Source organism: Kocuria aegyptia, assembly GCF_039530085.1.
GTDB classification, from domain to species: Bacteria; Actinomycetota; Actinomycetes; order Actinomycetales; family Micrococcaceae; genus Kocuria; species Kocuria aegyptia.
In genome coordinates, this window is sequence record NZ_BAAAOA010000046.1 from 108426 (window position 1) to 219952 (window position 111527).

106 protein-coding genes, 3 tRNA genes and 1 riboswitch (1 of these 110 only partly in view) are annotated in these 111527 nt (G+C 74.0%); of the genes, 58 read left to right on the forward strand and 51 right to left on the reverse strand.

Translation table 11 applies throughout. The features are described from left to right. Positions 1-232: 232 nt before the first annotated feature. Positions 233-736, reverse strand: coding sequence for a hypothetical protein (locus tag ABD220_RS14800; RefSeq protein WP_344123818.1), 504 nt, complete (start codon positions 734-736; stop codon positions 233-235). A gap of 225 nt (positions 737-961) precedes the next feature. Between ABD220_RS14800 and ppc the strand changes: the two genes are divergently transcribed. Further along, positions 962-3778: a phosphoenolpyruvate carboxylase gene (ppc, locus tag ABD220_RS14805; RefSeq protein ID WP_344123819.1), complete on the forward strand. Its 2817-nt coding sequence runs from the start codon at positions 962-964 to the stop codon at positions 3776-3778. 37 nt (positions 3779-3815) lie between these two features. On the opposite strand, the gene ABD220_RS14810 is transcribed toward ppc, so the two are convergent. The 5 genes from ABD220_RS14810 to ABD220_RS14830 all read right to left on the reverse strand — a co-directional run bounded on the left by ABD220_RS14810 (position 3816) and on the right by ABD220_RS14830 (position 7983). After that, positions 3816-5606 carry an ABC transporter ATP-binding protein gene (locus tag ABD220_RS14810; protein ID WP_344123821.1) on the reverse strand — a complete coding sequence of 597 codons (1791 nt, stop codon included), beginning with the start codon at positions 5604-5606 and terminating at the stop codon, positions 3816-3818. Next, positions 5599-5829 carry a hypothetical protein gene (locus tag ABD220_RS14815; RefSeq protein WP_344123823.1) on the reverse strand — a complete coding sequence of 77 codons (231 nt, stop codon included), beginning with the start codon at positions 5827-5829 and terminating at the stop codon, positions 5599-5601. Before ABD220_RS14815 ends, ABD220_RS14810 begins: the two co-directional genes overlap by 8 nt. Positions 5830-5942: 113 nt before the next feature. Next, entirely contained in the window at positions 5943-6371 is a 429-nt protein-coding gene (locus tag ABD220_RS14820; protein ID WP_344123825.1) for an anthrone oxygenase family protein, read from the reverse strand. A 25-nt stretch (positions 6372-6396) separates the two neighbouring features. Then, the gene (gene ppk2 / locus ABD220_RS14825) at positions 6397-7332 is read right to left on the reverse strand and encodes a polyphosphate kinase 2 (RefSeq protein ID WP_344123827.1); all 936 of its coding nucleotides are present in this window, start codon (positions 7330-7332) and stop codon (positions 6397-6399) included. 186 nt (positions 7333-7518) lie between these two features. Then, entirely contained in the window at positions 7519-7983 is a 465-nt protein-coding gene (locus ABD220_RS14830; protein WP_344123829.1) for an OsmC family protein, read from the reverse strand. 383 nt (positions 7984-8366) lie between these two features. On the opposite strand from ABD220_RS14830, the gene ABD220_RS14835 reads away from it, so the two are divergent. After that, positions 8367-9245 (forward strand): LssY C-terminal domain-containing protein, encoded by an 879-nt coding sequence (locus tag ABD220_RS14835; protein ID WP_344123831.1) that lies wholly within the window; start codon positions 8367-8369, stop codon positions 9243-9245. Positions 9246-9403: 158 nt separating this feature from the next. Here the strand turns inward: ABD220_RS14835 and ABD220_RS14840 are convergent, their stop codons facing one another. Next, complete coding sequence (locus ABD220_RS14840; protein WP_344124784.1) at positions 9404-10564, reverse strand: serine hydrolase domain-containing protein; 1161 nt, start codon at positions 10562-10564, stop codon at positions 9404-9406. 935 nt (positions 10565-11499) lie between these two features. Here ABD220_RS14840 and ABD220_RS14845 point away from each other — a divergent pair. Next, positions 11500-11811 carry a hypothetical protein gene (locus ABD220_RS14845; RefSeq protein ID WP_344123833.1) on the forward strand — a complete coding sequence of 104 codons (312 nt, stop codon included), beginning with the start codon at positions 11500-11502 and terminating at the stop codon, positions 11809-11811. 178 nt (positions 11812-11989) lie between these two features. On the opposite strand, the gene ABD220_RS14850 is transcribed toward ABD220_RS14845, so the two are convergent. The 6 genes from ABD220_RS14850 to ABD220_RS14875 form a co-directional block, all read right to left on the reverse strand. Continuing rightward, a complete protein-coding gene (locus ABD220_RS14850; RefSeq protein ID WP_344123835.1) occupies positions 11990-12157 on the reverse strand; it encodes a hypothetical protein in 168 nt (55 codons plus the stop codon). A gap of 85 nt (positions 12158-12242) precedes the next feature. Continuing rightward, positions 12243-12449, reverse strand: a complete 207-nt coding sequence (locus ABD220_RS14855) for a helix-turn-helix domain-containing protein (RefSeq protein WP_344123837.1) — start codon at positions 12447-12449, stop codon at positions 12243-12245. Then, complete coding sequence (locus ABD220_RS14860; protein WP_344123838.1) at positions 12449-12928, reverse strand: DUF2975 domain-containing protein; 480 nt, start codon at positions 12926-12928, stop codon at positions 12449-12451. The genes ABD220_RS14855 and ABD220_RS14860 overlap by 1 nt, the downstream gene beginning before the upstream one ends. An 81-nt stretch (positions 12929-13009) precedes the next feature. Continuing rightward, a complete protein-coding gene (locus ABD220_RS14865; RefSeq protein WP_344123841.1) occupies positions 13010-13408 on the reverse strand; it encodes a helix-turn-helix transcriptional regulator in 399 nt (132 codons plus the stop codon). A gap of 32 nt (positions 13409-13440) precedes the next feature. Then, a complete protein-coding gene (locus ABD220_RS14870) occupies positions 13441-13818 on the reverse strand; it encodes a hypothetical protein (protein ID WP_344123842.1) in 378 nt (125 codons plus the stop codon). Further along, entirely contained in the window at positions 13815-14903 is a 1089-nt protein-coding gene (locus ABD220_RS14875) for a TerC family protein (RefSeq protein ID WP_344123843.1), read from the reverse strand. Before ABD220_RS14875 ends, ABD220_RS14870 begins: the two co-directional genes overlap by 4 nt. Positions 14904-15392: 489 nt before the next feature. Between ABD220_RS14875 and ABD220_RS14880 the strand changes: the two genes are divergently transcribed. After that, positions 15393-15950: a hypothetical protein gene (locus ABD220_RS14880; RefSeq protein ID WP_344123844.1), complete on the forward strand. Its 558-nt coding sequence runs from the start codon at positions 15393-15395 to the stop codon at positions 15948-15950. A gap of 132 nt (positions 15951-16082) precedes the next feature. On the opposite strand, the gene ABD220_RS14885 is transcribed toward ABD220_RS14880, so the two are convergent. Further along, positions 16083-18494 (reverse strand): glycoside hydrolase family 31 protein, encoded by a 2412-nt coding sequence (locus tag ABD220_RS14885; RefSeq protein ID WP_344123846.1) that lies wholly within the window; start codon positions 18492-18494, stop codon positions 16083-16085. A 127-nt stretch (positions 18495-18621) separates the two neighbouring features. Here ABD220_RS14885 and ABD220_RS14890 point away from each other — a divergent pair, with 127 nt between their 5' ends. The 3 genes from ABD220_RS14890 to ABD220_RS14900 are packed head-to-tail and all read left to right on the forward strand — an operon-like array spanning position 18622 to position 20944. Beyond that, positions 18622-19797: an LLM class flavin-dependent oxidoreductase gene (locus tag ABD220_RS14890; protein WP_344123848.1), complete on the forward strand. Its 1176-nt coding sequence runs from the start codon at positions 18622-18624 to the stop codon at positions 19795-19797. Then, complete coding sequence (locus ABD220_RS14895) at positions 19794-20483, forward strand: CE1759 family FMN reductase (RefSeq protein WP_344123850.1); 690 nt, start codon at positions 19794-19796, stop codon at positions 20481-20483. The genes ABD220_RS14890 and ABD220_RS14895 overlap by 4 nt, the downstream gene beginning before the upstream one ends. After that, the gene (locus ABD220_RS14900; protein ID WP_344123851.1) at positions 20480-20944 is read left to right on the forward strand and encodes a MarR family winged helix-turn-helix transcriptional regulator; all 465 of its coding nucleotides are present in this window, start codon (positions 20480-20482) and stop codon (positions 20942-20944) included. The genes ABD220_RS14895 and ABD220_RS14900 overlap by 4 nt, the downstream gene beginning before the upstream one ends. 36 nt (positions 20945-20980) lie before the next feature. Here the strand turns inward: ABD220_RS14900 and ABD220_RS14905 are convergent, their stop codons facing one another. The 3 genes from ABD220_RS14905 to pta all read right to left on the reverse strand — a co-directional run bounded on the left by ABD220_RS14905 (position 20981) and on the right by pta (position 24949). Continuing rightward, the gene (locus ABD220_RS14905) at positions 20981-21487 is read right to left on the reverse strand and encodes a hypothetical protein (RefSeq protein ID WP_344123853.1); all 507 of its coding nucleotides are present in this window, start codon (positions 21485-21487) and stop codon (positions 20981-20983) included. Positions 21488-21656: 169 nt separating this feature from the next. After that, a complete protein-coding gene (locus ABD220_RS14910; RefSeq protein WP_344123855.1) occupies positions 21657-22814 on the reverse strand; it encodes an acetate/propionate family kinase in 1158 nt (385 codons plus the stop codon). A 41-nt stretch (positions 22815-22855) separates the two neighbouring features. Further along, entirely contained in the window at positions 22856-24949 is a 2094-nt protein-coding gene (gene pta / locus ABD220_RS14915; RefSeq protein WP_344123857.1) for a phosphate acetyltransferase, read from the reverse strand. A 161-nt stretch (positions 24950-25110) separates the two neighbouring features. Here pta and ABD220_RS14920 point away from each other — a divergent pair, with 161 nt between their 5' ends. From ABD220_RS14920 to ABD220_RS14930, 3 genes are all read left to right on the forward strand, one after another. Continuing rightward, on the forward strand, positions 25111-25428 hold the full coding sequence (locus ABD220_RS14920) for a thiamine-binding protein (RefSeq protein ID WP_344123859.1): 318 nt from the start codon (positions 25111-25113) through the stop codon (positions 25426-25428). 80 nt (positions 25429-25508) lie between these two features. Continuing rightward, positions 25509-25967, forward strand: a complete 459-nt coding sequence (locus tag ABD220_RS14925) for a GNAT family N-acetyltransferase (protein WP_344124785.1) — start codon at positions 25509-25511, stop codon at positions 25965-25967. Next, a complete protein-coding gene (locus ABD220_RS14930) occupies positions 25964-26851 on the forward strand; it encodes a spermidine synthase (protein ID WP_344123860.1) in 888 nt (295 codons plus the stop codon). Before ABD220_RS14925 ends, ABD220_RS14930 begins: the two co-directional genes overlap by 4 nt. 141 nt (positions 26852-26992) lie before the next feature. On the opposite strand, the gene ABD220_RS14935 is transcribed toward ABD220_RS14930, so the two are convergent. The 3 genes from ABD220_RS14935 to ABD220_RS14945 all read right to left on the reverse strand — a co-directional run bounded on the left by ABD220_RS14935 (position 26993) and on the right by ABD220_RS14945 (position 32146). Next, positions 26993-28879 (reverse strand): pectinesterase family protein, encoded by a 1887-nt coding sequence (locus ABD220_RS14935; RefSeq protein WP_344123862.1) that lies wholly within the window; start codon positions 28877-28879, stop codon positions 26993-26995. Then, on the reverse strand, positions 28876-30246 hold the full coding sequence (locus ABD220_RS14940) for a pectate lyase family protein (protein ID WP_344123863.1): 1371 nt from the start codon (positions 30244-30246) through the stop codon (positions 28876-28878). Before ABD220_RS14940 ends, ABD220_RS14935 begins: the two co-directional genes overlap by 4 nt. A 244-nt stretch (positions 30247-30490) precedes the next feature. Next, positions 30491-32146, reverse strand: coding sequence for a flavin-containing monooxygenase (locus tag ABD220_RS14945; protein WP_344123865.1), 1656 nt, complete (start codon positions 32144-32146; stop codon positions 30491-30493). Positions 32147-32179: 33 nt separating this feature from the next. Here ABD220_RS14945 and ABD220_RS14950 point away from each other — a divergent pair, with 33 nt between their 5' ends. The 3 genes from ABD220_RS14950 (at position 32180) to ABD220_RS14960 (ending at position 34586) form a co-directional block, all read left to right on the forward strand. Next, positions 32180-33241 carry an AraC family transcriptional regulator gene (locus ABD220_RS14950; protein ID WP_344123867.1) on the forward strand — a complete coding sequence of 354 codons (1062 nt, stop codon included), beginning with the start codon at positions 32180-32182 and terminating at the stop codon, positions 33239-33241. Positions 33242-33347: 106 nt separating this feature from the next. Then, positions 33348-34211, forward strand: a complete 864-nt coding sequence (locus ABD220_RS14955; protein ID WP_344123869.1) for an SDR family NAD(P)-dependent oxidoreductase — start codon at positions 33348-33350, stop codon at positions 34209-34211. A gap of 9 nt (positions 34212-34220) precedes the next feature. Beyond that, positions 34221-34586, forward strand: a complete 366-nt coding sequence (locus ABD220_RS14960) for a VOC family protein (protein WP_344123871.1) — start codon at positions 34221-34223, stop codon at positions 34584-34586. 10 nt (positions 34587-34596) lie between these two features. Here ABD220_RS14960 and ABD220_RS14965 read toward each other — a convergent pair whose 3' ends face one another. Both ABD220_RS14965 and ABD220_RS14970 read right to left on the reverse strand, forming a co-directional pair. Next, positions 34597-34986: a YchJ family protein gene (locus tag ABD220_RS14965; protein ID WP_344123873.1), complete on the reverse strand. Its 390-nt coding sequence runs from the start codon at positions 34984-34986 to the stop codon at positions 34597-34599. Positions 34987-35032: 46 nt separating this feature from the next. Further along, positions 35033-36502, reverse strand: coding sequence for an NCS2 family permease (locus ABD220_RS14970; RefSeq protein WP_344123875.1), 1470 nt, complete (start codon positions 36500-36502; stop codon positions 35033-35035). Between the two features lie 246 nt (positions 36503-36748). On the opposite strand from ABD220_RS14970, the gene ABD220_RS14975 reads away from it, so the two are divergent. From ABD220_RS14975 to ABD220_RS15010, 8 genes are all read left to right on the forward strand, one after another. Beyond that, positions 36749-38443 (forward strand): nitrite/sulfite reductase, encoded by a 1695-nt coding sequence (locus ABD220_RS14975; protein WP_344123877.1) that lies wholly within the window; start codon positions 36749-36751, stop codon positions 38441-38443. Then, positions 38440-39207 (forward strand): phosphoadenylyl-sulfate reductase, encoded by a 768-nt coding sequence (locus tag ABD220_RS14980; RefSeq protein ID WP_344123878.1) that lies wholly within the window; start codon positions 38440-38442, stop codon positions 39205-39207. The genes ABD220_RS14975 and ABD220_RS14980 overlap by 4 nt, the downstream gene beginning before the upstream one ends. A gap of 26 nt (positions 39208-39233) precedes the next feature. Beyond that, positions 39234-40166 (forward strand): sulfate adenylyltransferase subunit CysD, encoded by a 933-nt coding sequence (cysD, locus tag ABD220_RS14985; protein ID WP_344123881.1) that lies wholly within the window; start codon positions 39234-39236, stop codon positions 40164-40166. A gap of 2 nt (positions 40167-40168) precedes the next feature. Next, the gene (locus ABD220_RS14990; protein ID WP_344123883.1) at positions 40169-41560 is read left to right on the forward strand and encodes a sulfate adenylyltransferase subunit 1; all 1392 of its coding nucleotides are present in this window, start codon (positions 40169-40171) and stop codon (positions 41558-41560) included. A gap of 1 nt (position 41561) precedes the next feature. Then, positions 41562-42698: an ABC transporter substrate-binding protein gene (locus tag ABD220_RS14995; RefSeq protein ID WP_344123885.1), complete on the forward strand. Its 1137-nt coding sequence runs from the start codon at positions 41562-41564 to the stop codon at positions 42696-42698. Then, entirely contained in the window at positions 42695-43474 is a 780-nt protein-coding gene (locus ABD220_RS15000; protein ID WP_344123887.1) for an ABC transporter ATP-binding protein, read from the forward strand. Before ABD220_RS14995 ends, ABD220_RS15000 begins: the two co-directional genes overlap by 4 nt. Further along, a complete protein-coding gene (locus ABD220_RS15005) occupies positions 43464-44435 on the forward strand; it encodes an ABC transporter permease (RefSeq protein ID WP_344123889.1) in 972 nt (323 codons plus the stop codon). Before ABD220_RS15000 ends, ABD220_RS15005 begins: the two co-directional genes overlap by 11 nt. A 99-nt stretch (positions 44436-44534) precedes the next feature. Beyond that, positions 44535-45962 carry an FAD-dependent oxidoreductase gene (locus ABD220_RS15010; RefSeq protein WP_344123891.1) on the forward strand — a complete coding sequence of 476 codons (1428 nt, stop codon included), beginning with the start codon at positions 44535-44537 and terminating at the stop codon, positions 45960-45962. A gap of 85 nt (positions 45963-46047) precedes the next feature. Here the strand turns inward: ABD220_RS15010 and ABD220_RS15015 are convergent, their stop codons facing one another. Beyond that, entirely contained in the window at positions 46048-47409 is a 1362-nt protein-coding gene (locus ABD220_RS15015) for a D-arabinono-1,4-lactone oxidase (protein WP_344123893.1), read from the reverse strand. A gap of 177 nt (positions 47410-47586) precedes the next feature. Between ABD220_RS15015 and ABD220_RS15020 the strand changes: the two genes are divergently transcribed. Beyond that, positions 47587-48666: a universal stress protein gene (locus ABD220_RS15020; protein WP_344123895.1), complete on the forward strand. Its 1080-nt coding sequence runs from the start codon at positions 47587-47589 to the stop codon at positions 48664-48666. A 10-nt stretch (positions 48667-48676) separates the two neighbouring features. Here ABD220_RS15020 and ABD220_RS15025 read toward each other — a convergent pair whose 3' ends face one another. Next, positions 48677-49021 carry a metallopeptidase family protein gene (locus ABD220_RS15025; RefSeq protein WP_425552586.1) on the reverse strand — a complete coding sequence of 115 codons (345 nt, stop codon included), beginning with the start codon at positions 49019-49021 and terminating at the stop codon, positions 48677-48679. A 167-nt stretch (positions 49022-49188) separates the two neighbouring features. On the opposite strand from ABD220_RS15025, the gene ABD220_RS15030 reads away from it, so the two are divergent. The 6 genes from ABD220_RS15030 (at position 49189) to ABD220_RS15055 (ending at position 50833) form a co-directional block, all read left to right on the forward strand. Beyond that, positions 49189-49261, forward strand: a tRNA-Glu gene (locus ABD220_RS15030). Positions 49262-49339: 78 nt separating this feature from the next. Beyond that, positions 49340-49413: transfer RNA gene (locus tag ABD220_RS15035), tRNA-Asp, on the forward strand. A gap of 63 nt (positions 49414-49476) precedes the next feature. Next, a tRNA-Phe gene (locus tag ABD220_RS15040) sits at positions 49477-49549 on the forward strand. Positions 49550-49654: 105 nt separating this feature from the next. Continuing rightward, complete coding sequence (locus tag ABD220_RS15045; protein ID WP_344123900.1) at positions 49655-50116, forward strand: hypothetical protein; 462 nt, start codon at positions 49655-49657, stop codon at positions 50114-50116. A 64-nt stretch (positions 50117-50180) separates the two neighbouring features. Continuing rightward, entirely contained in the window at positions 50181-50339 is a 159-nt protein-coding gene (locus ABD220_RS15050) for a hypothetical protein (RefSeq protein ID WP_344123902.1), read from the forward strand. Next, positions 50336-50833, forward strand: a complete 498-nt coding sequence (locus tag ABD220_RS15055; protein ID WP_344123904.1) for a hypothetical protein — start codon at positions 50336-50338, stop codon at positions 50831-50833. Before ABD220_RS15050 ends, ABD220_RS15055 begins: the two co-directional genes overlap by 4 nt. A gap of 31 nt (positions 50834-50864) precedes the next feature. On the opposite strand, the gene ABD220_RS15060 is transcribed toward ABD220_RS15055, so the two are convergent. From ABD220_RS15060 to ABD220_RS15100, 9 genes are all read right to left on the reverse strand, one after another. Beyond that, on the reverse strand, positions 50865-52583 hold the full coding sequence (locus ABD220_RS15060; protein WP_344123906.1) for a glycoside hydrolase family 13 protein: 1719 nt from the start codon (positions 52581-52583) through the stop codon (positions 50865-50867). 65 nt (positions 52584-52648) lie between these two features. Then, positions 52649-53701: a DMT family transporter gene (locus ABD220_RS15065; RefSeq protein WP_344123908.1), complete on the reverse strand. Its 1053-nt coding sequence runs from the start codon at positions 53699-53701 to the stop codon at positions 52649-52651. Further along, complete coding sequence (locus ABD220_RS15070) at positions 53698-54732, reverse strand: Gfo/Idh/MocA family oxidoreductase (protein WP_344123910.1); 1035 nt, start codon at positions 54730-54732, stop codon at positions 53698-53700. The genes ABD220_RS15065 and ABD220_RS15070 overlap by 4 nt, the downstream gene beginning before the upstream one ends. 40 nt (positions 54733-54772) lie before the next feature. Then, on the reverse strand, positions 54773-56020 hold the full coding sequence (locus ABD220_RS15075; RefSeq protein ID WP_344123912.1) for an MFS transporter: 1248 nt from the start codon (positions 56018-56020) through the stop codon (positions 54773-54775). Positions 56021-56029: 9 nt separating this feature from the next. Further along, on the reverse strand, positions 56030-57874 hold the full coding sequence (locus ABD220_RS15080) for a glycoside hydrolase family 15 protein (protein WP_344123914.1): 1845 nt from the start codon (positions 57872-57874) through the stop codon (positions 56030-56032). A gap of 37 nt (positions 57875-57911) precedes the next feature. Further along, a complete protein-coding gene (locus ABD220_RS15085) occupies positions 57912-58388 on the reverse strand; it encodes a hypothetical protein (protein ID WP_344123915.1) in 477 nt (158 codons plus the stop codon). 246 nt (positions 58389-58634) lie between these two features. Next, positions 58635-58940 (reverse strand): DUF4193 domain-containing protein, encoded by a 306-nt coding sequence (locus ABD220_RS15090; protein ID WP_344123917.1) that lies wholly within the window; start codon positions 58938-58940, stop codon positions 58635-58637. 163 nt (positions 58941-59103) lie between these two features. Then, the gene (locus tag ABD220_RS15095; RefSeq protein WP_344123919.1) at positions 59104-59976 is read right to left on the reverse strand and encodes a DUF8083 family protein; all 873 of its coding nucleotides are present in this window, start codon (positions 59974-59976) and stop codon (positions 59104-59106) included. Positions 59977-59982: 6 nt separating this feature from the next. After that, the gene (locus tag ABD220_RS15100; RefSeq protein WP_344123922.1) at positions 59983-60789 is read right to left on the reverse strand and encodes an exodeoxyribonuclease III; all 807 of its coding nucleotides are present in this window, start codon (positions 60787-60789) and stop codon (positions 59983-59985) included. Between the two features lie 87 nt (positions 60790-60876). Here ABD220_RS15100 and ABD220_RS15105 point away from each other — a divergent pair, with 87 nt between their 5' ends. Continuing rightward, the gene (locus tag ABD220_RS15105; RefSeq protein ID WP_344123924.1) at positions 60877-61110 is read left to right on the forward strand and encodes a hypothetical protein; all 234 of its coding nucleotides are present in this window, start codon (positions 60877-60879) and stop codon (positions 61108-61110) included. Between the two features lie 133 nt (positions 61111-61243). After that, entirely contained in the window at positions 61244-62515 is a 1272-nt protein-coding gene (locus ABD220_RS15110) for a CAP domain-containing protein (protein WP_344123926.1), read from the forward strand. 75 nt (positions 62516-62590) lie between these two features. Here ABD220_RS15110 and nadE read toward each other — a convergent pair whose 3' ends face one another. Next, positions 62591-63415 carry an ammonia-dependent NAD(+) synthetase gene (gene nadE / locus ABD220_RS15115; protein ID WP_344123929.1) on the reverse strand — a complete coding sequence of 275 codons (825 nt, stop codon included), beginning with the start codon at positions 63413-63415 and terminating at the stop codon, positions 62591-62593. Between the two features lie 150 nt (positions 63416-63565). On the opposite strand from nadE, the gene ABD220_RS15120 reads away from it, so the two are divergent. The 14 genes from ABD220_RS15120 (at position 63566) to ABD220_RS15185 (ending at position 77447) form a co-directional block, all read left to right on the forward strand. After that, positions 63566-64429, forward strand: a complete 864-nt coding sequence (locus ABD220_RS15120; RefSeq protein WP_344123931.1) for an enoyl-CoA hydratase — start codon at positions 63566-63568, stop codon at positions 64427-64429. A 41-nt stretch (positions 64430-64470) separates the two neighbouring features. Beyond that, positions 64471-66825: a glycoside hydrolase family 65 protein gene (locus tag ABD220_RS15125; RefSeq protein WP_344123933.1), complete on the forward strand. Its 2355-nt coding sequence runs from the start codon at positions 64471-64473 to the stop codon at positions 66823-66825. Between the two features lie 33 nt (positions 66826-66858). After that, positions 66859-68796, forward strand: coding sequence for a DNA helicase RecQ (gene recQ / locus ABD220_RS15130; RefSeq protein WP_425552570.1), 1938 nt, complete (start codon positions 66859-66861; stop codon positions 68794-68796). A 60-nt stretch (positions 68797-68856) separates the two neighbouring features. Continuing rightward, complete coding sequence (locus ABD220_RS15135; RefSeq protein ID WP_344123935.1) at positions 68857-69255, forward strand: TOBE domain-containing protein; 399 nt, start codon at positions 68857-68859, stop codon at positions 69253-69255. Between the two features lie 7 nt (positions 69256-69262). Continuing rightward, positions 69263-70018: a molybdate ABC transporter substrate-binding protein gene (modA, locus tag ABD220_RS15140; protein WP_344123937.1), complete on the forward strand. Its 756-nt coding sequence runs from the start codon at positions 69263-69265 to the stop codon at positions 70016-70018. Next, positions 70015-70821, forward strand: coding sequence for an ABC transporter permease (locus tag ABD220_RS15145; RefSeq protein ID WP_344123939.1), 807 nt, complete (start codon positions 70015-70017; stop codon positions 70819-70821). The genes modA and ABD220_RS15145 overlap by 4 nt, the downstream gene beginning before the upstream one ends. Further along, positions 70818-71474, forward strand: coding sequence for a sulfate/molybdate ABC transporter ATP-binding protein (locus tag ABD220_RS15150; protein ID WP_344123941.1), 657 nt, complete (start codon positions 70818-70820; stop codon positions 71472-71474). Before ABD220_RS15145 ends, ABD220_RS15150 begins: the two co-directional genes overlap by 4 nt. 124 nt (positions 71475-71598) lie before the next feature. Beyond that, positions 71599-72807, forward strand: a complete 1209-nt coding sequence (locus tag ABD220_RS15155) for an acyl-CoA dehydrogenase family protein (protein WP_344123942.1) — start codon at positions 71599-71601, stop codon at positions 72805-72807. A gap of 96 nt (positions 72808-72903) precedes the next feature. Then, the gene (locus ABD220_RS15160) at positions 72904-73662 is read left to right on the forward strand and encodes an SDR family NAD(P)-dependent oxidoreductase (RefSeq protein WP_344123944.1); all 759 of its coding nucleotides are present in this window, start codon (positions 72904-72906) and stop codon (positions 73660-73662) included. Between the two features lie 24 nt (positions 73663-73686). Continuing rightward, entirely contained in the window at positions 73687-74268 is a 582-nt protein-coding gene (gene pyrE / locus ABD220_RS15165; protein WP_344123947.1) for an orotate phosphoribosyltransferase, read from the forward strand. Then, a complete protein-coding gene (locus ABD220_RS15170) occupies positions 74261-74914 on the forward strand; it encodes a TrmH family RNA methyltransferase (protein ID WP_344123949.1) in 654 nt (217 codons plus the stop codon). The genes pyrE and ABD220_RS15170 overlap by 8 nt, the downstream gene beginning before the upstream one ends. 98 nt (positions 74915-75012) lie before the next feature. Further along, positions 75013-76035 carry a class II fructose-bisphosphate aldolase gene (gene fbaA, locus ABD220_RS15175; RefSeq protein ID WP_344123951.1) on the forward strand — a complete coding sequence of 341 codons (1023 nt, stop codon included), beginning with the start codon at positions 75013-75015 and terminating at the stop codon, positions 76033-76035. 127 nt (positions 76036-76162) lie between these two features. Continuing rightward, positions 76163-76582 carry a DUF3151 domain-containing protein gene (locus ABD220_RS15180; RefSeq protein WP_344123953.1) on the forward strand — a complete coding sequence of 140 codons (420 nt, stop codon included), beginning with the start codon at positions 76163-76165 and terminating at the stop codon, positions 76580-76582. 100 nt (positions 76583-76682) lie between these two features. Beyond that, complete coding sequence (locus ABD220_RS15185) at positions 76683-77447, forward strand: maleate cis-trans isomerase family protein (RefSeq protein WP_344123955.1); 765 nt, start codon at positions 76683-76685, stop codon at positions 77445-77447. Positions 77448-77608: 161 nt separating this feature from the next. On the opposite strand, the gene ABD220_RS15190 is transcribed toward ABD220_RS15185, so the two are convergent. After that, positions 77609-78319 (reverse strand): maleate cis-trans isomerase family protein, encoded by a 711-nt coding sequence (locus tag ABD220_RS15190; protein ID WP_344123957.1) that lies wholly within the window; start codon positions 78317-78319, stop codon positions 77609-77611. Between the two features lie 92 nt (positions 78320-78411). Between ABD220_RS15190 and ABD220_RS15195 the strand changes: the two genes are divergently transcribed. From ABD220_RS15195 to ABD220_RS15205, 3 genes are all read left to right on the forward strand, one after another. Beyond that, positions 78412-79857 (forward strand): amidase, encoded by a 1446-nt coding sequence (locus ABD220_RS15195; protein ID WP_344123959.1) that lies wholly within the window; start codon positions 78412-78414, stop codon positions 79855-79857. Continuing rightward, positions 79854-80357, forward strand: coding sequence for a DUF3830 family protein (locus ABD220_RS15200; RefSeq protein ID WP_344123961.1), 504 nt, complete (start codon positions 79854-79856; stop codon positions 80355-80357). The genes ABD220_RS15195 and ABD220_RS15200 overlap by 4 nt, the downstream gene beginning before the upstream one ends. An 80-nt stretch (positions 80358-80437) precedes the next feature. Next, positions 80438-81100 (forward strand): GntR family transcriptional regulator, encoded by a 663-nt coding sequence (locus ABD220_RS15205; RefSeq protein ID WP_344123963.1) that lies wholly within the window; start codon positions 80438-80440, stop codon positions 81098-81100. Between the two features lie 103 nt (positions 81101-81203). On the opposite strand, the gene ABD220_RS15210 is transcribed toward ABD220_RS15205, so the two are convergent. Both ABD220_RS15210 and ABD220_RS15215 read right to left on the reverse strand, forming a co-directional pair. Next, positions 81204-82040, reverse strand: coding sequence for a trimeric intracellular cation channel family protein (locus ABD220_RS15210; RefSeq protein WP_344123965.1), 837 nt, complete (start codon positions 82038-82040; stop codon positions 81204-81206). A 172-nt stretch (positions 82041-82212) separates the two neighbouring features. Further along, the gene (locus ABD220_RS15215; protein WP_344123967.1) at positions 82213-83457 is read right to left on the reverse strand and encodes a phospholipase D-like domain-containing protein; all 1245 of its coding nucleotides are present in this window, start codon (positions 83455-83457) and stop codon (positions 82213-82215) included. A 201-nt stretch (positions 83458-83658) separates the two neighbouring features. On the opposite strand from ABD220_RS15215, the gene ABD220_RS15220 reads away from it, so the two are divergent. Next, the gene (locus ABD220_RS15220) at positions 83659-84606 is read left to right on the forward strand and encodes a helix-turn-helix transcriptional regulator (protein WP_344123969.1); all 948 of its coding nucleotides are present in this window, start codon (positions 83659-83661) and stop codon (positions 84604-84606) included. A gap of 43 nt (positions 84607-84649) precedes the next feature. Here ABD220_RS15220 and ABD220_RS15225 read toward each other — a convergent pair whose 3' ends face one another. From ABD220_RS15225 to ABD220_RS15245, 5 genes are all read right to left on the reverse strand, one after another. Further along, positions 84650-85942: an aminotransferase-like domain-containing protein gene (locus ABD220_RS15225; RefSeq protein WP_344123971.1), complete on the reverse strand. Its 1293-nt coding sequence runs from the start codon at positions 85940-85942 to the stop codon at positions 84650-84652. 4 nt (positions 85943-85946) lie between these two features. After that, the gene (locus tag ABD220_RS15230; RefSeq protein WP_425552587.1) at positions 85947-87161 is read right to left on the reverse strand and encodes a M24 family metallopeptidase; all 1215 of its coding nucleotides are present in this window, start codon (positions 87159-87161) and stop codon (positions 85947-85949) included. 4 nt (positions 87162-87165) lie between these two features. Further along, positions 87166-88671, reverse strand: coding sequence for an NAD-dependent succinate-semialdehyde dehydrogenase (locus ABD220_RS15235; protein WP_425552571.1), 1506 nt, complete (start codon positions 88669-88671; stop codon positions 87166-87168). Further along, positions 88668-91682, reverse strand: coding sequence for an FAD-binding and (Fe-S)-binding domain-containing protein (locus tag ABD220_RS15240; RefSeq protein ID WP_425552588.1), 3015 nt, complete (start codon positions 91680-91682; stop codon positions 88668-88670). Before ABD220_RS15240 ends, ABD220_RS15235 begins: the two co-directional genes overlap by 4 nt. A gap of 83 nt (positions 91683-91765) precedes the next feature. After that, on the reverse strand, positions 91766-93037 hold the full coding sequence (locus ABD220_RS15245) for an aspartate aminotransferase family protein (protein WP_344123977.1): 1272 nt from the start codon (positions 93035-93037) through the stop codon (positions 91766-91768). A gap of 64 nt (positions 93038-93101) precedes the next feature. On the opposite strand from ABD220_RS15245, the gene ABD220_RS15250 reads away from it, so the two are divergent. Both ABD220_RS15250 and ald read left to right on the forward strand, forming a co-directional pair. Further along, positions 93102-94103 carry a D-2-hydroxyacid dehydrogenase gene (locus ABD220_RS15250; protein ID WP_344123979.1) on the forward strand — a complete coding sequence of 334 codons (1002 nt, stop codon included), beginning with the start codon at positions 93102-93104 and terminating at the stop codon, positions 94101-94103. Positions 94104-94179: 76 nt separating this feature from the next. Continuing rightward, a complete protein-coding gene (gene ald, locus ABD220_RS15255) occupies positions 94180-95274 on the forward strand; it encodes an alanine dehydrogenase (protein ID WP_344123981.1) in 1095 nt (364 codons plus the stop codon). A 39-nt stretch (positions 95275-95313) separates the two neighbouring features. Here the strand turns inward: ald and ABD220_RS15260 are convergent, their stop codons facing one another. Next, positions 95314-95808, reverse strand: coding sequence for a MarR family winged helix-turn-helix transcriptional regulator (locus ABD220_RS15260; RefSeq protein ID WP_344123983.1), 495 nt, complete (start codon positions 95806-95808; stop codon positions 95314-95316). A 73-nt stretch (positions 95809-95881) separates the two neighbouring features. Between ABD220_RS15260 and ABD220_RS15265 the strand changes: the two genes are divergently transcribed. After that, complete coding sequence (locus ABD220_RS15265) at positions 95882-97774, forward strand: ABC transporter ATP-binding protein (RefSeq protein WP_344123985.1); 1893 nt, start codon at positions 95882-95884, stop codon at positions 97772-97774. Positions 97775-97847: 73 nt separating this feature from the next. Here the strand turns inward: ABD220_RS15265 and metE are convergent, their stop codons facing one another. Further along, entirely contained in the window at positions 97848-100253 is a 2406-nt protein-coding gene (metE, locus tag ABD220_RS15270) for a 5-methyltetrahydropteroyltriglutamate--homocysteine S-methyltransferase (RefSeq protein WP_344123987.1), read from the reverse strand. Positions 100254-100309: 56 nt separating this feature from the next. Further along, positions 100310-101236, reverse strand: a complete 927-nt coding sequence (locus tag ABD220_RS15275; RefSeq protein WP_344123989.1) for a methylenetetrahydrofolate reductase — start codon at positions 101234-101236, stop codon at positions 100310-100312. Positions 101237-101306: 70 nt separating this feature from the next. After that, positions 101307-101410, reverse strand: a riboswitch (SAM riboswitch). A 207-nt stretch (positions 101411-101617) separates the two neighbouring features. On the opposite strand from ABD220_RS15275, the gene ABD220_RS15280 reads away from it, so the two are divergent. Genes ABD220_RS15280 through ABD220_RS15305 form a run of 6 tightly spaced genes read left to right on the forward strand, consistent with a single transcriptional unit; the run spans position 101618 to position 105862 of the window. Then, positions 101618-102610 carry a glycosyltransferase gene (locus ABD220_RS15280; protein ID WP_344123991.1) on the forward strand — a complete coding sequence of 331 codons (993 nt, stop codon included), beginning with the start codon at positions 101618-101620 and terminating at the stop codon, positions 102608-102610. After that, the gene (locus tag ABD220_RS15285) at positions 102607-104028 is read left to right on the forward strand and encodes a hypothetical protein (protein WP_344123993.1); all 1422 of its coding nucleotides are present in this window, start codon (positions 102607-102609) and stop codon (positions 104026-104028) included. The genes ABD220_RS15280 and ABD220_RS15285 overlap by 4 nt, the downstream gene beginning before the upstream one ends. A gap of 46 nt (positions 104029-104074) precedes the next feature. Then, entirely contained in the window at positions 104075-104431 is a 357-nt protein-coding gene (locus ABD220_RS15290) for an ArsR/SmtB family transcription factor (RefSeq protein ID WP_344124788.1), read from the forward strand. A 3-nt stretch (positions 104432-104434) separates the two neighbouring features. Then, on the forward strand, positions 104435-104917 hold the full coding sequence (locus tag ABD220_RS15295; RefSeq protein WP_344123995.1) for an SRPBCC family protein: 483 nt from the start codon (positions 104435-104437) through the stop codon (positions 104915-104917). Positions 104918-104942: 25 nt separating this feature from the next. Next, positions 104943-105440 (forward strand): SRPBCC family protein, encoded by a 498-nt coding sequence (locus ABD220_RS15300; protein WP_344123997.1) that lies wholly within the window; start codon positions 104943-104945, stop codon positions 105438-105440. 2 nt (positions 105441-105442) lie between these two features. Continuing rightward, the gene (locus ABD220_RS15305) at positions 105443-105862 is read left to right on the forward strand and encodes a VOC family protein (protein ID WP_344123999.1); all 420 of its coding nucleotides are present in this window, start codon (positions 105443-105445) and stop codon (positions 105860-105862) included. A 15-nt stretch (positions 105863-105877) separates the two neighbouring features. Here the strand turns inward: ABD220_RS15305 and ehuA are convergent, their stop codons facing one another. The 4 genes from ehuA to ehuB form a co-directional block, all read right to left on the reverse strand. After that, positions 105878-106630 (reverse strand): ectoine/hydroxyectoine ABC transporter ATP-binding protein EhuA, encoded by a 753-nt coding sequence (gene ehuA / locus ABD220_RS15310; RefSeq protein ID WP_425552572.1) that lies wholly within the window; start codon positions 106628-106630, stop codon positions 105878-105880. A gap of 79 nt (positions 106631-106709) precedes the next feature. Then, positions 106710-107351, reverse strand: a complete 642-nt coding sequence (gene ehuD / locus ABD220_RS15315) for an ectoine/hydroxyectoine ABC transporter permease subunit EhuD (protein WP_344124001.1) — start codon at positions 107349-107351, stop codon at positions 106710-106712. Beyond that, entirely contained in the window at positions 107348-108079 is a 732-nt protein-coding gene (ehuC, locus tag ABD220_RS15320; protein ID WP_344124003.1) for an ectoine/hydroxyectoine ABC transporter permease subunit EhuC, read from the reverse strand. Before ehuC ends, ehuD begins: the two co-directional genes overlap by 4 nt. 2 nt (positions 108080-108081) lie before the next feature. Next, positions 108082-109059 carry an ectoine/hydroxyectoine ABC transporter substrate-binding protein EhuB gene (gene ehuB, locus ABD220_RS15325; RefSeq protein WP_344124790.1) on the reverse strand — a complete coding sequence of 326 codons (978 nt, stop codon included), beginning with the start codon at positions 109057-109059 and terminating at the stop codon, positions 108082-108084. 462 nt (positions 109060-109521) lie between these two features. Between ehuB and ABD220_RS15330 the strand changes: the two genes are divergently transcribed. Beyond that, positions 109522-110808: an adenylosuccinate synthase gene (locus ABD220_RS15330; RefSeq protein WP_344124005.1), complete on the forward strand. Its 1287-nt coding sequence runs from the start codon at positions 109522-109524 to the stop codon at positions 110806-110808. Positions 110809-110896: 88 nt separating this feature from the next. On the opposite strand, the gene ABD220_RS15335 is transcribed toward ABD220_RS15330, so the two are convergent. Together ABD220_RS15335 and ABD220_RS15340 are read right to left on the reverse strand one after the other, a co-directional pair. Then, the gene (locus tag ABD220_RS15335; RefSeq protein WP_344124008.1) at positions 110897-111256 is read right to left on the reverse strand and encodes a DUF202 domain-containing protein; all 360 of its coding nucleotides are present in this window, start codon (positions 111254-111256) and stop codon (positions 110897-110899) included. 1 nt (position 111257) lies between these two features. Continuing rightward, a protein-coding gene (locus ABD220_RS15340) for a YidH family protein (RefSeq protein WP_344124010.1) crosses the window boundary here: on the reverse strand, positions 111258-111527 show its 3' portion. Its footprint extends 117 nt past the window's final position; the window shows 270 of its 387 coding nt (coding positions 118-387); its start codon lies beyond the right edge, outside the window; its stop codon occupies positions 111258-111260.

Here is a 111527-nt window from a genome sequence, read left to right on the forward strand (position 1 = left end):
GGGGCGACGGCGTGCTCGGCCGCCCATCACATCGTCGCGCTCCGGGCCGCCACGGTGCGGTGCGGGCGCCGCCCGGCGCACGCACCATCTGCTTCGTTGCTCCTCGTCATGGGCACGACGGTGGGCAGCAGCCCTTTTCGTCGGCTCTGCGGGTCCCGAGGGCAGGACAGGCGTTCTTCTGCGCCGCCTGTGGGCGCGCCCTCGCCACCGAGCACGTCCCAGGGCACACTCCTCAGCGCAGCGCCGCGCGCACCTCGGGCCGGCCCGCCACGACGAGCCACACCACGTTGACCGCCACCAGGACGGTGGTGCTCAGGCCGGGCAGGAGGTGCCCGCCCAGCAGGAAAACCACCAGGTCGAAGAGGTCGCCGAGCACGGCCAGGGAGCAGAAGACGATGCCGAGGATCCAGCCCCACTGCAGCTGCTCGCGCAGCGGGAACCAGACGAGGGCGTAGAGCGCCGCCGTCAGCACCACGCCGAACAGCATCACGGCCGCGCCCAGCCCGCCCCCGGGCAGTCCCGGGACCCGGACCACGTCCTCCATGCCGGGCAGCGTGCTGGGGCCGGCGACCGCCTGCACGAACGAGTCAGCCACGCTCACCGCGAGGGAGAGCAGGGTGAGCCGCAGCAGCAGCCGCAGCCGGGCGGTCATCGGCGGCCGGGGCGGGACCGTCCCGGGGACCGGGTCGCCGCCCGGACGGTGCGGGCCACCGGGACCGTGCGGGTGCTGGCTCATGGCCGGTGCCTCCTGGCGCGTGCGGAGTGTGCTCACCGCCGAACCTACCGCCCCCGGGTCCGCCCGGCACGGGTTTCCACGGGGCGTTCCCCGAGGCCTTCGGCCGAGGCGGCCCCTGCGACGTGGATCACCCGGGGTAGGGTGGCACGGTAGGCACCGACGGCGCGACCGCTCGTCGGTCGTGCGCGCCACCGTGACGACCGACCAGCCAGGAGCAGCCGCGACATGACGACTCAGCACGACCGCACCGCCGCCCCCGATCGCCACCGCGCCGAGGTGATCGATGCCCCGCTGCGTGCGGACGTCCGCCGCATCACCACCCTGCTGGGGGAGACCCTGGCCCGCCAGCGCGGCGAGGAGCTGCTGGAGCTGGTCGAGCAGGTCCGCCGGCTCACCAAGGACGCGAAGGACGCCAAGGCCTCCGGGACCGACGACGCCGCGGGCCAGGTCCGCGACCTGCTCGGCTCCCTGCCCCTCGACCGGGCGACGGACCTGGTGCGGGCCTTCGCCCACTACTTCCACCTGGCCAACGCCGCCGAGCAGGTGCACCGCGTGCGGGTGCTCGGCCGCCGCCCCGAGGACGAGGGGTGGCTCGCCGCCGCCGTCACCGACGTCGCCGCCGAGGCCGGTCCCGATGCGCTGCGGGAGGCGGTGGGCAGACTGGACGTCCGGCCGGTGTTCACCGCGCACCCCACCGAGGCCTCCCGGCGCTCCGTGCTGACCAAGATCCGGCACCTCTCCGACATCCTGGCCCGTGAGACCCCCGAGGGCTCCGCCGCGCGCCGCAGCCAGGACCGGCGCCTCGCCGAGCTGATCGAGCTCCTCTGGCAGACTGACGAGCTGCGCCAGAACCGCCCCACCCCGCTCGACGAGGCCCGCAACGCCCTGTACTACCTGCGCGAGGTCCTCACCGAGACGATGCCCGTGCTGCTCGCGGACCTCGAGGAGCAGCTCGCCCAGCACGACGTCCACCTGCCGGCGAGCACCCCGCCGCTGCGCTTCGGCTCCTGGATCGGCGGCGACCGGGACGGCAACCCCAACGTCACCCCCGAGATGACCCGCCGGGTGCTCCAGCTGCAGGGGCAGGCGGCCGTCGACATCGCCCTGGGCTTCCTGGACGTGCTGATCTCCCGGTTGTCCTCCTCCACCGCCATCGTCGAGATCGACCCCGAGCTCCAGGAGTCCGTGGAGCGGGACGTCGCCCACCTGCCCGGCCTGGACCCGCGGGTCCTGGAGCTCAACGCGCAGGAGCCCTACCGGCTCAAGCTCACCTGCATCAAGGCCAAGCTGATCAACACGCGCCGCCGCTTCGCGGAGGAGACCGTCCACGAGCCGGGCCGCGACTACCGGAGCACCGCGGAGCTCGTGGCCGACCTCGACGTGGTGGCCCGCTCGCTGCGCCACCACGCGGGGTCGCTCGCCGCCGACGGCACGCTCGCGGCCGCCACCCGCACGATCGCCGGGTTCGGCCTGGGCCTGGCCACCCTGGACGTCCGCGAGCACGCCGACGCCCACCACGAGGCCGTGGGTCAGCTGCTCGACCGGCTCGGCGAGCTCGACCAGCCCTACGCGGACATGGACCGCGGCGCGCGCGCCGCCGTGCTCGCCGGGGAGCTCGCCGGCCGCCGTCCTCTCGCCCCGCCAGGGCTGGCCACGGGGGCCGTGCAGCTCGACGGCGACGCGGACCGGACGTTCGCCGTCTTCCGGGAGATCGCCCGGGCCCAGGAGACCTACGGCGAGGAGATCGTCGAGACCTACATCGTGTCCATGACCCGCGACGCGGACGACATCCTGGCGCCCGTGATCCTGGCCCGCGAGGCCGGGCTGGTGGACCTCACCGGTGAGCAGGACCGCGCCACCCTCGGCTTCGCGCCGCTGCTGGAGACGGTCCAGGAGCTGCGCCGCTCCGCGGAGGTCATCGACGAGCTGCTCTCCGACCCGGCCTACCGGCGGGTGGTCGCCGCGCGCGGGAACATCCAGGAGGTCATGCTCGGCTACTCCGACTCCAACAAGGAGTCCGGGGTGATGACCAGCCGGTGGGAGATCCACCGGACCGAGCGCCGGCTGCGCGATGTCGCCGCCCGGCACGGGGTGCGGCTGCGGCTCTTCCACGGCCGCGGCGGGTCCGTGGGGCGCGGCGGCGGGCCCACCCACGACGCGATCCTGGCCCAGCCCAGCGGCGTGCTGGCCGGCGAGATCAAGTTCACCGAGCAGGGCGAGGTCATCAGCGACAAGTTCTCCCTCCCCGCCCTGGCCCGCGAGAACCTCGAGCTGTCCCTGGCCGCCGTGCTGCGCGCCACGGCGCTGCACCAGGACCCGCGCTCCACCGAGGCGGAGCTGGACCGGTGGGGCGAGGTCATGGACGTGGTCAGCGACGCCGCCTTCGCCGCCTACACGGGCCTGGTCGAGGACCCCGACCTGCCGGAGTACTTCCTCTCCGCCACCCCGGTGGAGCAGCTGGGTGCGCTGAACATCGGCTCCCGCCCGGCCAAGCGCCCGTCGTCGGACAAGGGCCTGTCCGGGCTGCGGGCCATCCCGTGGGTCTTCGGCTGGACGCAGTCCCGCCAGATCGTGCCCGGCTGGTTCGGGGTGGGCTCCGGCCTGCGCGCCGCCCGCGAGGCGGGGATGGAGGAGGACCTGCGCACCATGCTGGCGCGCTGGCACTTCTTCCGCTCCGTGATCTCCAACGTGGAGATGACCGTGGCGAAGACCGACCTGGAGATCGCCGCCCACTACGTCCGGGCGCTCGTGCCGGAGCGGCTCCAGCACGTGTTCGAGGCGATCCGCCGCGAGTACGAGCTCACCCTCGACGAGCTGGCCCGGCTCACCGGGCAGGCGGAGCTGCTGGACGGCAACCCCACCCTGAAGCAGACGCTCGAGGTGCGGGACCAGTACCTCGATCCCATCTCCTACCTGCAGGTCGAGCTGCTCCGCCGGATCCGGGAGCACGACGCCGAGGGCCGGGAGGTCGACGAGGGCCTGCAACGAGCCCTGCTCATCACCATCAACGGGGTGGCCGCCGGCCTGCGCAACACCGGCTGACCGGCCGCGGCCCGGCGGTCCGCCGCCGGGCCGCGGCTCAGACGAGCAGCTGGTGGCGAGCCAGCTCGCGGTAGAGCTCCGAGGTGCTCAGGAGCTCGTCGTGGGTGCCCACGGCCGTCACGCGGCCCTGGTCGAGCACCACGATCTGGTCGGCGCCGGCCACGGTGGACAGCCGATGGGCGACGATGAGCACCGTTCGCCCGGCCGCGGCGGAGCGGATCGCGGTGTGCAGGGCCTTCTCGTTGCGGGAGTCCAGGCTGGCGGTGGGCTCGTCGAGCAGCATCAGCGGGGTGTCCGCGAGCAGGGCCCGGGCGATGGCCAGGCGCTGGCGCTCGCCGCCGGAGAGACCGGCGCCGTCGTCCCCCACGGTGGCGTCCAGGCCGTCGGGGTGCGCCTGGACGCGCTCCAGGAGGTTGACGGCGTCCAGCACCGCCCGGCAGGAGTCCTCGTCGGCCTCGGGGGCCGCGAGCACGAGGTTCTCCCGCAGGGACCCGGCCAGCACCGGCGCGCTCTGCTCCACGAAGCCGATCCGGGCCCGCAGATCGGCGCGGGACATGGCGCGCACGTCGGTGCCGTCGAGCCGGATGGACCCTGCATCGGGGTCGTAGAAGCGTTCGACCAGGGAGAGCAAGGTGGACTTGCCCGCCCCCGACGGCCCGACGATCGCGGTGGTCGACCCGGCGGGGACCGTGAAGCCGAGGCGCTCGAGCACGGGACGGCCGGATCCGTACGCGAAGCTGACCTCGTCGAAGACCAGCTCGACGGGTCGCCGGCCCTCTCCCGGACCGGCTGCGCCGCTCCCGGGGCGAGGTGCGGGGTCCGTCCGGTCCGGTGCGTCGTCGGCGTCCTCGCGGGGCAGGTCCAGGATCTCCTGGATGCGGCCCAGGGCGCCCAGGGCGGTGCGTACCGTGGTGACCGCGGAGAAGAACTGCCCCAGGGGCATGACCATCATGAAGAGGAACAGGATGAAGGTCACCAGGTCGGCGACCGCGAGCGCGCCGGAGGCCACGCGGTAGCCGCCCACGCCGAGCACGGCCAGGAAGGATCCCTGGACGGCCAGTCCGCTGATGGGCCAGAGCACGGCGCCCACGCCGGCGACGCGCACCCCGTAGCCGTAGGCCGACACCGCCTCGGCCTCCAGCCGGGCGATCTCGCGGTCGGTGGCCCCGCCGGCGCGGATGGTGCGCACCGCCGACACGGCGCGTTCCACGCCCGCGGCGAGCCGGCCCACCGCCTCCTGGGCGGAGCGGGTGAGGGACTGGATCCGTGCCGAGGCGACCACCACGGCCACCACGGCCACCAGGACGACGCCGAGCGTGATGCCGAGCAGCAGCGGGTCCAGCAGTGCCATCCCGACCAGCGCGCCGGTGAACACCAGAGCCCCGCCGAGGGCGTCCACGAGCCCGCCGGTCAGGGCGGCCCGCACCATGGTGGTGTCCGAGCCGACCCGGGAGACCAGGTCCCCGGCCCGGCGGGCGTCGTGCTCCCGCACGGGCAGGTGCAGCAGCTGTCCCACGAGTCTCCGGCGGGCGGAGAGCACCACGCCCTCGGCCGTGCGCTCGAGCAGGTACTGGTGCACCGCGCCCACCAGGCCGGCGCCGAGAACCAGCAGCACCAGCCCCGCGACCTCCGGCGCCGGCGAACGGGCGGTGCCGATGGACCCGATGACGCGGTTGACGACCACCGGCTGCGCCAGGCTCAGCCCGGCCCCCAGCACGGACAGGACGAGCACCCCGCCCAGGACGCCACGGTGCTCCGTGAGGTAGGCCGTGAGGTCGCGGAAACGCCCCCGGGGCGCCTGCATCGCATCAGCGGCGGGCTCAGCCACGTCCGAACCTCGAGCCCCCGTACTTGCGGTGCACCGCCTGCCGGCTCACTCCCATGGCCGCGGCGATCTGCGCCCAGGACGCGCCGCGGGCTCGGGCCCGGCGCACGGCCACGGTCTCCGCCTGCGACACCTGCCGGTGCAGCTCCGCCGTGGCCGCCAGCGCCCGCAACGGGTCGTCGTCCTCCGCCTGCGCCACCAGCGCGCCCATCGTGACCTCACTCATCGCCGGACCACCTCCTGGGCGTCAACGTACGATGACAACTCGACGGGTGTCAATACTTGTTGACACGGGTGGTGCGCCGGTGGGCCCGTCCTGCGTTCCCGGCCCCGGAGCGGTCAGGGAACCGGGGACAGCAGGGCGAGGGCTCCGAGCACGGACAGTCCCGCCCGGAGGTGGTTGGCCCGCCCCCACGGCCGTGCGTACGCGGACCACACCACGTCCCGGCGATCCGTGTGCGCCAGTCCGGTGTTGAGCGGGACGTTGACCGCCAGGGTCAGAACCCATCCCGCGAGGGAGGCCAGCGCGCCCGCCACCCGGACCGGCGCACCGGTCCCGGACACGGCCGTGCCCACCACGACCAGGCAGGCGAGGGCGGTGCCGAAGAACAGGATCAGGAACGGGGCGCGCACCGCGGCCCGGTTCACGGCGATCATCGCCGAGACGGCCTCGCCCGAGGGGCGGCGCCCCAGTGCAGGCAGCACCACGAGGGAGAACGCCAGGTAGAAGCCACCGAGGAGGCCCGAGCCGACTCCGGCGACGAGCACCGGCCACACGTCCAGGGTCCGGGGCTCAGTCGCCGACGGCGTCGCGGCCGCGCCGGACGATCAGCGGGTCGGGCAGATGGACGACGTCCGGGTCCTTGTCCTCGTAGTCGAACTGGTCCAGGAAGAAGCGCATCGCGTTGACCCGCGCCCGCTTCTTGTCGTTGGACTTCACCGTGACCCACGGGGCGTGGTCGGTGTCGGTGCGCAGGAACATCTCCTCCTTCGCGTCCGTGTAGTCCTCCCACCGGTCCAGGGAGGCCAGGTCCATCGGCGAGAGCTTCCACCGGCGCACCGGGTCGATCTGACGGATCGCGAACCGGGTGCGCTGCTCCTGCTGGGTGACGGAGAACCAGAACTTGGTCAGGTGGATGCCCGAGTCCACGAGCATCTTCTCGAACACCGGGGCCTGGGCCATGAACTGCTCGTACTGCCGGTCCGTGCAGAAGCCCATCACGCGCTCGACCACCGCCCGGTTGTACCAGGAGCGGTCGAAGAGCACCATTTCCCCGGCCGTGGGCAGGTGGCGGATGTAGCGCTGGAAGTACCACTGACCGGCCTCCCGGTCCGAGGGCTTGGTCAGGGCCACGACCCGGGCCGCCCGCGGATTGAGGTACTCGGTGAAGCGCTTGATCGTCCCGCCCTTGCCGGCGGCGTCGCGGCCCTCGAACACGATCACGTGCTGGAGGTCGTGGTCCTGGCCCCAGTACTGGAACTTCAGCAGCTCGATCTGCAGCCGGTACTTCTCGAGCTCGTACTCCTCCCGGCTCATCAGCTCGTCGTAGGGGTAGTCCTCCCGCCAGGTCTCCACGGCCGAGCCCCCTGGATCGATCAGGTCCGGGTCCTCCTCGTGCCCGTGGGGCACGGTGTAGCCCTTTCGGGTGAGGTGGTCGATGAACTCCCGCAGGTTCTCGCGCACCCCCCACTGGTCGGCGGGCATCCACTGCCGTTTTCCGTCGGGCATCGGCCGATCCTCTCCGGTCGGAGTCTCTTGAGCGCAGTGTAGGCGGGCTCATCCTGACCCGCTCGGGCGGCGGGCACGTGACCGCCCGATGAACAGCACGAGGCTGGTGCGGCCGGTCCGTTCCCCCGCGGCCCGGCGGGGGAGCCTGCGGCGCGCGCTCCCGCGCGGGGCTGTGATCGCGGCCGTCTACCGGGGCTCGTCCGCGGCGCCGTCGATGCCCACGCTGACGTCGTGGCGGACGGCGGTTCCGTGCTCCACCGTCCGTGAGACCGTGCAGTACTTGTCGTGGGAGAGGGCGACCAGGCGCTCGACCATGCCGGCGGCCTTGCGGCCGGCCGCGTCGTCGGGGAACGAGAGGTGGAAGGAGAGGCGCAGGTCCGCCAGGCGGTTCGCGCCGTTCTCCTCGACGACCTTCTGCCCCGTGGCCTCGACCCGGAACTGCGAAGGCTCCGCGCTGCGGGAGGTCGCGGTGTCCACGTCGATGGAGGAACACCCGGCGATGGCGGCCAGCAGCAGTTCCACGGGGGACAGCAGGCCCTCACCGCGGCCGAAGGCGATCTCGGCCCCCGCGAGGTTGCGGGCAATGTAGTGGCCGGTGGTGGTGCGGCTCAGCTCGACGGAACGCGGCGTGGGGTCCTTGATCTCACTCATGAGCCCATGATGCCAACCCGGCCTCCACCGGCGGCCGGAACAGGGTGCAGCACTCCGCCGATGCTGAAGGCCGACCCGGTCGTGGACCAGGTTCCAGGCATTCACCCCACGGAGAAGTGGAGAGCACGCAGCCGGGTCGCGTCCGCCGCGGCCGGCACCGAGCCGGGCAAGGTGCCGGCGCGTCCGCTCCTGCTGCTGAGGCTCCGCTGCCGTCGGGCATCAGGAGGATGCAGGACGACTCGCCTGGGGCGGAACTGCCGGTCGCCGGCCGGTCAGGGCGGGCCGCGGTGCTTCCGCCGGTGCTGGTGTCGCCACTAGCCTGGGAGCACCACGACCGGCGCCGGGGACGTCCGGGGCGGGGAGCACGGGGCGGGGAGCACGGGGTGGATGCAGGAAGTGGAAATCCCGACAGTGACGAGCAGAGCCTTCCGTCCCAGGGCGGCGCCCGCCGGGCCACGGTGGTCCTGTGGGCGCACCGGTTCGGCTTCCTCGTCACCAGCGTGCTGGCCGGCTGGGGCGTTTACCACCTCGTCCTCGAGGAGGTCGACGACGATGGGCGCCTGCCCTGGCTGTTCCTGCCCGTCTGGGTGCTGTCGGCCTATGTGCTCCTGCCCCGGTTGAACCGTCTGCTCACCGGCATCTACGTCCCCAGCTACTTCATCGGGCGGGCCCGCACCTCCGACGGCTTGCTGGGGGACCCGGTCAACCTGGCGGTGGTGGGTACTCCCGCGCGGCTGTCCGCCGCGATGGTCGGGGCCGGCTGGACCGCCGCGGATCCGCTGACCCTGAGCACCGGCTGGCGCATCGTGCGGGCGTTCATGTTCCGCCGCAGCTACCCGGCGGCGCCCGTCAGTTCCCTGTTCGCCTTCGGTCACAGGCAGTCCCTGGCGTTCGAGCGGGAGGTGGCGGGCAGCCCGGCCCAGCGCCACCACGTCCGGTTCTGGATCTGCCCGCCGGGGTGGAGGCTCCCGGGCGGATACGCCGTCGACCTCATCGGGGCGGCCACCTTCGACCGGCGCGTGGGACTGTCCCTGTTCACGTTCCAGATCACCCACAAGATCGCCGCAGACACCGACCGAGAGCGCGACCTCGTCGTCGCATCCCTGCACTCCGTGGGCGCTACGATCCAGGTCGTCCAGCAGTACTCCTCCGGCTATCACGCCCGCAACGGGGGCGGGGACGCCATCGAGACGGACGGGGACCTGCCCATCATCAACGTCTGCCCGTACGGCGCGCCGGGGGGCGGACCCGGCGCCGGATGAGCAGTCCCGTCGGGCAGAACCACCGGAAGATCCCGCGACCCGGCCCGCCGAGCGGCACCGGCGCCGGTTTCGTGCGTGTGCTCGAAAGGTGGGACGTCAGGTCGGGACCGCGCCCGAGGGTCAGGACCCGTAACCCATGAGGCCCTGGTGCGCAATGGTCAGCGTTCCGGGTTGGGTGTGAAGGTGTGGCCCAGGGCGGTGGAGACCTCGGCGAAGATCCGTGTGGCCGGGGTGGCGCACGGCAGGGTCTTGGGGTCATCGGCCAGCACCGGGGACTCCGGGCAGTCCCCGGAGGGAATGTCGCTGGTGGCCTGCACGACCACGGTGGTGTCGGTGGTGGTGTCGTAGTAGACGGTGGTGTTGTAGCCGGGCAGCGTCCCGGTGTGCCCGACCCAGCCGTCGATGCACCCGAAGCCCAGCCCGTAGCCGGACTCGGGAGGCCGGAACGAGGTGAGGCGCTCCCGCTGGGCCTCCGGTTCCAGCAGTCCGTGCCCGGTGCCCATGGCCCTGCCGTAGACCAGCAGGTCGTCCACGTCCGAGATCAGCGCCCCGGCAGTGGCTCCCCAGGTGGGGTTCCAGTGGGTGGCGTCGGCCGGTGCTTCCGGGGTCGCGGTGTCGCCCTGGAGCGTGAAGCCCTGCGCGTAGGGTTCCGGCATCTCGGTGGACGCCCCGGGCCAGGTGGTCTCGTCGAGCTCCAGCGGGTCGAAGACGTTCTCCTCCAGGACCTCCCCGACCGGTTGGCCGGTGACCTGCTCGATGACCAGGCCCAGCAGGATGTAGTTGGTGTTGGAGTAGTCGAACTGCGCACCGGGGGCGAACAGGGGGGATTCCGAGACGCCGACGGCGACCAGTTCCTCCGGGGTGAAGACCTGCTGCGGATCCGCGAAGAAGCGGTCCGTGAACTGGGTGCTGCGGGTGTAGCTGGCCACACCGCTGGTCATGTCCGTCAGCTGCCGCAGGGTGATCTGCTCCCCGTTGGGGATGCCCTCGATGTAGTCGGCGATGGGGTCCTCCATGGAGAGCTGTCCCTCCTCGGCCAGCTGCAGGACCAGGGTGGCGGTGAAGGGTTTGGTGACCGATCCGATGCGGGTGTGCACCCCCACCTCCATGGGCTCCCCGGTGGCGGGGTCGGCCACCCCGTAGGCCTGGGTCCAGGTGCCCTCGGGGGTGGAGACCCCGACGACCGCACCAGGGGTGGAGGCCTGGCGAACGAGGCCCGGGCAGCGGCATCCAACGTCGTCGCCAGCTCCTCGGGCAACGGCTCGGCCATCTGCGAGGAGGGTTCCCGGGTGACCACGTCGTCGACATCGGTCACACAGGCGTCAGAGCCCGTGGCCGAAGCCGACGGTGTCGCTGAGGCGACCGGGGTGGCTGCCGGCCCGGCCGGGGAGGGCGGGGCGGCGGTTGCCCCGCCGGTCCCGAAGAGGAGCACCGCCGCCGTGGCGGCGGCGAACGTGTGACGCGTGGTTCGTGCGGGTGATGACATCTGCGTTTCCCTCTCGATCGCCGCAGGTCACCTCCGGTGAGGTGCCTGCACCCGGAGAACAGTGCTTCGGGCTCAGTCGTCATGGACGACGACGTCGACCCCTACGCCCCGCTCCACCGCGAAGGCACATCCAGGCAGCACGCACAGGCAAAGGAACCGATGGGATGACGGGCCGATCCACGGCCCCGGATCACGCACCGGACCCGACGAACTCATGAGCCAGGCGGTGTCCCCAGGGTAGGACGGCCTTCCGGACCGGTCGGCTGATCTGCCCCGGATCGTTACCCAACCACCGAAGATGTCACCCCCCTCTGCGGCTGGGGCGCCACCCAGCACCTGGTCTCAGGACCTGCAGGGTCGCCCGCCGCCGGAGCGGTGGTTCACAGTGCCGGCGCGATGACGAGAACGCACCCCGCCACTCGAGAGGTCCTGACCGAGGTGGTCGGCCTCGGCTGGTGTCAGCACGCTCTCGCCCGAGGCCGTATCCGATGCGCCGACATATTACGGCGAGCGGTTCCGGTCGGTGACCGGGTTCACTAGGGTCAGGTGCACCTGCCGGCACACGTGAGTCCTCCACCAGCGAGCCGACTGCACCTCTCGGCGTTCCCGCCGTCCACCGGTGTGCCCGGTTCCACCCGGACCACCGAGGTCCCACAGGGTCCGCGAGGGATCGGGCGGTCCGGGGAGCGAGGACTCCGCGGGACCCCTCACGCCCTGCGTGGGCGGGCACCGGCCGAGCACACCACTACAACGAAGTAGGGAAGCGCGATGACCACGACAACCACCATCCACTCCGGATCAACACCTCCTGCGTCCATGGCACCCCAGGAGATCGCGTCCACCGTTGGAGGGCTCCGGCCTCAGCCCCTGGAGCAGCGCCGGTACGGCGCCTCCCCGGTCGAGAACCTCGTGCGTGCCCCCGGCCGCTGGAGTCCTGAGCGGGAGCGCCCCGAGGACGACGAAGCGGTCGTCACCGCGGTGCTGGACGCCGTCATCCACCGCTCCCTCCGGGAGCGCCCCGAGGACGACGAGGTGTTCCTCACCTACACGAGCGAGCCCGCCTGCCGTCGCGTGAGGTGAGGCCCCGGGCAGGGCGATGGGCGGCCGGCGCAGAGCACGCCGGACGGGGCCGGTGCGCCCACACCCGGGATGCGAGGCCGAGGGCGCCGGTCCCGGACCGGTCGACGTGCGATCGCCGGCCGGCCAGGAGCGGAGCGGGTCCTGGCGCGCCACCGCCCATGGCCCGGCGCCCGCGTGGTCAGCTGTTGCGCCGGGCGGTCCGCACGCCGAGCACCACCGTGGCGAGGACGAGCAGGACGCCCAGCAGCTGGAGGCCCGGGGAGTCGTCGGCCTCCCCGAGGACAACGCCGGCCACACCCGTCGCCAGGCCGACGACGACGATGACGATGGCAGGAACGCGCTTCACGGGGTGTCCTTCCTCGGGTGCGGAACGCCCGCGAAGCGCGGGGGAGGCGGTGTGGCGCGAGCTGGCGCACGGGGCACCGGACGGTTCACTCCTCGACCCACTCGAGCAGATCACCCGGCTGGCACTCGAGCACCCGGCACATGGCCTCCAGGGTGGAGAAGCGCACGGCCTTGGCCCGGCCGTTCTTGAGCACCGCGACGTTGGCCGGGGTGAGCCCGATGCGGTCGGCGAACTCGCCGACGCTCATCTTGCGCTTGGCCAGCTCGACGTCGATGCGCACGACGATGGGCATCAGATCACCGCTTCCATGTCCGTGCGCAGGGTCGTGGCCTGGCGCAGCAGCGCCCGCATCACGATCATCAGCAGACCCAGCACGGTGACACCCGTCAGCATCAGGAGCAGCAGCAGCGGCAGCCCGGGGTCGCCGGCGTTGAAGCCGACGTAGAGGAACACTCCCAGCAGCACCGCCCAGGCGGTGCCGACCGCCCACACGATGGCGTCGACCCACACCAGCGACGCCGTGGTGAAGATGCGGTCCTTCTCGACCAGGGTGAGCAGCTTCCAGGTGCACACGATGACCACCTGCGCGCACAGCACCCAGAACACCGTCACGGCCGTGGCCGGCCACCTCAGGTACGCCATGTCCGGGGACTCCTGGGCCATGTGTGCGAACTGCCCGGGCAGCGACATGACCTGGAACAGCACCAGGATCCCGAACAGGAGCGCGAGAAAGATTCTGAGCAGGACGACCGCCCGATGATCACCATTCATGCATCGAGTTTCACCTGGTATCTATCGAATGTCAATAGACACCCGTCTTCGGGTCCATGGCGGAGCGCCTGGCGCGTCGTCTCAGGCCCCGGTCTGCGCAGGCTCGCTCGGGGCCGGGCTGAAGATGGCCAGCAGTTCGTCCACCTCGTGGTCGGCGGTGGCCGGGTGGCGGAAGTGCTGGTGCCGGTCGACCGTGTAGTGACTGCGCCGGCCCACCCGCTGGCGGGTGAGGTAGCCGGCGTCCTCGAGGTCCTTGAGGATGGCCAGCGTGGCGCGCACGGTGATCCCGACCCGGGCGGCGATCTCGCTGACCCGGGCGTCCGGGGAGCCGGCCACGGCCAGCAGGACGTGACCGTGGTTGGTGAGCAGCGTCCATGGTGGCCGCTGGACCGGGTGGAGGTGCTGCGTCCCGTCTTCCGCGGGAGGGCGTCGGGGTGCGGAGGAGGGCTCGGTGGTGTCGGGGCGGGTGCTGCGGGTCATGCCGAAGTCCTTTCCTGAACGGGGTCGGCGGGTCAGAGCTCGGCGAGCCTGCGGGAGCGGGCCGGGCGGCGCACGGTGAGCAGGGAGTCGCCGACCTCGGCCACGAGCACGGCCTCGGTCCCGTGCTGCACGGTGGGCACCGGGATCTCCGCCGGGGTGACGATCACGGCGGCCCCGGCCGGAGTGGTGCGGGCGGCGATGGCCTCGGCCTCCCGGCGCGCCTCGTGGTGCACCCGGGCGGCGATGACCGCGTCAGCGGTGAAGGCCGACCGCAGCATCGGCACGAGCAGCACCACCGGCCGGTGCTGCTCGGCGGCGATGCGTGCTGCGCGCCGGGCGACCGCGACGGCCTCCGGGCCGTCGGTGACCACCGCGGCCACAGGGCGTCGGGGAGCGTGGGTGGTGGTCATCGGGGATCTCCTTCGTGGTGGGCGTGCTCGGTGTCGCGGAGGGAGCCGTGCGCCCGGTCCTCCGGCGGCCGGGAGGGTCGGCGGCGGACCCGGGCGGGTTCCAGGGCGGCGGTCTCCGCCTCGGTCGCGACGTGGAAGGGCGGGTTCGCCGGGCCCGGCAGAGCCTGACGACCCTGGCCGTGGGTGGCCCGCAGGCTGGCCAGGACGGACACGGTGATGATCGTGGCCACCACCGCCAGGGAGACCGGGGTGGGGATGTAGAAGAGGTCGATCTTGAGCAGCATCTTGATCCCGACCCAGATCAGCACCAGTGCCAGGCCGATCTTGAGGTACACGAAGCGGTGGATGAGGTCCGCGAGCAGGAAGTACATCGCCCGCAGGCCCAGGATCGCGAAGGCGTTGGCGGTGAAGACCAGGAAGACCTCGTCGGTGACGGCGAAGATCGCCGGGATGGAGTCGACGGCGAAGACGATGTCGGTGACCTCGATGAGCACGAGCACGGCCAGCAGCGGGGTGGCCAGCAGCACCCCCTCCTTCCGGACCAGCAGCTTCTGGTCGTGGTAGGCATCGGTCATGGGCGCGAAGCGGCGGAAGGCGCGCAGCACCATCGACTGCTCGGGGTCCAGGTGCTCGTCGCGCCGGCGGATCATCTTCCACCCGGTGTAGAGCAGGAACGCGGCGAAGACGTAGAGGACCCAGGAGAAGTGCTGGATCAGCACCGCCCCGGCGGCGATGAAGATCCCGCGGAACACCAGCGCGCCGAGCACGCCCAGGAACAGCACCCGGTGCTGGAACTCCCGCGGGACGGCGAAGTAGCTGAAGACGATCGCCCACACGAAGACGTTGTCCACCGCCAGGGACTTCTCGATCAGGTACCCGGCGAAGTACTGCTGGCCGAACTCCGCGCCCCACACCTGCCAGACGATGACGCCGAAGGCCACACCGAAGGCCACCCACACCCCCGACCAGGCCGCGGCCTCGCGGACACCGATGACGTGGGCGCGGCGGTGGGCGAACAGGTCGACCGCCAGCATCACCACGATGAAGCCGAGCACCGCGGCCCAGGCCCAGAACGGAACCTCCATGACAAGATCCTTCCGATCGATCCGATCGGAGGTCTCTCCCGACCCTCGTGGGCCCGCCTGCCGGGTCCTCGCGGACCGCATTGACGACAGGGCGTCGGTGGGATACTCCCCTCCCCAGTCCAACAAGTGAAGCACGGTTCACCTGTCAGGACAAGATCCGCCGATGACCGCGGTGTCGTCGGCCTCCCAGCGGGTGTGCCGCAGATGCAGTGGGCCGATGGCCTTCCCGGCCCCTGCCCCTCCCCTCCTCCGGCGGGGACTCCTGGAGCAGCTTCAGTTCCTCCGTCACGATGGCGAGGACCTGGAGTTCGTGGAACCTGACCTCCGCACTGCGACCAGCAGCACCACAGGGAGCACCACAGGGGGCACGTCAGGCGCTGGTGCCCCGGCCGTGCAGGCGGTTCCGAGGCGGACATGCGGCGCGGAATAGGCCCTGCGGGCGTCACCGTTGACACTGGAACGTCAGTGCCCAGCGCTCAGGAGGCCGACTTGTCCCCATCACGACCGGCCTCGGACGGCCACGATCCCCAGGGGCCCGAGCAGAACCACCTGGATGCCGAGCTCGAAGCGCTGATCAGCGACTACCAGGAGCGGCACCAGGACGACGCGCGACTGCGCCGCATCGAGCGCATCATCCACACCGGTCACCGCGCCGCCGGGGAGGAGCCCGGGGCCTGTGCCGGTGAGATCCGCGAGGAGCAGATCGCCCCCGAACTGAGGACCCAGGACGTCCGGCGGGTCGCCGCCGGACTGCTGCGCACCGAGGCGGACATGAGGGCCTACGCGGCCGGTTTCGCCCGGCGCAGCACCGGGAAGGACCCGGCGGGACGGGACCTGGAGCGCCAGGCGCACGCGCTGGACGCCGCGGGCAGGAACTGGCTGCTGATGATCGGCCAGAACCGTGACCACGGACTGGTGGCCTGCCGCTTCGTCCGCGAGAAGGGCATCCCCCACGCCCGCGTGGTGTCCTTCACCGCGGAACGGCTGAAGCTGCCGATCCTCGTCGTCGAGCTCGACCCGGGCGAGGACAGCGCCCGCCCTCGGTGACCCCGGCCGGGGAGCCGTCCTCCGGGTCCGGGCGCCGCAGGAGGACACCGGCGTCGAGGCTGACCCCGCCGTCGAGGCTGACCCCGCCGTCGAGGTTGACCCCGCCGCCGGAGCGGACCGCCGGCGTCGGGGTCAGGCCCGCGTCGCCAGCACCAGTTCCGTGAGCGCGCTGAGCAGCGGCCCCTCGACCCCGAGGGCGGGTGCCTGCCCGAGGGCCCCCACGGGGTCCCGCCGCACGGCCTCGTGCACCCGCCGCTTGACCTCGTAGCTGATCTGGGCGTCGTTGAGCAGGTCGAAGACGCGGTCCGCGGGGTCCTGGGCGGCCACGGTGCGCAGCGCGGCCGAGCGCACCACGATCCGTGCCCCGGGGGCGACCCCCTCGACGGTGACCGAGGTGCGGTGCCCGCGCACGCCGTTGCCGGACCGGGAGACCCGCGCCGGGACCGTCTCCCCGTCCACGGCCACGGTCAGCGCCGCCGGCTCCTCGACACCGATGAAGGTGAGGACCCAGGTGCGCGCCGCCGGCAGGCAGCCGAGGTGGCCCTGCGCCGGGCCGACCGTGAACTGTCCGGCGGTGACGTCGACGGCGAGCGGAGTGCGCGCCCAGCGCGCCGGGTCGCGGCCGTCGCCGCTGTCGTCGTCCTCGTCCAGCACGGCGCGGTGCGAGGCACCGGCGACCACGAGGACCTCCAGCTCGGCGGGATTGCCGATCTCCGGCGCGGCGTCGTCGGACCCGGCGAGGGGCACGATCGCGCCGGCGCGGGCGAGGACGGGCACGTCGTCGAGGCCGCGGTGCAGCACGAGCTCCCGTCCGCCGTCGTAGACGGTGCCCGTGAACAGGTCCGTCCAGGACCCCTCCGGCAACCACACCGGCACCGCCGCGCGGGTGACCACGGGGTCCGCGGGGGAGGTGACCGGGGCGATCATCAGCTCGGCCCCGAACAGGTACTGGTGGCCGTACCGGTAGGCCTGCTCCGCCTCCGGGTGCTCGTGGTACAGCGGCCGGACCAGGGGGACGCCCTCCACGGCGGCGGACCGGTTGGCGGTGTGCAGATAGGGCACCAGGCGGTGCCGCAGCCGCAGCCCGCGCGCCATGGCCTCCGCGTAGGGGGAGCGGTAGCGCCACGGCTCCTTGGCGATGAAGTCGTTGTCGCCCGAGTGCAGGCGCAGGATCGGCGAGAACACCCCGAACTGCAGCCAGCGGGTGGCCAGCTCGTCGTCGCGGGCGCCGAAGACGTGCCCGCCGATGTCGTGGCTCCACCAGCCGAAGCCGATGTTCGCCGCCGTCGCCGTGAAGTACGGCTGGAACGCCAGCGAGGCCCAGGAGATGACGGTGTCGCCGGAGAAGCCGACCGGATACCGGTGGCTGCCCGGGCCGGCGTAGCGGGAGAGCGTCAGCGGGCGGGACCCGTCGGCGCCCGAGTCCAGGAAGTGGTAGTGGTTGAGCACCCACAGGGGGTCCACGCCCGGCAGCCGGGAGTGCGGCCCGGACTGCCAGTCGACCCACCAGAAGTCCACGCCGTCGGCCTCCAGGCCGCGGTGCAGCACCTCGAAGTACGCGGCCACGAAGTCCCGGTCGGTGACGTCGAAGGCCACGGGCTCCTCCGAGCCCGGCTCGCGCCCCAGGGCCTCGAGCATCGCCGGGTGCGCGTCCTCGAAGGAGCGCACCCCGTCGGCCGGGTGCAGGTTGAGCGTGACCCGGTAGCCGCGCTCGTGCGCCCACTCGAGGAACGCCCGGGGATCCGGGAACAGCTCCCGGTTCCAGGTGTAGCCCGTCCAGCCCGAGCCGTGCCTGCGCTCCACGTGCTCGTCCGTGAGGTGCCAGTCCATGTCCACCACCAGCACGGAGAACGGCAGCCGGTTCCGGTCGAACTCGGCGACCAGCTCGCGGTACTCGGCCTCGTCGTAGGCGTGGTACCGGCTCCACCAGTTGCCCAGCGCCCAGCGGGGCAGGACGGGCTGCGGCCCGGACAGGGCGTAGAGGTCGCGCAGCGCCTGCTGGTGGTCGTGGCCCCAGCCGAAGAGGTAGAGGTCCACGGCGCCCGCCTCGCCGGCGCGCGGCGCGTACCACCCGTCGTCCGTGAGCAGCACCGAGGCGGAGTCGTCGATCACCCCGAAGCCCTCGCGGGACGTGATGCCCGGCTCGAGCGGGATCGGGCCGTCGGCCTCGTCCAGGGTGCGGGCGGTCCCGCCCAGGGTGGGGACCGGGGTGCCGTAGCGCCACACGCTGTGGTAACTGGTCACGCCGCCGCGGATCTGCGCGGACAGCCCCGTCGGGCTGAAGGCCTGCTCGTCGTAGCCGAGGTGGATCCGGTCGGTCAGCAGCTCGATCCCGGACGCCGTGCGCTGCACTCGGAAGTCCGGCACCGGGAACCGGCGGTCGACCGCGAACGCGGACGGACGGTCCTCGAAGCGGCCGGTGGGACTGTACTCCAGACGCAGCAGCCCCGGGCTCAGCACGCTGATGCGGTAGTGCTCGCCGGCGACAACGGCGCGCGGGTCGACGGTTCCGTCACCGTGGGGCACGAAGTGGGGGAGTGGCATGCGCCCAGCCTAGGCGGACCCGGCGGGGAATAATCCGGCCCGTGCCTCGCTTGACGCCAGTAGTTCAAATTTGAAGGAAGTGGTCGGGCCGTCCGGCCCGGACACCGCCGCGGAGCAGGAGGACCACATGCAGTTCGGCATCTTCACCATCGGGGACGTCACCGAGGACCCGACCACGGGGCGCACCCCCACCGAGCACGAGCGGATCAAGGCGACCGTCACGATCGCGAAGAAGGCGGAGGAGGTGGGGCTGGACGTCTTCGCCACCGGTCAGCACCACAACCCGCCGTTCGTGGCGCCGGGGAACCCGCCGATCCTGCTGGCGAGCATCGCGGCGCAGACCGAGCGGCTGCAGCTGTCCACGGCCACCACCCTGATCACCACCACCGACCCGGTGCGCATCGCCGAGGACTACGCCTATCTGCAGCACCTGACCGACGGCCGCGTGGACCTCACCATGGGGCGGGGCAACACCGGTCCGGTCTATCCCTGGTTCGGCCAGGACATCCGCCAGGGCATCCCCCTGGCGGTCGAGCACTACAGCCTGCTCCACCGGCTGTGGCGGGAGGACGTGGTCAACTGGCAGGGCCGGTTCCGCAGCGCCCTGCAGGGCTTCACCTCGACCCCGCGCCCGCTCGACGGCGTGGCCCCGTTCGTGTGGCACGGCTCCATCCGCTCCCTCGAGATCCCGGAGCAGGCGGCCTACTACGGCGACGGGTTCTTCCACAACAACATCTTCTGGCCCGCCGAGCACACCCGGCGGATGGTGGAGTACTACCGGGCCCGCTACGAGCACTACGGCCACGGCGCCGCCGACCAGGCGATCGTGGGCCTGGGCGGCCAGGTGTTCATGCGCCGGAACTCCCAGGACGCCGTGCGGGAGTTCCGCCCCTACTTCGACAGGGCCCCGGTCTACGGCCACGGCCCCTCGTTGGAGGACTTCACGGCGCAGACGCCGCTGACCGTGGGCTCCCCGCAGCAGGTCATCGAGAAGGCCCTCGCGTTCCGCGACTACGCGGGCGACTACCAGCGCCAGCTGTTCCTGATGGACCACGCCGGGCTGCCGCTCAAAACGGTCCTGGAGCAGCTCGACCTGCTGGGCGAGGAGGTCGTGCCGGTGCTGCGCCGGGAGTTCGCCGCGCTCAAGCCCCCCCACGTCCCGGAGGCCCCGACCCACGCCTCGCTGGTGGCCCGCCACCGCGCCGGCCAGGACCCGGTGCCCGGCGGGACCGAGGACTCGCCCGCCGGGCGGGCCCGTGCCGCGCAGGGCACGGAGCCGACCGCGGAGAGGACGCACCGATGAGCGCCCGCGAGCTGACGGCGGCGCCGGGCGCCGCCGCGGCGCGCCCGCTCACCGTGGCCGTGGTCTCGGCGGGGATGTCCGACGCGTCCTCCACCACCCTGCTGGCCGACCGGCTCGCCGAGGCCGCCCGCAACGCCCTGGACGGGACCCCGGTGCGGATCGAGCGCGTGGACCTGCGCCCGCTGGCCCACGCCGTCGCCGACCACCTGCTCACCGGGTTCCCCGGTCCGCAGCTGCGGACCGCGCTGGAGACGGTCACCGGGGCGGACGCCCTGATCGCGGCCACCCCGACGTACCAGGCCTCCTACTCGGGGCTGTTCAAGTCCTTCTTCGACCTCGTCGCCGAGGGTGCGCTGGAGGACCTGCCCGTGCTGGTGGCCGCGACCGGGGGCACCGCACGCCACTCCCTGATGCTGGACACCGCCCTGCGCCCGCTGTTCACCCACCTCAAGGCGCTGGTGCTGCCCCTGGGCGTCTATGCGGCCACCGAGGACTGGGCCGGGGGATCGCTCGAGTCGCGCACCCGCCGGGCCGGTGCGCAGCTGGCGCACGAGCTCGCAGCGGGCAGGGGGCCGGGCGCGCGGGCGGGCGGCCGGGGCGCGGCCGGTGCGGTCGGGCCTGAGCCGGGCACCGGGTTCGAGGGCGTCCCGGACTTCGCGGACCTGCTCGCCCGGACCGGCCAGTGACCGTGCCGGAAGCCGGGCCCGGGCCGGAGACGGCCGCCCGACCGTGGGACGTGTGGCAGCTGTTCTTCGAGACCACTGCCCGGCTGACCACCGAGATCGAGGCCCGGCTCAAGGAGCACGGCTGCTCGCTCATGGACTACCAGGTGCTCCTGCTGCTGTGGAACGCCGAGGACCACCGGCTGCGGATGGGGGAGCTGGCCCAGCGGATGGTCTTCTCCCCGAGCCGGCTCAGCTACCAGATCGGCGTGCTCGAGAAGCGGGGCTGGGTGCGGCGCCGGCGGTGCCCGCAGGACGCGCGCGGCCTCGAGGCCGAGCTCACCGACGAGGGGCTGCGCGCCTTCCGCCGGCTGCGGCCCGCCCACGCCCGCGACGTCGAGGAGCTGTTCCTCCGTGCGCTCGAGGGCGACGACGCCGACCGGCTGGCCGCCGTCATGGACCGGCTGGCCCGCACGCTGGCCTGAGGGCGGGGTGCGGTGCGAGCGCCCCGGGCCGCACCGTCAGCGCAGCGCGGCCCGCACCCCGGGCCGGGCGGCCACCACGAGCCAGGCCACGTCCACGGCGGCCTTCAGCGCGCCCGTCACGAGGCCCGGCGAGGCGCCGAGGGGAACCGCGAGCACCAGCACGGCGTTGGCCAGGGTGGTCAGGAGCGCCATGGACGCGAAGACGATGCCGAGGATCCACCCCCACTGCCGCTGCTCGCGCAGCGGGAAGTACACCAAGGCGTAGAGCCCGGCGGTGAACCCGAAGCCGAACAGCAGCGACACGACGAGGACGATCGTCCCGAACGCCGGCCCCGCGGTCAGGCCGGTGTACTGCTCGGGCGCCGCCAGGAACCCCACGGCGCTGCCGAGGAGCGCGACCCCGAAGGACGCCACGGTCAGCCGGAGCAGCAGCCGCAGGTCGGGGGTCGCCGGGGGACGGGGCGGGCGGACCTTCGCGTAGGGCGGCGCACCGGGCGGCGGCGGGCCGCCGTGGCCCCGGGGCTCGTAGGGGTGCTGGGACATCGTCGGCGCCTCCTGGCACAGCGGACGGACACGGGCCGGGGGCCCGGACGGCCCCAGCACCGAACCTATCCGCCGGAATCGCTTTCGCGAACACCTCGCGGGCCGACCGCTCTTGTGCGGCGGACCGTGACGCCGGCACGCGCCCGGGCGGCCCGGCGCCCGGACCCGCTCAGGCCGCGGGGGGCCCGCCCGCAACGAGGGCCGCGGTCGCGGCCGCGATCGCCTGCTCCTCGTCGGTGGGCACCACGAGCACCTCCAGCGCGGAGTCCGGCGCGGAGATCCGGCGGACCTCCCGCGAGCGGGTGCCGTTGGCGTCCTCGTCGAGCACGACCCCGAGGGCGCCCAGCCGGCCGCAGACGCGGGCGCGGAAGGCCGAGGCGTTCTCCCCGATCCCGGCCGTGAAGACCAGCGCCTGCGCGCCGTCCACGGCCACGTGGTAGCCGCCCACGTACTTCGCCAGGCGGTGGGCGGCCATCTCCAGGGCCAGCTCGGCGCGCGCGTCACCGCGGTCGGCGGCCTCCTGGACGGCCCGCATGTCGTGGTCGCCGGCGACCGCCCGCAGACCGGACTCCTTGTTGAGCACGGCGTCGAGCCGCTCGGGGGTCATCCCCGGGTCCCGGCGCAGGACGGCGGTGACCACGGACGGGTCCAGGTCCCCGGTGCGGGTCCCCATCACCAGACCCGCCAGGGGGGTGTAGCCCATCGACGTGTCGTAGGAGGCGCCGTCCTTGACCGCCGTCACGGACGCGCCGTTGCCCAGGTGCGCCACCACGCAGCTGAAGCGCTCGCGCGGCACGCCCAGGAACTGCGCCGCCTGCCCCGTCACCCAGTCGTGGGACGTGCCGTGGAACCCGTAGCGGCGGATGCCCCAGCGCTCGTAGAACTCCTCCGGGACGGCGTAGCGCCACACGTGCTCGGGCATGGTGCGGTGGAACGCGGTGTCGAACACGCAGACCTGCGGCAGGTGGGGCCACGTCTTCTGCACGGCCCGCAGGCCGAGGACGGCGGCGGGGTTGTGCAGGGGCGCCAGCGGGACCAGCCGCTCGATGTCGCGGATGATCTCGTCGGTCGCGAGCACCGGCGCGGAGAAGCGCTCGCCGCCGTGGACCACGCGGTGGCCCGCGGCGTCGATGGTGCGCCCCTCCAGCTCGGCCTCGAGGCGCTCGGCCAGCAGCTCGAGCGCCTGCGTGTGGTCCTCGATCTGCGAGCTGCCGATGTTCTCGATCAGTCCGGAGGCCAGCACCGTCCCGCCGTCCTCGCCGGCCCCGAGCTCCCGGACCTGGTACTTGAGCGAGGACGAGCCGCAGTTGACGACGAGCACGAGCATGGAGGACTCCCTGGGCTGTGGGGACGATCGGGGGTGGTGGGTCATCCGCCCTGCGCCTGGATCGCGGTGATCGCGACCGTGTTGACGATGTCGTCCACGGTGCACCCCCGCGAGAGGTCGTTGACGGGCTTGCGCAGCCCCTGCAGCACCGGACCCACGGCCACGGCGCCGGCCGACTGCTGGACGGCCTTGTAGGTGTTGTTGCCGGTGTTGAGGTCCGGGAAGACGAACACGGTCGCCCGGCCGGCCACGGCGGAGCCGGGCAGCTTGGAGGCCGCGATCGAGGCGTCCACCGCAGCGTCGTACTGGATGGGGCCCTCCACCTCGAGCTCCGGGTCCGCGCCGCGCACGATCTCGGTGGCCGCCCGGACCCTGTCCACGTCCTCGCCGGAGCCGGAACCGCCGGTGGAGTAGGACAGCATCGCCACCTTGGGCGCCACCCCGAACCGGCGGGCGGTGCGGGCCGAGGCGAGCGCGATGTCGGCGAGCTGCTGCGCGTCCGGGTTGGGGTTCACGGCGCAGTCGCCGTAGACCAGCACGCGGTCCTCGAGGAGCATGAAGAACACGGAGGAGACGATCCGAGCGCCCTCGGAGGTCTTCACGAACTCCAGGGCGGGGCGGATGGTGTTGGCGGTGGTGTGCGCGGCCCCGGAGACCATGCCGTCCACGTCCCCCATCTGCACCATCATGGTGCCGAAGTAGGAGCCGTCGAGCATCCGCTCCAGCGCGGTCTCCTCCTGCACGCCCTTGTGGGCGCGCAGCCGCACGTACTCCCCGGCGTACTTCTCGCGCAGCGCCTCGTCGTGCTCGAAGTCCACGAGGGTCAGGCCGTCCTCGGTGAAGTCGAGGTTGATGCCTTCCGTCTGGCACAGCTGCGTGATCCGCCCGGGGTCGCCCAGCACCGTGAGGTCGCAGAAGTTGCGGCGGTGGATCATCTCGGCGGCGCGCAGGATGCGCGGGTCCTCGCCCTCGGGCAGCACGATGTTCTTCCGGTCCGCCCGGGCGGCCTCGACGAGCTCGTGCAGGAAGCGCAGGGGCGTGCGCTTGGCGGGACGGGGCAGATCCAGCCGGCTCACGAGCTCCTCGCCGTCCACCCGCCGGGCCCACTCGCCGAGCGCGGCCGCGACCTTGCGCGGGTGCGCCCCGGAGAGGGTGCCCCGGGTCCGGGACACCTCCCGGGCGGCCCGGTAGGTGTCCAGCCCGGTGGTCAGCACGGGGAACGGCGCCGCGGCGGTGAGCTCCCGGATCCGTCCCTCGGTGTCGAAGCCGCCCGTCAGCAGCATCCCCGAGGGGACGGGCAGGGCGGGGGACAGGGCGGAGGCCAGGGACGCGACGACGATGTCGGAGCGATCTCCCGGCGTGATGACGAAGTCGCCGTCGGCGAGCTGCTCGAGGTAGTGGCCCACGGTCATCGCGGCGATCTTCACGCCCTTGACGTCCCGGTCCAGGGAGACCGCGGACGGGCCGTCCCCGAACCCGTGCCGGTCCCGCAGCTCGGCCACGGTGGGCGCGGCGACCGCCTCGTTCTCGGCGATGACGTACACGGGCAGGCCCCGCACGCCGCGGGCGGCGTTGTGCTCGATCTGCTCCACCCAGTCGGGGCGGGCGCGGTTGACGATGACCGCGAAGATGTCGCACCGCACCTGGTTCAGCTCGGCGCGGGTGACCTCGATCGCGTTGAGCACGTCCTCGGGGCTCTCGGACTCGTCGGCGCCGATCACGGCCAGCACGGAGGCGCCCAGGTTGTTGGCCATCCGGGCGTTCATGTCGAACTCGGCGGTGGCCGCGTTGTGCGCGAGCAGGTCGGTGCCGTCCACCACGACCACGTCGCAGTGCCGGGCGATCTCGCCGTAGACGGTCACGGCCATCGCGTCGAGCTCGTCGTGGTTCCCGGCGGCGAGCAGCTCCCGGGTGCGGGCCAGGGAGATGCCGCCGCGGCAGCGCTCGTCCGGGAGGTCGAAGTTGCGCTTCATCAGCTGCACCATCGGGTCCTCCGGCGGGGTGTCCCCGAGGTGGACGGGCCGGAAGTAGCCCAGGCGGTCCGTCTTGCGGAACAGCGAGTCGGCCAGGCCGAGGGCCACGAGCGACTTGCCGGACTGCGGCGTCATCGCGCTGACGTAGATGCCTTGGGTCATGGTGGCGGGTCCTCCGGCGGTCGGGCTGGGTCCGTGCCCAGTCTAGGCCCGCCCGCCGGAGGGCCGGCCGGAGAATGTCCCTCCGGCACGTCCGTGCGCGGCGCGGGACCGTCGCCGCCCCCGGGGTTCACCACGCCGCCGCCGGGTGGGAGGATGGGGGCATGCTGGTTGCCTTCTCCGTCTCCCCGTCCGGTGGCGAGAACCCGAGCGGTTCCGTCCACGACGCCGTCGCCGCCGCCGTCCGCGTGGTCCGCGAGTCCGGTCTGCCGCACGAGACCGACGCCATGTTCACCACCATCGAGGGCGAGTGGGACGAGGTCATGGACGTCGTCAAGCGCGCCACCGAGGCCGTGGGCGACTACGGGCCCCGGGTCTCCCTCGTGCTCAAGGCCGACATCCGCCCCGGCCGCACCGGCGAGCTGCAGGGCAAGGTCGAACGCCTCGAGGCCGCCATCCAGCGGCAGGCGATCGAGTCCTGAGCGCTGCCCCCGCCGCGGCCCACCTGCGGGCCGCCGGACCGGCCCAGGCCGAGGCCTGGACCGCCCTGCACCTGCGCTGCCTGGACGAGACCTACCGTCCGCTCTTCGGCGACGCCTTCGCCGACCGGCAGCAGGCCGCGGCCGATCGCACCGCCGGCTACGACCGCGCCCTCCTCGCCGACCCGGACGTGCGCACCCTCCTCGCGGTCGACCACGACGGGGCCGCCCTCGGGCTGGTCTCGGCCGGCCCGGCCCCCGCCGCGTGGGAGGGTCGGGCCGGCGTGCCCGCGCCGCTGGTCCCGCTGCAGCTGTTCCAGCTCTACGTGCAGCGCGCCGCCCACGGCACAGGGCTCGGTGCCGCCCTGTTGGCGCACGCGATCGGCTCCGCGGGCGCCTATCTGTGGATCATGGACGGCAACGCCCGAGCCGAGCGCTTCTACGCCAAGCACGGTTTCCGGGCCCTGGCCGAGTCCTTCCCCGCCGGCGGGCCCTGGGCCGGGCAGCACATGCACCGCATGCTGCGGACGGGGGCCGCGTGAGCCGGGCGCCCCGCCGCTCGCGCACCGCGCCGGTGCCCGCCGGGCCCGCGGCCGGCTGCTACGAGATCTCGACCGGCACCGCCGAGCTCGTGCCCGACGCCTACGACCCCGGCTCCTGGGTGCTGCACGTCAACGGAGTCCCCTCCTCCCACGTGGACCCGGAGCACCCCGAACGGCTGGACTTCGAGTACATGCGCTGGATCGCCGCGGTCGTGGGCGCCCACGTCGGCGCCCACCTGGACCCGGCGCGGCTGCGGGTGCTGCACCTCGGCGGCGGCGCCTGCTCGCTGGCCCGGTTCCTCGCCCACGCCTACCCCGCGGCGCGCCAGGTCGTCGTCGAGCTCGACGGCCGGCTCGCCGAGCTGGTCCGCGAGTGGTTCGACCTCCCGCGCGCCCCGCTGCTGCGGATCCGGGTGGGGGAGGCCCGGGCCGTCACGGAGTCGCTGAGCCCCGCCACCCGGGACGTCGTGGTCCGCGACGTCTTCGCCGGCGCCGTGACGCCCGAGCCGCTCACCACGGTGGAGTTCGCCCGGCACGTGCAGCGCGTCCTGGCCCCGGGGGGGCTGTACGTGCTCAACTGCGGCGACACCCGGGACCTCGCCGGGGCCCGTGCCGAGCTCGCCGCGCTGTCCGAGGTGTTCGCCCACGTCGCCGCCGTGGCGGACCCCGCGATGCTCAAGGGCCGCCGCTACGGCAACATCGTGCTGGCCGCCTCCTCCGCGCCGCTGCCGCTCGAGGGCTCGCCGGCGGCGGCCGCGCTGGCCCGGGAGCTGCTCGGCGGCGCGGTGCCGGCCCAGTACAAGGACGAGGCGTGGGTGCGCTCGTTCACGGGCGGCACCCCGCCGCGCCGCGACCCGGAGGAGGAAAGCGGCCCTACAGCCTGATCCGGCGGGGCGTGCGCGCCGCGGCGGTGCGCGCCGGGTCGTGCGGGGTCCGTGCCGGGAGGCGGGGGCAGGAGCCCGCCCGGCACACCTCGTGCAGGGAGCCGCGCGCCCGGCACGAGGTGTGCCGCGAGCCCGCCGGCCTCAGCCCTGCAGCGCGAGCAGCGCGGTGCTGTCGGCCGCCGTGCCCGCCAGCTGCGGCGCCCACCCGTCGTCGCCCCCCAGGTAGGTGCGGGCCGTGAAGCGGTCCTCCTCCCCGGCCGGCAGCTGCGGCCGGTCGGGGGTGACCTGCGCCCCCGGGCCCCGGTTGTGGTGCTCGGCGAAGCGCGCCTCGCGCCACGAGAAGCCGCTCATGTCCGTCCACGGGCTCGCCGAGACGTGGGCGCCGAGCCACGAGTCGCGGACCAGGACCTGCGCGACGGCCCGCGGATCCCCGCCGGGGTGCCACGGCCGGCCCAGGTGCACGGTGCCCGCGGTCGCCCCGGACGTGAAGCGGCACCGGTCGAAGAGGTAGCCGTGCGCGATGCCGAGGTCCTGGCTCCCCGCCGTGACGTAGCCGTTGTTGGTGGCGGAGCCGCGGTCGAGGGACCGGATCTCGCAGTCCTCGAAGACGGCCGTGCCGCGGCCGAAGACGAAGTCGACGTCGCCCTCGACGTAGCAGCGGTCGAACCAGGACCTCGCGACCACCCCGCTCGCCGGTGAGTTGACCAGCAGGGTGTCCTGGTTGCCGAGGAGGCGCACCCCCGACAGGACCGCCCGGTCGCCCGTCAGGTGCAGGGCCACGGCCTGGCGGTTCTTCAGCTCCGGGTGCGCGGCCTCGTCGAAGTCGTTGCCGAACGTGAGGTTGCGCGCCACGAAGTCCGCCCCGTCCACCCGGGCGGACGCGCTGCCGGAGGTGCCGAACGGCCCGCTCCCGTCGGGCTTCACGGTGCCGGAGGCGTTGTCGTACACCAGCACCACGTCCTCGGGACGCTCGCCCATCCCGACGAGGGAGATCCGGGGCTTGCCCGACGGCACGCGCAGGACCTCCCGGTACTCCCCGGGCTGGATCCGGATCACCGTGCGGCGGGCACCGCCCGGCTCCGCCGCGTCCACGGCCGCCTGCACGGTCCGGAACGCCCGGCCGGGGCCGACCTCGAGCACCACGGGGGTGTCCACGGGGCGCTCGCTGGGCCAGTGCATCAGGGCCAGCGGATCCGTCACGGCGTCGAGCTGCGGGAACCAGCCCGGCGGCACGATCCGCTTCGACCGCAGCTCGCGCGCGACCAGCCGGGCCACCGCCAGGGCGCCGAGGGCCTGGAAGTGGGTGTTGTCCGCGGAGCCCTGCGGGTACTGCGGGTGCTCCCCCGGGGCCAGGTGCAGGAAGTGGGAGGTGGTCCCCTCCGGGCCGAGCCGCTGCCACAGCTGCTTGGAGGAGTCGGTCAGATCCACCAGGGGCGTGCCGGTGGACGCGGCGAGCTCGCGCACCGCCTGCGGATAGGCGCCGTGGGTGTCCCGCGCGGCCCCGAAGGAGTCGAAGCGCCGGCGCTCCACGGGGGTGACCAGCACGGGCTGCGCCCCGCGCGCCGCGGCGCCGTCGACGTAGCGGCGCAGGTACTCCTCGAAGGTCGAGCCCGGCAGGGTGCCGCGGGCCGGGTCCTCGACCTTCTCGTCGTTGTGGCCGAAGGAGATCAGCAGGTGGTCGCCCGGCTGCAGCAGGGACAGCGCCCGGTCCAGCAGCCCGGCGTCCGCGTAGCTCTTGGAGGAGGCCCCGGACCAGGCGAGGTCGAGCACGCCGGCCTGGGGGCCCAGCAGCAGGGGCAGGGCCTGGCCCCACCCGGCGCGCGGGCGCTCGGAGTGCTGGTACGCCGAGGACGTCGAGTCCCCGACGACGAGCAGCACCGGCCGGTCCCGTCGCTTCCCGGCGGCGCCGGAGGCCGGCGGCGCGGCGAGGGCCGAGGAGGCCGGGGCGCCCGTCAGCGCGGCGGAGCCCGCCGCCAGGGCGAGCGCGGTCAGGACGGTGCGGCGGCTCGGCGCCCCGACGGCCCTCACCGGTCGCCGCCGGTGCTCAGGACCGGGCCCGCGCTGCGCTCGAGCAGCGCCGGAACGGCCTGGGGGGCGTGCACCTTGGTGCGCAGCACGGGCGCCCAGCTGGTGTCGTGGGCCAGGCGCTCCGACGCGGGGACGGCGGCGTTGTAGGCGGCCCGGAGGTCGACCTCCTTGCCGTTCACGGTGTTGTCCAGGGTCGTGATGACCGAGCCCTTGTACCGGGCGACGACCTTCGCCGCGTCCGTGCCGGCGGGGAGGGTGAACGCGTTGGCCTCGGCCCAGAGGTGGGACTCGATGCCGGCCCCCAGCGAGTACCCGTAGGGCACGGAGCTGTCCTCCGAGACCTTGTAGTGGTTGTTGTAGACGTCCACCTGGCCGTAGCGCACCCGGGGAGCCCGCTGCCCGACGTCCTCGAACACGTTGTGGTGGACGGTCACCCGCAGCCTGCCGGGATCACCCCGGTCGGCGGAGTCGGTGGAGCCGATGAGCATCAGCTTGTCGTGGTCGGTGAACCGGTTGTAGGACATGGTGACGAGGTCCGACCCGTTCGTCACGTCGACCGCGCCGTCGTGCACCTGGTAGGGGGCGCCGAAGTAGGAGGGCTGCTCGCTGTCGAGGTTCGGGGCGTCGGTGAACTCCGAGTGGTCGATCCACACGCGGGTGGCGCCGTTGATGACCTGGAGCAGGTCGTACTCGCTGTTCCAGGCCCCAATCCTCCCGTCGCCCGGGTCCCAGGCGGGGAAGCAGTCGAAGGAGTCGCGGAACGTCAGGTTCCGGACGATGACGTTCTCGGCCCCGTTGATCCGCAGTGCCGCGCCGCGGATCTCGCTGTCCGCGCCCGCGCCGACGATCGTGGTGTTGCTCGGGATGTCCCAGCGGATGGTCCGCACCTGGTTCCTGGCCGCGGCGCGGCGGGCCTCCTCCGGCGCCCCGGCCGGGTCCCGGTCCCGGCCCCACGTGGCGGGGTCGTAGGCCTCCAGGTACTGCTCCAGGGAGTAGCCGGTGCCCGCCGCGTAGTCCTCGCAGCTCAGCGGGGAGCCGTCCGGGGCGGTGTTGGCGTCGATGGTCCCGTGCACGCGGACGATCTTCGGGCGGTCGCCCGCGGCCTTGAACGCGGCCAGCAGCTCGGCCCTGTCCGTGACGTCGTAGACGTCGGCGGACGCCGCGGCGGAGCCGCCGGTCGTGCCGGCGCCCAGGGACGCCCACCCGTCGTCCTCGGGCAGGACCTGGCGCTCGAGCGGGACGCGGGCGGTCCGGGCCGCGGGGTCGGCGAGCGCGCCGGGGGCGGCCGCCGCGGGGGCCGCTGCGAGGAGCGCGGCCGTGACGGCCACGGCGGTGGGGATGGACAGGTGCGCAGTGCGTTTCCGCATGGTTCCTCTTCCGTCATGGGGACGCCCTGGGGGAGGTGAGGCAGATGTGATGGGGGTCACGGGCGGGCGTTGAGCAGACGGTATCAGAAAGCGCTTTCCCGGAGAAGGTGCGGAGGCGTCCGGGGCGTTGCGGGGATGGCGTCCACGCCCCGTCGCCCGGCTGCCGCCGGGGACCCGCCACCGTCGTCGTCCCCCGGGGTGCCGGCCGGGGCGTCCGCGGAGGGGCGCGGGACGTGCTGGTCGGTCATGCGCGGGCCTCCTGCGGGCGGGTGCCGCGGCGGGCGGCGGTGCGGGGGACGAGCTCGAGGGTGCGGGACAGCGGGGTGCGCAGGGTGGTGGCGGAGTCCAGCAGGTAGTTCTGCCGCACCCGCCACGGGCGCCGGTCGCCCTGGCGGGGGAAGGCGCCGATGGCGCGCTGGACGTAGCCCGACCTCAGGTCCAGCAGCGGCTGCTCGGTCATGCCCCGGGGCGCGCGCGGCACCACGGCGCCGCCGTCGTGGCGCTCCAGGTGCCGGAGCACCTTGCACACCAGCCGGTGGGTGAGGTCGGCGCGCAGGGTCCAGGACGCGTTGGTGTAGCCGAAGCACACCGCGAAGTTCGGCACGCCGGTGAGCATCGCGCCGTTCCACACGAACTGCTCGGACAGCTCCACCGGCGTCCCGTCCACGGTCAGGGCGATCCTGCCGAAGGGAAGGAGTCGCAGGCCCGTGGCGGTGACCACGAGGTCGGCCTCGAGGACGCGGCCGCTGCTCAGCCGCACTCCCTCGGGCACGAACGCGTCGATCATGGCCGTGACGACCTCCGCCCGCCCCTGCTTCAGTGCCTCGAACAGGTCCGCGTCCGGCACCGCGCACAGCCGCTGGTCCCACGGGTCGTAGGACGGGGTGAAGTGCTCGGCCACGAGTTCCTCGGAGCCCAGGATGCGCGCGGCCCGCGAGGTGAAGAACTCCCGGGCCGCGGCCGGGCGGCGGCGGCAGAACTGGTACACGGCCGTGCTGAACAGGATGTTCTTGGCCCGGATCACCCGGTGGGCGAGCCCCGCGGGCAGGGCCCGGCGCAGCGCGTCGGCCAGCCGGTCCCGGCCGGGCACGGCGCTGATCCACGTGGGGGAGCGCTGCAGCATCGTCACGCTCGCGGCGTCCCGGGCCAGGGTCGGCACCAGGGTCACGGCGGTGGCGCCGCTGCCGACCACCAGCACGCGCCGGCCGGTCCAGTCCAGGTCCTCGGGCCAGAACTGCGGGTGCACCACCCGGCCCCGGTAGTCCGCCAGGCCGGGCAGCAGGGCGTCGTGGCCGCGGTCGTAGTCGTAGTAGCCGGCGCACGAGTACAGGAACGAGCACGTCATGGTGCGCTCGTGGACGGTGCCGTCCTCGTCCCGGACCTCGAGGCCGAGGCTCCAGCGCTGCTCGGCCCCGGACCAGTCGGCCCGGACCACCTTGGTGCGGAGGCGGAGGTGCCGGTCGATGCCGAACTCCTCCGCGGTCTCGTGGAGGTAGGCGAGGATCGAGGGGCCGTCCGCGAGCGCCTGCGCGTCCCGCCACGGCTTGAAGGAGTAGCCGAGCGTGAACATGTCGGAGTCGGAGCGCACGCCCGGGTAGCGGAACAGGTCCCAGGTCCCGCCCAGGTCGTCCCGGGCCTCCAGCACGGCATAGGACAGCTGGGGGCACTCGGTCTGCAGGCGGTAGGCCGCGCCGATGCCGGACAGGCCGGCTCCGACGACGACGACGTCCCGGTGGTCGACCCCGCCGGTGAACCCACCGGTGAACCCACCGGGAGGCTCACCGGGGGGCTCGCCGATGGGCTCAGCGGGGGACCCGCCGGATCGCCGCCCGGGGACCTCGCCGGGGGGTTCGCCGGGGACCTCGCGGGGCGGCTCGCTGGCGGCGGAAGGTGCAGGCATGGTTCCAGGATCGCCCGGCGCACCCGTGAAGACTTGACGCTGCACGACGATTGCTTGACCCTGGGCGACATGACGGTCATCCGGTCCGCGGGCCTGCGCGGCTTCCGCGCCGCGGTCGCGGAGCTGGGCGGGGACGCCGAGGCCCTGGCCGACGCCGCCGGCCTGCCCCGGGCGGCCCTGGACACCGACGACCTCCTGGTCCCCGAGCGGGCCGTCGGCCGGGTGCTCGAGACCGCCGCGCGGGAGCTGGGCTGCCCCGGCCTGGGACTGCGGGTCGCCGCCCGGCAGGACCCGGGCGTGCTCGGTCCGCTCGCGCTCGCCGCCCGCCACTCGGAGACCGTGCGCGACGCCCTGGAGTGCGCGTCCCGCTACCTGTTCGTGCACGCCCCCTCGCTCGAGCTGGCGCTGGTCCGGGACCCCTACGGCGCCCGCGGGGTCACGGCGGTGCGCTACGGCGGGCCCGCGCCGGCCGCCCGGGGGGACGGGCACGTCAGCCCCCAGGGCACCGACCTCGGCCTCGGCCTGCTGCACCGCGCCCTGACCTCCCTGGTGGGCGGGCGCTACGGACTGCGCGCGGTCGAGCTGGACCACCGGCCGGCGGCGCCGCTGCAGGCCTACGAGGAGTTCTTCGGGGCGCCCGTGCGCACCGGCCGCCCCGAGGTCCTCCTGCGGATCCCCACGAGCACGCTCGCCCGGCCGCTGCACGGGGACGCCAGGGTCCGGCAGGTGGCGCTCGCCTTCCTGGACGCCCAGCTCCCCGGGCCCGGCGCCGCGTGGGCGCCCCGGGTCCGGGGCGTGCTGGTGCAGCTGCTCGGCACCGCGGCCCCGGAGCTGGAGGCCGTGGCCCGGGTGCTGGACCTGCACCCCCGCACCCTGCAGCGCCGGCTCGCCGAGGAGGGCACCACCTTCGCCGCCGTGCTCGACGAGGCCCGGCGCAGCGCGGCCCTGCGCTGGCTCAGCACGACGGACGTGCCGCTCAGCCAGATCGCCGGACTGGTGGGCCTGTCCGAGTCCTCGGCGCTGACCCGGTGCGCCCGCCGCTGGTGGGGCGCGCCGCCGCGGGACGTGCGCCGTGGCGTGGCCCGCGCCGGCTGAGCGTGTCGCCCGTCGTCAACTTCCTGTCGCGCCGGGTCAAGCGCGTGACCGTGGGGGCGCACCACACTGGAACCCGGAACCCCTCGCCCGATCCCAGGAGCAGCCCGTGTCCCCCTCCGCACCCTTCCGTTTCGCCGGCGCCACCGCGGTGCTCACCGGCGCGGCCGGCGGCATCGGCGAGCAGCTGGCCCACGGGCTCGCCGCCCGCGGCTCCCACCTGGTGCTCCTCGACCGGGACGAGCCCCGCCTGGAGGACGTCGCGGCCGCGATCCGCCGGCGGCACCCGGAGGTGCGGGTGCGCACCGTCGTGGCCGACCTCGCCGAGCTCTCCGCGCTGCCCGGGGTCGCCGAGCAGATCCTGGCCGAGGACCCGCGGATCGACCTGCTGGTCAACAACGCGGGGGTCGGCCTCGGCGGCCGCTTCGAGCAGGTCTCCGCCGAGGACTTCGACTGGGTCATGGACGTCAACTTCCGGGCGCCCGTGGTGCTGACCCGCCTGCTGCTGCCGGCGCTGCTGCGCACGCCCGACAGCCACCTCGTCAACATGTCGAGCCTCTTCGGGCTCGTCGCGCCCCCCGGGCAGGTGGCCTACTCCTCGAGCAAGTTCGCGCTGCGCGGCTTCAGCGAGGGACTGCGCCACGAGCTCTCCGGGCGGGTGGGCGTCACCGTGGTGCACCCCAGCGGCGTGCGCACCGGCATCGCCCGGTCGGCCCGGCTGCCGGAGGGCGGGGACCTCGACCGGGCCCGGCTCCAGCGGGAGAGCTTCGACGCCCTCCTGACCTATCCCGCGAACCGGGCCGCGGAGGACATCCTGGGTGGGATCGCCCGTCGCCGGCCCCGCCTGCTGGTCGCCCCGAGCGCCGTGGCGCCGGACCTGCTCGCCCGGATGCTGCCCGGCTCCTACTGGGCGGTCGTCGGGCGGGCCGCCGGGGTGCTGCAGCGCCTTCCGCGGCGACGGCGCCGCGCCTAGGCTGGCGCCATGACCAGCACGCTGTCCGCCATCGCCATCGACTGCCGCGACCCCGAGGCCCTCGCCCGCTTCTGGTGCGCCGCCCTGGGCTACGTCGTCCACGGGGAGGCCGAGGGCTTCGTGGGCATCGTGCCCGCCCAGGGCAGCGGCCCGCACCTCGACTTCGTGCTCGTCCCCGAGCCGCGGACCGTCAAGAACCGGCTGCACCTCGACCTGCGCGCCGTGGACACCGACCAGGGCTCCGAGGTCGCCCGCCTGGAGTCCCTCGGGGCCCGCCGCGTGGACGTGGGGCAGGGGCCCGAGGTGACCTGGGTGGTGCTGGCCGACCCGGAGGGCAACGAGTTCTGCGTGCTCTCCGACCTCCCGGACGAATGAGCCGGCGGGCTCAGCCGGCCACGCCGTCCACGTAGTACCACCGGCCGCCCTCGCGCCGGAACCGGGAGTTCTCCCGCTGCGTCCCCCGGGCCCCGCCCGCTCCGCGCCAGAAGGCGGTGAAGTCCACCCACCCCTCGTCGTCGAAGGGGCCCCCGCCCGTGGTGCCGTGGACGTCGAGCCGGTGCCAGCGCACGCCCGGGTCCAGCTCCACGGACGCCGGGCGCGTGCCCGGGTGCCACGTGGTCAGCAGGTAGGCCCCGTCCCCGGCGGCGAAGGCGCTGAACCGCGAGCGCATGAGCAGCTCGGCCGTGGGCGCCGGGCGGCCGCCGTGGAAGCGCCCGCAGCACGCGCCGTAGGTCTCCCCGGTGCCGCAGGGGCAGCGGGCGTCGTCGTCGATCATGCCCCCGATCCTCTCACCGTGCTGCAGCCTCGGTGTGGAGCGGGGGTCAGGCCATCCAGCCCTCGACCACGCCCTTGCCGAAGAACACCACGAAGGCCGCCGCCACCACGTACATCAGCGGGTGGACCTCCTTGCCTCGGCCCTGCACGAGCCGGATGAAGACGTAGGAGACGAAGCCCGCGCCGATGCCGTCCGCGATCGAGTAGGTGAACGGCATGACCGCGAAGGTCAGGAATGAGGGCACGGACAGGCCCCAGTCGTCCCACTCGATGCGCACGACCTGCTTGGCCATGAGGAAGCCCACCACGACCATGGCCGGGGCCACGGCCTCGAACGGCACCACGTTGACCAGCGGGGTGATGAACATGGCGAGCAGGAACAGCACGCCGGTGACCACGTTGGCCAGGCCGGTGCGGGCGCCGTCGGCGATGCCGGTGGAGGACTCCACGAAGATCTGGTTGGAGGACACCGAGCCCGCGCCGCCGGCGATCGCCCCGGCGGCGTCCACGAGCAGGATCTTGTCCACGTTCTGGATCTGCCCGTTGCGGCCGACGAGCCCGGCCTGCTGGGAGAGCCCGACCATCGTGCCCATCGCGTCGAAGAAGATCGAGAGCAGGATCGTGAAGATCAGCAGCGCCGCGGCGAGGGCCCCCAGGCTCTGGAACGCCTCGAGCGGGGCGGCCGAGCCCACGAGGGACAGGTCCGGCAGCGCCACGAACGAGGTCGGGGCCGCGGGCACGACGAGCGCCCACCCGGTGGGGGCGTCCACGGAGGAGCCGGACGGCACGAGCGCCTCGAGCACGTGGGCGAGGACCGTGGTGGCGACCACGGCGATCAGGATCGCGCCGCGCACGTTGCGGACGATGAGGGCCAGGGTCAGGAGCAGGCCGACCACGAACGTGAGCATGGGCCAGCCCAGCAGCGTCCCGCCGTCGCCGAGCTGCACGGGCACGGTGGTGCCGGCGGCGTCCGGGATGCGGCGCACGAAGCCGGAGTTCACGAAGCCGATCAGGGCGATGAACAGGCCGATGCCCACCACGATGGCGGTCTTCAGGGACGCCGGCACGGCGTTGAACACGGCGGTGCGGAAGCCGGTGAGCACCAGGACGAACATGATCAGGCCCGCCCACACCACCAGGCCCATCACCTGGGGCCACGTGAGCTCGGGGGTGGTCACGATCGTCACGGCGAGGAACGCGTTGACGCCGAGGCCCGTGGCGATCGCGAAGGGCGCGCGGGCCACGACGCCCATGAGGATGGTCAGCACGCCGGCCACGAGCGCCGTCACGGCCGCGACGCGCTCGCCGCCCAGGACGTTGCCGGCGCCGTCCGGGCCGTAGCCCAGGATCAGCGGATTGAGCACCACGATGTAGCTCATCGCGATGAACGTCGCCACGCCGCCGCGGACCTCGCTCGTCACCGAGGAACCGCGCTCGCTGATCTTGAAGAAGCGGTCCAGGCCGTTGCGCGGCGGACCGGAGGGGGTCTCGGTGGAGACGGAAGCGGAGGATGCCATGGTGGTCCTTCAGGCACTCGACGGGAGGGGGCACGACTCCATGTGGAGGGCTCCCGGGCGGACAGCGGCACCGGCGTGCCACCGGGACGACACTACCTCCCCGCGCCCGGGCGCGTGCGGGCCCCGGCCCGCACCGTATTGCACAAATCGCTCCGCATGTCCACCCCTGTGTCCTGTCACGACGCTTCATGGCGCTTTGTGACGACCGGCGTGACTGGGCTGCGGGACGCGCGAACAATCAATGGCATGACACAGACGACGCGCGCGCCCCGCGCTGCCCGGAAGCCGAAGCCCGAGGGGCAGTGGAAGGTCGACGGCCGGGACCCCCTGAACCCCAACGAGGTCTTCAAGCAGGCCGACGACGGGCTCAACGTGCGCACCCGGATCGAGGAGGTCTACTCGAAGCAGGGCTTCGCCTCGATCGACCCCCAGGACCTGCACGGACGCTTCCGCTGGTGGGGCCTCTACACCCAGCGCAGGCCGGGCATCGACGGCGGGCGGACGGGCTCGCTGTCCGACGCCGAGATCGAGGACGAGTACTTCATGATGCGCGTCCGGCTCGACGGCGGGGCCCTCACCCGCGAGCAGCTGCGGGTGCTCGGGCAGATCTCCGCTGACTTCGCCCGGGACTCCGCCGACATCACGGACCGGCAGAACATCCAGTACCACTGGATCCGGGTGGAGGACGTCCCGGAGATCTGGCGCCGGCTCGAGGACGCGGGCCTGGACACGATCGAGGCCTGCGGCGACGTGCCGCGCGTGATCCTGGGCTCCCCCCTGGCCGGGATCGCGGAGGACGAGATCATCGACCCCACCCCCGTGATCGAGCGGATCAAGGCCACCTACATCGGCAGCCCGGAGTTCTCCAACCTGCCGCGCAAGTACAAGACCGCGATCACCGGCCACCCGTCCCTGGACGTGGTGCACGAGATCAACGACTGCGCCTTCGTGGGCGTGGTCCACCCCGAGCTCGGCCCCGGCTACGACCTGTGGGTCGGCGGCGCGCTGTCCGTGGTCCCGCACCTGGGCAAGCGCCTCGGCGCCTTCGTGACCGAGGAGCAGGCCCCCGAGGTGTGGAAGGGCGTCACGAGCATCTTCCGCGACTACGGCTACCGCCGGCTGCGCAACCGTGCCCGGCTGAAGTTCCTGGTCCAGGACTGGGGGCCCGAGAAGTTCCGCCAGGTGCTCCAGGACGAGTACCTCGGCTACGAGCTGGCCGACGGGCCGGCCCCGGAGAAGTCCGCCGTGCCCGGCGACCACGTGGGCGTGCACCGGCAGAAGGACGGCCGCTACTACATCGGCGTGGCACCCCGCGTGGGCCGCGTCTCCGGGGCGAAGCTGCTGGCCCTGGCCGACGTGATGGCGAAGTACGGCTCGGACCGGCTGCGCACCACCCCGCACCAGAAGCTCGTGGTCCTGGACGTCGAGGAGGCCGACGTCGAGAACGTCGTCGCCGAGCTCGAGGCCCTGGACCTGCAGGCCCGGCCCTCCGCGTTCCGCCGCTCCACGGTGGCGTGCACCGGCATCGAGTACTGCAAGCTGGCGATCGTCGAGACCAAGCAGACGGCCTCGGACACCATCGACGAGCTCGAGCGGCGGCTCGGCGACATCGAGCTGCCCCAGCCGATCTCCCTGCACGTCAACGGCTGCCCCAACTCCTGCGCCCGCATCCAGACCGCGGACATCGGGCTCAAGGGACAGCTGCTGCCCACGGACGACGGCGGGCAGAAGCCCGGCTACCAGGTCCACCTGGGCGGCGGGCTCACCGACGACATGCGGGCCGAGGCCGAGCTGGGCCGCACCGTCCGCGGGCTGAAGGTGTTCCAGGACGATCTGGCCGACTACGTGGAACGGCTGGTCCGGCGCTTCATGGACCAGCGCGCCGAGGACGAGACCTTCGCCGAGTGGACCCGCAGGGTCGAGGAGAGTGAACTCGCATGACCAGCACCGACACGGGCACCCGCCCCGCGCTGCGCGACGAGCAGCAGCTGCGTGACCTCGCGGCGGCCGGCGCCGCCGCGCTGCACGCCGAGCTTGACGCCGAGGGCCGCGTGCCCGCTGAGGGCGAGGCGTCCACCGAGGAGGCGATCCGCTGGGTCGCCGAGAACTTCGACCTGCGCAACGTCACCGTGGCCTGCTCGATGGCCGACGCCGTGCTCCCGGCCCTGGTCGCCGAGCAGCTGCCCGGCGTGGACGTGCTCTTCCTCGAGACCGGCTACCACTTCCCGGAGACCATCGGCACCCGGGACGCGGTGGCGCACATGCTCGACATCACCGTGGTCGACGCCCTCCCGGAGCTGACCGTGGCCGAGCAGGACGAGAAGCACGGCAAGGACCTCTTCGCCCGCGACCCCGGCCTGTGCTGCGCGATCCGCAAGGTGGCACCGCTCAAGAAGTCCCTGGAGGGCTACGAGGTGTGGTTCACCGGCGTGCGCCGGGACGAGTCCTGGACCCGCACCAACGCCCCGATGGTGACCTTCGACGAGGCCCACAAGCTCGTCAAGGTCAACCCCATGGTGCGCTGGACCCTCGACGAGCTGGTCCAGTGGTCGCAGGACCACGGCGTGCCGACGAACCCGCTGATGGCGGAGGGCTACCTCTCCATCGGCTGCGCCCCCTGCACGCGGCCCACCGCCCCGGGCGAGGACCCGCGCGCGGGCCGCTGGGCCGGCAAGGACAAGATCGAGTGCGGGATCCACCTGTGAGCGCACCCACGACGACGGAGACGAACGTGACCACCCCGACCACCGCCCCGGCCCCTGCGCAGGCCGGCGTGCACAGCAGCCTCGACGCGCTCGAGGCCGAGTCCATCCACATCCTGCGCGAGGTCGTGGCGGAGTTCGACCGCCCCGCCATGCTGTTCTCCGGCGGCAAGGACTCGGTGGTCATGCTGCACCTGGCCGCCAAGGCCTTCTGGCCCGGGCGGATCCCCTTCCCGGTGCTGCACGTGGACACCGGCCACAACTTCCCGGAGGTCCTCGACTTCCGCGACCGCACCGTGGAGCGGCTGGGCCTGCGCCTGGTCGTGGCGAGCGTGCAGGACTACCTCGACGACGGCCGGCTGCTCGAGCGCGCCGACGGCACCCGCAACCCGCTGCAGACCCTCCCGCTGCTGGACGCCATCGCGGACAACAAGTTCGACGCCGTGTTCGGCGGCGGCCGCCGCGACGAGGACAAGGCCCGCGCGAAGGAGCGGATCCTGTCCCTGCGCGACGAGTTCGGCCAGTGGGACCCCCGCAACCAGCGCCCCGAGCTGTGGAACCTCTACAACGGCCGGCACACCCCCGGCCAGCACGTGCGGGCGTTCCCCATCAGCAACTGGACCGAGCTGGACATCTGGCGCTACATCGAGCGCGAGAACATCGAGCTGCCGCCCATCTACTACGCCCACGAGCGGGACGTGTTCCGCCGTGACGGGATGTGGATGGCTGTGGGCGAGTTCTCGGCGCCGGCCGGCACCGAGGCCGTGGAGCGGCAGACCGTGCGCTACCGCACCGTGGGGGACATGTCCTGCACCGGCGCCGTGCTCTCCGGGGCACGGACCGTGGCCGACGTGGTGGCCGAGGTCGCCGTGTCCACGCTCACCGAGCGCGGGGCCACCCGCGCGGACGACAGGATCTCCGAGGCCGCCATGGAGGACCGCAAGAAGGACGGGTACTTCTAGACATGACTTCCCCCAGCACCGCGACCGGGCCCGCCCTCGTGGCCGAGCACGTCCCCACGATCGACCCCGGCTCGCTGTTCCGCTTCGCGACCGCCGGCTCCGTCGACGACGGCAAGTCCACCCTGGTGGGCCGGCTGCTCCACGACGCCAAGGCCATCCTCGCCGACCAGCTCGAGGCCGTGGGCCGCACCTCCGCCGAGCGCGGCTTCGGCGGCGGCACGGGCCGGCTCGACCTCGCCCTGCTCACCGACGGCCTGCGCGCCGAGCGGGAGCAGGGGATCACCATCGACGTGGCCTACCGCTACTTCGCCACGGACCGCCGCTCCTTCATCCTCGCCGACTGCCCCGGCCACGTGCAGTACACGAAGAACACCGTCACGGGCGCCTCGACGGCCGACGCCGTGGTGCTCCTCGTGGACGCCCGGCACGGCGTGGTCGAGCAGACCCGGCGGCACCTGGCCGTCGTGTCGCTGCTGCGCGTGCCGCACGTGGTGGTCGCCGTGAACAAGATCGACCTCGTCGGCTACGACCAGGAGGTCTTCGACCGGGTCGCGGCGGACGCCACGAGCATCGCCGCCCGGCTGGGCGTCGAGGACGTGCACGTGGTGCCCGTCTCCGCCCTCGAGGGCGACAACGTGGTGGAGCCCTCCGCGCGGACCCCCTGGTACTCCGGGCGGCCGCTGCTGCGGGTGCTCGAGGAGCTGCCCACGGTGGACGAGTCCGGCCGCGGCACCGCCCGCCCCTTCCGCTTCCCCGTCCAGTACGTCATCCGCCCGCAGGGCGGCACGGCGCCGGGCGCGGACGCCGAGGCGCTGCGCGACTACCGCGGCTACGCGGGCCAGATCGCCTCCGGCACCGTCGCGGTCGGGGACGAGGTCGTGGTCCTGCCCGCGGGCCGGCGCACCACGGTCACCGGCATCGACGTGGCGGGCACCGCGCCCGCCCCCGGAGCGCCCCTGCCCGGCGAGCAGCTGACGGAGGCCGCGGCGCCCCTGTCCGTGACCCTGCAGCTGGCCGACGACATCGACATCGCCCGCGGCGACCTCGTCGCGAGCGCCGACGACGAGCTGCCGGAGCCGGTCCGGGACCTCGTCGCCTCGGTCGCCTGGCTCGGCGAGCGGCCCCTGCAGCCCCGCGCCCGGGTGCTCGTCAAGCACGGCGCCGCCACGGTCCAGGCCATGGTCGTCGAGCTCGAGGGGCGGCTGGACCTCGAGGAGCTCGTGCTCCGGGACGCGGCCACCCTCGAGCTCAACGACATCGGGCGGGTCCGGCTGCGGCTGGCCTCCCCGCTGCCCGTCGACCCCTACGACCGGCTGCGGCGCACCGGCGCCTTCCTGGTCGTCGACCCGGCCACGGGCAACACGCTCGCCGCCGGGCTCGTGCGGGACGCCTGAGGTGGGTCGGCAGCAGCCGCCTGCCCTCACCACGGTGACGGCCGGCGACGGCGGGCGCGCCGCCTCGGGGCGCCGCCGCCGGGGCTGGCCGCTGGTGCTGCTCGCCCTCGCGCTCCTGGCCGCCCTGACGGTGGCCGCCACCGCGCTCCGCAGCAACGGGACGCTCGCGGCCTGGGAGGCGACCGCGGTGGAGACCTCCGACGCGGCCGAACTGCGGTTGGGCTACTTCGGCAACCTCACCCACGGCCCCGCCCTCGTCGGTCTGGAGAACGACTACTTCGCGGAGGAGCTGGGGGACACGGCGCTGTCCGCGCAGGTCTTCAACAGCGGTCCCACGGCGGTGGAGGCCATGAACGCCGGCTCGGTCGACGCCGCGTTCGTGGGCCCCAACCCGGCGATCAACTCCTTCGTCCGCTCCCAGGGCCGTTCGCTCGCCGTGGTCGCGGGCGCCGCCTCGGGCGGGGCGCAGTTCGTGGTGCGTCCCGCGGTCGCGGGCCCGGAGGACCTGGCCGGGCGCACCGTCGCCAGCCCCGAGTTCGGAGGGACCCAGGACGTGGCGCTGCGCACCTGGCTCACCGAGCAGGGCTACGAGGTGGACGGCGACGGCGAGCGCTCCGTGGCGATCACGCCCATGGCCAACGGCCAGACCATCTCGATGCTGCGCCAGGGCCGTGTGGACGGCGCCTGGCTGCCCCAGCCCTGGGCCACCGGCGCCGTCCAGGACGGTGCCCGGGTCCTCGTGGACGAGCGGGACCTCTGGTCGGACGGGCGCTACCCCACGACCGTCCTGGTGGTGCGCAGGGACTACCTGGAACGCCATCCCGAGACCGTCGAGGAGCTCGTGCGCGCTCTGCAGCGGTCCGTGGACTGGCTGCACGAGCACGAGGAGGAGCCGGAGCTGCTGGCCGCCACCTTGAACCGGGGCCTGGAGAGGGCGCAGACCGAGACCCTGCCCCAGGAGACGGTCGCGGGCGCCCTCGAAGCCATCGAGTGGACCACCGACCCCCTCGCGGACACCTACCCGCAGCTGCTCGCCGACGGCGTGGCGGCGGGGACCACGGAGGAGGCCTCGCTGGAGGGCCTCGTGGACACCGCGGTCCTCGACCGGGTCCGCCCGGATCCGGAGGGGGGCGCATGAGCACCGCGACCACCACCGCGATCCGGCTCCAGGGCCTCGGCAAGAGCTTCGCCCCCGAGGACGGTCCGGTCCTGCATGACGTGGACCTCGACGTGGAGCGCGGCCAGTTCGTCGCCCTGCTCGGCGCCTCCGGCTGCGGCAAGTCCACGCTGCTGAACATCGTGGCGGGCCTCGAGGAGCCGACCGAAGGCTCCGTGACGGTCCCCGCGGAGGGCGCGGCCCTGATGTTCCAGGACGCGGCGCTGTTCCCCTGGCTCACGGCGCGGCGCAACGTCGAGCTCGCCCTGGAGCTGCGCGGTGTCCCCGCCGCCCAGCGGCGGGCACGGGCCGGGGAGCTGCTCGAGCTGGTCCGGCTGCCGCACGCGGCGGACAAGCGCCCGCACGAGCTCTCCGGCGGGATGCGCCAGCGCGTGGCCCTCGCCCGGGCCCTGGCCCAGGAGCGGGAGGTCCTGCTCATGGACGAGCCGTTCTCCGCGCTCGACGCCATCACCCGGGACCTGCTGCACGAGGAGCTGCTGCGCGTCTGGCGCACCACCGGCCGGACGATCGTGTTCATCACGCACAACGTCGCCGAGGCCGTGCGGCTGGGCCAGCGGGTGCTGCTCATGTCCTCCCGTCCCGGTCAGGTGGTCCAGGAGTGGGACACCCGGCCGTGGAAGGACCCCGAGTCCTACGGCTTCGAGGGCAACGCCCAGTCGCTCGACGACACCCTCGGCGAGCTGACCCGCACCATCACCGCACGCCTGCGTGAGGAGATCAGCCGCCATGCGAAATGACACCGCCGTCCCCGCCGCGCCGCCGGCAGCGCCGGGGATCCCCGCGCCCCGGGACGCCGAGGCGCCGGCCCCCGGCCTGCCCCCGGTGCCGCACCACGATCAGGGCGGCACCGGCGAGGAGCTCGCCGGCCTCGACGCCCTGCAGACCGAGCGCACGCGCAAGACCTCGGCCGGGGAGGTGTTCCGCACCAAGGTGGCACCGCCCCTGGTCGCCCTGGTGGCCGGGCTGCTGCTGTGGCAGCTGCTCGTCGCCCTCCTCGGTCCCCGCCCGGACGTCATGCCCGGTCCGCTGGACGTCGCGCGGCAGTTCGGCGCGCTGCTCGGCGACGGCACCGTACTGGGCGCCCTGGGCACGAGCCTGTGGCGGGGGATCAGCGGCTTCCTGGTGGCGGTGGCGGTGGCCACGCCCCTGGGGCTGCTCATCGCCCAGTGGCGCGGACTGCGCGACGCCGTGGGCCCGATCATCTCGGGCCTGCAGGTGCTGCCGTCGATCGCCTGGGTGCCCGCCGCGATCATCTGGTTCGGTCTGTCCGACGCGACGGTGTACTTCGTGGTGCTCATGGGTGCCATCCCCTCGATCATCAACGGCATGCTCGCGGGCGTGGACCAGATCCCGCCGCAGCTGCGCCGGGCCGGTCACGTGCTCGGCGCCCGGGGGTGGACGATGGCCAGCAAGGTCGTGCTCCCCGCGGCCCTGCCCGGCTACCTCGCCGGGCTGAAGCAGGGCTGGGCGTTCTCCTGGCGCTCGCTCATGGGCGCGGAGCTCATCGCGATCGGCGGCTCGATCGGCTTCGGCCTCGGCTCCCTGCTGGAGCAGGGCCGGACGGTCTCCAACATGGCGGTGGTGATGGTCGCGGTCCTGTCGATCCTCGTCGTCGGCATCCTCGTGGAGCTGCTGTTCTTCAACCCCGTGGAGCGGCGCCTGCTGCGCGGACGGGGGTTGCTCGGCCACCGGCCGTGAGCCTTCTCACCCAGGAGATCCTGGGACGACTTCACTAAACTTGGACCCGGTCTACGATGCGCGCGGTACACACCGTGCGCGCAATCGAAAGGAACCCACGTGGCTGACACCACCACCCGCCCCCTGCGCGTCGCCGTCATCGGCGCCGGCCCGGCCGGCATCTACGCCGCGGACATGCTCACCAAGTCCGAGCCCGTGAAGAACGGGGAGCTCGAGGTCAGCATCGACCTGTTCGACCGCTACCCGACCCCGTTCGGCCTCATCCGCTACGGCGTGGCCCCCGACCACCCCCGCATCAAGGGCATCATCACCGCGCTGCGCGCCATCCTGGGCCGCGGCGACATCCGCTTCTTCGGCAACGTGGAGTTCGGCCGGGACCTCACCCTCGCGGACTTCGGCGCCCACTACGACGCCGTGATCTTCGCCACCGGGGCCGTCTACGACGCCCCGCTGAACATCCCCGGCAACGACCTCAAGGGCGTGCACGGGGCCGCCGAGTTCGTGGCCTGGTACGACGGCCACCCGGACTTCCCGCGCACCTGGCCGCTCGAGGCCCGCGAGGTCGCGGTCATCGGCAACGGTAACGTGGCCCTCGACGTGGCCCGCGTGCTGTCCAAGCACGCCGACGACATGCTCGTCACCGAGATCCCCGGCAACGTCTACCAGGGGCTCAAGGCGTCCCCGGTGACGGACGTGCACATCTTCGGCCGCCGAGGCCCCGCCCAGGTGAAGTTCACGCCCCTCGAGCTGCGCGAGCTCGCCAAGTCGCGGGACGTCGACATCGTCGTCTACGACGAGGACTTCCAGTACGACGAGGGCTCCGAGCAGGCCATCGCCGAGAACAACCAGGTCAAGGTCATGGTCAAGACGCTCGAGAAGTGGCGGGCCGACGACTCCCCGCAGACCGCCTCCCGGCGGCTGCACCTGCACTTCCTGCAGAGCCCCCGCGAGGTGCTCGGGGAGGACGGCCGGGTCACGGGTCTGCGCATGGAGCGCACGCGTCTCAACGGCGACGGCTCCGTGTCCGGGACCGGCGAGCACGTCGACTACTCCGTGCAGGCCGTCTACCACGCGGTGGGCTACCTGGGCTCCCGGCTGCCCGAGCTGCCGTTCGACGACGGCCGCGGCGTGATCCCCAACGTGGAGGGCCGCGTCCTGGCCGAGGACGGCACCGTGCTGCACGGTCTCTACGCGACCGGGTGGATCAAGCGCGGTCCGGTCGGGCTGATCGGCGCCACCAAGTCCGACGCCCTCGAGACGGTCACCCACCTCCTGGAGGACCGCCCCGTGCTGCCGGGCGCCACCCGTCCCGACCCCGAGTCCGTCAACGACGTGCTCGAGGCCCGCGGCGTCGAGTACACCACCTGGGAGGGCTGGCTGGCCCTCGACGAGTACGAGCAGGGCCTCGGCCAGTCCTCCCACGACGCCGAGGGCAACCCGCGCGAGCGCGTCAAGGTGGTCGAGCGCGAGGAGATGGTCAGCGTCTCCCGCGAAGGCGTGACGGAGCCGGTCTCCTCACCCGTCTGATCCGCCGCTCCGTGCCGAGCCGCGAGGGGCCGCGTCCTGCCGGACGCGGCCCCTCGCGCTGTCGGAGCGTGCGCCGCGGCCGGGCCTACAGGCCCAGCAGTCCGCGGACATGGTCGTTGAGGAACACCCCGTCCGGGTCCGCCGCCGCGCGGGCGTCGAGGAAGTCCTGGAACCGCGGGTACACCGAGTGCAGGTGCTCCGCGTCCTGAGTGTGCACCGTGCCCCAGTGCGGGCGGCCGCCGTGGGCCACGAAGATCTCCTCGGCCGCGGCGAAGACCTTCGGGTCGTACCGGCGCCAGTACTGCCGCAGCGCGATCCAGCCCGTCTCCCGGCCGTGGGCGGGGGAGAGCCAGGCGTCCTCCGCTGCGGAGCAGCGCACGTCCACCGGGAGCGAGAACGAGTAGTCGCGGCGCTCGATGAGCGCCTGCAGCTCCCGGAAGGCGACGACGAGCTCCTCGACCGGCAGCGCGTACTCGGAGGAGACGAACCGGGTCCGGCGCGGCACGGTGAACACCCGGAAGGAGAGGTCGCTGTACTGCCGCGGGCTGTTCGTGAGGGCGTCGAGGCGGTTGAGCCCCGGCGTGGAGCGCGGCAGGACGGTGGCCAGTTGGTTCAGCCCCGCGGTGAGGGTGTTGCGCAGCACGGCGTCGTCGAGCCGGCGGACGGTGCGCGCCACGGGGGACCCGGGCCGCGTGTAGGAGTCCGGGAGCTTGTGCAGGCGCGTCAGGATCCGGGTCTGGGCGGTGGCGGTGCCCGGCGTCCAGTAGAACTCGAAGTGGTCGGCCCCGGCCATCCGGCTGCCCAGGGTGTCCACGAGCTGGCCGAGCGGCTCCTTGAGCTCCGCCGCGTGCAGCCGGAACGTCGGCTCGCACTCGAGAGTGACGCTCGCGATGACCCCCACGGCTCCCAGGCCCACGCGCGCGGCCTGGAACAGCTCGGGGCGCTGCTCGGCGGAGCACTCCACCAGCTCGCCGCCGGCCGTGACCAGGCTCAGGGCGACCACCTGCTGGGACAGGGAGCCGAAGGCCAGGCCGGTCCCGTGGGTGCCGGTCGAGACGGCGCCGGCGACCGTCTGCCAGTCGCTGTCCGGGAGGTTGGTCACGGCCAGCCCGTGGGCGTCCAGCTCCTGGTTCAGATCGCGGATCGTGGTGCCCGCCAGGACCGTGACCCGCAGGTTCTGCTCGTCGACGGCCGGCACCCCGCGGAGCCCGGAGAGGTCGAGCATGACGTCGGGGGCGAGGGGCAGCGCCGAGAAGCTGCAGCCGGAGCCCACCGCGCGCACGCCCAGACCGCGGCGCACGGCGGTGACGACCCCGTCCGCGAGTTCCGGCACCGAGGTGGGGCGCAGCACGTGCCGGGGGGTCACGGAGTGCGTCCTGGCCCACGTGACCCACTCTCTCGTCCCGGTCTCGCCGGGCAGGGCCTCGGGCAGCGAGATCTCGCTCATCGGCGGGACCGTCCTTCCTCGCAGCAAGTGCACAGTGCGCCCTCATCCTCTCATCCCGGGGGCGCTCCGGCGCTCCGCGGGACCCCGCCCCGCCGCCCCGCCGCGCGTACCATCGGAGACGAGCCCGCGGCGGCACCGGAGCGCCGCGGACCGAGGACGCGCACAGGAGGCAGCACCATGACCGACCACCCGTCCCCGGACCGGGAGCGCGAGGAGCCGCCCGAGACCACGCTGGGCGGGGAGGCGGTGCGCCACCGCATCCCCTCGGGCGGCGGGCAGGGCCGGTCCCTCGACGCCACCGGCGAGATCGTCGTGGGCATCGACGGGTCCGAGCAGAGCCTCGGGGCCCTGCGGTGGGCGGCCCGGGAGGCCCGCCGCCGCGGCCGCCCGGTGCGGCTGGTCACCGCGTACAGCCTGCCCGTGTTCTCGGGCTCGGGGTTCGACACCGGCTACGCCACCGTGGACGAGGCCGCCCTCACCCAGGGCGTCGAGGAGCTGCTGAACCACGCCGCGGACCAGGTCCGCGACGTCGGGGTGGAGCTGCGGGCGACCGTCGAGACGGGAGACCCCTCCGGCGCCCTGCTCGAGCTGAGCCGCACGGCGGAGCTGCTGGTCCTCGGCTCCCGCGGCCGGGGCGGCCTGCTGGGCCGGCTCCTCGGCACGGTCTCCACGGCGGTGCCGGCGCACTCCAAGTGCCCCACGGGCGTGGTGCCCCTGCCCTGGGCGCAGGAGCACCTGGGCGCGGCGGAGCTCACGAGCGCCCGGACCCTCGTGGACCGCGTGGTCGTCGGCTCGGACGGCTCCACCCAGGCCCGAGCCGCCATGCTCTACGCCGCGGAGGAGGCGCGCCTGCTCGGCGTCCCCCTGACGGTGCTGTGCGCGCTCCCGCCCGTGAGCGGGGCGCTCGCCTGGATGCCGACGGCGGTGGACTTCGAGGCGATGTACGACGACGTCGCGCGGGCGCTGAACGGCGGCGTCGCCTGGCTCGAGAGCTGGTTCCCGGACCTGGAGATCGGCTCCGAGCTCGCGGACGGGGCGCCGGTGCAGGTGCTGGTCGAGCAGACCCGGCGCAACGGCCTGGTGGTGATGGGCACGCGCGGCCGGGGCGGGTTCGCCGGGATGCTCCTGGGCTCCACGTCGCAGGGTGTCCTGCACAACGCCGCCGGGCCCGTGCTGATCGTCCCGGACCGTTACGACGAGCGGATCGAGACCCGCAAGAACTTCGACTCCGACGACATCCGTCCCTGGGACGCCTGAGCGGGCCGGCTCAGCCCCAGCCCAGTTCGTGCAGGCGCTCGTCGTCGATGCCGAAGTGGTGGGCGACCTCGTGGATGACGGTGACCGTGATCTCCTCCACGAGCTCCTCGCGTGCCGCGCACATGCGCTGCAGCGGTCCCCGGTAGACGAAGATCCGGTCCGGCAGGGAGCCGGCGCCCCACCCTCCGTCCCGGGCGGTGAGGGGCACGCCCTCGTAGAGGCCGAGCAGCTCGGGGGAGTGCGCCGGCGGCTCCTCCTCCACCAGGATCACCACGTTGTCCATCGCCCGGAAGAGCGCGTCCGGGATCAGGTCGATGGCGTCGTCGACGGCGCCGTCGAACTCCTCGCGGGTCATCTCGATCACCCTCCCATTCCTACCGCACGAGCCCGGGCGGCGGCTGGGTCCCGAAGGGGTGGGGCGGGAATTGTGCGGACTCCGCGCGAACCCCTAAGCTGTACTCGGTTTCTCCCGTGTCACGGTCCTCGGTCGCCGAGGTCGTGGCCGTCGATGCGGGTGTTCTGGCCCCCATCGTCTAGTGGCCTAGGACACCGCCCTTTCACGGCGGCGACACGGGTTCGAATCCCGTTGGGGGTACGCGATCGGAGGGTCTCCCGCCGATTTGCACAACCGCCGAGGAATGCTGGTAGTATCAGTCCTCGTTGGAAACAGCAAGGCCCTGTAGCGCAGTTGGTTAGCGTGCCGCCCTGTCACGGCGGAGGTCGCGGGTTCAAGTCCCGTCAGGGTCGCTCGGACGGCGTTCATCGACAAGATGCGGCGCCGTCGCGGCATATCCGCTGCGGATGTGCCGGGGCTCTGTAGCTCAGTTGGTAGAGCGTACGACTGAAAATCGTAAGGTCACCGGATCGACGCCGGTCGGAGCCACCGCGGAAACCGCCGGTCCCCTCGTGGGGGCCGGCGGTTTCGTCGTTCCCGGGCCGTGCTGCCCGCTGCCAGCGGACACCGAGGTTCGCTCCCTACCCTGGAGCCGTGATCCGCCATCCCCGTCGACCGAGCCCCCGCGGGGCAGCAACGGCCGCGCTGTCCGTCCTGTGCCTGCTGGTGGGCACGGGCTGCGGCGCAGGCGAGCCGCCGTCCGGGCTCGTCCTCGAGCCGACGACGGGCTCGCCCTCCCCGGTGCCGTCGGGATCCTCCTCGGAGCCGGAGACCTGCTTCGAGGTGGCCAGCGCCTACACCGCCCTGACCCTCGTGCCGCTGTCCGGCGACGAACCGGACCCCCACTTCCGCCCGCAGGGGGCGGCCGCCTCCGTGCGGGACCTCGTGCCCCGGCTGCCCGCCGAGCTGCGCCCCGCGTTCGGCGACGCCGTGGCCGCCCTGGACGCCGCGGGCCCGTCCGTGCAGCCCGCCGAGCTGGCCGAGCTGCAGCGGACGCTGGCCCCGGTCGGCGACTGGTTGCGCCGGACGTGCGCGGAACCCACCCCCGCGAAATGATCAGCATCCTGCCTACACTGGGGGCAGGCCGCCCGGCCCGGGGGCCACGACGGAGGGAACCGACATGACCGAGCACGGACGTGAGCAGGAACCGGGGCGGGGACCGGTCGACGACCAGCGCGAGGACGGCGTGGTCATCGAGCCGGGGGCCGAGCTCGACCGCGACCTGGAGCAGCAGGGGCTGGACCCCGACCGGACCCGCGACGGGCAGGAACGGCCGTGACCGGGTCCGCCCGCCGGAGCCTGCTCGGACGGGCGGCGGCGACCGGCGCCGCGGCGGGCGTCGCCGGCGCCGGGCTGATGGTGCTGGGGGAGAAGGCCGAGCAGGCGCTCACCCACCGCCCGGACTCCTACGTCCCCGCACGCGCCCTCCTCACCCTGCTGGGACGGCACCCCGGCGACCGCGAGCAGCCCGCGGGCTGGAACTCCGCCATGCACTACGGCACGGGCGCCGCCCTCGGCGCCCTGCGCGGGGTGTGGGCCGTCACCGGCATCCGGGGCGCGCACGCCAACGCCTGGCACACGGTGGTCCGGCTGGCCTTCGACCAGACCGTGGAGAACGCGACCGGCGTCGGGGCCCCGCCGGCGTCCTGGCCGGCGGGCGAGCAGGCCGTCGACGTCCTGCACAAGGCGGTGTACTCCGTGGCCACGGGCGTGCTCGCCGACCGGCTGCTCGCGCCGGTGCTCGCGTCGACCCGGGGGCGCACCAGCCACTGACCTGCCGGCCGGGCCCGGCCCGCGGAGGCCCTTACCCCAGGCGCCACCACGCGGCCCGCTCGGGCCGCAGCGCACCGTCCTGCACGGCGTCCTCACGGCTGAGCACAAGCGGCTCTCCCACGGGCAGGGGCGCCGGCGCGCCGCCCAGGTTCGCCGCCACGAGCACCCGCACCCCGTCGGCGGTGGTGTTCACGAACGAGAGCAGGCCCGTCGCGGCGTCGTGGCTCGCGTGCCACGCGAAGGTGCCGCGGCCGAGACCGAGCTCCCGGCGCACCCGGAGCGCCGTGCGGTACATCGTGTGCGTGGAGCCGGGGACCCCCACCTGCCGGTCCGCCGCGAGCTCCGCGAAGATCTCGGGCTGCGGCAGCCACGGGTCGGCCCCGAAGCCGTGGCCCGGCTCGCCCGCGGCCCAGGGCAGCGGGACACGGCAGCCGTCGCGGCCGATCTCCTCGCCGCCGGTGCGGGCGAACGCCGGGTCCTGGCGCAGCTCGGCGGGCAGGCGCGTGTGGTCGGGCAGGCCCAGCTCGTCCCCCTGGTACAGGTAGGCGGAACCGGGCAGGGCGAGCTCCACCAGGGCGGCGGCGCGGCCGCGGGCGAGTCCCTGCTCGTGGTCCGGCTGCTCGCCGTCCGCGTCGATCCCCTTGGGATAGGCGATGGGGTCGGTGAGGCCGAAGCGGGAGACGTGCCGGACGGTGTCGTGGTTGGACAGCACCCAGGTGGTGGGCGCGCCGACTCCCGCCGCCTCCCTGAGGGAGTTCTCGATGGCCCGGGACAACCGGCCCCAGTCCCACCCGGCCACCAGGAAGTCGAAGTTGAACGCCTGGTGCATCTCGTCGGAGCGGACGTACATCGCCAGCCGGTGCGCCGGTTCGACCCACGCCTCGGCCACCATCATCCGGTCGCCCTCGTACTCGGCGAGCACCCGGTGCCAGTCGCGGTAGACCTCGTGCACGCCGTCCTGGTCGAAGTAGGGGCTTCCCGTGCTCAGCGGGGTCTCCGGGACGTCGTGCTCCGGGGCGTCGTGCTCCCGCGCGTCGTGCTCGCCCTCGACCATGTGCACCTGGTGGTCCCAGTCCGGCAGCCCCTCGGCCTTGACGAGGCCGTGGGCCACGTCCACGCGGAAGCCGTCCGCGCCCCGGTCCAGCCAGAACCGCAGGACGGAGCGGAACTCCTCCCACACCTCCGGGTTCTCCCAGTTGAGGTCCGGCTGGGTGCTGTCGAACAGGTGCAGGTACCACTGCCCGTCCGGCAGGCGGGTCCAGGCCTCGCCGCCGAACACGGAGCGCCAGTTGTTGGGCGGCAGCTCGCCGTGCTCGCCGCGGCCGTCCCGGAACATGTACCGCTCCCGCTCAGGGCTCCCGGGCCCAGCGGCGACGGCCGCCCGGAACCACTCGTGCTCGCTGGAGGTGTGGTTGGGCACGAGGTCCACGATCAGCCGCATGCCCAGCTCCGCCATGCGGGCGCGCATCCGGTCGAAGTCCGCCAGGGTGCCGAAGCGGGGGTCGACGGCGCGGTAGTCGGAGACGTCGTAGCCGGCGTCGTGCTGGGGGGAGAGGTAGAACGGGGACAGCCACAGGGCGTCCACGCCGAGGTCCGAGAGGTAGTCGAGGCGGCCGAGGATGCCGGGCAGGTCACCCAGGCCGTCACCGTTGGAGTCGTTGAAGGAGCGGGGGTAGATCTGGTAGATCACCGCGGAGCGCCACCACTGGCCGTCCTCGGTCATCGGGGGCCGGCTGACCTGCTGCGTCATGTGCTGCTCCTCGGGTTCTTCCACGGGTACGTCCTCGGGCTGTCCGGTGCGGGGGCGCCCCCGACCTAGTCGGTTCCCGGGCGCGGTGTCACGGCCGCCTGCACGGCGGACGTCCGGGCCGCGCCCGGCTGCTCCACCGCGGTCGCCGGGGCGGACGGCGCCTCCGCAGACGGTGCCCGGCCGGTCGGTGCCCGGCCGGGCGTTCCCGGCCGGGGCTCGACGACGTTGGCGGGGGCGAGGGCCAGGACGACGAGCGCGGCGGCGATGACGGCCAGGCCGGCCCACCCGGCGCCCGCCAGCCGTTCGCCGACGACGACGACGGCCAGGACCGCCGCGACGGCCGGTTCGGTCAGGGTGAGCGTGGTCGCCGTGCTCGGGCGCACCCGGGCGAGGCCGATGCCGAACAGGAAGTACCCGAGGAACATCGGCACCAGCGCCATGTACGCGGCCACGGCGAACGACTGCCCCGAGGCCAGCAGGGGCGCCCCCGTGAGGGCGAGGACGGGGAGCAGGAGGGTCCCGCCGGCGCCGAACACCGCGCCCATCGAGGCCGCGCGCCCCACTCCGTGGCCCATCAGCCGGTGGACCACCCACGAGTACAGCGCGTAGGTCGCCCCGGCCACCAGCCCGAGCCCGATGCCGGCGGCGGTGTCCGCGGCCGAGGCCCCGGACCCGCCGGCCCGGGACAGGCACAGCAGGGCGCTGCCGAGGACGCCGAGCAGCGCCGCGACCATCCACCACCGGCTCAGGGGGCGGCGCTCGAGGCAGCGTTCCAGGACGCCCGAGGCCAGCGGCGCGGAGGCCAGGGAGACGACCGTGCCGATCGCGACGCCGCCCAGGTGCATCGAGCTGTAGAACGCCAGCGGATAGACGGCCACGGCCACGGCCCCGACCGCCACCAGTCCGGTGTGCGGGCGCAGCGCCCGCCGCGAGCGGCGCAGCGCGGGCAGGGCGATCGCCGCCTGCAGCAGCCCGCCCACCCCCAGGGCGGCGGCCCCGATCGCCAGCGGCCCGGCGCCCGGGGCGAAGGTGGCCGCGGTCCCGGTCGTGCCCCACAGCACCGAGGTGAGCAGGATCGCCGCGGCGCCGAGGCCGGCGTGGTGCCCGGTGCGGCTCACGGCGCGGCCGGGACGTCGGCCGCCCCCGTGCGGGCGCTGCGCCGCGCAGCATCCAGCACCGCGGCGACGGCCACGGCGTCCCAGGGGTCCACCGGGACCTCACCGTCGCCGAGCAGCCACCGGGTCACGGCCCGGTAGAAGCCGGCGGGCTCGCCGGGGGCGGTGGGCACGGGGGTGGTCCCGGTGCCGTGGACGAGCAGGCCCGCCATGCCCTCCCCGGGATCCAGAGCGTCGAAGGGGCCGGGGCTGTCGGCGTGCCCGGGAACCAGGAAGGCGCCGGCCGAGCCGAGCACCCGGGTCCGCGGACCCGGCGCTCCCACGAGGCTCCCGGCCCACAGGTGGCTGATCGTGCCCGCGGCGTGGTCCAGGGCCAGGAAGACGTCGTCCTCGGTGGGCGTCGTGAGGGCGCGCAGCTCGGCCCGCACCGCCGCCACCGGCCCGAACAGCTGGATCGCCGCGTCCACCAGGTGCGGACCGAGGTCGAGCAGCAGCCCGCCGCCCTGGCCGACCGCGTTCTCCCGCCACCGGTCCTTGGGCACCGGGCGCCACCGCTCCCAGCGGCGCTCGAACCGGTGCACGTCCCCGAGGTGCCCCTCGGCGAGCACACGGGCCAGGGTCAGCTGCTCGCGGTCCCAGCGCCGGTTGTGGAAGACCGTCAGCGGTGTCCCGGTCGCCTCGGCGCGACGGACCACGGCCACCGCGCCCTCGTGGTCCATGGCCAGCGGCTTGTCGACCACCACGGGGATCCCGGCCTCCAAGCCCGCCAGCGCGTGCTCCACGTGCAGTCCGGTGGGGGAGGCCACGACCAGCACGTCGGGCCGTGAGCGCTCCAGCAGGCCGGGCAGGTCCCGGTGCACCTGCACCCCCGGCCAGTCGGAGCCCGCGCGGGCGGCCCGCTCCGGGTGGCCGGTGACGACGTCGGTGACCCGGCCGCCGGCCTGCCGCAGCAGGTCCGCGTGGAAGTCCCTCCCGGCCATGCCGTAGCCGACCAGTCCGGCGGTGAGCTCTCGTCCTGCAGCCTGTTCGGTCATGCCGTCACGATAGCCGGTCGGCGTCCCGCCCTCCGTGCCGCTACGGTTCGTCGGTGCCCGCGATCTCGTCGTCGACGAAGCGGGGCGCGGCCGCGACGCCGCCGGCGACGACGAGGAGCACCGCGGTGGCCATCAGCAGCAGCAGGGGCGCGGTCCAGCTGCCGGTGGCCTCGTGCAGGGCGCCGACGGCGAAGGGCCCGGCCGCCGCCAGCAGGTACCCCACGGGCTGGGTGAACCCGGACAGCTGCGCGGTGACCCGGGGGTCCCGGGAGCGGGCCGTGAGCAGGGCCAGGGCGGTGGGGAACGCGAAGCCGCCCGCGCCCAGCAGCAGCGCCCAGGCCCAGGGCACGGCGGCGGGCGCCAGGAGCAGCCCGAGGTAGCCGGCGACCATGCAGGCGCCCAGGCCCACGATCCACCGCCGCAGGTGCGGCGAGCCGGCCACGAGGACGGGCATCAGCAGTCCTCCCGGGATGCCCATGGCGGCGATGAGGGCGGCCATCAGTCCCGCCTCGGCCTGGCCCAGGCCGCCGTCGCGGTAGATCTGGGCCACCCAGCCGAACTGGACGTAGGCGTGCATCGACTGGATGCCGAAGTAGACGCACAGCGCCACGGCGGTGCGGGAGCGCAGGATCGAGGATCGGCGGCCGGCGCGCAGGGCACGGCCCGGAGCCGTGGCGGGCAAGCGTCGGTCGCGGACGGTGACGAGGATCCACGGGACCACGGCGGCCAGGGCCACGAGGCCCCACAGGCCCAGAGCGGCCCGCCACCCCTCGGGCCCGCGCGCGGCCAACGGCCCCGCCGCCAGCAGGGCCAGGGTGGCGCCCACGGCCAGGCCGGTCGTGTAGAGGGAGTTCAGCGTCGCCGTGCGCCGGCCTCCGTGGCGCTTGATGAAGGCCGGCACCAGGATGTTGCCGACCGCCATGCCCGCGAGGCCCAGCACGGTCAGGGCCAGGAACACCGCTGCCGACGCGGTGACCGACCGGGCCAGCAGCCCGACGGCGACCACGACGAGACCGGCGGTGACGGCACCGCTGATGCCGGTCCGGCGCGACAGCGGAGCCGCGCACGCCCCTGCCGCGGCGAAGGTGAGCCCGGGCAGGGCGGTCAGCACCCCGGCCATCGTGGGGCCCAGCCCCAGACCCTGCTGCACCTCCGCGAGCACCGGCCCCACGGAGGTGGCCCCGGGGCGGAGGTCGACCGCCACGACCACCACCGCGAGCACGACGAGCCATCCCGGCACGCGGGGCGGGGCCGGGCAGGGGTCAGGAGGTGGGGCGGACTGGCGCACCGGCCCGTTCTACCACGGGTCGCGACCGGTCCCGGGACGCCAGGACCGGGACGGACCCTCCGGGGCTGTGTCGCGCAGCGTCAGGGCGGCGTCGACCAGGGCGGCGTGGGTGAGGGCCTGGGGGAAGTTGCCCAGGTGCTCCCCGGTGGCAGGGTCCATCTCCTCCCCGTAGAGGCCCAGGACGGTGGAGCGTTCGAGCAGCTCCTCGAACAGGTCCACGGCCTCGGGGCGGCGACCGGTGCTCGCCAGGGCCTGGACGAGCCAGAAGGAGCACGGCAGGAAGGCTCCTTCCCCGCCCGGCAGCCCGTCGCGGCCCGGAGGATAGCGGTGGAGCAGAGGGCCGCCGGCGGACAGCTCGGTCCGGATGGCGTCCACGGTGGCGCGTGCCCGCGTCGACCCGGGGGGTTCGAACCCGAGCACGGGCAGGACCAGCAGCGCGGCGTCGAGATCGGCGGAACCGTAGGCGCGGGTGTAGCAGCCCCGGTCCGGGGCGAAGCCGCTGGTGCGGATCTGCTCGGCCAGGTCACGGCGGGCCGCCGACCAGCGGCGGCGTCGCGGCTCGCCCAGCCGGTGGGTCCTCCCCAGGCGCAGGGCCCGGTCCAGGGCCAGCCAGCCCATGAGCTTGGAGTGGACGTGGTGGGCGGCGTCGTCGCGGATCTCCCAGATCCCGGCGTCGGGTTCGTGCCAGCGGAGGGCGACGGTGTCGGCGAAGGCGCGCATCGCCCGCCAGGTCTCGGAGTTCAGCCGGTGCCCGGCTCGCTCGTACGTCCAGGCGGCGTCCAGGACCCACCCGTAGCCGTCGAGCTGGTGCTGGCCGGCCGCGGCGTTGCCGGTGCGCACCGGGGTGCTGCCGGCGTAGCCCGGCCATGCGGTGAGTGTCCGTTCCACGGGGACCCGGCACCCTGTCAGGGTGAGCAGTGCCGGCAGGCGGGGCCGGTCCAGGCGGCTGGCGTGCAGCAGCCAGCCGAGGAACCGTTCGGCCTCGAGCGGCTTGCCGGATCGCAGGAAAGTGCGCACCCCGATGCTGGCGTCACGGGGCCAGGTGTAGCGGTAGTCCCAGTTGCGGATCCCCCCGGGCTGCTCGGGGAGCGAGGTGGTGGGGGCCGCCACCGGGGCCCCGGAGGGTGAATAGGTCAGCAGCCGCAGGGTGAGCAGGCTGCGCACCACGGCGTGCCGGTACGGCAGGTCCTCGTGGATCTCATCGGCCCAGCGCTCCCAGCGGGCTTCATCGGCGGCCACCAGGTCCCAGGAGCCGGCGGGGTCGATGCGCACCAGGGGTTCGCCGTAGGCGGCGGCCAGCACCAGGATGACCGGGCGCCCCGGCTCCACGGTGATCATGGCCGGGCGTGCCGGGATGATCTCCAGGGGCGGATCACTGTCCAGGGCCAGGGCCAGGCGGCCGAAGTCGCAGACCAGCCCCGGTCCGCGGCGGGTGCGGGGACGGCGGTGGTGCTCGCCCAGGCGGGGATCGAAATCGATCACCGCGGTGACCGGGGCGTCCCGGGCGGAGAGCCGCCGCACCAGGAGTGTGGCCGGCAGCAGCTGCCCGGTGACCTCGGCGACCATGGCCTCGGTGAGCACCAGGCGGCCGGATCCCGTGGCCCAGGTCGTTTCGAGGGTGGCGGTGTTTCCCCGATAGCGCCGGGCCGGGGGTCCGGCGGGCAGCGCGGGGCCCATCCGGAAGCGTCCGGCAGCGGGTCCGCCGATCAGGGAGGCGAACACCGGGGTGCCGTCGAAGCCGGGCAGGCAGCACCAGTCGATCGTCCCGTCACCGGCCACGAGCACGGCCGTGCGGGTGCCGCCGAGCAAGCCGTGGTCCCCGATGGGCGGCGCCGTCGGGGTGGGACCGTCCATCCTCATCCCTCCGACCCGCGAGGCACCGGGCGGCCGCTCACCGGGGCTCCAGCAGCACGCCCAGCATGGTCCCGTAGAGCAGATGGGCGGTCATGGTCACGGCAGGCGTCTGGAACCCGTAGTTGAGCCCCAGCAGCCCCGGGGGCTCCAGCCCCGCCCGGCTGGCCGGACCGGCGCGGTGAGAAGCCATCCGGGGGTGCACCCCGGGCAGCAGCGGCAGGATCAGGCCCAGTGCCACCGCGCCGTGGAGCAGACCCAGCAGCGCCCCCAGCCACCAGGTGGCCCGGTCCAGCAGAGCGAACGTGCCCGCGTAGCCCAAGGCGAAGCCCTGACCGGCGAGCAGGTGCAGGAACCCCCCAGCGACCCGGGCCCGGTCGGGGTCGGAGGTCACGAGAGTGCCCAGCACCAGGGGCAGGTCCAGCCGGGTGAAGCCGGCCATCTGCGCGGCGATCAGCACGAGGGTCAGTGCGCTGGTGGCCAGCAGGCCGAACAGTGCCCACCCGGACCAGTCCATCGCCCCACCCGTCCTTCCGCTCGGATCGGTTCGGCGCCCCACCCGTGCGGGTGCTTCCACGGTGCCGCCACGAGCCCCATCCTCCCGTGGAACGAGAGCCGCTGCCAGGCCCGTCGCGGGCCGGTCCCTCCCGCGACGCGAGCGGCCGTCCGCCTCTGCCGGCAGGTGGACGGGCAACGACCCGGGCCCCGGGCGCATCGTGCGCCGGGGGCCCGGGTCGTGTCCGGGGTCAGTGATCTGCGGGGCTCAGCCCTCGCAGTCCGTGCAGTACTTCACCGCGCCGGACTGGCGGGCGAGCTGGGAGCGGTGCCGGACCAGGAAGCAGGCCCCGCAGGTGAACTCGTCGCTCTGCTCGGGGATGACGGCCACGGTGAGCTCTTCGTGGGAGAGGTCCGCCCCGGGCAGGTCGATGCCCTCGGCGGTGTCGAAGTCCTCGGCGTCGATGACCGAGGTCTGGGCGGTGGCGCTGCGCTGGACCTGGATCGCCTCCAGGGACTCGTTGGCCGGCTCGTCCTCGGGCCGGGTGCGCGGAGCGTCGTAATCGGTGGCCATGATGTGGTGCGTCCTCCTGGAACGGGGCGGTGCTGTGCAGAGGGTGCCCTGCACGGAAGGACCAGAGTGTACCCCTACGACGGGGGAGGCTGTCGACTCGCGCCGGCGACCGGTGGTTCCACGGTGTCGCGACGGGTGTTCCCGGGGCCTTCGGCGCCGGGGCTCAGCTGGCGCTCTCCAGGTGCGCGAGCCGCAGCCAGCGGTGCATGAGCCGGCGGAACGCCACGGCGGCGCCGTGGGCGTCCTGCGTGGCCAGCAGCTCCACGGCGTCCGAGAAGTCCTGCGGGCTCTCGTCCGGCTGGAACGGGTCCGCGAGCGAACCGTAGTGCAGGACCACGAGGGAGTTGGCGGAGAACGCCCCGAGCCACCGGCCCAGGTGCGTGAGGTCCTCGGCGAGGTCCTCCAGGTCCTCCCCGCCCGCGTCCTCCACCACCTGCGCGGCGCGCACCACCCGCCGGGTGGCGAGGTCCACCGGCACCGCGCACCGGTGCACGCGGTTGCCGTGGTGGAAGCTCTCGGTGTGGTCCTGGGCGGTGAAGAGCGAGAACCACGCCATGGGCACGGTGAACGCCGACTGGCGCGCGTGCACGGGCACGAAGTGCTCCCGGCTCACGCGCTCTCCGGCGGCCCGGACGGCGTCCTCGGGGATGAGCAGGTTGGGCAGGGGCTGGCCGCCCTCCTCCTCGGCGAGCGCCACGAGCCGCAGCGAGCGGCGCAGCCGCTGCGGGGGGTGGTAGACGGGGAAGTCGCCGACCCCCGCCGCGAGCATGTCCCGGCCCCGGGGCGCCGCGGAGAACGGCAGGGTCCACAACGGCTCCACGGCCGGGGGCAGGGGGTCCTGGCCCGGCTCGGCCAGGCGGGCGAGCTGCTCGGTCAGCTCGTTCACCCCGGCCTCCTCGGGGGAGAGCGCCCGGGGCACCAGCGGGGCGTACACGGCGTCGAGCTCCTCGGCGGGCACGTACACCCGCAGGGCGAACTGGTGGGGGATCCCGGTGGCCGAGCGGAACGTCCGGCCGACCTGCAGCAGCTGAGCCACGGCCGCTCAGGCGATCTCGACGATCACGGGGGCGTGGTCCGAGGCGCCCTTGCCCTTGCGCTCCTCGCGGTCGATCGACGCGTCCGTGACACGGTCGGCCAGGGCGGGGGAGTAGAGCTGGAAGTCGATGCGCATGCCTTCCTTCTTCGGGAAGCGCAGCCCCTTGTAGTCCCAGTACGTGTAGACGCCCGGGCCGGGGTGCCGGGGACGGACCACGTCCTGGTAGCGGGCCTCCTCGAGGAAGGCCCGGAAGGCGGCCCGCTCCGGCTCGCTGACGTGGGTCAGCCCGTTGTCGAGGAAGAACTGCAGGTCCCACACGTCCTCGTCCTGCGGAGCCACGTTCCAGTCGCCCACCAGGGCGACCTGCGCCTGCGGGTCCTCGTCGACCCACTGCTTGGCGTGGTCCTTGAGCACGCGCAGCCATTCCAGCTTGTAGGGCATGTGCGGGTCCTCCAGGCCACGGCCGTTGGGGACGTAGAGGGACCAGACGCGCACGCCGTCGCACGTGGCCCCGATCGCCCGGGCCTCCTGCACGGGCTCCTCGCCGGGCTTGCCGAAGGCGGGCTGGCCCGGGAAGGTCCGCTCGACGTCCTCGAGACCCACCCGGGAGGCGATCGCCACGCCGTTCCACTGGCTGAGGCCGAAGTGGGCGACGTCGTAGCCCATGAACTCGAAGAGCTCCCAGGGGAAGTTGTCGTCCTTCGCCTTGGTCTCCTGCATGGCGAGGACGTCCACGTCCGAGCGCTGCAGCCACGCCTCCACGCGGTCGGCGCGGGCGCGGACGGAGTTCACGTTCCAGGTGGCGATCCTCATGGGCCCCACGTTACCGGCTGGCCCGGACGGGAATTCACCGGGGCCTCCTGCGCGGCGCCGCCCCCAGCGCCATGGCGGACCGACGGGGTGGTGGGGCGCAACGGCTCCGGCACGACCACCCTGCTGTCCATCATCGGGTCCGTGGTGGCGACGCTGGCCGTGCTCGTGCGGGTCACCGCGACGGCACCGGGATCCGGTGCGGCCGACGGCGCGGGCGCCGCGGGGCTGCCGGAGGGGCTCGTGCTGCTGCCGGCCCCGGCGGCGCCGGTGCTGCTCGCGCTGCTGGGCCGGGGCCCGTACCACCGGATCTCCGTCCGCTGACCCGTCCCGCGTCGCGGGCGCCGCGCCGCGGGACCAGGGGCTTCCTCGCCGCCCTTCCGCCGGGTGATTGCAGGTGCTAACTTCCTGCTGGCCCGTGCCCCCGGCGGCGCCGCCCCCAGCAGGGAGAGACCCCATGAACCTCGCACGGACCGCGCTCGTCGTGTCCACCACCTTCGCCCTCCTCCTCGGCGCCGTCCCGGCGGCGCTGGCCGCGCCGACTCCGCCGGCCGATCCGCCCGGGCTGTCGGAGTCCCCGGAGCCGTCCGGCACCGCCGGCGCGCCCGCCCTCAGCCTGCACGGGGGTTCCGGCAGCGACGCCGCCCCGGCGCCCGCCCCGGCGGCCACGGAGGGCCCGGCCGCCGGCGGCCTGGCCGGGGCGGCCTCGGCCGGCGCCCACCCGACCACGGTCGAGGACATCACCGAGGCCTTCAAGGTCGTCAACGACCACCGGAGGCAGGCGAAGCGCGCCCCGCTGGTCTACAACACCGCGCTGTCCCGCAACGCGCAGCAGTGGGCGGAGACCATGGCCGGGGCCCGGAAGGAGTCGCGCAACCCGGACCCCTGGGCGGGTGCCCCCGCCGGCGGCGTCCGGATGGACCAGTACTACGGCAAGGGCGTCTTCACCGGCGCCTTCGAGGGCGTCGAAGCGGTCGAGGCGCTCGCGCACTACCTGCTGGACTTCTTCCCGCGCAACGGGACCGACCAGTTCGCCAGGGACCTGACCCACCTCGGGATCGGTGTCAGCCACGTCGCCACCTCGGGCTCGCGCGGCCCCGGGTGGGAGACCTACCTGACGATCTACTACTACGCCTATCCCGCCGGGCAGGCCGTGCCCGGGTCGTTCGCGAGCCCGGCGCAGGGGTTCGTGCCTCCGGTGGCCGCGCCGACCTACGCCGTCCGGGGGGCGATCGGCACCAAGTACCAGCGCCTGGGCGGGTCCTCCGTGCTCGGTGAGCCCACCATGAACGAGCGCGGCGGTCTCGTGGACGGCGGCGTCTACCAGCAGTTCCGGAAGGGCACCCGCACCACCACCATCTACTGGGCCCCCGGCTACGGGGCGATGGCCGTGAAGAACTACGGATCCATCGGCGGCCGGTGGGTCGCGGCCGGCCGCGAGCACAACTTCGGCCTGCCGGTCACGGACGAGCGCCCGGTCCCCGGTGGCGCCTACCAGGTCTTCCGCCGCGACGGGCGCTCCACCATGGTCATGTGGAGCCCCGGCACGGGCTCCCGGGCGATCAAGCAGTACGGCGCCATCGGGCGGGCCTGGAAGGCCGCCGGCTCCGAGCGCGGCTGGGGCTTCCCCACCACCGACGAGTACCGCTCCGGCGCCGAGGTGCGCCAGCGCTTCTCGAAGGGCTACACCGCCCACTACGCCGCCGGGCGGACCTGGGCCACCCGCTGAGGGGTCCCGACGAGGACGGAGCCGGGCACCCCGGTCGGGGTGCGCGGCTCCGTCCTGCTGCAGGTGCCCCGGGCGTCAGGCCCGCCACCAGTCGTCGAGGATCGTGGCAGGGGTCGTGCGCTTGTGCCGGGTGATGCGCCAGCGGTGCTCGATCTTCTCCGCCACGGCGTCGCCGACCTCGCGGCCCTCGAGGTAGTCGTCGATCTCGTCGTAGGACAGCCCGAGCTCCGTCTCGTCGGTCTGGCCGGGGGCGTCGTCGAGGAGGTCCGCGGTGGGGGCCTTCGCCCACAGCCGCTCCTCGGCGCCCAGGGTCTTCGCCAGGAGCCGGTTCTGCCGCTTGTCGAGCCCGAACAGCGGCAGCACGTCCGCGCCGCCGTCGCCGTACTTGGTGAAGAACCCGGTCACGGACTCGGCGCCGTGGTCGGTGCCGATCACGAGCAGGTTCCGCTCCCCGGCGAGCGCGTACTGGGCGATCATCCGCACGCGGGCCTTGATGTTGCCCTTGTTGAAGTCGGAGATCTCCCGGCCGGTGGCCCCCCGGAACTCGCCCTCGAAGCCGTCCACGGCGGCGGCCACGTTGTAGGTCACGGTGCTGGAGGGCCGGATGAACTCCAGGGCGGCCTGGGCGTCGTCCTCGTCGTGCTGGACGTTGTAGGGCAGCCGGACGGCCACGAACTCCGCGTCCACGCCGCCCTCCGCGAGCCGGTCCACCGCCAGCTGGGCGAGCCGGCCGGCCAGCGTGGAGTCGAGGCCCCCGCTGATGCCGAGCACGAAACCGTTCGTGCCGCTGGTCCGCAGGTAGTCGCAGAGGAAGCCGACGCGCGCCTCGATCTCCTGGTGGGGGTCGATCTCGGGCTTCACGCCCATCTCTTCGATGATTGTCGCCTGCAGTGTCCGCATGGGCCCATGCTAGTGCGGGCCGCTGCCGGGAGGACAAGGAACACGGCGGGGCAACGGCGGGGCAGGTGCGTAGGATGCGGCCATGCCCTGCACCGCCCCCGCAGCCGGGAGCACCGGGATCCGACCCACCGAGCGAACCAGGAGCGCAGCATGAGCGAGCAGCACGGGACCGAGCACCGGGACACTACCGGGAACACCCCCGGGAACACCCCCGCGAACACGCCCGGGAACGGGCACGAGAACGCGTACGAGAACATCCTGGTCGAGACCCGGGAGAGGGTCGGGATCATCACCCTGAACCGGCCCCGGGCGCTCAACGCCCTCGACGCGGCGACCCTGCGGGAGGTCGTCTCCGCCTCCACCGCCCTGGACGCCGACCCGGGGATCGGGGCGATCGTGCTCACCGGCTCGGAGAAGGCCTTCGCCGCGGGCGCCGACATCAAGGAGATGGCGGGACGCAGCGCCCCGGAGATGTACCTCGCGGACTGGTTCGCGGGCTGGGACGCCTTCACCCGGGTGCGCACGCCCGTGGTCGCCGCGGTCTCGGGCTACGCCCTCGGCGGGGGCTGCGAGCTCGCGATGATGTGCGATCTGCTGATCGCGGCGGACACGGCCCGGTTCGGGCAGCCCGAGATCAACCTCGGGGTGATCCCCGGAATGGGCGGGTCCCAGCGCCTGGCCCGCGCGGTGGGCAAGGCCAAGGCCATGGACATGGTCCTCACCGGCCGGCACATCGACGCGGTGGAGGCGGAGCGGGCGGGGCTCGTCTCCCGCGTCGTGCCCGCCGCGGACCTGCTGCAGGAGGCCCTGGACGTCGCCGGGACCATCGCGGCGAAGTCGCTGCCCTCCGTCCTCGCGGCGAAGGAGGCGGTGGACACGGCGTTCGAGACCACCCTGGCGCAGGGCGTGCACCTCGAGCGGCGGCTCTTCCACGCGCTGTTCGCCACGGAGGACCAGAAGGAGGGCATGGCCGCGTTCACGCAGAAGCGCGAGCCGCGGTTCACGCACCGCTGAGTCCCCGCCGCGGCCGGGCCGCGGCGGGCTACCGTGGTGCCATGCCGAAGCCCTCGATCGAAGCGTCCGCCTGGCAGGTGCGCGAGTCCGCCCTCGACCCCGGCGCGCACGGCGCCCTGGAGTCCGTCTTCGCCCTGTCCAACGGGTACCTCGGCGTGCGCGGCACCCTGGACGAGGCGCAGCCCAGCGCCTCCCGCGGCACCTTCATGTCGGGGGTGCACGAGTACCATCCGCTGTCCTACCCCGAGGGCGGCTACGGGCACCCGGAGCACGGCCAGGCCATCATCGGGGTGGCCGACGGCAGCACGGTGCACCTGCAGGTCGACGGCGTCCCCCTGGACGTGCGGGACTCGGCGCCGGAGCAGCACGAGCGGGTGCTGGACCTGCGCGCAGGCACGCTGCGCCGCGAGACGGAGTGGGTCACCCCGCGGGGCGCCCGGATGCGCCTGACGTCCACCCGCCTGGTCTCGCTGGTGCAGCGCCCGGTGTCGGCGATCCACTACGTCGTCGAGGCGGTGGACCGCTCCGTCCAGGTGGTGCTCCGGTCCGGTCTCGTGGTCAACGGCACCCCGCCCAAGGTGCAGAACGCCGACCCGCGGGTGGCCGAGGTCCTGGAGCGGCCGTTCCGCCCCGAGATCCACCACTGCCACGACACGGGCGGGGCCCTGGTCCACCGCACCGGGCAGAGCCGCATCGGGGTCGCGGCCGCCGTCGAGCACGACGTCGACCTGCCGGCCGAGGGCGCCGTGAGCACGCAGTGCGACGAGGACCACGTGGTGACGACCGTCGTCGCCGACGTCGGCCCGGGCGAGAGCGTGCGCTTCGTGAAGTACCTGTGCCACTCCTCGGCCGTGGACGACCCCGCCGACGACCTCCGCGGCCAGGTGCTCGCCGCGATGGCCGGGGCCCGGCGGCGCGGCTGGGACGGGCTGCTCGCCGACCAGCGCGCGGAGCTGGACGAGTACTGGGACGGCGCCGACGTGGAGATCGACAGCGACCCCGAGCTGCAGCTGGCGATCCGCTTCGACCTGTTCCAGCTCCTGCAGGCGGCGGCCTGCGTCAGCCGCGCCCCGGTCGGGGCGAAGGGCCTGACCGGCGGCGGGTACAGCGGGCACACCTTCTGGGACGTCGAGGGCTTCGTGCTGCCGGCCCTGGCGCTGCTGCGCCCCCGCGACGCCGCCCGGCTCCTGCAGTGGCGCTCCTCGACCCTGGACCTGGCGCGGGAGCGGGCGCAGGTCCTGGACCTGGGCGGCGCCTCCTTCCCCTGGCGCACCATCGACGGGCACGAGACGTCGGCGTACTGGCCGGCCAGCACCGCGGCCATGCACGTCAACGCCGACATCGCGCGGGCCTACCGGTGGTGGGCCGACGTGACCGGGGAGGACCTCAGCACGGTCGGCGGGGTGGACGTGCTCGTGGAGACGGCGCGCGCGTGGGCGGCCATGGCGCACGAGGACCACGAGGGCCGCGTCCACCTGATCGGGATGACCGGACCGGACGAGTACACCGGCGTGGTGGACGACAACGTGTTCACCAATCTCATGGCCCGGCGCAACCTCCGGACGGCCGCCGACGCGTGCGAGGAGCACCCCGAGCACGTGGGCCGGCTCGCCGTGACGGCCGACGAGCTCCAGCGGTGGCGGGCCCTGGCGGACGCGATCCACCTCCCCTACGACGCCGTGCTCGGTGTGCACCCCTCCAACGAGGGGTTCACGACCTACCGCGAGTGGGACTTCGAGGCCAATCGCGACGGCTACCCCGTGGAGGAGCACTTCCACTACGCGAAGATCTACCGCCGCCAGGTCGTCAAGCAGGCGGACCTGGTCCTCGCCCTGTGGTGGTGCGCCGAGGCGTTCACCCCAGAGCAGACCGCCCGGGACCTGGACTACTACGAGCAGCGCACCGTCCGCGACTCGTCCCTCTCGGCCTGCGTCCAGGCCGTGGTCTGCGCCCGGGTGGGCCACCTGGAGCTCGCCCTCGAGTACCTGCGCGAGGCCGCCCTCGTGGACCTGCGGGACATCCAGCAGGACGCCGAGCAGGGCCTGCACCTGGCGTCCGCCGCCGGGTCCTGGCTGGCCGTGGTCTGCGGGTTCGGCGGGCTGGACACGGGCGGGGACGAGCTGCACCTGGCCCCCCGGCTCCCCGAGCGGCTGCACCGGATCGCCTTCCGCCTCCGCTGGCGCGGCCGCCGGCTCGGCGTGGAGGTCACCCGCTCGGGCACCACCGTGCGGCTCCTGGACGGGGCTGCCGGCGAGGTGGCGCTGCGGATCGACGGCGAGCCCCTGACCGTCACGGCCGAGCGTCCCGCGACCGCCCCGCTGCACACGCCCCGCCCGCCCGGCCCCACCCCGCGCCAGCCCCCGGGCCGCGCCCCGCGCGCGCCTCGCACCCCGTGACGACCCCGCCCCCGCACCGGCTACCCTGGCCGTGTGGCTGAGACGACGAGCGGACCGGAGCCCGGCCGGACGCAGCCCCCGCCGGAGGCCCCGGGCGGGGAGGACCTGCACGGCACCGGGACGCCCGCCGCCGTCGCCCTGCAGGCGACAGCGCGCGCCGTGCGCGCGACGTCGTCCGCCCCTCTCGAGGTGCTCACCCGCGTCTGGGGCTACGACGCCTTCCGCGGGCAGCAGGCCGAGATCATCGAGACGGTCACCCGCGGCGAGGACGCCCTCGTGCTCATGCCCACCGGCGGCGGCAAGAGCCTGTGCTACCAGGTCCCCGCGCTCGTCCGGGAGGGCACCGGCGTGGTCATCAGCCCGCTCATCGCCCTCATGCACGACCAGGTGGACGCCCTCGAGCAGGTCGGGGTGCGCGCCGCGTACCTGAACTCCAGCCAGACCCCCGAGGAGCGCCGCGCCGTCGAGCGCCGTCTCCTGGCCGGCGAGCTCGACCTGCTCTACCTCGCCCCCGAACGCCTGCCGGTGGCGGCCGAGCTGCTCGACCGCGCCCGCATCGCGCTCTTCGCCGTCGACGAGGCGCACTGCGTGGCCCAGTGGGGTCACGACTTCCGCCCCGACTACCTCGGGCTGACGATCCTCCACGACCGCTGGCCCGGGGTCCCGCGCGTCGCCCTCACCGCCACCGCCACCGCGGAGACGCGCGAGGAGATCGTCCGCAACCTGCGCCTGGACGACGCTCGCGTCTTCGTCTCCAGCTTCGACCGGCCCAACATCCAGTACCGCGTCGGGCCCAAGAAGGACGCCCGCCGGCAGCTGCTGCAGCTCATCCGCGGCGAGCACGAGGGCGAGGCCGGCATCGTCTACTGCCTCAGCCGCGCCTCGGTCGAGCGCACGGCGGAGTGGCTGGCCGGCCAGGGCGTCACCGCGCTGCCGTACCACGCCGGCCTGCCCGCCGAGCTGCGCTCGCAGCACCAGACCCGCTTCCTGCGTGAGGACGGCGTGGTGATGGTCGCGACCATCGCCTTCGGCATGGGGATCGACAAGCCCGACGTGCGCTTCGTCGCCCACCTCGACCTGCCCAAGAGCGTCGAGGGCTACTACCAGGAGACCGGCCGCGCCGGGCGCGACGGGCTGCCGTCGACGGCGTGGCTGGCCTACGGGCTGCAGGACGTCGTCCAGCAGCGGCGGATGATCGAGGATGGCGAGGGTGACCGGCAGCGCAAGCGCGCCCAGACGCTCCACCTGGACGCGATGCTCGCGCTGTGCGAGACCGTCCAGTGCCGCCGTCAGCAGCTGCTGCGCTACTTCGGCGAGGCGAGCGGACCGTGCGGCAACTGCGACACCTGCCTGGACCCGCCCGAGGCCTTCGACGGCACGGTGCCGGCGCAGAAGCTGCTGTCCACGATCGTGCGCCTGCAGCGGGAGCGGGGCCAGCAGTTCGGCGCCGGGCACCTCGTGGACATCCTGCTCGGCCGGGAGACCGAACGGGTGGTGCGGATGCACCACACCGAGCTCAGCACGTTCGGCATCGGCACCGAGCTGAGCGACCAGGAGTGGCGCGGGGTGGTGCGCCAGCTGCTCGCCCAGGGCCTGCTCCGGGTGCAGGGCGAGTACGGCGTCCTGGCGATCACCGACGCGGCCGGGGAGGTGCTGCGCGGGCGGCAGGAGGTCCGCCTGCGCCGGGAGCCCGAGCGGGTCAGGGCCGTCCGCGCCCCGCGGACCGGGGCCGCCCGGCCGGTCCTCGACGAGCCCCAGCAGGAGCTCTTCCAGCAGCTGCGGGCCTGGCGCGCCACCGTGGCGAAGGAGCAGGGGGTGCCGGCCTACGTCGTCTTCAACGACGCGACCCTCGCGGCCATCGCGCAGGCCCGGCCGAGTTCGCTGGGCGAGCTGCGCGGCATCTCCGGTGTCGGTGACGCCAAGCTCGAGCGCTACGGGGAGGCCGTCCGCCAGGTCGTCACCGGCACCTGAGGTTCCGCACCTGCGGCCGGCATGACGCAGAACTGCCGCAGCTGCGGATAGCATGACCTCATGACCGAGCTCAGGATCGCCGACGCCGCCCGGTTCCTCGGCGTCAGCGACGACACCGTCCGGCGCTGGATCGACCAGGGCGCGCTGCGCAGCACCCGCAGCGCGACCGGCCAGACCGTGGTGGAGGGACTGGAGCTGGCCAGGCTGCTCAAGGAGCGCTCCGTGCGCCCCGAGGACCCCGCGCGCGTCGCCAGCTCGGCGCGCAACCGGTTCGTGGGGCTGGTCACCGAGGTCGTCTCGGACACCGTGATGTCGCAGGTGGAGCTGCAGTGCGGCCCGCACCGCGTGGTCTCGCTGATGAGCACCGAGGCCGTCCGGGACCTGGGGCTGGAGCCCGGCCGGGTGGCCACGGCCGTCGTCAAGTCGACCAGCGTGGTCGTCGAGACCCCCGGGGCGTGAGGCAGCGGTGCACGCCAGGGTCTCCGCCGTCCTCCTCGCGGCCCTCGGCCTCGGCGCCACCGGGTGCGGGGCCGGCGGCGATGCTCCCACGACCGTTCTCGACGTCCACGCCGCCGCCTCCCTCACGGACACCTTCACGGAGCTCGCCGGGCAGTTCGAGGCGGAGCACCCGGGGGTCGAGGTGTCGCTGAACTTCGCCGGCTCCTCCACCCTGGTCCAGCAGCTCACGGCGGGCGCGCCCGCCGACGTCCTCGCCACCGCGGACGAGCGGAGCATGGCCGGGGCCGTGGACGCCGGCCTCGTCGACGGCGAGCCCGAGGTCTTCGCGACCAACGTCCTGACCGTCGTCGTGCCCGCCGGCAACCCGGCCGGCGTCGGGTCCTTCCGCGACCTGGCGGACCCGGGCGTGCAGGTCGTGGTGTGCGCGCCGCAGGTGCCCTGCGGCGCCGCCACCGAGCGGGTCGAGGAGGCCTCGGGCGTGCGGCTGAGCCCCGTGAGCGAGGAGGGCTCCGTGACGGACGTGCTCGGCAAGGTCACCTCGGGCCAGGCGGACGCCGGCCTGGTCTACACCACGGACGCGCGCTCGGCCGGGGACGCGGTCGAGGTCGTCGAGATCCCTCAGGCGTCCCGGGCCGTCAACCGCCTGTCCGTCGCAGCGCTCGCGGACGCCGACGAGACGGGGCCGGCCCGGCAGTTCGCCGAGCTCGTCGCCGGCGACCGCGGCCGGGAGGTCCTGTCCGCGGCGGGGTTCGGGGCGCCGTGACCCGGCGTCGTCCGCGCGGCTTCAGCACCGTCCCCGGCTGGGTCTGGGTCCCGGCGGCCCTGGGCGCCCTGGTGGTGGTCCTGCCGGTCCTCGGGCTGCTCGCCCGGGTGGACGCGGGCAGCTTCCTGGGCCTGATCAGCTCGGAGTCCTCCCGCGCCGCCCTGGGGCTGAGCCTGCGCACCGCGACCGCCTCCACCGCGCTGTGCGTGCTGCTGGGCACCCCGATGGCCCTGGTGCTGGCCCGAGCGCGGCTGCCCGGTGCGCGGCTGCTGCGGGCGCTGGTGCTGCTGCCGCTGGTGCTGCCGCCCGTGGTCGGGGGGATCGCCCTGCTCCACACCTTCGGGCGCTACGGGCTCGTCGGCCGCCACCTCGAGCCGGCCGGGATCAGCATCGCCTTCACCACCGTGGCCGTGGTGCTCGCCCAGACGTTCGTGGCGCTGCCGTTCCTCGTGGTCAGCCTCGAGGGCGCACTGCGCAGCGCGGCGGCGGGCTACGAGGAGGTCGCGGCCACGCTCGGCGCCCGGCCCACCACCGTGCTGCGGCGCGTCACCCTGCCCCTGGTGCTGCCCGGGCTGGCGTCCGGCGCCGTGCTCTCCTTCGCCCGCTGCCTGGGGGAGTTCGGGGCCACCCTGACCTTCGCGGGCAGCCTGCAGGGGACCACCCGGACCCTGCCCCTGGAGATCTACCTGCTGCGGGAGACGGACCCGGACGCCGCCGTCGCCCTCTCGCTCGTGCTCGTGGTCGTGGCCGTGCTCGTCGTGGGGCTCTCCACCCCCGTGCGCCGGACAGCGGGCCGGCGATGACGGAGGGGCTGTTCGTGACCGCCCGGCTGGCCGCACGGGACGTGTCCCTCTCGCTGACCGTCCCGCCGGGGGCCACCGTGGCGGTGACCGGCCACAACGGCGCCGGGAAGTCCACCCTGTTCGCCGTCCTCGCCGGGCTGCTCGTGCCGGACACCGGCCGGTGCACCCTCGCCGGGTCCGTGCTCTTCGACCTCGACGGTGCCGGCCGCGGGAGCTGGCTGCCCCCGCACCGGCGCGGCATCGCCCTCATGGCGCAGGAGCCGCTGCTGTTCCCGCACCTCAGCGTGCTCGAGAACGTGGCCTTCGCCCCGCGCAGCCGCGGGGCGGGCCGCGCCCGGTCACGGTCCGCCGCCCGGCACTGGCTCGCCGAGGTGGGGGCCGAGCAGTTCGCCGACCGCCGGCCGGCCCAGCTCTCCGGCGGCCAGGCGCAGCGCGTCGCGATCGCCCGGGCCCTGGCGGCCGAGCCGCGGCTGCTGCTGCTGGACGAGCCGTTCTCCGCCCTGGACGCGGCCGGCACGCCGGTCGTGCGCGAGCTGCTCGTGCGGGTGCTGGAGGGGCGAACGGCCCTGGTCATCAGCCACGACCCCGAGGACGCCGCCGCCCTGGCCGAGCGCGTCGTGGTGCTCGAGCACGGCCGGGTCGCGGCGGGCTGACCGCGGCGCCCGGCCGGTCCGGCCCGCGCCCGGGCCCGCGCAGTACCATCGGGACCACCACCGTTCCGTATGAGCCGGCTCACACGACCCACCCCGTCGTGACGGGCCGACGAGAGGACCACCCATGACTCCCGTCCTGCGCGGCGAATCCCCGTCCGTGGAGCAGCACTCCGGCATCCCCTTCCCCGACGCCGACCTCTTCTGCTTCACCGCCCTCCTCCCGCCGCCCGAGCGCGCGCGGCTGACCCGGCTGCACGAGTTCCTCCAGGAGCAGGTCCGCCCCGTGGTCACGCCCTACTGGAACCGCGAGGAGTTCCCGTCCCACCTGCTCCCGGCCCTGGCCGCCCACGGGCTCGGGGAGCTCGAGCTCTCCGGGGCCAGCCGGCTGTTCCGCGGGCTGGCCTACGCCGAGGTCGCCCGGGCCGACGTCTCCCTCAGCGCCCTCGTCGGAATCCACAACGAGCTCATCCTCGGGCTGATCGACGCTCTGGGCTCCGAGGAGCAGAAGACCCGGTGGCTGCCGGAGCTGCGCCGCTTCCGGGCCCTCGGCGCCTTCGCCCTCACCGAGCCCGAGCACGGCTCGGACATCGCCGGCGGCCTGGCCACCACCGCGACCCGGGACGGGACCGAGTGGGTGCTCACCGGGACGAAGCGGTGGATCGGCGCCGGCACGATCGCCGACGTCGCCATCGTCTGGGCCCGGGACACCGCCGACGGGCAGATCAAGGGCTTCCTCGTGGAGACCGACCGCCCGGGGTGGACCGCCACCAAGATCGAGCACAAGATCGGCCTGCGGATCATGCAGAACGCCGACATCGTCCTGGACGAGGTGCGGATCCCCGCCACCAACGCCCTGCCCGGGGCGGGCAGCTTCGCAGCCGCCAACGAGATGCTGCGCAACTCCCGCGCCTGGGTGGGCTGGCAGGGCGCCGGGGTCCAGCTGGCGATCTTCGACGTCGCCCGCGACTACGCCCTGGCCCGGCGGCAGTTCGGCCGCCCGCTCGCGAAGTTCCAGCTCGTCCAGGAGCCCCTCGCCCGGATCCTCGGCAACGCCACGGCCGCCCTGGGCCTGATGACCCAGCTCGCCCGGCTCCAGGAGGCCGGCGGCTTCGACATGCCCCACGCCGCCCTGGCCAAGGCCACCACCACGTCCCTGGCCCGGGAGTCCGCGGCCCTGGGCCGGAACCTGCTCGGCGGCAACGGCGTGGTCACCGACCACGAGATGGCCAAGCTCTTCAACGACGTCGAGATCCTCTACACCTACGAGGGCACCTACGAGATCAACGCCCTCATCGTGGGCCGCGCCGTCACGGGCGTCTCCGCGTTCGTCTGAGCCCGCCGGCCGGCGCCTCCCGCGCCGGCCGGTCCTCCACCGCCCCCGAGCAGCTCCCCGAGCAGCTCCCCGAGCAGCTCCCCGAAAGGACCCCGCATGGACGTCACCGACACCTCCGCCCTCGTCACCGGAGCCGCCTCCGGCCTCGGCGCGGCCACCGCCGCCATGCTCGCCGGGCGCGGCGTGCGCGTCTTCGCCGTGGACCTCCCGGCCGCGGTCGAGAAGGCCCCCGACGTCCCCGGCGTCACCGGCGTGCCCGCCGACGTCACCGACCGTGAGCAGGTGCGCGAGGCCGTGGCGGCCGCGGCCGCCGCCGGGCCCCTGCGCACCGTGGTCAACTGCGCCGGCATCGGCCCGTCCGCCCGGGTGCTGGGCAGGAAGGGCGTGCACGACCTCGACCTGTTCGAGACCGTGCTGCGGGTCAACCTCCTCGGCACCTTCACGGTCCTCGCGCTCGCCGCGGAGCGGATCGCGGCCACCGACCCCGTCGACGACGACGGCCAGCGCGGGCTGGTCGTCAACACGGCCTCCGTCGCCGCGTTCGAGGGGCAGGTGGGTCAGGCCGCCTACGCCGCGTCGAAGGGCGGGGTGCACAGCCTCGGCATCACTGCGGCCCGGGACCTCGCCGGCGCCGGCATCCGGGTGAACACCATCGCCCCCGGCGTGATCGAGACGCCCATGCTCGCGGCGGTGAGCGACGAGTTCCGGGCCGGGCTCGCCGCGGGCGTGCCGTTCCCGCGCCGGCTCGGCCGGCCCGGGGAGTTCGCGCAGCTCGTGGCGACGTTCCTCGACAACGACTACCTCAACGGCACCACCGTCCGCATGGACGGGGCGCTGCGCATGGCTCCCCGCTGAGAGCCCTCCCCATAGACTGGGCCCATGACCACCGACTTCTCGCCCGTCGACCTCGCGACGGCCCGCGACCGCCTCCGCCAGCTGATCATCGACCTCGCCGTGGTGCGGGGCAAGGTCACGCTCGCCAGCGGCATCGAGGCCGACTACTACGTGGACCTGCGCCGCGTGACCCTCCACCACGAGGCGTCCCGCTACGTGGGCCAGGTGATGCTGGCGCTGCTCGACGGGGCCGGGATCTCGTGCGCCTCCGTGGGCGGGCTGACCATGGGCGCGGACCCCGTGGGTCACGCGATCATGCGCACGGCGGGGGACCAGGGCCGGGCCGTCGACACGTTCGTGGTCCGCAAGGCCCAGAAGAGCTACGGGATGGGCCGCCAGGTCGAGGGCCCCCCGGTGCAGGGCCGCGACGTCGTTGTGGTGGAGGACACCTCCACGACCGGCGGCTCCGCCCTCACCGCGGTGGAGGCCCTGCAGCGGGCCGGCGCCAACGTGGTGGCCGTGGCGATCATCGTGGACCGGCGGACCGGGGCCAAGGAGCGCATCGAGGAGACGGCGGGCGTGCCGTGCCTCTACGCCTTCACGAAGGACGAGCTCGGGCTTGACTGAGCCCACCGCCGAGACCGGCGCCCCCGTGCCCGCCCCCGCGGTGGGCGTGGGCCCGTGGGAGGGCCCCTGGCCCGAGGGCGAGCAGTGGGACCCGGAGCTGCTCGCGCACGGGGACCGGCGCAACGTCGTGGACGCCTACCGGTACTGGGCGATGGACGCGATCGTCGCCGACCTCGACACCCGCCGGCACGGGTTCCACGTGGCCGTCGAGAACTGGCAGCACGACCTGAACATCGGCTCCGTGGTGCGCACCGCCAACGCGTTCCTCGCCCGGGAGGTGCACATCGTGGGCCGGCGGCGCTGGAACCGCCGCGGGGCCATGGTCACCGACCGGTACCAGCACGTGCGCCACCACGCGAGCGTCGAGGAGTTCACGGCCTGGGCGGACGCCGAGGGCCTGCCGGTGATCGGGATCGACAACTTCCCCGACTCGCAGCAGCTGGAGACCTACGACCTGCCCGAGCGCTGCGTGCTGGTGCTGGGCCAGGAGGGGCCGGGTCTGAGCCCCGAGATGCACGCGGCGGCCGGCACCACGCTGTCGATCGCCCAGTTCGGCTCGACCCGCTCCATCAACGCCTCCGCCGCGGCCGCGGTGGCGATGCACGCCTGGGTCCGGCGGCACGTCTTCGGCCAGCCGACCGCCTGACGGGCGACCCACGGCGTCCCCCGCGGCCGCCTCGTCGTCCCCCGGCGCCGGTTTGGCTAGAGTGGGAGCCAGGCCACACCCGAACCGAAGGAGCCAGCATGCCCATCGCAACCCCTGATGTCTACGCCGAGATGATCGACCGGGCCAAGGAGAAGGGCTTCGCCTACCCGGCCATCAACGTCACCTCCTCCCAGACCCTCAACGCCGCCATCCGAGGCTTCGCCGAAGCCGGCTCGGACGGCATCATCCAGGCCTCCACCGGCGGCGCCGCCTACTGGTCGGGGTCCTCCGTGAAGGACATGGTCACCGGCTCGCTCGCGATGGCCGCCTTCGCCCGCGAGGTCGCCAAGAACTACGACGTCAACATCGCCCTGCACACCGACCACTGCCCCCAGGACAAGCTCGAAGGCTTCGTGCTGCCGCTGCTGGAGGAGTCGGAGAAGGCCGTGGCCCGCGGCGAGGACCCGATCTTCCAGTCCCACATGTGGGACGGTTCCGCGATCGAGCTCGACGAGAACCTCAAGATCGCCCAGGACCTCCTGGCCCGCACGAACAAGGCCAAGATCATCCTCGAGGTCGAGATCGGCGCGGTCGGCGGCGAGGAGGACGGCGTCGAGAACGAGATCAACGAGAAGCTCTACTCCACCGTCGAGGACGGCCTCGCCACCGTCGAGGCCCTGGGCGCCGGCGAGAACGGCCGCTACCTCACCGCCCTGACCTTCGGCAACGTGCACGGCGTGTACAAGCCCGGCGGGGTCAAGCTGCGCCCGGAGCTGCTGCAGCAGATCCAGGAGGAGGTCGGCAAGAAGCTCGGCCAGGACCGTCCCTTCGACCTCGTCTTCCACGGCGGCTCCGGCTCCTCCGCCCAGGAGATCGCCGACGCCGTCTCCTACGGCGTGGTCAAGATGAACGTGGACACCGACACCCAGTACGCCTTCACCCGTCCCATCGCCGGGTTCATGTTCGCCAACTACGACGGCGTCCTGAAGGTCGACGGCGAGGTCGGCAACAAGAAGAAGTACGACCCGCGCGTGTGGGGGGCCCTGGCCGAGGAGTCCATGGCCGCCCGCGTGGTCGAGGCCTGCCAGAACCTCGGCTCCGCCGGGACCTCCGTCAAGTAGCCGTTCCGCACCCTCCGCGGCCGCGGAGCACGACGGCGGCGTCCCGCCCGGGCGGGGCGCCGCCGTCGTCCCCGCGCCCGTCCTGCACGATCCCGCCGTCCCGCGCACCGAAAGGACCCCGTCCCCCATGAGCCTCACCGGCAAGAACCTGCTCGGCGGCCCCGAGCCCACCTACCTCACCGAGGACCCGGGCCTGACCGAGCGCATCGAGGCGGGCGACGAGGCCGAGGACCTCGCCGCCCGCTTCCCGAAGGCCTCCCTCGCGTGGGCGATGTGCGCCGAGGACGCCCTCGCCGAGGGCCGCACCCTCGAGGGCTACGCCTTCGCCCGCGTGGGCTACCACCGCGGCCTCGACGCCCTGCGCGGCCACGGCTGGAAGGGCCACGGCCCCGTGCCGTTCTCCCACGAGCCCAACCGCGGCTTCCTGCGGGCGCTCGCCGCCCTGGGCCGGGCCGCCGCGGCGATCGGCGAGTTCGACGAGGCCGAGCGCATCCAGAAGTTCCTCAACGACTCCGACCCCACGGCCGCGGAGCAGCTCCGGCGCTGACCGGCGGTCGTCGGGGCCCGGGGACGCGGTCGTCCCCGGGCCTTCGTCGTGTGCTGTCACGATCGTTGTCGACGGACCGGGGCGGTGCCAGCATGGAGGCATGGCCGCCCTGCAGACACCCATCCCGGAGGGCCCCGGGATCCACCGCGTGCTCGGCGTCGTGAACCCCTACGACATGGCCCTCGACCGGGAGATGTGGCGGTGGATGCCCGCGACGACGTCCCTCGTGGTGGCGCGCACGCCGCACCACCCCATGGTCGTGGACGAGCTCATGGCCGCGCGGATCGGGGACGACGCCGAGATCCGGGCGGCGGCCCGCTCCCTCTCGGCCGTGGACCCGGAGGCCGTGGTCTACGCCTGCACGTCCGGCAGCTTCGTGCACGGCAGGCAGGGGGCCGGGCGGATCTCCGCCACGATCGCCGAGGAGACCGGCGTCCCGGCCCTCACCACGTCCGAGGCGCTGCTGGAGGCCCTCGACGCCCTGGACGTGACGTCCCTCGCGATCGCCACCCCCTACGTCGAGCGGCTCACGCGGCGGCTGGAGGACTTCCTCGCGGAGGACGGCAAGGACGTCGTCGCCTGCGCGGGACTGGGGCGGGACCGGCTCATCTGGCACGTCCCCTACGCGGTGACGGCCGACCTCGTCCGCCGGGCGGACCGGCCGGAGGCGGAAGTCGTCTTCGTGGCCTGCACCAACCTGCCCACCTACGACCTCATCGCGCCCCTCGAGGAGGAGCTGGGCAAGCCGGTGCTGACCGCCAACCAGGTCACGCTGTGGGCGGGCCTGCGCCGCCTGGGCCTGACCCCGGAGGGCCCGGGGCAGCGCCTGTGCGCCCTGCCGTCCCGCGCGGTCGAGCTGCGCTGAGCGCGCCGTCCCGCACCGGGCGATCCCGGGGCCGACGGACCCCGGGGCCGGCGGATCCCGCTCCTGGCCGCTCCTGGCCGCTCCTGACGCCGCCCGGCGCCGGAGCCCGACGTCGTCCCCGGTGCGCAGCACCCCGGCGCCGGGGGGCCGGCGGACCCGGGTCAGGACCGGAAGAGGGCGCCGAGCCGGTCGGCGCGGGCTGGATGACCGGCCAGCCGCAGCCCGTGCCACGCGGTCACCTGGTTGGCGGTGAGCACGGGCAGCCCGAGCGCCCGCTCCAGCCCCGGCAGGGCGGCCACCGTGTGCAGGGCCGTGTCCGGGACGAGCAGGCACTCGGCGCCCCGGACGTCCGCCGCACGCGCGGCCCCGAACAGCCACTCGGCGTCGAGGCGCCCGGCGTCCTCGCCGCTGGGGACGCCGTGGGCGGACAGCGCCGTGACCGCGATGCCGTCGCCGGCCAGGAAGGCCGTGAACCGGTCCGCGACGTCCGCCGGGTAGGTGGCCGCCACCGCGACCCGGTGGACCCCCAGGTGCCGGACCGCGGCCGAGAACGCCCAGGACGTCGAGGAGGCGGGAGCGCCGCCGGCCTCGCCCACCCAGTCGGCCTGGGCGCGCGCGCCCTCCCGGCCGTGCACGAAGCTGCCCGAGGTGCAGGCCCACAGCACGGCGTCGGGGACGTGGGCGCGTGCCCGCCGGGCCGCGGGCTCCAGGTGCCGGCGCGAGCCCAGGGCGAGCAGCGCCTCGACGTCGTGCGCCGTGCCGCCCTCCCAGGTGCGCACCACGGGGAAGGCGGCGTCCGGCACGAGGCGCTCCAGCACCTCGTAGTCGTCCTCCGCGCTGTGCCCCGGATAGAGCATGACCACGGTGTGCACGGCCCCGGCGCCTCCTTCCCGCAGGGTTGGACCGGATGGGCGAAGAGCTTACAGTTTGATTGTCGACAATCGTAGCGTCCGGAGGAGGTCCCGTGCAGGACGTGCTGGAACTGCCCGCGCTGCAGCTGTCGTCGGCCTACGCGGCGGGCGAGCTGTCGCCCGTCGAGGTCGTCGGGGCGACGCTGCGCGCGATCGAGGCGGTGGATCCGCTGCTCAACGCCTTCTGCCTGGTCGAGGGGGACGAGGCGCTGCGCAGCGCCCGGGAGTCCCAGCAGCGCTGGGCCCGCGGCGAGGCGCGCGGGCCGCTGGACGGGGTGCCCACCACCGTCAAGGACCTGCTGCTGGCCCGCGGCCGGCCCACCCTGCGGGGTTCCCTGCTCATCGACGCGACCGGCCCGTGGGACGAGGACGCGCCGTCGGTGGCCCGGCTCCGGGAGGCCGGCGCGGTGCTCGTCGGCAGGACGACCACCCCGGAGTTCGGCTGGAAGGGCGTCGCGGACAGCCCCCGCACGGGCGTCACGGTCAACCCCTGGGACACCGCCCGGACCCCCGGGGGCTCGTCGGGCGGCTCGGCCGCCGCGGTGGCGGCCCGGCTCGGGGCCCTGTCGGTGGGCACCGACGGCGGCGGGTCCGTGCGCATCCCCGCCTCGTTCTGCGGGATCGTCGGGCTCAAGCCCACCTACGGGCTGGTGCCCCTGTACCCGGCGAGCCCCTTCGGCACCCTGGCCCACGCCGGGCCGATGGCCCGCACCGTGGCCGACGCCGCGGCGATGCTCGACGTCCTGTCCGGGTACGACCCCCGCGACTGGTCCGCGCTGCCGACCCCCACCGGGAGCTTCCTCGGGCGGCTGGCCGGCCCGGAGCGCGCGGCCGGCCTGCGGGTGGCCTTCAGCCCGGACCTCGGCTACGGCACCAACGACCCCGAGGTCGAGCGCTGCGTCCGGGCGGCCGTCGGGGTGCTGGCCGGCCTCGGCGCGGTGGTCGAGGAGGTGGAGCTGGGGGAGGAGGACCCCGTGTGGGCCTACCACGTGCTCTGGTTCAGCGGCGCGGCGTCCGTGGTGGCCGGCTGCGGTGCGGGCGCGCTCGAGCGGATCGACCCCTCCCTGCGCGCCGCCCTCGAGCGGCACCACGGCTTCAGCGCCCAGGACTACCTCGACGCCACGGCCTGTCGCATGGCGTGGGGCCGCCGGATGGGCCTGTTGCACGAGCGCTACGACGTCCTCGTCACCCCCACGCTGCCCCGGACGGCCTTCGAGGCCGGCACGGACGTCCCGGCCGGGTCCGCGAGCCGGGACTGGACCAGCTGGACGCCCTACTCCTACCCCTTCAACCTCACCCAGCAGCCCGCGGTCACCGTTCCGTGCGGGCTCACGGAGGAGGGCCTGCCCGTGGGCCTGCAGATCGTGGGCCCGCGCCACGGCGACCAGCGCGTGCTCGACGTCGCAGCCGCCTACGAGACCGCGGCCGGCCACGGCGCCCCGCGGCCACCGGTCGCCGCCCGGTCCTCCGCCGCCGTGCCCGAGGGGAGCACCTCGTGACCCGCTACCTCACCGTGAGCCTGGAGCGGCGTGCCGTCACCGCCCGCGCCCGGCTCCTCGACCACGAGGCGCCCCGGACCGCGGAGGCCGTCTGGCGGGCGCTGCCCCTGGCCGGCCAGGTCTTCCACGGGAAGTTCGCCCGCAACGAGATCTACGCGCTGGTCCCGGCGTTCGCGCCCGAGGAGCCGGGGCCCGAGAACCAGACGGTGACGCCCATCCCGGGCGACCTCTGCTACTTCAGCTTCGACGGGGTGCTCGAGAACCCCGCCTACGGCTACGACGTCTCCGCCGGGACCTCCGAGCACCGCCTGCTCATCGACCTCGCCGTCTTCTACGGGCGCAACAACCTGCTGCTCAACGGCGACGTGGGCTGGGTGCCGGGCAACGTCTTCGCGACGATCGAGGAGGGCCTCGACGAGCTGGCCGCCGCGTGCCAGGACGTGTGGATGGGCGGGGCCCGCGGCGAGACCCTGCGCTTCGCCCGCGCGGAGGAGCCCTGAGCCGGACGGTGCGGCGCGGACTAGGATGGATTCCCGGCCCGGGCGCCCCGCCCGGGGCCGGACAACAGATGGAGAGCAGCATGGCAGCCCGGTCGACCCTTCCTCCCGTGGTCCAGGAGTCGACCCCTGCGCTCATCGCCAGGGTCCTGCGCGAGGCCATCGCCGACGGGCGGTTCCCGCCCGGGAGCCAGCTGGTGGAGCAGGAGCTGGCCAGGGAGCTCAACGTGAGCCGCGGACCCCTGCGCGAGGCCATGCAGCGTCTCACGCAGGAGGGCCTGCTCGTGGGTCACCGCAACCGCGGCCTGTTCGTGATGGAGCTGACCGAGGACGCGGTCCGGGACATGTACCTCGCCCGGGAGGCCGTGGAGTGCGCCGCCGTGCGCCGGATCGTGGCCACGGGCACCGGGTCCCGGGCCGCCGAGGCCCTCGCCGTGCCGCTGGCCGAGATGCGGGACGCCGCCCCGGAGCCGAACGGGCGCGCGATGTCGGAGGCGGACCTGCACTTCCACGAGCTGCTCGTGGAGCTCGCCGGCAGCCCCCGGCTGCTGAACATGCACCGGACGCTGCTCACCCAGATCCGGATGTCCCTGACCGGCATGCAGGGCACCTACGAGTCCGCCGACGCCCGCCTCCGGGAGCACGTCGAGATCGTCGAGGCGCTCGACGCGCAGGACGCGGACCGTGCGGACGCCCTGCTGCGGGCCCACATGCAGGACGGCCTCGAACGGGTCCTGGGCGCCTGAGCACCGTTCCCCTGCCCCGGGGGACAGTAGCCCACGCCCCTGCCGCGAGCCACTGTCCCGCGCCACTGTCCCGCGACCCTGTCCCGCGCCGGGCGGCGAGCCGTCAGGACGTGCCGGGCTCGGTGTCGCCGCCGGGACCGTCGCCGGGACCGTCGCCGCGGTCGTCGGCGTCCCGGCGGCCTCGGCGGCTCCGGTGCCCGTCGGCGTCCGGGTGCCCTGTGCCGGGGTGCCCTGTGCCGTTCCGGCGGCCGGGCCGGCGCGGGCGCCAGGTCGGGCGCGGCCAGTCCCGCTTGGGCAGGCGCACGTTCCACTCGCCCGCCCCGGGCAGCCGCCACCCGCGGCGCCGGGCCACCACGGTGACCGTGGCCGCCGTGAGGATCGCCCCGGCCATGCCCCAGTTGGGGTGGCCCAAGCCGTGCAGCACCGCCATCTCGGCGCTGCCGATCACCGCGCCGGTGGCGTAGAGGGTGTTGCCGCCGAAGATCATGGGCACCCGCCCCACCGCGATGTCGCGGATCATCCCGCCGCCCACGGCGGTGGTCACCCCGATCATCACGGCCGGCAGCCAGGTCAGTCCCACGTCGAGGGCCTTGCCCGTGCCCGTGGCCGCCCAGCAGCCCAGGGCCAGGGCGTCGGCCACGACCAGCACGCGGTTGGTCCACTTCCCCCGGAGCCGGAGGAAGAACGCGATCGTGGCGCCGGCGATCGCCGTGATCAGGTACGCGGGGTTCGTCAGGGCCACGGGGAAGCCGACCTGCAGGAGGGTGTCGCGCAGCAGGCCTCCGCCGAGCGCGGAGACGAGGGCCAAGAAGGCGAAGCCGACGGGGTCCATCCTCAGCTGGCGCGCCACCGCCCCGCCCAGGATGCCGTTGGTCAGCACGCCGATCAGGTCCACGACGTCGAACACCGCGCTCGGGTCCAGGTCCTCCACAGCCACCACGTCCCCGCCCACCTCCTCCACGGCCCGCCGACGCCCGAGGGTAGCACCGGGGCGTCAGCGCGACCTCGGTGGCCGGTCCGGGGCCACGGGGCACGGACGCCCGGAGGGGGCCGCAGACGGGCCCGCCCCGGGCCGGGACGAACGGTCCTGAGGGGCCCGGCGGACCGGTGGGTCAGAGGAAGGGGCGCAGCGGCACCAGGACGGTCTCGGCGAACCAGGCCGCGGGGTGCCGCTCGTCCCACTGGTCGGCGGTCAGCTCCCGGCAGTTCTCGCTGTCGGCGGCGAAGACCTCCTCCATGTCCGCGGCGACGTCCTCGTCGTGGATTTCCAGGTTCGTCTCGTAGTTGAAGCCCAGGCTCAACCGGTCGATGTTGGCGGTGCCGACGATCGACCACTGCCCGTCGATGGTCGCCGTCTTGGCGTGGATCATCGCGTGCCGGTAGAGCAGCACCGTGATGTCCGCGGCCAGCAGCGTGGAGTAGAAACCGCGGGAGAGCCAGTCCGCCAGGACGTGGTTGGAGTCCTCGGGCAGGATGACGCGCACGTCCACGCCCCGCCGGGAGGCCTCGATCAGGGCGGAGAGGATCTGCTGGTCGGGGATGAAGTAGGCGGTGGTCAGGTAGATGTGGTCCGTGGCCCGGTGGATCGCGTCCAGGTAGACGCTGCGGATCGGGTACACCAGGCTGGCCGGGATGTTGTTGATGGCGCGCACCCGGGAGTCCCACGAGCCCGGGTTCACGTGCGGCAGCTTCGGCCGCCGCGCCGAGGGGTGGTTCCACACCGCGGCGAAGGAGTGGCCGAGCTCGAAGGCTGCCGGCCCGGTGAGCCGGACATGGGTGTCCCGCCACTGCGTGGCGTAGAGCGAGCCGATGTTGTAGCCGCCCACGAACCCGATCTCGTCGTCGACGACCAGCAGCTTGCGGTGGGTCAGCCCGGTCGCCTGCAACGGGCTCAGCAGCAGACGCGGGCGCAGGACGGGGAACCGGAAGACGTGCACGTCCGGGTGGAAGCGGTAGAAGCCGCGGGGCACCACGAGGTTGCCGAAACCGTCGTACATCACGTGCACCTCGACGCCGCGGGCGGCGGCGTCGTTGACGGCATCCAGGAACTCGCGGCCGACTTCGTCGTCCTTCCAGATGAAGGTCTCCAGCTGCACCCGGTGCTGGGCGCCCCGGATCGCGGCGAGCATGTCCCGGAAGAGGTCCTCCCCGTAGGTGTAGACCGTGGTGCCGGTCTCCGCGACCGTGTGCTCGAACGTGCCCGGGCGCGGGAACCCGGAGCGCCGCGAGCGGCTCCGGCGCTGGACCGCGTCGGTGGCCACCAGCGTGGCCACCACCGCCGCCTGCACGCCCACCATGCCCAGGACGGAGCGGACGGCGAACGAACGGAGCAGACGGGGCCCGGAGGAACGAGTCATTCTCATCCGGGAAGCCTACCCGCGCGAGCCTCCCGGTGCCGGTCCTCCCGGCGCCGCGGGCGGCGGAGGCGGCCGGGGCGAACCGGCGCGGGCAGGAGCGCAGGGGGTCACAATGATGCATGTTTCCCGGTGGATCTGGAAAATGGGGGCAAGAGCTGAGCCGATGCCGGGTGAGGCCCGTGCGGAAGGTGGTGTCGGCTCATGGGCGGGGTGTTCCGGCACGAGCTCACGGTCTCGGACCCCACGGTGCTGTCCGCCCTGGCGGAACGGACCGGGATGCGCTTCGGGTACAGCACCGACGACCCCCGGTTCTCCTACCAGCTGTCCCGGGCCGGGGACGAGCACCTCGCAGTGTCCTCGGTGCACGTGGGCGGGGCGATGTCCCTCTGGGGGGACACCGAGGTCTTCACGGTGGCGAACGTGCGCGGCGTCCGGTACGACTGGCAGATCCGCGAGGAGTCCGGGGCCGCCGCTGCCGGCTCCTCGGTGCTGTTCCGCCCCGAGCATCCGTCCCTGGTGGTGGCCCAGGACGTGGACGTCACCCTGGTGCACCTGCCGGTGGAGCTGGTGCAGCAGACCGCCGACACCGTGTACGGGGCGAGGACCCCGGTGGCCTTCGCCGCCTCCACCTCGGCCGGCAACCGGCTGGGGCAGTACTGGTCGGGCCTGGCCCGCCACGGCGCCGGCGTCCTGGCCTCGGCGGCCTTCGACGAGCCGTTGGTGCGCTCCGAGCTCACCCGCCAGCTCGCCGTGGGACTGCTCGAGTGCTTCCCGCTCGTGGGGAACCCCGGCGAGCGCTATCTGTCCATGGAGGCCCAGGCCCGCCGGTACCGCATCGCGGTGCAGTTCCTCGACGCCCGCGCGGCGGACCCGGTCACCGTCGAGGACGCCGCCCGCGCGGCCGGGACGACCACGGGCGCACTCGTGCGCGCGTTCCAGGCCAACCATCCGCTGGCGCTGACCCCGGCCCAGTACCTGCGGCGGATCCGGGTGGACGCCGCCCACCGGGACCTGGCGGCCGGGGATCCCGGCGCGGGGGACACCGTGAAGGGCATCGCCGCCCGCTGGGGCTTCACCCACCCGGGCCGCTTCGCCCAGTACTACCGGCAGGTCTACGGCACGACGCCGCGCCACACCCTCGACCGCTGAGCCCCGCCGGCCCGCGACCGGGCCCGTGACGGGCGCCCACCGCTCAGCGGGAGAGCTCCGCCCGGGCGATGTCCAGGGCCCGGGCCAGCCGCCGGACGCCCACCTCCGTGCGCTCCGGGCTCGTGGAGGCGAAGCACAGCCGGAGGGCGTCCTGGAACCGGCCCGACGGGGACAGGGCGGGACCGGGGATGAAGGCGACGCCCTCGGCCAGGGCGATCTCGAACAGCCGGGGGGTGGCCACGGCCGCGTCGTCACCCTGCAGGGTCACCCACAGGAAGAAGCCGCCCTCGGGGGCGGTCGTGACCACCCGGGAGCCCAGGTGGCGGGCGATCGAGGCGTCCATGGCCTGCTTGCGCCGCCGGTACTCCGCGCGCAGGCCGGCCAGGTGCTCGTCGTAGCCGCCCTGGCGCACGAACCGCTCCACGATGTGCTGGTTGGGCACGTTCGTGCAGGTGTCCATGGCCTGCTTGCCGGCGATCAGCAGCCGGCGCAGCCGCGGGTCGGCGTCCACCCATCCGACGCGCAGGCCCGGGGCGAGGACCTTGGAGAAGGTCCGCACCGAGAACACGAGCGGGTCGTCCGGGCTGAGCTCGCGGAAGCCGGGGACGTCGTCGCCGGCGAAGCGCAGGCCCCCGTACGGGTCGTCGTCGAGGATCATGGCCCCCCACCGGTGCGCGAGCTCCAGCAGGCGCCGCCGGCGCGGCTCGCTCAACGTGGTGCCGGAGGGGTTCTGGAAGTTGGGGATCGTGTAGATGACCCGCGGGGTCCGGCCGGCCTCGGCCACCAGGGTCTCGAGCGCGTCCACGTCCATGCCGTCCTCGTCCATCGGGACCTCGAGGATGTCGGCGCCGTAGCTCAGCGCCGTGCCGGAGCCGTTGGTGTAGGTGGGGCTCTCGACCGCCACGAGGTCCCCGGGGTCCACGAACAGCTTGAACGCCAGGTCGAGGCCCTGCATGCCGCCGGAGGTGATGACGAGCCGCTCGGGCCGGGTCGGCTCCGGTGTCGTGGAGTGGTGGGCCACCACCGCCTCGAGCAGACCGGGCTCGCCCTCCGTGGCCCCGTACGTGAACGAGCCGGCGTCGAGGACCTCGGCGGCGATCCGCCGGAACGTTCCGGTGGGGATCACCTCCGCGGCCGGGGCGCCCATGGCGAAGCGGACGATGTCGTGGGACTGGGCCGCGAGCAGGGACGTCGAGGAGTCGATGACCGACCCCACGAGCCCGTCCGCCCGGCGGGCCAGGGGCAGCAGGCCCCGCGCGGGGTCGCCGCCCACCCCCGCGGTGGGGCGGGTGGGCAGGCTGTCCACGGTGGTGAGGGACGTGGCGGTGATGGTCATGGCGTCACTTCCTGATGAGGGCTCGGGGGAAAGAAGTCAGGGACTCCGTCCCGGTGGCGGTGATGCGGATGGACTCGGAGACCTCGTAGCCGTACCCGGTCATCCACATCCCGCAGATGAGGTGGAACGTCATGTTCTCGGCGAGCACGCTCTCGTCCTCCGAGCGGATGCTGATGGTGCGCTCCCCCCAGTCGGGCGGATAGCCGATGCCCACGGAGTAGCCGAGCCGGCTGGGCTTCTCGAGCCCGAACTCCGCGAGCGCCCAGTTCCAGGTGCTCGCGAGCTCGCGTACCGGGACGCCCGCGGCGGTGACGTCGAGCACGGCCTCGAGCCCGGAGGCCACGGCCTCCTCGAGCAGGCCCAGCTCGGCCGTGGGCGGACCCAGCATGACCGTGCGGGCCAGCGGCACGTGGTAGCGCCGGTGCACCCCCGCCAGCTCCACCACGACGGCGTCGCCCTCCCGCAGCACCCGGTCCGACCACGTGAGGTGCGGGGTGTCGGCGGAGGCCCCGGTGGGCAGCATCGGGACCATCGCCGGGAAGTCGCCCCACGCGTCGTCGACCCCCTCGACCTGGGCCCGGGCGATCTGCGCCGCGACGCGGTGCTGCGGGACCCCGGGCTCGATCGCGTCGATCGCGGCCTGCATCGCGGCCGTCGTGACGCGGGCGGCCGTGCGCAGGTACTGGAGCTCCGCCGGGGACTTCACGGCGCGCACCCAGTTCACCAGGTCGAAGGCGTCCACGAGGGTCCACTCCGGCAACGCGTTGACGAGCGAGCGGTAGCCCTTCGGGGAGAAGAAGTGGGAGTCCATCTCCAGGCCCACGCACCCCCGGGCGGCCGGGGCGATCCGGCCGCGGCGGCGCAGGGCGAAGGCCACCCAGTCGAAGGGGTGCAGGTGCGGTCGGTGCACGTAGCGCTCGGGGTAGCCGACGACCTGCTCGGGGTGCAGCCGGGCCGTGCGGAACGCGCCGTTGGCGTCCATCTCCCGCAGGAACAGCAGCAGCTCGCCCTCCGCGGGCACGAACAGCAGCTGCGGGGTGTAGAAGGACCAGGCGTCGTAGCCCGTCAGGTAGAACATGTTCGCGGGGTCGGTCACGAGCAGCGCGCTCAGCCCCTGCTCCGCCATCTTCTCCCGCACCGCGCGCAGCCGGGCGGCGTACTCCTCGTCGGGGAACAGCGCGGGGCGGACGTCCGGGTCGGCCACGGTGTCATCGGCCACGGTGTCATCGGCCACGGGGCACCGCCGTGTACTTCGTCTCGAGGAACTCCTCGATCCCCGCGCGGCCGCCCTCGCGGCCGAGGCCCGAGGCCTTGATCCCGCCGAAGGGCGCCGCCGGGTTGGAGACCAGTCCCGTGTTGACCCCGACCATGCCGACCTCGAGGGCCTCGCTGACGCGGAAGCTGCGGTCCACGTCGCGGGTGAAGAGGTAGCCCACGAGCCCCCACGGGGTGTCGTTGGCCCACTCGAGCACCTGCTCCTCGGAGTCGAACGGCACCACGGGCGCCACCGGCCCGAAGATCTCCTGGGACATCAGCGCGGCGTCGGGGCTGACCCCGGACAGGACGGTGGGGGCGTAGAACCAGCCCCGGCCCCCGGGCCGGCGGCCCCCGCACCGCACGCTCGCGCCCCGGGCCAGGGCGTCGTCCACGAGCTCCTCGACCTTGGCCAGGGCCTTCTCCTCGACCAGGGGGCCCACCTGGGTGCCCTCGGCCACGCCGTGGCCCACGGTGAGGGAGCCCATGCGCTCGGCGAGGCGCGCGGAGAACTCCTCGGCCACGGAGCGGTGGACGAACAGGCGGTTGGCGGCGGTGCAGGCCTCGCCCATGTTGCGCATCTTGGCGGTCATCGCCGCCTCGACCGCCACGTCGAGGTCGGCGTCCTCGAACACGATGAAGGGGGCGTTGCCGCCCAGCTCCATGGACGAGCGCATGACGTGCTGGGCCGCCTGCTCGAGCAGACGGACGCCCACCTCGGTGGAGCCGGTGAAGGAGATCTTGCGGGCGATCCCGGAGGACATCCAGGGCCCCACCACCGAGGAGGCCTTCGAGGTGCACACGACGTTGAGCACCCCCGCCGGCAGGCCGGCCTCGACCAGGACGTCCGCGAGGGCCAGGGAGGACAGCGGCGTGAGGTTCGCGGGCTTGAAGACCATCGTGCAGCCGGCCGCGACGGCCGGGCCGATCTTGCGGGTGCCCATGGCCAGCGGGAAGTTCCACGGGGTGACCAGCACGCAGGGCCCCACCGGTTCCTTGGACACCAGGATGCGGGTCCGGCCGTCGCCCGAGACGGTCATGTCCCCGCCGATCCGCACGGCCTCCTCGGCGAACCAGCGGAAGAACTCGGCGGCGTAGGCGACCTCCCCCCGTGCCTCGGCGAGGGGCTTGCCCATCTCCGTGGACATCACCAGCGCGAGCTCGTCCTGGCGGGCCATGATCAGCTCGTAGGAGCGGCGCAGGATCTCCCCGCGCTCGCGGGGCGCGGTCCGGGCCCAGCCCTTCTGGGCCCGCCCCGCCGCCTCGATCGCGCGGGCGGCGTCCTCCGGGCCGCCGTCGGCCACCGTGGCGACGACCTCCTCCGTGGCCGGGTCCACCACGTCGAAGCGGCATCCGGAGGCGGCCTCGGTCCAGGTGCCGTCGATGAGGACCCCGGTGCTGATCCCGGCGACGGCCTCCCGGGACCGGCGCAGCACGTCGTCGGAGGCGGTGGTGGGTGCGGCGGAGGTGGTCACGGGGTGTCCTTCCGGTCGGTGCGGGCTCGGGGGCGGATCCCGGCGCGGGTGCCGTCGGCGGCACCGGGCCGGGGGTCGAGGAGCTGGGCGAGGTGCCGCCCCGGCCGATCGGGCCGCAGGTGGCGGACCTGTTCGTGGCAGGAGAAGCCGTCGGTGAGCACGGGCACGGAGGCCTCCGTCGCCCGCAGCGCCGGTGCCAGGGCCTGCTCGGCCACGGCGAGGCTGACCTCGTAGTGGCCGGCCTCGAAGCCGAAGTTCCCGGCCAGCCCGCAGCACCCGGTGGCCTCCCGGACCTCCCCGACGCCGGCTGCGGCCAGGGCCCTGCGCTGGGTCGCGGCGCCGAAGGCGGAGTACTCGTGGCAGTGGGTCTGGACCACCACGGACGGGGGCAGCGGTGTGCCGGGGGCGGGCAGCTCCCCGGCACGTGCCAGCTCGGTGACGTGCTCGGCGAAGCTGCGCACCCGGGCGGCCACCCGGCGGGCCGCGTCCGTGCGCACGAGCCCGGGCAGGTCGTGGCGCAGGGCGGCCGCGCAGGAGGGCTCGACGACGACGACGGGGCGCGCGGACCCGTCGTCGAGCGCCTCCGCCGTGCGGCGCAGGATCTTCTGCGCGGCGCCCAGCTGGCCGGTCGAGATCCACGTCAGTGCGCAGCAGGCGTCCGGTGCGCACTCCACGGGGCGCCCGGACCCGGCGAGGACGCGGGCCGCGGCCCCGGCCACCTCGGGGCGGAAGCCGCGGGTGAAGCTGTCCACGAACAGGACCGTCTCCCCGGTCCCGGTGCCGGGGCGGGCCACCCCGGCACCGGCGACCTGGCGGACCCAGCCGGCGGCCCCGGCGAAGCGCGGCACCGGCCGCTCGGGGGTCAGCCCGGCCGCCCGCAGCCCCGCCCGCAGCAGGGGACGGGTGGCGGGGCGGTCGCGCAGCGCGGCGTTGAGCAGGCGGGGGATCCGCCCGGTGAGCCCGAGCCACCGGGGCAGCCGGCCCAGGGTGTAGTGGCTGACGGGCCGGAGGCGGCCCCGGTAGAAGTGGTCGAAGAACTCGGACTTGTACGTGGCCATGTCCACGCCCGCCGGGCAGTCGGTGGCGCACGCCTTGCAGGACAGGCACAGGTCGAGGGCATCGCGCACGTCCTGGGAGCGCCATCCGGTTCCCTGGTCGGGGGCGGAGCGGACCATCTCCTGGAGCACGCGCGCCCGCCCTCGCGTGGAGTCCCGCTCGTCCAGGGTGGCGCGGTAGCTCGGGCACATCACCCCGCCCGTGTCCGCGCGGCAGCGGCCCACCCCGATGCACCCCTGCACGGCGTGCACGAAGGGGCCCTGGCGGTCCTCCCCGGCGCGCAGCTCCCCGAGCGGGAAGGAGGTCCGCCACTGCCGCTGCGGCACGCCCTCGAGGGCGAGGTCCGCGGTCAGCGCGGCCGGGTCGACGAGCACGCCGGGGTTGAGCAGCCCGTGCGGGTCCCAGGCCTGCTTGACGGCGGCGAAGGCGCCCAGCACGCGCGGGGAGTACATGAGGCCCAGCAGCTCGGAGCGGGCCCGGCCGTCCCCGTGCTCGCCGGAGAGGGACCCGCCGTGCGCGACGACGAGCCGCGCGGCGTCCTCCGTGAAGGCGCGGAACACGGCCCGCCCCTCGTCCGAGCGCAGGTCGTAGGTGATCCGGATGTGCAGGCACCCGGCGCCGAAGTGGCCGTAGACCACGCCGTCGAGGCCGTGCTCCCCGAGCAGCGCCCGGAGATCGGACAGGTAGCCGGCGAGCCGCTCGGGGGCCACGGCAGAGTCCTCCCAGCCGGGCCAGGACTCGCTGCGGTCCAGGGCGGCGTCCGGGGCCAGGCGGGAGGACAGACCCGCCCCGTCCTCCCGGACCCGCCACAGGGAGCTCCGCTCGACCGGGTCCGGCACGGTCCGGCCGTCGAGGGCGTGGCCCTCGCGCAGCAGCCGCTCGAGCAGGGCCTCGGCGCGCTCCGCGACCTCGGCGGGATCGTCCCCGTCGAGGTCGACGTAGAGCCAGGCGCCGCCGCGCGGCATCGCCGCGACCGCGTCCGTGCCCCGGCGCCAGCGCATCGTGGCGACGATCTTGTCGTCGATCCCCTCGACCGCGGCGGGCCGCTCCTCGAGCAGGACCGGCACGTCCCGGGCCGCCGCGACCACGTCCTCGTAGCCGAGGCACAGCAGCAGCGCGCTGCGGGGGCGGGGCACCAGGCGCATGCGGGCCCCGACGACCACGGCGCACGTGCCCTCCGAGCCGACGAGGGCACGGGCGACGTCGAAGCCGCGCTCGGGCAGCAGGTGCTGGAGGTGGTAGCCGGAGACCTGCCGCGGGATCCGGCCCAGCTCCACGCGCAGCTCGGCCAGGTGGGCGGCGGCCACGTCCCGCAGCGCCCCGCCGAGCTCCGCGGCCCGCCGGGCGGAGGCCTGGTCCGCCGGGTCGGTGGCGCGCAGCCCGCCGGGCCCGGCGGTGAGGCGGGCGCCGTCGGCGGTGACGAGGTCGAGCTCCACGGTGTGCTCGCTCGTGCGCCCGTGGCGCACCGAGTGGTTGCCGCAGGCGTCGTTGCCGATGGACCCGCCCACCGTGGCGCGGGTGCGCGAGGACGGGTCCGGGGCGAAGGTCAGCCGCCCGTCGGTGCGCCGCTCCACCTCACGGGCCAGTACGGAGAGCACCGCGCCGGCCTCGACGTCCACGGTCAGTGCGTCCTCGTCCACGGCGCCGATCCGGCGCAGGTGCCGGGAGAGGTCGAGGACGAGCCCCGCGCCCACGGCATTGCCGGCCATGGAGGTGCCGCCGCCCCGGCTGGTCACCGGCAGGCCCAGGTCCCGGCACACGGACAGCGCCGCGGCGACGTCCGCGGCGGAGCGGGGGAAGACCACGGCCCGCGGGCGCACCCGGTAGTTGGAGGCGTCGTAGGCGTACTCCGCGAGCCGGCGGGAGCCGGTGTCGGCGTCGAGACCGGCCTCGTGCAGGCGCCGGCCGAGCTCGCCGTCCGCGGCCGTCGCCGCCCCGGCCGCGGCACTGCCCACCGCCGCGCTCCCGGACCCGGTGCTTCCGGGCCCGGTGGTTCCGGACCCGGTGCGGCCGGCCGGGAAGGGGAGGGGCACGGTGCTCACGCGCTCGCCGCCGACCCGACGAGGACCTCGGCCAGGGCCGCCTCGAACCGCTCGAGGCCCGTGCGGATCTCCTGCTCGGAGACCACCAGGGCGGGGATCAGCCGCACCACGTTGCCGGCCGGCCCGCAGGTCAGGGTGAGCAGCCCGTGGCCGGTGGTGGCCTGCTGCACGGCCAGCGCCGCGGCCGCGTCCGGGGAGCCGTCCTCCCGCGCGAACTCGATACCCTGCATCAGCCCGCGGCCGCGGACGTCGCTGATCCCGGGATACCGCCGCTGCAGGGGCCGCAGCCCCTCCTGCAGCTGGTCCCCGCGGACCCGCGCGTTCTCCACCAGCCCCTCGTCGCGGACCACGTCCAGGGTGGCGCAGGCCGCCGCGGCGGCCACGGCGTTGCCGCCGTAGGTCCCGCCCTGCGAGCCCGGCCAGCCGCGCTCCATGAGCGCGGTCGGGGCCGCGATCGCGGAGATCGGGAAGCCCGAGGCGAGGCCCTTCGCGGTGATCAGCACATCGGGGAGCACATCCGCGAACTGGTGGCCCCAGAACCGCCCGGTCCGTCCCACCCCGGCCTGCACCTCGTCCAGCACCAGCAGGATCCCGTACCGGTCCGCCCGCTCCCGCAGCCCCTCGAGGAAGGCCGGCGGGGTGGGCAGGTAGCCGCCGTCGCCGAGCACGGGCTCGATGAGGAAGGCCGCGGTGTCCCGGGGTGCCGTCCGGGTCACCAGGAGGTAGTCCAGCTCCCGCAGGGCGAAGTCGACGGCCGTCCGCTCGTCCCACCCGTAGCGGAGGGCGTAGGGGAACGGGGCCATGTGCACGCCGCCCATGAGCGGGGAGAACCCGGCGGAGAACCGGGTGCCCGCGGTGGTGAGGGTCGCCGCGGCCACCGTGCGCCCGTGGAAGCCTCCCTGGAACACCACGATGTTGGGCCGGCCCGTGGCCATCCGGGCCAACCGCACCGCGGCCTCGACCGCCTCGGAGCCGGAGTTGGCGTAGAACACCGAGTCCAGGCCCGGCGGCAGCACCTCGCCCAGCTTCTCGGTGAGCTCGAGCAGCCGCGGGTGCAGCACGGTCGTGTACTGGGCGTGGATGACCCGCCCGACCTGCTCCCGGGCCGCCTCGACCACCCGGGGGTGGCAGTGGCCCGTGCTCGTCACCCCGATCCCCGTGGTGAAGTCCAGGTAGTCCCGCCCGTCCGTGCCGGTGATCCAGCACCCCCGGGCGGCGTCGACGACGACCGGGGTCGCCTGCTTCAGGAGCGGACTCAGTGAGGTCATGGCTCATCATGGGAACAGCCCGTGCCGATTGTCAACAATCGGACCGCCCCCGTAGGGTGGCCCCATGAGCACCGTGCGCGAGCCGCCCCGTGTCGTCGTGCTGACCGCCGAGGGCACGCCACCGCCCGGCAACGAGGCCGCCCTCCGCGCCCTCGCCGACGTCACGGTGGTGACGCGCGAGGGCCTCGCCGGCGCCCTCGCGGGGACCGGCGGCCGGCGCCCGGCCGAGGTGCTGCTCCTGTGGGACTTCTTCTCGGACGCCCTCGCCGGCGCGTGGGACGCCGCGGCGGGGCTGCGCTGGGTGCACGTGGCGGCAGCCGGTGTGGACGCCATGCTGTTCCCGGCGCTGCGGGCCTCCGACGTCCGGCTGACCAACGCGCACGGGGTCTTCGACCGGCCCATCGCGGAGTTCGTCCTCGCCGCGGTCCTGGCCCAGGACAAGCAGCTGCACCGCAGCAAGGCCCTGCAGCGCGAGCGCCGGTGGGTGCACCGCGAGCTGCGGCGCACCGGGGGGTCCACGGCCCTGGTCGTGGGCACCGGGGGGATCGGCCGCGAGACGGCCCGCCTGCTGCGGGCCGTGGGGATGGACGTCCGCGGCGCCGGGCGCACGGCCCGGGCGGAGGACCCCGACTTCGGGACCGTCGTCCCCTCCGCCGAACTGGCCGCGCACGCCGGGTGGGCCGACCACGTGGTGCTGGCCGCCCCGCTGACCGAGCGGACGCGCCGGATCGTGGACTCCCGGGTGCTCGCGGCGATGTCCCCGCACGCCCACCTCGTGAACGTGGGCCGGGGGGCGCTGGTGGACGAGGACGCCCTGCACGAGGCCCTCCGGGTGGGGCGTCCGGGCGCCGCGACCCTCGACGTCTTCGACACGGAGCCCCTTCCATCGGGCCACCCCTTCTGGGCGATGGACAATGTGCACGTGTCCGCGCACATGTGCGGGGACGTGGAAGGCTGGCGGGACGAGCTCGCCGCCCAGTTCGAGGACAACCTCCGGCGCTGGACGGCCGGGGAGCAGCTGGTCAACCAGGTGGACAAGGACGCCGGCTACGTCCGCTCCCGATGAGGGGGCGGGAGGGGTCCGCGGCGACGGCGCCGCGGGTCCCGTGCCGGCGGGCCACGACGAGAGGAGAGTGCGGACCATGCGCGTAGCGGTGCCCAGAGAGATCAAGCCGGCCGAGCAGCGGGTGGGCCTCGTGCCCGCCGGGGCGACCCAGCTCGTGCGGGACGGCCACGAGGTGTTCGTGGAGACCGGCGCGGGGGAGGGCTCCGGGTTCGGCGACGACGCCTACACCGCCGCGGGGGCCGAGGTGGTCGACCGGACCACGGTGTGGGAGCGGGCGGAGCTGCTGGTCAAGGTGAAGGAGCCGGCGGCCGAGGAGTACGGGTTCCTGCGCCCCGACCTCACGCTCTTCGCCTATCTGCACCTGGCCGCCGACCGGCCGCTGACCGAGGCGCTGCTCGCGGCGGGCACCACCGCCGTGGCCTTCGAGACCGTGCGCGCCGGCCGGATCCTGCCCCTGCTCCAGCCGATGTCCGAGATCGCGGGCCGGCTCGCCGCGCAGTCCGCCGCCCACCACCTGCAGTCCAACGCCGGCGGCCCCGGGCTGCTGATGGGCGGGGTCCCCGGCGTCGCCGCGGCCAAGGTGGTGGTGATCGGCGGCGGGGCCGTGGGCACCCAGGCCGCCCTGATGGCCTCGGGCCTGATGGCCGACGTCACGGTGCTGGACGCCAACGGCGCCCGGATCCGCGAGCTCACCGACCTGCTCGGGCACCGGGCCCGCGTGCTCATGAGCGACGAGCACGTGCTCGAGGACGAGATCTCCGGGGCGGACGTGGTGATCGGGGCGGTGCTCGTCCCCGGGGCGGCGGCGCCCAAGCTCGTGCGCCGCGAGCACCTCGGGATCCTGCACGACCACGCCCTGCTCGTGGACGTCGCCATCGACCAGGGCGGGTGCTTCGAGACCTCCCGCCCGACCACCTACGACGACCCGACGTTCGAGGTGGACGGCATCACCCACTACTGCGTGGCGAACATGCCCGGCGCGGTGCCGCGCACCGCGACCCGGGCCCTCGCCAACGCCACCACGCCCTATCTGCGGCGGCTGGCCCGCGGCCCGGAGCAGGCCCTGGCGGCCGACCCGGAGTTCGCGGCCGGGCTCAACACGGCCGCCGGTCGGATCCGGCACGCCGGGGTGGCGCAGGCCTTCGCGGACCTGCCGGCGCAGCTGGGCTGAGCGCCCGCGGGCGTCCCGCCGGACGACCCCGCGCCCGAGTCAGTCCGGCGCGGGGCCGTCCGCCGTGAGCAGGCGGAGCAGCCGCTCCAGCTCGACCCGGTCCTCGGGGGCCAGCCGCGAGAAGTACTCCTCGGACCCCCGGCGCCGGTCCGCCCGGACCTGCTCGCGCAGGGCGGCGCCCCGGGGCGTCAGCGCCACCAGCGTGGCGCGCCGGTCGGAGGGGTCCGGCACCCGTTCCACGAGCTCCTTGTGCTCGAGCAGGTCCACCACCTCCGTGGCGGACCGGGGGGCGATGCGCAGGGCGTCGGCCAGGTCCTTCACGCGCAGGCTGCCGGACCCGCCGCCGTGGCGGCAGTTCCCGTCCGGGCCGTGCCCCCGCCCGCCGGGGCGCCCGGCGAGGGCGTCGAGCGCCCGGAACTGGTGCGGGGTCAGCCCGAAGGGGGCCAGCTGCTCGGCCCAGCGGCGGCGCAGCCGGCGGAAGACGGCGTGCAGCAGGTCCCCCAGGCGGGCCGGATCGGGGTCGTCGTAGGGCATGGCGTCATCCTATCCCCATTGCGGGTTACCTCATAGAGAGGTAACCTCCTTAATAGTTCCCGAGGAGGATCCCATGGCGACGACCCACCGCACCGGCCGCGTCCGCACCCCGGCGCACGACGGCGGCGACGCCCCGGCCGGTCCGCCCGGTGCCGGAGGCGCCCGCACCGCCCGCCCGGACCCCGCGGACCGCAGGCAGCTCGCCCGCCACCCCGTCAGCCCGCGCCGGATCGCGGCGCTGTTCGCCCCGCACCGCGGCACGATCGTGCTCGTCGTCGTGCTCATCACCGCGTCCTCGGTCGTCAACCTCGCCCAGCCGTTCCTGGTCCGCGGCGTCATCGACGACGCCCTGCCCAGCGGCGACACCCGTCTGCTGCTGGCGCTGACCGCCTCGATGGTCGGCGTCGCGGCGCTGACCTCCGTGATCGGCGTGGTCCAGACCTGGATGGCCACCGCCATGGGCCAGCAGGTCATGCACGCGCTGCGCGTGCAGCTCTTCACCCACCTGCAGGCCCAGTCGCTGGGCTTCTTCACCCGGACCCGGGGCGGGGAGGTGCAGTCGCGGCTCACACACGACATCGCCGGGATGCAGTCCGTGGTCACCAGCTCCGCCACGGGCGTGGCGTCCAATCTCACCACCGCCGTGGCCACGGCCGCGGCCATGGTGGCGCTGTCCCCGGCGATGAGCCTCGTGTCCCTGGTGGTGCTGCCACCGGCGGTCTGGCTCTCCCGCCGCGTGGCCCTGATCCGCCGGGACGTCACCGACGAGCGCCAGCGGGAGCTCGCCGCGCTGCACACCCAGGTCGAGGAGGGGCTGTCCGTCTCGGGGGTCCGGCTCGCCAAGACCCTGGGCACCACCCCGCGGGACGCGGACCGCTTCACCGAGCGCTCCGACCGGCTCGTGGGCCTGGAGCTGCGCAGCCAGCTGGCCGGACGGTGGCGGATGGCCACCATGCAGATCGTCTTCGCCGCGATCCCCGCCGTGATCTACCTGGCCGCCGGCTTCCCGGCCACCAGCGGGGGGATGACCATCGGCACCCTGGTGGCGTTCACGGCCCTGCAGGGAACCATCTTCCGGCCCGTGATGGGCCTGCTGAACATCGGCGTGCAGTGGGTGTCCGCGCTGGCCTTCTTCAGCAGGATCTTCGAGTACCTCGACCTCGAGCCCCAGATCGTCCCGCCCGCCGCGCCCGTGCGGATGGATCCCGCCGGCGTGCGCGGCGAGGTCCGGTTCGAGGGCGTGCGCTACGCCTACGACGACGGGGCGGACGTCCTGCGGGACCTCGACCTGGTGCTGCCGCCGGGCACCACCACGGCGGTGGTCGGGCCCACCGGCTCGGGCAAGAGCACCCTCGGCTCCCTGCTGCCGCGGCTCAACGACGTCACCCGCGGCCGCGTGCGCATCGACGGCGTCGACGTGCGGGACATCGAGCCGGCGGACCTGGCCCGGATCGTGGGCGTCGTCTCCCAGGAGACCTACCTGGTGCACGCCACGGTGCGCGCGAACCTCCTGCTCGCCGATCCGGGCGCCTCCGACGCCGAGCTGTGGCGCGCCCTGGGCACCGCGCGCATCGCCGACACCGTCGCCGGGCTGCCGGACGGGCTGGACACCGTGGTCGGCGCCCGCGGCCACCGCTTCTCCGGCGGGGAGCAGCAGCGCCTGGCCATCGCCCGGACCGTGCTGCGCAATCCGCCCGTGCTGGTCCTCGACGAGGCCACCAGCGCCCTGGACAACACCACCGAGGCCCAGGTCCAGGAGGCCCTCGACCGGCTGGCGGCCGGCCGCACCACCCTGACCATCGCCCACCGGCTCTCCACGGTCGAGAACGCCGACCAGGTGGTGGTCCTCCAGGGCGGCCGCATCGTCGAACGGGGCGCGCCGGGGGAGCTGCGCTCGGCGGACGGGCCCTTCGCCCGGCTGGCCGCGCGGAGCAGCCGGGCCGGCGACCACGCCGCCGCCCCCTGACCTGCGGGAGCCCGCGTGACCACAGGGCTCCGTGGTCACGCGGGCTCCGGCGGACCGGCCGGTGCGCCCGGGGTCAGCCGCGCGTGCCGTGCTGGACGATCAGCGGCCGGCCCGCCGGCTGCGCCACCCGCTCGCGCGCGGTCCGGGCCGCCGCCACGAGGTGCTCCAGCGACGCCTTCGTCTCCTCGTAGCCGCGGGTCTTCAGGCCGCAGTCCGGGTTGACCCACAGGGTCCGCGCCGGGACGTGCTCGAGGGCCCGCTCGAGCAGCTGCTCGATCTCCTCCTGGGAGGGCACGCGCGGGGAGTGGATGTCCCACACGCCCGGCCCGATGCCCCGGGAGAAGCCGGCGGCCTCGAGGTCGGTCAGCACCTCCATCCGGGACCGGGCCGCCTCGATGCTCGTGACGTCGGCGTCCAAGCCGTCGATCGCCCCGACCACCTCGCCGAACTCGGAGTAGCACAGGTGGGTGTGGATCTGGGTCTCGTCCCGGACCCCCGAGGTGGCCAGCCGGAACGCGTCCACCGACCAGCCGAGGTAGGCGGGCTGGTCCGCCCGGCGCAGCGGCAGGAGCTCCCGCAGCGCCGGCTCGTCCACCTGGATGATCCCGATCCCGGCGGCCTCGAGGTCCGCGACCTCGTCCCGCAGCGCGAGCGCCACCTGGTTCGCCGTCTCCCCGAGCGGCTGGTCGTCGCGCACGAAGGACCACGCGAGGATCGTCACCGGGCCCGTCAGCATGCCCTTGACCGGGCGGTCGGTGAGGGACTGGGCGTGCCGGATCCACGGGACCGTGAACGCCTCGCCGCGCAGGCCCTCGCCCTGTCGGCTGACGTCGCCCCACAGGATCGACGGGCGGGTGCAGCGGGAGCCGTAGGACTGCACCCAGCCGTGGACGGTGGTCGCGAAGCCGTCGAGGTGCTCGGCGAAGTACTGGACCATGTCGTTGCGCTCGGCCTCGCCGTGCACCAGCACGTCCAGGCCCAGCTCCTCCTGCAGCCGCACGACCCGCTCGATCTCCTCCCGCAGGAAGGCGTCGTACTCGGCGTCCGTGAGGGCGCCGGCGCGGTGCCGGGCGCGGGCGGCCCGGACCTCGGCGGTCTGGGGGAAGGAGCCGGTGGTGGTGGTGGGCAGCGGGGGCAGGGGCCCGGACGCCGTGAAGGACCGGCCCTCCTGCGCGGCCCGGCGGACCGCCGCGTCCGCCCGCTCGATGTCCGCGGCCGTCAGCGAGCCGGCGCGCTCGCGGACGGCCGCGTCCCGGACCCCCGCCGCGTCCTGCCGGGTGCGGCGGGCCTCGGCCGCCTCGGCCAGCTGCCCCGCCACCGCCTCCGCCCCGGCGGCGAGACCGCGGGCCAGGGTGACGATCTCGCCGACCTTCTGATCGGCGAAGGCCAGCCAGCTCCGCAGCTGCGGGTCCAGCCGGGTCTCCTCGGCCACGTCGTGCGGGACGTGGAACAGGGACGTGGAGGAGGCCACGGACACCTGGGCGCCGCCGCGGGCCAGCTCCGCGAGCCGGTCGAGCCCGCCGGCCAGGTCGGCCCGCCACACGTTGTGCCCGTCCACGGCGCCGGCCACGAGCACGGCGGAGTCCTCGCCCCGGAAGAACTCCAGCTCCTCGGGTGCCGGGGTCGCGCCCTTGACGAGGTCCAGGTGCAGGGCCTCCACCCCGGAGCAGGCCAGCGGGTGCAGCAGCGGCCCGGGGGAGCCGTAGGAGGTGGTGACGAACAGCTGCGGGCGCCCGGCCACGGCGGTCAGGGCCGTGTAGGCGTCCCACACGGCCGAGGCGAGCTGCTCGGCGGGGACGTGCTGGTCCGCCACGAGAGCCGGCTCCTCCAGCTGCACCCAGTCCGCGCCGGCCGCGGCGAGCTCCTGCAGCAGCTCCGCGTACACGGGCAGCAGCTCGGGGAGCCGCTGCAGCGGGTCGAAGCCCGCGGGGGCGTCGTCGTCGGCCTTGGCGAGCAGGAGGAAGGACGCGGGGCCCACGAGGACCGGCCGGACGGTGAAGCCGTGCGCGGCGGCGCGGCGGACGTCGGCCACCAGCCGGTCCGCGGTGGCGCGGAACGGGGTCCGCGGGCCGATCTCGGGCACGAGGTAGTGGTAGTTGGTGTCGAACCACTTGGTCAGCTCCAGCGGAGCGCGCCCGGCGTCGCCGCGGGCGAGCACGAAGCTCGCGTCCAGGTCGAGCCGGCCCTCGGCGTCGGCGAGGTCGGCGAAGCGGGACGGGACCGCCCCGAGGGCCACGGTGGTGTCCAGGACCTGGTCGTAGAGGGGGAAGGCCGCGGGCAGGGAGGAGTCCTGGGCCCCGAGGCCCAGCTCCACGAGCCGGCGGTAGGTCGCCAGCTGCAGGTCGGCGGCCGCCGACTCGAGCTCCTCGCGGGTCGAGCGCCCGGCCCAGTAGGCCTCGAGGGCCTTCTTCAGCTCGCGGCGGCGGCCGATCCGGGGGTAGCCGGTGATGGTGGCGGCGGGGAACGGGACAGTGGTCATGAAAATCTCCTGAAGAGGTGTCGAGAGGTCGTGCGGAACGGTGGGGCAGCGCGTGCTCAGGCGGGGAGCAGCAGCTCGTCGAGCGGGACGGGCACGTGCGGGACGCGCGGGAGGTCCACGTGCTCGAGCAGGTCGAGCACGGCCCGGTGCTCGTTGAAGGTGTAGAGGTGCAGGCCGGGGGCACCGGCGTCCAGAGCGGCCCGGGCCAGCCGCGCCGCGAAGGCCACCCCGGCCCGGTGCCGCTCGACGGGACCGGGCGCGTCCTCCAGCGCGGCGGCCAGACCCGGGTGGGGCGCCAGGCCGGCCAGCCGGCACAGCGTCCGCAGCCGCCGCGGGTCGGTGACCGGCATGATCCCCGGGACGATCGGGATGGTCACCCCGGCCGCCCGTGCCGCCGCGACCAGTCGCTCGTAGCGCTGCGGGCGGAAGTAGACCTGCGTGATCGCGAAGTCCGCCCCGGAGCGCTGCTTGGCCAGCAGCACCTCGACGTCGTGGCGGAACGAGGGCGACTCCGGGTGCCGGGTCGGGTACGCGGCCACGCCCACGGCGAGCCGGCCGGCCGCCAGGGCCGCCGTGTGGCGCTGCTCGACCTCGCGCACGAGCTCCACGAGCTCCCCGGCGTGCCGCAGCTCGCCCGGCTCCGCCCCCGGGTCCAGGTCCCCGCGCAGGGCCAGGACGCCGCGGACGCCGCGGCGGACCAGCGTGGCCACGGTCCGCTCCAGTTCGGCCCGGGTGCTGCCGACGCACGTCAGGTGCGCCAGGGGCCGCAGGCTCGTGCGCGCCAGCAGGTGGTCGAGCAGGGCGAGGGAGCTGTCCCGGCGCTGCTCGTCCCCGCTGTACGTCACCGAGACGTGATCGGGGCGGGTGGACTCGAGCGCCTCGATGGTCCGCAGCAGCGTGTCGGCGCTCGCCGCGCTGCGCGGTGGATAGAGCTCGTAGGACAGGGACGGCGGCGCCGGCCGGGCGATCGGGCGTGGTGTCACGTTCTTCCTCCAAGGGTCACCCCGAGGGAGGGCAGCAGCCGTCCCGGGGTGGACCCGGGAGGCTGCGACAGCTCCATCGGTCCTGGCGGGAGCACCGTTCCGCGCCCCGTGGCGGGGCGCGGATGGTTGCTGCGGCGTCGACGAGCCAGGTCTCTCAGCCGCTCTGGATAGATGCAGACCCCATTCCACCGGCTGCCCCGCCGTGCTGCCAAGTGCCGGCGCCCAGAAGACGCCGGTGCGCCGACTGTGACGACCGCGACGTCACAGGGCGCAACACGGACGCGCGGCGACGCACGGGCGGCGGAGCGCAGGCCTGCGCCCCGCGCGCGCTCGTCATAATGGACGAGCCATCCCCGCCCGCCACCGCAGGAGCGAGTGCCCATGCTCTCCACCCCCCGCATCGTCGCCGTCGTGCCCTGCCACAACGAGGAGGCGGCCGTGGCACGGGTCGTGACCGACCTGCTCGCCGCGGTGCCCGGCATCGAGGTGCACGTCTACGACAACTGCTCGACCGACGGCACCGCCGAGGCCGCGCGGCGTGCGGGGGCGCACGTGCGGCGTGAGGAGGAGAAGGGCAAGGGCAACGTGGTCCGGCGCGCCTTCGCGGACCTCGACGCCGACGTCTACGTGCTCATCGACGGCGACGACACCTACGACGTGGCCGATGTCCCCACCCTGATCGAGACGCTGCTGGCCGGGCCCTACGACCACGTGGTCGGCGTGCGCCGGCAGGTCACCAGCACCGCCTACCGGTCGGGGCACGAGTCCGGCAACAGGTTCTTCAACGCGCTCGTCACCTTCGCCTTCCGGCGGAAGGTCTCGGACATGTTCAGCGGCTACCGGGTCTTCTCGCGCCGCTTCGTCAAGTCCTTCCCCGGTCTCTCCCGGGGCTTCGAGATCGAGACGGAGCTGACCGTGCACGCCGTCAACGCGCGGATGCCCCAGGCCGAGGTCGCCGTCGGCTTCCGCGACCGGGCGGAGGGCAGCGAGAGCAAGCTGCGGACCTATCACGACGGCTTCCGGATCCTGGGCGTCTTCGGGCAGCTGCTCTTCCACGAGCGCCCGTTCCTCGTCACCGGGGCCTTCTCGCTGGCGCTGTTCGTGCTGGGGCTGGCCCTCGGCCTGCCCGTGGTCGCGGAGTTCGCGAGCACCGGCCTCGTCCCGCGCTTCCCGACCGCGTTCCTGGCCGCTTCCCTGGTGATCCTGGCCGGGGTGTTCCTGCTCATGGGCGTGCTGCTGAGCGGCCAGGCCAAGATCCGCCGGGAGGCCTCCCGGCTGTTCTACCTGCGGCAGCCGGCGCCCCCGTGGAGCGGCGGGGACGTGCCGTACCGGGCGGGGTCCCACGGCGCGGAGCAGCGGCGGCAGCTGCCGTGAGTGCGGGGCGGGAGGGGCCGCGGTCCCGTCTGCTCCCCCTGCTGCCCTGGGCCCAGGGGCTGGGGATGCTCGTGGTCCTGCAGTTCGCCCTGTTCGGGCTGCTGACGGCGGGCCAGGCGGTGCCGGACCGGCCCATCGTCGAGCACCTGCTGGCGGCGGTCGAGGACGGCACCTACGGCCCCCACGGGACGATCGACCGGATGGGCGGCCCCGCGGACACCTTCACCGAATGCGTCGTGGCCGGCACGGGCCTGGGCGCGTCCCCGGAGGAGTCGGCGTTCAGCCGGGCGGTCCGGATGCCCCGGCTCGCCACCTGCGGCGGCGGCCCGGAGCAGCTGCGGGCCCTGTCCGAGGGGGCCGTGCTCACCGACAACGACTACTACAAGTACTGGGCGGGCTACACCGTGCTCACCCGCCCCGTGCTGGCGCTGACCGGCCTGGAGGGCCTGCGGATCGTCTCGGGCACCCTCATGGTGCTCGCCCTGGGCGGGGCGTTCCTCGCGGTCCGCGCCCGGACCTCCGCCGCCGTGGCCTTGGCCCTGACCCTGCCCTACCTGGTGGGGACCAACCTGCTGTCCACGCCCTCGACGTCCTTCAGCCAGTCGATCTCCATCGCCTTCATCTTCCTGTCGGTGGTCCTCGCCGCGCTCGGGGCGGGGCGCTCGCCGCGGACCGCGTACGCGGGGGTGGCGCTGGGCGCGGCGCTGTTCTGCTTCGTCGACCTCCTCACGACCCCCGCCGTGCCCTGGGCGATGTCCTCGTTCGTGGTGGGCGCGGTGGTCTGGTGCCGCACCGGGGCGCTGCGGGGGACCGTCGCGGCCGTGGTCGTGAGCGGCTTGGTCTGGCCGGCGGCCTTCGCTCTCACGTGGCTCGCCCGGTGGGTCTTCGCCGCCGCCTTCCTGGGCGTCCCGGCCACGCTGGAGGTGGTCCGCCGAAACGTGGGGAACCGCACCGGGGGCGACCACGCGGGCGTCTCCGAGGCGTTCGGCGCGGGCGTGCGCCGCAACCTCGCCTACTGGTGGGAGGTCGTGCCCACCTCGGGGCTCGTGCTGGCCGGCTGCCTGCTCGCGGCGGGCGCGGGCCTGGCCCTGGCGCTGCGCCGTGGAGGCCCGGCCCGGTGGGCACTCGCTGCCGTGCTGGGCCTGCCCGCCCTGGCCGTGCCCCTCTGGTACACGGTGCTCAGCAACCACTCCCAGATCCACGCGTTCTTCGTCAACCGCGGGGTGGCGGCCGCACTGGCCGTCGTCACGGCGGCCTGTCTGGCCGCCGCCGTGCGGCCGCGCACCGGACCCGGCGCGCCGCAGCTCCCCGCGGAGCCCTCGGAGGCCGCGGAGCCCTCTGAGCCCGCGGAGCCCGGCAGGGGACCCGTCCGTCACGATCCGGTCTCGGACCTTGCCGGGGCAGCGCGGGAGACCTAGCCTTTAACAACCAACAGGTTGATCAAGGAATCAGTTGACAAACACCGTGGACCTCGGCGACGACGACCTCCTCGACAAGGCCTTCCTGGCCCTCGCCGACCCGGTCCGCCGCCGCATCGTCGCCCGGCTCAGCCGCGGACCGGCCACGGTCACCGAACTGGCGGAACCCTTCGCGATCTCCATGCAGGCGATCTCGAAGCACATCCAGGTTCTCGAGCAGGCGCAGCTCGTCACGCGCACCCGTGACGCCCAGCGCCGGCCCGTCCATCTGGACCCCGCACGGCTCGAGGCGCTCACCGCATGGATCGACCGGTACCGGCTGGTCCGGGAGGAGCAGTTCCGCCGCCTCGACGCCGTGCTCGACACCCGAGCCGCGGAGCGCGGCGAGCACACCCAGGACTGAACCATGGGACACCCTCTGCACCTGACCGTCCCCGACGGCCTCCCGTTCATCGACTTCGAGCGCGAGTTCGACCACCCCGTGGCCGACGTCTTCCGCGCGCACGCCGATCCCGCCCTGCTGCGCGAGTGGCTGGGGCCGCGCGGCACGCACGTGGAGGTCGACTCCTACGACTTCCGCACCGGCGGCGCCTACGAGTACCACCACACCGGCCCGGACGGCGTCTCCTACGCGTTCCGCGGCGTCCTGCACACCGTGCGCGAGAACGAGCTCGTGGTCCAGACCTTCGAGTTCGGGGGCTACCCGGACGTGGTCGAGCTCGAGTACCTGCGCTTCGAGGACCTCGGGGACGGCCGGTGCCGGCTGGTCGGCCACACCGTCCACGCCTCCCAGGAGGCCCGTGACGGCATGGCCGGCTCCGGGATGGAGAGCGGGCTGTCCGACGGCTACGAGCGGCTCGAGGAGCTGCTCGCCGCCCGGGTCCGCTGAGCCGTCCACCACCGAGGAGCACGTCATGCCCAACCCCCTGCACGTCACGGCGCCCGAGGGCGTCCCCTGCGTCGACTACTCCCGCGAGTTCGACGCCCCCGCGGCCGAGGTCTTCCGCGCCCACACGGACCCGGAGCTGTACCGGCAGTGGATCGGCCCGCGCGGGCTCGAGACCCGGATCGACGGCTTCGACTGCCGCAGCGGCGGGTCCTACCGGTTCGTCCAGCGCGGCGCGGAGGGCGGTGACGAGTACGCCTTCCGCGGCGTCTTCCACACCGTCCGGCCGGACGCCCTCATCGTCCAGACGTTCGAGTTCGAGGGCTGGCCGGACGTGGTCACGCTCGAGTACTCGACGTTCGAGGACCTGCCCGGCGGACGCTGCCGGCTCACGGGCCGGTCGGTCCACCCGTCCGTCGAGTCGCGCGAGCAGTTCCTGTCCACCGGCATGGAGTCCGGGATGGCCGAGGGCTACGAGCGGCTGGAGGAGCTGCTGACCGGGCGGCCCGCGCCGGAAGGAGCATGACCGTGGACTGGACGCTCGAGGTGGTCCTGCTGCCGGTCGCGGACATCGATCGCGCCATCACGTTCTACCGGGACGGGGTCGGCTTCCGCCTGGACCACCGCACGGCCACGGAGCAGATGGACATCGCCCAGCTCACCCCGCCCGGGTCGGGGTGCTCGATCGTGGTCGGCGACCTCCCCGCCCACCGGGAGATGGTCCCCGGGTCGCTGCGCGGGCTGCAGCTGGTGGTCCCCGACGCCCGGGCCGCGCGCGAGGAGCTGCTCTCCCGCGGCGTGGCGGCGGGCGAGATCACCGTGGTGGACGAGCGGGACGGCGGCACGCTCTTCGGCTTCAGCGACCCGGACGGCAACACCTGGGTGGTGCAGCAGCTGCGGGCCCGGGCCGAGCAGCCGCTGATCCCCCGGCCGGCGCCCGGGCCCTGACCCGCCGGGCACGGCTCAGAGGATCGCCCGCAGGAAGGTCTTCGTCCGGTCGTTCTTCGGCGCGGTGAAGATGTCCTCGGGGTCCCCGTCCTCCACGATCCGCCCGCCGTCGAACATCATCACCCGGTGCGACACGTCGCGGGCGAACTGCATCTCGTGGGTGACGATGAGCATCGTGATGTCCGTGGTCTCCGCGACCTCGCGCAGGACGTTGAGCACGTCGTCCACGAGCTCGGGGTCGAGCGCGGACGTCACCTCGTCCAGGAGCAGGATCTCCGGGTCCATGGCGAGCGCCCGGGCGATGGCCACGCGCTGCTGCTGGCCGCCGGAGAGCCGCGAGGGGTGCTCGGAGGCCTTCTCCTCGAGCCCCACCTGCCTCAGCAGGCCCATGGCCCGCTCCTGCGCCTCGGACTTCTTCAGCCCCAGCACGTGCACGGGGGCCTCGGTGATGTTGTCCAGCACGCTCATGTTGGGGAACAGGTTGAACTGCTGGAAGACCATGCCGATCCGGCGGGTGATCTGCTTCTTCCGCTTGGCCGGCAGCTCCACCCGCCGCCCGTTGCGCAGCTCGTGGGTCAGCGGCTCACCGCCCACGAGGATGAACCCCTCCGTCAGGTCCTCCAGGGTCATCAGCAGCCGCAGGATGGTGGTCTTGCCCGATCCGCTGGGACCGATCAGCGTGACCCGCTCACCGCGGTCGACGGTGAAGTTCAGCCCGTTGAGCACGGTGTGCTCGCCGAAGCGCTTGACGACGTCGCGGAACTCCACGGCGGGCACCTGGCCGGGGCCTCCGGCCCGCGGACCCGGGTCTCGGGGGGAGTGCTGTCCGGGGACCTCGTCCCCGTGCTCAGTAGTGGGCAAGGCGCTTCTCCAATCGGCGGATCAGGATGGAGGTCGGGTAACTGGCCAGCAGGAAGATCAGCCCGGCCAGGGTGAACGCCTCCGTGTAGGCGAAGTTGCGGGCCCCGAACTGCTGGGCGGAGGTGACTAGCTCGACCACGGAGATGGCGAACAGGAACGGGGTGTCCTTGAACATGGCCACGGCGTAGTTGCCCAACGAGGGGATCGTGGCCCGGAGGGCCTGCGGCAGGACCACCGCGCGCCAGGTCCGCGACGCCGGCAGGGACAGCGCCTGCGTGGCCTCCCACTGCCCCTTCGGCACGGAGTCGATCCCGGCCCGGTAGCTCTCGGCCATGTAGGTGGAGTAGTGCACGCCGATCACCGCGATGCCGATGACCAGGGCGGTCACATCGGTGAGCAGGTAGTAGACGAACAGCAGCTGCACCACGAGCGGCGTCATCCGGATGAACTCGGTGATCCAGTGGACGGCCAGCCGCAGGGGAGTGGGCAGCACCCGCTTGAGCACCGCGATGAGCAGCCCGAGCAGCGCGGCGATGACCGTGCCGAGCACCGTGGCCAGGAGCGTGATCCGGAACCCCTCCAGCAGCAGGGGAATGGCCTCGACCGTGCGTTCCCAGCTCCAGATCATGGCGTCCCGCTCCCGGCCTCGGCGATCTTCGGGCGCGCGGGCCGCCAGATCTCGCGCAGGGACGGACCCCGGCCCAGCGTGTTCTTCGCGCGCACCTCCAGGGCGTTCATCCCCAGGGTCAGGGCATAGGCGAGGACGAAGTAGACGACCAGCCCGACGGTGAAGGCGAACAGGGTGTCACCGGTGCTCTGCCGCAGCTGGTTCACCCGGAAGGTGAGGTCGCTGAGCGTGATGAACGAGACCACCGCGGTGCCCTTCAGCAGCTGGATCAGCAGGTTCGCCAGGGAGGGGATCATGAGCGCCCACGCCTGGGGGAAGATGATCCGGCGCATCCGGTGCACGCCGGACATCCCGAGCGCGTGCGTGGCCTCCCACTGGCCCCGGTCCACCGAGGCGATGGAGCCCCGGACGACCTCCGCCCCGTACGCGCCGAAGTTCAGCGACAGCGCGAGGATGCCCACCGTCATGGGATCCAGCCGCACGCCCAGCAGGGGCAGGACGAAGAAGAGCCAGAACAGCTGCACGAGCAGGGACGTGCCCCGGAAGAACTCCACGACGACGCGCGCCAGCACCCGGAGGGCGGCGGTCCCCGAGCGGGAGAGCAGCCCCAGCCCCACCGCCAGGACGAAGGCGCCGACGGCCCCGCCCAGCGTCAGCTGCAGCGTGACCAGCACGCCGTCGAGCAGCCGGGGCAGGAACGCCGCCAGCGCCTCGAGCTTCTCGCCCACGACTACTCGCCGGGCTCCGTGGCGGTCTGCTCGGCCGTGGGTTCGGCGGCGGCGGTGTCCTGCGCCGTGGGCTGGGCGGCGGCGGTGTCCTCGGCCGTGGGCTGGGACGTGCCGGTCTCCGCCGGGGCGGGCTCCGGGGTCCCGGCGTCGGCGAGGTCGCCCTCGCACAGCTGCTGCGTGGTGACGGAGCCGTCCGGGCGCTCCGCCGCGGTGAACCCGTAGGGTCCCACGATGTCGAGGTAGCGCTGCTCGTCGCTGACGATCTTCTGCAGCTCGTCGTTGTAGGCCTGGAGCAGCTCCTCGTCCTCGGTGCGGAACACGGTGCCGCCGGCGCCGACCTGCGGCACGCCGTCGATCTCCTGGACGTAGGACTCCGTGACCTCCACCGGGGCGTCGGGGTTGTTCTCGGCCATCCAGTTGAGCGAGATGCCGGTCAGGGCGAAGACGTCGGCCCGGCCGTTGACCACGGCGTCCATGCCGTCCTGCGGGCCGCCGACCTCCCGGTTGTCGATGCCGAGCGAGTCCGCGTAGGAGGACTCGATGGCGCCGGTCATGGTGACCAGCTGCACGTCCGGGTTCGCGGCCACGTCGTCGAGGGTCTGCAGGCCGTACGGATTGCCCTCCGCGACCATGAGCGCGGTGGTGTACATGAACTCGGGGTCGCTGAAGGCCGCCTGCTCGCACCGTTCCGGGAGGATCGACATGCCGGCGCTGACGGCGTCGAAGCGGTCCGCGGTGAGCCCGGGGATGAGGGAACCGAATTCGGTGTTGACCCCTTCGAGGTCGTCGATCCCCAGCGCGCTGAAGATCTCGCGGTGCAGGGCCACGGTGGCCCCCGTCAGCTCCCCGTTCTCCTCGAAGCTGTACGGAGCCTCACCGGCGAACCCCACGGTGATGCTGCCCGACTCCTGGGCCTGGGACAGGGTGCTGCCCGCCTCCTCCTCGGAGCCGGAACCCCCGCAGGCGCTCAGCAGCCCCATCGCCGCCACGGCCCCCACCGCCGTCGCGCTCCGCTTCCTGCTCCATCGCGTCGTCCCGTTCCACCGTGTCGTCCCGTTCCACCATGTCGTCGTCGACTGTGTCATCGTTGCGGCCCTCCGACCGGCTCAGCGCCTGGCGCGCGACGCGGGACGCCCGGGTCCTCCGGGTCCCCGGGCGACGGCCCCGGCGAGATGTGGACTACCTGTCCGGCCATTCAACCGTGTCGGTTTGCTCGTGTCACGTCATCACAGGTGCGGGTACGTGCCTGCGCGGGCCCCCGGCCACGGACCGCTAGACTTGCACGGTACGAGCCCCTGGGCCCTCTCCTGCCGGCGCCGCGCCGCCTCGGGCGTGCGGACGGGAGCGGGCCGGCGCAGGGGCGTTGTCGTGCCCGGCCGGTGCGCGCCTCCGCCGGGTCCCGCGGGAGAAGTCCCGTTCCTTCCAGGCAGGAGAGTCGTTCAATGCCAGCAATCGTGATCGTCGGCGCCCAGTGGGGCGACGAGGGCAAGGGCAAGGCCACCGACCTGCTGGGCGGCCGCGTGGACTACGTGGTCAAGCCCAACGGCGGCAACAACGCCGGGCACACCGTGGTGGTGGGCGGCGACAAGTTCGAGCTCAAGCTCCTGCCGGCGGGCATCCTGAGCCCCAACGCCGTTCCCGTGATCGGCAACGGCGTCGTCGTCAATCCCCAGGCCCTCTTCGAGGAGATCGACGGTCTCGAGGCACGCGGGGCGGACACCTCCCGGCTGCGGATCTCCGCGAACGCCCACCTGGTGGCCCCGTACCACCAGACGATGGACCAGGTCACGGAGCGCTTCCTCGGCAAGCGTGCGATCGGCACCACGGGCCGCGGCATCGGTCCCGCGTACATGGACAAGGTCGGCCGGCTCGGCATCCGCGTCCAGGACGTCCTGGACGAGTCGATCCTGCGGCAGAAGATCGAGGGCGCGCTGCGGCAGAAGAACGAGCTGCTGGTCAAGCTCTACAACCGCCGGGACATCGACGTCGAGGAGGTCGTGCAGTACTTCCTGGGCTTCGCCGAACGGCTCGCCCCGATGATCGTGGACTCCACCTACCTGCTCAACCAGGCGCTCGACGAGGACAGGGTGGTCCTCATGGAGGGCGGTCAGGCGACCTTCCTCGACGTGGACCACGGCACCTACCCCTTCGTGACGTCCTCCAACCCCACCGCGGGCGGCGCGTCCGTGGGCTCGGGCATCGGGCCGACCCGCATCACCCGGGCCATCGGCATCATCAAGGCCTACACCACCCGTGTGGGGGCCGGTCCGTTCCCCACCGAGCTCTTCGACGAGATGGGCGAGCGGCTGCGCACCACCGGCGGCGAGTTCGGCGTCAACACCGGCCGTCCCCGCCGCACCGGCTGGTACGACGCCGTGATGGCCCGCCACGCCTCCCGGATCAACGGCTTCACCGACTACTTCCTCACCAAGCTCGACGTCCTCACCGGCATCGACCGGATCCCGGTCTGCGTGGCCTACGACGTCGACGGCGTCCGGCACGACGAGATGCCGATGACCCAGACCGAGTTCCACCACGCCGAGCCGATCTTCGAGTACTTCGACGGCTGGGAGGAGAACATCACCGGCTGCCGCACCCTGGCGGACCTGCCGGCGAACGCCCGCGCCTACGTCGAGGCGCTCGAGTCGATGAGCGGCACCCGGATGTCCGCGATCGGCGTGGGCCCGGACCGCGACGACACCATCGTGGTGCGCGACCTCATCGACTGACCACCCCTTCCCACTCCCGCCGGGGCGGCACGTGCCGGCGGCCGAGCGCGCCCCGGTCGTCGACATGTGGGACCTCGTGTGCAGAGGGTCAGACGAGGACCAGCACCACCCAGATGCCGAGGCCGCCGAGCGCGAGCACGGCGAGCGCGGTGGCCAGCACGGCGCCGACCTCCGGTTCGGTGCCCTCCTCGGCGATGCCGCGGGCGCTGCGGACGTAGCGGGGGCGCTGCGTGAGGTAGATGGCCGCCGCCGTGAGGACGGCCAGGCCGAACAGCACCAGCACGAACGGCCCGTGGTGCGGCAGCCAGCGCAGGAAGACCGCCGAGACGACCACGAAGGACAGCAGGGTCCGGCCCCAGGCCATGGTGGTCCGCTCCGGCTGCAGCCCGGGGTCCCGGTGCGGCGGCCGCGGGGGGCCCGGCGGGCGGTGGGGCTGCGGGCGCGGCATCTCAGCCCTGCAGGACGACGACGACGAGCACTCCCGCCGCGATCGCCCCGCCCACCGCGAGCACCGGTGCGATCAGGGGCAGGGGCAGCGGGGCCTGGCGCCGCATGCTCCGCTCCACCCCGATCCAGCGGAACGTGGCGCCCGCGCTGACGAGCATGCTCAGCACCAGCAGCACGATCGCCAGGAACTTCCGGATGCCCTCGTCGAACAGGTCCGCGGTGAACGCCTCGACGGCGATCCCGCCGGCCAGGAACGCCAGCGCGGTCCGGAT

What these genes read in the sequence shown, in the direction of transcription:
- ABD220_RS14945 (WP_344123865.1), bottom strand. Translation starts at nt 32,146, where the DNA reads ATGCCTGCACCTTCCGCCGCCAGCGAGCCGCCCCGCGAGGTCCCCGGC.
- ABD220_RS14865 (WP_344123841.1), bottom strand. Translation starts at nt 13,408, where the DNA reads ATGACCCGCAGCACCCGCCCCGACACCACCGAGCCCTCCTCCGCACCC.
- ABD220_RS15110 (WP_344123926.1), top strand. Translation starts at nt 61,244, where the DNA reads ATGAACCTCGCACGGACCGCGCTCGTCGTGTCCACCACCTTCGCCCTC.
- ABD220_RS14920 (WP_344123859.1), top strand. Translation starts at nt 25,111, where the DNA reads ATGCTGGTTGCCTTCTCCGTCTCCCCGTCCGGTGGCGAGAACCCGAGC.
- ABD220_RS15280 (WP_344123991.1), top strand. Translation starts at nt 101,618, where the DNA reads ATGCTCTCCACCCCCCGCATCGTCGCCGTCGTGCCCTGCCACAACGAG.
- ABD220_RS14890 (WP_344123848.1), top strand. Translation starts at nt 18,622, where the DNA reads ATGCAGTTCGGCATCTTCACCATCGGGGACGTCACCGAGGACCCGACC.
- ABD220_RS15015 (WP_344123893.1), bottom strand. Translation starts at nt 47,409, where the DNA reads ATGAGCGAGATCTCGCTGCCCGAGGCCCTGCCCGGCGAGACCGGGACG.
- ABD220_RS15330 (WP_344124005.1), top strand. Translation starts at nt 109,522, where the DNA reads ATGCCAGCAATCGTGATCGTCGGCGCCCAGTGGGGCGACGAGGGCAAG.
- ABD220_RS14970 (WP_344123875.1), bottom strand. Translation starts at nt 36,502, where the DNA reads ATGGCATCCTCCGCTTCCGTCTCCACCGAGACCCCCTCCGGTCCGCCG.
- ABD220_RS14885 (WP_344123846.1), bottom strand. Translation starts at nt 18,494, where the DNA reads ATGCCACTCCCCCACTTCGTGCCCCACGGTGACGGAACCGTCGACCCG.
- ppk2 (WP_344123827.1), bottom strand. Translation starts at nt 7,332, where the DNA reads ATGCCCGACGGAAAACGGCAGTGGATGCCCGCCGACCAGTGGGGGGTG.
- ABD220_RS15295 (WP_344123995.1), top strand. Translation starts at nt 104,435, where the DNA reads ATGGGACACCCTCTGCACCTGACCGTCCCCGACGGCCTCCCGTTCATC.
- ABD220_RS14895 (WP_344123850.1), top strand. Translation starts at nt 19,794, where the DNA reads ATGAGCGCCCGCGAGCTGACGGCGGCGCCGGGCGCCGCCGCGGCGCGC.
- ABD220_RS15080 (WP_344123914.1), bottom strand. Translation starts at nt 57,874, where the DNA reads ATGGACGGTCCCACCCCGACGGCGCCGCCCATCGGGGACCACGGCTTG.
- ABD220_RS15215 (WP_344123967.1), bottom strand. Translation starts at nt 83,457, where the DNA reads ATGACTCGTTCCTCCGGGCCCCGTCTGCTCCGTTCGTTCGCCGTCCGC.
- ABD220_RS14860 (WP_344123838.1), bottom strand. Translation starts at nt 12,928, where the DNA reads ATGAATGGTGATCATCGGGCGGTCGTCCTGCTCAGAATCTTTCTCGCG.
- pyrE (WP_344123947.1), top strand. Translation starts at nt 73,687, where the DNA reads ATGACCACCGACTTCTCGCCCGTCGACCTCGCGACGGCCCGCGACCGC.
- ABD220_RS15160 (WP_344123944.1), top strand. Translation starts at nt 72,904, where the DNA reads ATGGACGTCACCGACACCTCCGCCCTCGTCACCGGAGCCGCCTCCGGC.
- ABD220_RS15260 (WP_344123983.1), bottom strand. Translation starts at nt 95,808, where the DNA reads ATGCCCTACGACGACCCCGATCCGGCCCGCCTGGGGGACCTGCTGCAC.
- ABD220_RS14990 (WP_344123883.1), top strand. Translation starts at nt 40,169, where the DNA reads ATGACTTCCCCCAGCACCGCGACCGGGCCCGCCCTCGTGGCCGAGCAC.
- ABD220_RS15020 (WP_344123895.1), top strand. Translation starts at nt 47,587, where the DNA reads ATGACCGACCACCCGTCCCCGGACCGGGAGCGCGAGGAGCCGCCCGAG.
- ABD220_RS15180 (WP_344123953.1), top strand. Translation starts at nt 76,163, where the DNA reads ATGAGCCTCACCGGCAAGAACCTGCTCGGCGGCCCCGAGCCCACCTAC.
- ABD220_RS14800 (WP_344123818.1), bottom strand. Translation starts at nt 736, where the DNA reads ATGAGCCAGCACCCGCACGGTCCCGGTGGCCCGCACCGTCCGGGCGGC.
- ABD220_RS15000 (WP_344123887.1), top strand. Translation starts at nt 42,695, where the DNA reads ATGAGCACCGCGACCACCACCGCGATCCGGCTCCAGGGCCTCGGCAAG.
- ABD220_RS15125 (WP_344123933.1), top strand. Translation starts at nt 64,471, where the DNA reads ATGCCGAAGCCCTCGATCGAAGCGTCCGCCTGGCAGGTGCGCGAGTCC.
- ABD220_RS15005 (WP_344123889.1), top strand. Translation starts at nt 43,464, where the DNA reads ATGCGAAATGACACCGCCGTCCCCGCCGCGCCGCCGGCAGCGCCGGGG.
- ABD220_RS14975 (WP_344123877.1), top strand. Translation starts at nt 36,749, where the DNA reads ATGACACAGACGACGCGCGCGCCCCGCGCTGCCCGGAAGCCGAAGCCC.
- ABD220_RS15300 (WP_344123997.1), top strand. Translation starts at nt 104,943, where the DNA reads ATGCCCAACCCCCTGCACGTCACGGCGCCCGAGGGCGTCCCCTGCGTC.
- ABD220_RS15155 (WP_344123942.1), top strand. Translation starts at nt 71,599, where the DNA reads ATGACTCCCGTCCTGCGCGGCGAATCCCCGTCCGTGGAGCAGCACTCC.
- ABD220_RS14960 (WP_344123871.1), top strand. Translation starts at nt 34,221, where the DNA reads ATGACCAGCACGCTGTCCGCCATCGCCATCGACTGCCGCGACCCCGAG.
- ABD220_RS15100 (WP_344123922.1), bottom strand. Translation starts at nt 60,789, where the DNA reads ATGAGGATCGCCACCTGGAACGTGAACTCCGTCCGCGCCCGCGCCGAC.
- ABD220_RS15085 (WP_344123915.1), bottom strand. Translation starts at nt 58,388, where the DNA reads ATGGACTGGTCCGGGTGGGCACTGTTCGGCCTGCTGGCCACCAGCGCA.
- ABD220_RS14905 (WP_344123853.1), bottom strand. Translation starts at nt 21,487, where the DNA reads ATGTCCCAGCACCCCTACGAGCCCCGGGGCCACGGCGGCCCGCCGCCG.
- pta (WP_344123857.1), bottom strand. Translation starts at nt 24,949, where the DNA reads ATGACCCAAGGCATCTACGTCAGCGCGATGACGCCGCAGTCCGGCAAG.
- ABD220_RS15060 (WP_344123906.1), bottom strand. Translation starts at nt 52,583, where the DNA reads ATGACGCAGCAGGTCAGCCGGCCCCCGATGACCGAGGACGGCCAGTGG.
- ABD220_RS15250 (WP_344123979.1), top strand. Translation starts at nt 93,102, where the DNA reads ATGAGCACCGTGCGCGAGCCGCCCCGTGTCGTCGTGCTGACCGCCGAG.
- ABD220_RS15265 (WP_344123985.1), top strand. Translation starts at nt 95,882, where the DNA reads ATGGCGACGACCCACCGCACCGGCCGCGTCCGCACCCCGGCGCACGAC.
- fbaA (WP_344123951.1), top strand. Translation starts at nt 75,013, where the DNA reads ATGCCCATCGCAACCCCTGATGTCTACGCCGAGATGATCGACCGGGCC.
- ABD220_RS14845 (WP_344123833.1), top strand. Translation starts at nt 11,500, where the DNA reads ATGACCACGACAACCACCATCCACTCCGGATCAACACCTCCTGCGTCC.
- ABD220_RS15090 (WP_344123917.1), bottom strand. Translation starts at nt 58,940, where the DNA reads ATGGCCACCGATTACGACGCTCCGCGCACCCGGCCCGAGGACGAGCCG.
- ABD220_RS15220 (WP_344123969.1), top strand. Translation starts at nt 83,659, where the DNA reads ATGGGCGGGGTGTTCCGGCACGAGCTCACGGTCTCGGACCCCACGGTG.
- ppc (WP_344123819.1), top strand. Translation starts at nt 962, where the DNA reads ATGACGACTCAGCACGACCGCACCGCCGCCCCCGATCGCCACCGCGCC.
- ABD220_RS14815 (WP_344123823.1), bottom strand. Translation starts at nt 5,829, where the DNA reads ATGAGTGAGGTCACGATGGGCGCGCTGGTGGCGCAGGCGGAGGACGAC.
- ABD220_RS15335 (WP_344124008.1), bottom strand. Translation starts at nt 111,256, where the DNA reads ATGCCGCGCCCGCAGCCCCACCGCCCGCCGGGCCCCCCGCGGCCGCCG.
- ABD220_RS14830 (WP_344123829.1), bottom strand. Translation starts at nt 7,983, where the DNA reads ATGAGTGAGATCAAGGACCCCACGCCGCGTTCCGTCGAGCTGAGCCGC.
- ABD220_RS14940 (WP_344123863.1), bottom strand. Translation starts at nt 30,246, where the DNA reads ATGCGGAAACGCACTGCGCACCTGTCCATCCCCACCGCCGTGGCCGTC.
- metE (WP_344123987.1), bottom strand. Translation starts at nt 100,253, where the DNA reads ATGACCACTGTCCCGTTCCCCGCCGCCACCATCACCGGCTACCCCCGG.
- ABD220_RS15025 (WP_425552586.1), bottom strand. Translation starts at nt 49,021, where the DNA reads ATGACCCGCGAGGAGTTCGACGGCGCCGTCGACGACGCCATCGACCTG.
- ald (WP_344123981.1), top strand. Translation starts at nt 94,180, where the DNA reads ATGCGCGTAGCGGTGCCCAGAGAGATCAAGCCGGCCGAGCAGCGGGTG.
- ABD220_RS15135 (WP_344123935.1), top strand. Translation starts at nt 68,857, where the DNA reads ATGACCGAGCTCAGGATCGCCGACGCCGCCCGGTTCCTCGGCGTCAGC.
- ABD220_RS14965 (WP_344123873.1), bottom strand. Translation starts at nt 34,986, where the DNA reads ATGATCGACGACGACGCCCGCTGCCCCTGCGGCACCGGGGAGACCTAC.
- ABD220_RS15245 (WP_344123977.1), bottom strand. Translation starts at nt 93,037, where the DNA reads ATGACCTCACTGAGTCCGCTCCTGAAGCAGGCGACCCCGGTCGTCGTC.
- ABD220_RS14855 (WP_344123837.1), bottom strand. Translation starts at nt 12,449, where the DNA reads ATGCCCATCGTCGTGCGCATCGACGTCGAGCTGGCCAAGCGCAAGATG.
- ABD220_RS15225 (WP_344123971.1), bottom strand. Translation starts at nt 85,942, where the DNA reads ATGACCATCACCGCCACGTCCCTCACCACCGTGGACAGCCTGCCCACC.
- ehuD (WP_344124001.1), bottom strand. Translation starts at nt 107,351, where the DNA reads ATGATCTGGAGCTGGGAACGCACGGTCGAGGCCATTCCCCTGCTGCTG.
- ABD220_RS14910 (WP_344123855.1), bottom strand. Translation starts at nt 22,814, where the DNA reads ATGCTCGTGCTCGTCGTCAACTGCGGCTCGTCCTCGCTCAAGTACCAG.
- ABD220_RS15185 (WP_344123955.1), top strand. Translation starts at nt 76,683, where the DNA reads ATGGCCGCCCTGCAGACACCCATCCCGGAGGGCCCCGGGATCCACCGC.
- ABD220_RS15070 (WP_344123910.1), bottom strand. Translation starts at nt 54,732, where the DNA reads ATGACCGAACAGGCTGCAGGACGAGAGCTCACCGCCGGACTGGTCGGC.
- ABD220_RS15150 (WP_344123941.1), top strand. Translation starts at nt 70,818, where the DNA reads ATGACGGAGGGGCTGTTCGTGACCGCCCGGCTGGCCGCACGGGACGTG.
- ABD220_RS15050 (WP_344123902.1), top strand. Translation starts at nt 50,181, where the DNA reads ATGACCGAGCACGGACGTGAGCAGGAACCGGGGCGGGGACCGGTCGAC.
- ABD220_RS14870 (WP_344123842.1), bottom strand. Translation starts at nt 13,818, where the DNA reads ATGACCACCACCCACGCTCCCCGACGCCCTGTGGCCGCGGTGGTCACC.
- ABD220_RS14875 (WP_344123843.1), bottom strand. Translation starts at nt 14,903, where the DNA reads ATGGAGGTTCCGTTCTGGGCCTGGGCCGCGGTGCTCGGCTTCATCGTG.
- ABD220_RS15205 (WP_344123963.1), top strand. Translation starts at nt 80,438, where the DNA reads ATGGCAGCCCGGTCGACCCTTCCTCCCGTGGTCCAGGAGTCGACCCCT.
- nadE (WP_344123929.1), bottom strand. Translation starts at nt 63,415, where the DNA reads ATGCGGACACTGCAGGCGACAATCATCGAAGAGATGGGCGTGAAGCCC.
- ABD220_RS15120 (WP_344123931.1), top strand. Translation starts at nt 63,566, where the DNA reads ATGAGCGAGCAGCACGGGACCGAGCACCGGGACACTACCGGGAACACC.
- ABD220_RS14980 (WP_344123878.1), top strand. Translation starts at nt 38,440, where the DNA reads ATGACCAGCACCGACACGGGCACCCGCCCCGCGCTGCGCGACGAGCAG.
- ehuB (WP_344124790.1), bottom strand. Translation starts at nt 109,059, where the DNA reads ATGGGGCTGCTGAGCGCCTGCGGGGGTTCCGGCTCCGAGGAGGAGGCG.